This window comes from Devosia alba, from assembly GCF_039938915.1.
GTDB lineage: Bacteria > Pseudomonadota > Alphaproteobacteria > Rhizobiales > Devosiaceae > Devosia > Devosia alba.
In genome coordinates this window covers 1-114,151 of the sequence record NZ_JBDUUI010000005.1, presented here as the reverse complement: position 1 = coordinate 114,151, position 114,151 = coordinate 1, and the positions used below count along the sequence as shown (strand labels likewise).

Below are 114,151 nucleotides of genomic sequence, written 5' to 3'. Positions count from 1 at the left end.
GGCATTGTGATGGTCGGGATGATCGGGACGGGACTGGGGCGATTTTTGCTAAGGTGGTAGGCCCCATCCACCGGGCGTGACCCTCGGGCTTGTGTCGCCAAGGGCTCTGCACCTGCAAAACGTGCCGAAAGTGAGTGCCCCTCGGGTCCGGCCCGAGGGTGACGATCGGGGTTGACTGGTTTCCCAGCCAATGCTGGCCGTCGCCGTTTACTCGTCCCGTGCCGCCCAGTTCATGCCGCGCCGCATCATGGTCGCCATTTCTCGCACTTCGAATTCCTTGGCCACATGCCCCAGTGTCGAGTGGAACACTCTCCCCTTGCCATGCATGCGCTTCCAGGCCACCGGCATCACAACCCCTTCAATCCACGAGGCGTGCTCACCGCTGAACGTTGTGGTCGCCAGCACCTGGTTGGAAGGGTCAACATGCATGTAATACTGCTCTGACCTGTAGGCGAACGACTTGATCCCCGCCATAATCGGATCGAGCGGATCGGCCACGTCCACGGTGTAGTCGATGATATTGCCCGGATGGGCCACCCACTGCCCGCCCACCATGAACTGATAGTCCACGGCGTCGCGGAACGCGTCGCTCATGCCCCCGTGATGGCCAGCCAAGCCCACGCCGCCCTCGACCGCCTTGGTCAGGTTCTCGAGCTCGTCTTTTTCAATCTTGCTCATCGTGAAAATGGGCACGATCAATGACAACTCGTGAATGGACGGATCGGCAAAGGCGCTGGTTTCGGTAGCCGTACGCACCGAGTATCCATCCTCATGCAGCCAGCGCCGATAAATGGCTGCACATTCTTCCGGTTCATGGCCAGACCAGCCGCCATAGACAATCAAAGCACTCTTCATGCCGCGCACTCCACAAATCAGACGTCGCGCAGAATACCTGACTGAACTGGTATTGAAACCCCGTTACGCAATCGCGGGCAATCTGTGCAGCCGCATCACGAAATGCAGCTGGCGTTCAAATACCCAGTTGAGCGGCACCGGATACAGCCCCAAACGGTTTTGCCGGTCAGCCACCCCCAGGCGGGCATGCGAAAATGCCGCATTCCACTCCTGTCGATCCAGATAATTGTAGGGCAGTCGAACGTCGTGCCCACGATTGCCGACCCAGTCCATCAGGCGCAATGTCGCCCCTGCCAGCCAGCCCTCGCGCAGGTGATCCTTTACCACCACGCCAAGCCGGCTCACCCGCGCCGCCTCCGCCAGCACTGCGGCAGGATCATCGGTGTGGTGCAGCACATCGACGATGGAGACATAGTCAAAACTGCCATCGGCAAAGGGTAGCGTCACCCCGTCATACTGCGTTACCGGAATATGGGTCACCGGTCGCACCAGTACGTCCACACCCTCCACCTTGAGGTCTGGCCGCAACGCCATCAGGGCCATTGCCACCTGGCCATCGCCGCACCCCAGATCGAGCACGCGACCACCCTGCGGCATGGCCTGCGCCAACGCTCCCGCCAGCACTGCTACCCGCCGTTTGAAAATCAGCCCGCCATGCACATGGTTGAGCAGCGCCTTGCCCGCCTGCCCAATCACGCCGGCACCCCGGCAACAATATGATGCCGCGCAAACGCCCAGCTGCGCAGCAGCAGATAATTGACGCCCGAGGTCAGCCCTATCACCAGGGTGGATGCCATCACTGGCGGCATGGCCAGCACCCCGTACAACACATAACCAAACAACGTCGCCAGCATCAGGGCGCTCGCCTGCACGGCGAGATAGCGGGGCAATGCACTGCGATGGGATGCGTCGGACTGAAAACTGAACCGTCGATGCAGCAGGTAGATCGGCAGGATGAATACGGCATAGCAAAGCCCGTTGATCACCGAGTTCTCCAGCCCGGTTGGCAGAGCCATCGTCAGACTACTGAGGGCGATAAAACCAATCGCGCCCGATGATCCGATAGCGACGAACCGCAACAACCCGCCCCAATTGAGGCGCTGCGGTCCGGTTTCGGGCATGGGTACGCTACGCATCAAATTGGTAAGGGCGGCGCTCAAAACGGCAATCCTGGGTCAGCTATGAAGGTCATTCCGGCACATGCTAGCCGCCCGGCCTTTCCGGGCTCTTACCACTCCGGGCTCGATATGCCTATTTTATCTGATGGTTGAGCTTCGCTGAACACCCGCTGCGAGTCCACCACGTTTGTTTTGACCAAAAGGTCCACTTCTCACCGTCACAAAAGACTGGTTAACTCATCGTTCGACGTGGCCGGACCGCGCTGGCTCATGGGATCTCATCCTGATGGACCTGGGCGCGGACCACCCGCGGGATTGAACCGTCAAGCTAACAAAGGATGCAGGGATGAAAAGACTACTCCTCAGCGCCACAGCGCTCACCCTCTGTGCTGGTTTTTCCAGTGCAGCCCATGCGGACTTCACGCTGAATATCCTCCATATCAACGATTTCCACTCCCGCTTTGATCCCATCACCAACAGCGATTCCAACTGCAGTGCCGAGAGCGATGCGGCCGGCGAATGCTTCGGCGGCATTGCCCGCCTCAAGACCATCATCGACGACACCCGCGCCAAATATGCCGATGGCAATACGCTGCTGCTCTCGGCCGGCGACAACTTCCAGGGCTCGCTCTACTACACCACCTACAAGTCCAAGGTGGTCTCCGACTTCTTCAACCAGATGGGCTTCGACGTGGTCGCCACCGGCAATCACGAATTCGATGATGGCCCCGAAGAGTTCATGAAATTCATCGACGCGGCAGAATTTCCCATCATTGGCGGCAATTTTGACGTCAGCCGCGATGAAAACCTGCGCGGCAAGATCAAGGGTTCCTTTGTCATCGAGATCGGCGGCGAAAAGATCGGCATCATCGGTGCGACCACCGAGGATACGCCTGAAATCGCCTCGCCAGGGCCGAACGTCGAATTCACCGACGTGATCCAGTACGTCCGTGGCGCCTCCGAGGCCCTCGATGCCGCGGGGGTCAACAAAATCATCCTGCTCAGCCACATCGGCTACACGGTCGACATGGATGTTGCCGCAGCACTGCCCTTGGTCGACGTCATCGTCGGCGGCCACAGCCATACCCTGCTCTCCAACACCGCCGAGGGCGCCGCCGGGCCTTACCCAACCATGGTAACCAACCCTGAAGGCGTTGAAGTCCCCGTGGTGCAGGCCAACCAGTATGGCAAGTATCTGGGCGATATCGCCATCACCTGGGATGATAATGGCGTGGTGACCAAGGCCGAGGGCGAGCCTTTCCTGATCGATGCTGCAGTCGAGGCCAATGCGGACTTCAAGACCCAGCTCGCCACTCTACTCGGCCCCATCGAGGAAATGACCAGTACGGTCATCGGCAGCACCACCGAAAAACTCGAAGGGTCCCGCGAAGTCTGCCGCGTCATGGAATGCTCGATGGGTAATCTGCTCGCTGACGCCATTCTCGACCGTGTCGCCGATCAAGGTGCCACCATCGCCTTCCAGAATGGCGGCGGCATCCGCGCCTCCATCGACCCCGGTGAAATCACCATGGGAGACGTGCTCACCGTACTGCCCTTCTCCAACACATTGGCCACTGTGCAGATCAGTGGTGCCGACGTTATCGACGCCCTCGAAAACGGCGTCAGCGACATCGAGAACGGTGCCGGTCGCTTTGCCCAGGTCGCAGGCCTCAAATATGCGTTTGATCTGAAGCAGCCTGCCGGCAGCCGTGTCAGCGACGTACTGGTCAAGGGCGAAGCCGACAGCTGGGTGCCAATCGACGAAGCCGCCACCTACACCATCGCCACCAACAACTACGTGCGCGGCGGCGGCGACGGCTATGGCACTTTCGCCGAAGGCGACAACCCCTACGACTTCGGCCCGCCGCTGGAACAGGTGGTGGCTGACTACATCGCCAAGCAGGGCGGTGAATACACGCCCTACACCGATGGCCGCATCACCGCGATCAAGTAACACTCAGGCCAAAACCACGAAGGGCGCCCATGGGGCGCCCTTTTTTTGCATGTATAGCTTCGGCGCGTCGCCCTGGGGCGGCGGCCGTCCGGGACAACTGAATTACGATGTCCGCCGCGCGATCTGGCTCCAGGCCAACAGGATAATCACAGCGCCAATGATCCCGCTGAGGAAATTGACGCCGTCACTGGGACCAGCGCCGCTGATCTGCTGCCATAGCCAGGTGGCCAGCACCGAACCGACAATGCCCAGCACCGTGGTCAGAATGAAGCCGCTCGGCTTGTTGTCGCCCGGCGTGATCCACTTGGCGATCAGTCCCGCCAGAAATCCGATGATAATGGCCCAGAGTACTCCCATGCGACGCTCCTGTTTGCTTTGTTATTTAAATGAGAACGCGACCAATGGGTTACAAGATGCATGACGCGTCAAAAAGGTCGACTTCTTTTTCTTGATTGTGATCACTTTGACTGCAACCATGTCGGCATCGTCTCGTTAGTTGGCTGTCCAAGTGGGGGGCATTACCCAGCTTAGGAGAGACCAAATGAACAACACCCTTCTCGCAACGACCATCGCTGTCCTGATGTCCGCCAGTGCACTTCCCGCCTTGGCGCAGGATGCAGCAGCCGGCACCGATGTCGGCGCAGGCGTCAACGTTGAAACCCCAGCCGGTGACGCCGCTGTCAACGCAGCAGCGGGCGCCGACGCCATCAATAGCAGCTTCAATTCGGTTACTGCTGCCATTTTCGGCGCCACTGACACCGATTTGAGCGCCGTCACTGACGAATCCAAGGTCACCATCGTACTGCTGTCCTCGCTGTCCGGCGATGCCGCAACAGAAGGCGCCGATCTCGATAGTGCCATCTCGGCCAATGCTGAGGCGATGACCAGCTTGCATGCCAATATTGACGGCAATGCCGCCATCAAGGCGAAGCTCGAAGCTGAAGGCTATACGTCCGCGGACGTGGTTGCTGTCCAGAGCGCTGCCGATGGCGCCGCCACCGTCTATGTCGACGACCGCAGCTAAGCGATCCCGACTGAACGAGAAACTCCGGCCTTGCGCCGGGGTTTTTGTCGCCTGCCGATCTTGCCAAGCGCGGTCAGCTAACCACCAGCTCAACCCGGTCCCGATCCGTCATCGTCGCCAGATCGAGCACTTTCTGGATGGCCGTGGCGTGTCGGAAGCTTGGCTCGAGATTCTTGCCGCTGCGGACCGCCTCGACAAAACGCATGTAATTCGTCGGCACCGGCTCCACCGCCACCTCGGTCCAGGTGCCGGTTTCCGCATCGTCGCCCAGGCAGGTGAACAGCTTGCTCCAGTCGTGCCGGTGCTGCACCTCGACCGACCCCAGTTCTCCATAGACACGCAGGCGCAATTCATTGAAATGCCCGGTTGCCCAGCGGGTGGCATGGATCACGCCCAGCGCGCCGTTCTCCAGCTGCGCCGTCATGGCAAAGCTGTCATTGGCGTCCAGATCATATTCGCCGATGCGGTCGTTCTCGGCCTTGTCGAAGGTTTCGAGCCGGCAGAACACCTTGGAAAAATCACTGCCCGCGCCATAGGCAGCAAAGTCCAGAATATGCACGCCAATATCACCCAGCACGCCATTGGAGCCGTGCTTTTTGCTCAGCCGCCACAGCCACTGGCTTTCAGTGCGCCAGTCGCCCCACGCCTTGCTCACCAGCCAGCTCTGCAGATAGCTCGCCTCGAAATGCTTGACCTTGCCCACCGCGCCCGATTGCACGATCTCGCGCGCCTTTTGGAGTTGACTGACATTGCGATAGGTCAAATTGACCATATTGATCAGACCCATCTGTTCGGCCAGTTCGGTCATTTCCATCGCCTTGGCGTGGTCGGTTGCCAGCGGCTTTTCGCAGAACACATGCTTGCCGGCACGCAGCGCCGCCATCGTCGTCGGATGGTGGATGGAATCGGGGGTGACATTGGCTATCGCATCGAACTGGCCCCAGGCGATTGCCGCATCCAGCGAGCCAAAGCCGCGTTCGATCCCGTGCACCTGGTTGAAAGCGTCCACGCGCGCCGGGTCGACATCGACCCCGCCGACCAGGGTCACCCCGTCAATGGCGGCAAAATGCTTGGCATGTGTATTGGCCATGCCCCCCGTACCCAAAATCAGCAGACGCATATTCGTAATTCCTGTCGGGTGCCAGCGGCCCCCATGTTCAAAATAACCGATGTCATTCCGGCGCAGGCCGCAATCCATCCTGAAATCCGTCCCTGCGACACCACCCGGGGTGCACCTCGACCTGCGCCGGGCGTCACCGTGGGTGCGACCAGGGAAAAGCGAAGTCCCCCTACCGGAACCCTTCCTCACGGCCATGATGCAGCTTGGGGCCGCGCTCTTCGATCTTTTCCAGCGCGTCCTCCACCGGCCTATTGGGCGCATCGAGCAGTTCGGGGTGCTGGCTGGCATTATAGGCCCAGTTCACCGCATTGCGCAGCACCAGGCCGACAGTGTCGTCGTGATAGGTCGGGTAGGTCTCGTGGCCCGGACGGAAGTAGAAGATATTGCCCGCACCCCGGCGATAGGTCAGCCCGCTGCGGAACACCTCCCCACCCTGGAACCAGCTGACAAACACCGTTTCCAGCGGCTCGGGCACACTGAACGGCTCACCATACATTTCTTCCATTTCCAACTCGAAATAGGCCGGCAGCCCCTTGGCAATCGGGTGGCCCGGCGTGGTCACCCACAGCCGTTCGCGTTCACCCGCCTCACGCCAGTGCAAGGCGCAGGGCGCGCCCATCAATCGCTTGAAAATCTTGGAAAAATGCGCCGAATGCAGCACGATCAGGCCCATGCCTTCCCACACCCGCTGGGCGATCCGCTCGACAATCTCGTCAGCCACCTCACCATGGGCCGCATGCCCCCACCACACCAGCACATCGGTCTCGGCCAGCGCCGCGACACTGCAGCCATGCTCGGGCTCCTGCAGCGTCGTGGTCTTGGTCACGATATTGCTGTCGCTGGCCAGCAGCCTGGCAATCTGATTGTGCATTCCCTCGGGATAATTGTCGGCGACAATCTTGTTCTTCTGCTCGTGAACATTCTCGCCCCAAACCAGGGTACGGATTGGCATGGATAGTCTCCTATTGTGGTGCAGCGGGGAGGCGCTGCACAATATCGAATTGTCCCGTCATCTGGCGATGGCCGGCCGCCCTGCACACGCAGAATGACACCGGCCAGGGCCGGGGTGAACCCGTATGCGGTGCGGTGACGCCCGCTACCGAGGCCATTCACATGTTTTTTTGATGTCAGGCGCTGGGTCTGCCTGCCGCGTCGAAACGGTGAATCTTGTCCATCATCGGCGATATCTGCACCACATCCCCGCTCCGGTAGTTATTGGCGCCGTCGAGCCGGACCACGACTGGCTCTTCAGTACCCATTTCGAGATACACATAGCTGTCGGCGCCCAGATTCTCAGTATGGATAACCTTACCCGACCAGGTACCGTTTTCGGGCACAATGGTCAGGTGCTCGCCACGGACACCCACGGTATGGGCACCTAATTGCTCGGCACGTTCGCCGCCGATGAAGTTCATCTTGGGTGAGCCGATAAACCCCGCCACAAATACCGAATTGGGCGTTTCATACAGCTCCATGGGGGTGCCAACCTGTTCGATTACCCCGTCGCGCAACACGCAGATGCGGTCTGCCAGCGTCATGGCCTCGACCTGATCATGGGTCACATAGATCATGGTGACGTTGTCCATCTCCTCGTGCAACTTGGCGATCTCGATCCGCGTCGCCACCCGCAGCGCCGCATCCAGATTGCTCAGCGGCTCATCAAACAGAAACACCTTGGGATCGCGTGTGATCGCCCGGCCAATCGCCACACGTTGCCGCTGGCCGCCCGAGAGCTGCTTGGGCAGGCGGTCCAAATACGGCGTGATCTGCAACATCTCCGCCGCCTTTTCCACGCGCTGGCGGATCTCGTCCTTGTTGTGGCCCTTCTCCAGCGTCAGCCCGAACGCCATATTGTCGTACACCGTCATGTGCGGGTACAGCGCATAGCTCTGGAATACCATGGCAATGCCGCGTTTGGATGGGGCCAGCGCATTGACCACCTTGCCGTCAAACAGCATGTCACCCGAGGTGATATCCTCCAGCCCCGAAATCAGCCGCAGCAGCGTGGACTTGCCGCAACCCGAAGGCCCGACGAACACCATGAACTCGCCCTTGCGGACTTCCAGGTCGACGCCCTTGATCACCTCGACGACGCCAAAGGACTTGCGGATATTGCGCAGCTCGATGCTTGCCATTTTTGTTGACTCCTTAGCCTTTGACGCCGCCGGCGGTCAGGCCGCTGACAATCTTGCGCTGGAACACCAGCACCAGGAACACCAGCGGCACGGTGACGATCACCGAAGCGGCCATGATGATTCCCCAGGGGATTTCGTATTGCGAACCGCCCGACAGCAGCGCAATGGCCACCGGTACCGTCCGTGTCTCGTTCGACGAGGTGAAGGTCAGCGCGAACAGGAATTCGTTCCACGCCCCAATGAAGGCCAACAGACCCGTGGTTACCAGCGCCGGCCACATCAGCGGCATGAACACCCGGGTGATGATCACCCAGGGGCTGGCGCCATCGACAATTGCCGCTTCCTCGATTTCGACCGGCAGGTCACGCATGAAGGTGGTCAGCACCCACACCGTGAACGGCAGCGTGAAGATGGTGTAGGAGAAGATGAGCGCCCAGGGCGTGTTATAGATACCAAGGAACCGGATTACCTCGAACAGCCCGGCCAGCACCGCAATCTGCGGAAACATCGACACGGCCAGGATCACCATCAACAGCAGACCACGCCCGCGAAACTGCACGCGACTGAGCGCGAACGCCGCCGTCACGGCCAGGAACAGCGCCAGCAGCACAGTGACCGTGGCCACGAACACCGAGTTCAGCAGATTGCGCGGAAAGCTGCCCTGATTGAGCACCGCACTATAATTCTCCCACGAAAACGACACCGGCCAATAGGTCACCCGGAAAATGTCGGTACCCGATTTGAAGCTGGTCAGAATGGCGTAGTAGAACGGGAACACCGACACCACTACAATGACCACCACCAGCGCGTAGAACAGCACCGTCTTGGCGATTTTCCAGAGATCGAAGGTCGCGCCCATCAGCGATCTCCCCCGTCAAACCGCACCTGGCCCAGCCAGATATAGAGGATGGTCAATACCGCGATGATCAGGAACAGCAGGGTCGACATCGCCGAGCCATAGGCGAACTTGTCGAAATCGAACAGATTCTCGCGCGCCAACACACTCATGGTCTTGGTGGCCGCGCTATTGGGCGTCAGCACGTAAATCAGGTCAAAAATCCGCAGCGCATCGAGCAGGCGGAAGATGATGGCGACCATCAGCGCGGGGCGGACCAAGGGAAGCGTGATGGCAAAGAACTGCTTGACCGGATGCACCCCATCCAGCTCTGCCGCTTCGTAGATATCCTTGGGCACCATCTGTAGCCCGGCCAGGATCAGCAGCGCCATAAACGGCGTGGTCTTCCAGATATCGACAATCAGCACGGCCTGCATCGCCGTATCGGCGCTGGCAGTCCAGGCTACTTTCTGGCTCAACAGGCCCAGTCGCAGGCCCAGATCGTTGAGAATACCGAACTGGTCATTCAGCATCCAGGCCCAGATCTTGGCCGACACAATGGTCGGAATGGCCCAGGGGATCAGGATGGCGGCGCGCACAATGCCGCGGCCGCGGAATTCGGCATTCAGCACCAGGGCAACAATCATGCCCAGTACCGCTTCAAAACTCACCGACCACAAGGCAAAGCGCAGCGTATTCCACACTGCATTCCACCAGGCGCTATCCGCCAGCAGGCCGCGATAAATCGTCTTGCCGCTCGCCAGCGTGGTCCAACGCAGATAATTGCCAAAACCGATGAACTCAGCGCCGTACAGGTCGGTCAGCGATGCATCGGTGAAGGAGAAATAGATCGAACGCAGCAGCGGCCAACCCGCCACCACGCTGAGCGCCGCCAGCATTGGCAGCAGAAACCAGCGCGCTGCCGCCAGCCGCTGCCTGCTCAGTTCTGAAATGATCTTGGGCGCACGCAGCGTGATTGGCGCCATCGCATCGCTGGCCATCGTCTCTCCTCCCCTGTCGCTATTGGTATCGGTCGGGGCGGGCGGCAGTTTGACCTGCCGTCCGCCCGCAGTCCTGGGAGGACTTACCAGCCTTCGCCCTTGAGCTCGGTCAGGTCGGCTTCAAGAACTTCAAGGTTCTCAGCCGCTGAACCATTGCCCGACAGCGTTTCATGCACCGCGCTCCAGAACAGCGAGGAGACTTCGTTGTATTTCACCTTGGTTGGCGCCGAAGGCCGCGGCACCGCGTTCAGGAACACCTCTTTCCAGCTCGGGATGATCGGCTGCGCGGCGGCAACATCGGCATCGTCATACAGTGCCACGATGGTCGGCAGGTTGGACTGCATGATGGCGCGCTCTTTCTGCACCTCGCTCGAGGACAGGTACATGGCCAGCTTGATCGCCTCTTCCGGATCGGGAGAGTATTTGGACACCGCAACATTCCAGCCGCCCAGCGTTGCCGCCGAACGCGCGCCCTCGCCATCACCCTTGGGCAGTGGCGCCACGTCGAACAGCCCCTTCACCGCCGAGTCATCGCCATTGCCCAGCTGATAGGCATAGGGCCAGTTGCGCATGAACACGGCATTGCCGAGCTGCCACACGCCGCGGCTTTCCTCTTCCTGGTAAGCCAGATTGCCTTCCGGCGAGATGGTGCCAATCCAGCTAGCGGCACGGTCGATGGCAGCGGCAGCCTGTGGGTTGTTGATCGAGATGGTACCATCGGCTTCCACGATCTGGCCGCCGCCATTGGACACCACCCATTCCAGCGCGTCGCAGGTCAGGCCTTCATAGGCGTTACCCTGAAACACAAAACCGTACATGTCCGCCGCGCCTGCGGCGCGTTCGGCATCCATGATCTCCTGCGCAGTGGCGGTCATTTCATCCCAGGTGGTAGGCACCGTCTTGTTGTACTTTTCTAGCAGATCCTTGCGGTAGTATAGCGCGGGCGCATCGGTGAAGGCGGGCATGGCGACCAGTCGGCCATCCACGGTCTGCGACTCAATGATCGAGGGGAAGTGCTCACCCACAACGTCCTTGGCCGCATCGGTCAGATCGAGGAACTGCTCGGCCAGTTGCGGCGCCCAGATCACGTCGGTCTGGTACACGTCGATATCGGCATTGCCCGCCGCCAGCCACAGGCGGTACTGGCCGAACTGGTCCGAGGTCGAGGACGGCATCGGCACGATGGTGACGGTATTGCCGGTATCGGCTTCGAATTTGTCGAGCTGGCCGCGCAGGAATTCAAGGCCCGTGCCGGTATCGCCCGAAACCATGGACAGTTCGGCCGCCTGTGCGGCCCCCATCACCAGCGTCACGCTCGTCAGCAGACCAACGAGCAGCGTGTTCATTTTCATTAGATATCCTCCCGAATGAAACAGTCTTGGGAAGAGCACGGCTAACCGCCAGCAGCTCAGGACTGCCTCGCTCCGCCCCTTCCCAAAGCCCCCTGCCGCGGCTGTCTCGCCAGCGTTCAAAGCGCTTTGGCTGAAAAGTAACCAGAGCCTCGAATTTCTGTCAAGCGTCGACGCGCAGCCTGTCGTGATGAATCTGGGGACTGATCAGAAATATCTGTTATCTTCAGTGAGTTACGGAAAAGCATCCGAGGATCTAGACGCTAAGCCAGCAATCTAGCTGACGTACGCACCTCAAAACGTCCGCGTCGCCGCCCGATAGAATGGAAAAATTTGAAACCGCTTTGATATTTCAGTCGAGTTCATTGCCATCCAGCCGATCGCGGTGGACGTTACGAACCCGCGAGAGGGTGTTCAGCAGAAGTGGCTCCACTTTTGCTACTGCACTTTTGCTATTCGAAAACGCGACCTGTCAGAGACTTGGAGCGATTTTCACAGTTCCTTCAGCGGAACGGTGGCGAGAAAAAACGCCAAGCTGTTCCCGCGGCGATCCTGGCAGACATGTGCACCTGCCTGGCCCAGCTTGAAGGCTTATCGGCGAACGTCCGGTCCACCAGCGGCATCAGGTCAACAGTCAGGCGATTGGCTTGCCGCCCGCATCAAAGCGATGGATCTTGTCGTCCAGCGGCGAGAAGTGGATGGCGTCGCCACTGCGATATTTGGTCGAGCCGTCCACTCGCACCACCACCGGGTCTTCCTGGCCCATGTCGATATAGACATAGCTGTCCGCGCCCAGATTTTCCGTGTGGATCACGGTGCCGCTCCAGGCGCCACCATCGGGCGAAACGGTCATGTGTTCGCTGCGCACCCCTACGGTATGGGCATCGAAGGGCTTGGCCTTATCGCCCTCGATCAGGTTCATTTGCGGCGAACCGATGAAACTGGCCACGAACAGCGATTCCGGCCGCTCATACAGGTCCATCGGCGTGCCGACCTGTTCGACCCGACCATCGCGCAGCACGCAGATCCGGTCAGCCAGCGTCATCGCTTCGACCTGATCATGGGTCACATAGATCATGGTGGTCTTATTCAGGTCTTCGTGCAGCTTGGCGATCTGGATGCGGGTGGCCACGCGCAGCGCCGCGTCCAGATTACTCAGCGGCTCGTCGAACAGGAACACCTTGGGGTCGCGCACAATCGCCCGGCCAATGGCCACGCGCTGACGCTGGCCGCCTGAAAGCTGGCCCGGCAGGCGCTGCAGATAAGGCGTCAACTGCAGCTGCTCGGCGGCGGCTGCCACCTTGCTTTCAATCTCATCCTTGGGCGCGTTGGCGATCTTGAGCGCATAGGCCATGTTGTCGAACACGCTCATATGCGGATAGAGCGCATAGGACTGGAACACCATGGCGATACCGCGCTTGGATGGCGCGCGGTCATTGACCACCTCGCCGTCGATCTCCAGCGTTCCCCCGGTGATTTCCTCCAGCCCGGCAATGCAGCGCAACAGGGTTGACTTGCCGCAGCCCGATGGCCCGACAAACACCATGAACTCACCCGATCTGATGTCGAGATTGATATGCTTGAGCACCTCGACTTGGCCATAACGCTTGCTGAGGTCGGTGAGCTTGAGGTTTGTCACGATCCGCTCTTCTTTCTTCAAATGATCCGCCCGGGGCAGATGCAGGCCGCTTGCCCGACTTACTTAACTGAACCCGCCAGCAGCCCGCGCACGAAGTAGCGCTGCAGCGCAAAGAACACGATCAGCGGCACCACAATGGTGATAAACGCGCCCGCCGTGAGGATTTCCCAGTTATTGCCGCGCGAGCCGAGCAGGCTGACCAGCTTGCCGGTCAGCACCAGACGATCCTGCTGCGCACCCAGAAACACCATGGCTACCAGCAGATCGTTCCACACCCACAGGAACTGGAAGATCGAGAACGAGGCCAGCGCCGGAAAGCTCAGGGGCAGGATCATGCCAGTAAAAATCTTGAAGTGCGAAGCGCCGTCAATGCGCGCCGATTCCATGATTTCTTTGGGCAGGCCCACCATGTAATTGCGCAGCAAATATATCGCCAGCGGCAGGCCGAACGCGGTGTGAGCCAGCCAGATGCCGAGATAGGTTTTTCCGTCCTCGGCCCCGAACAATTGCGCCAGCTGATTATACAGTGTGAGCAGCGGAATCAGGGACATCTGCAGCGGCACTACCAGCAGCCCCACCACCAGCGCCACGATGAAGCCGCGAAACGGAAACCGCATCCAGGCCAGCGCATAGGCGGCAAAGGCCGCAATCAGAATGGGGATGATAGTGGCTGGAATGGTGACGGTGAACGAGTTGATAAAACTGCGCCACACCCCGTTGGACGTCAGCACTTCATAGTAATTGTCGAGCGTGAAGCGCGGGGCGATCGTCGCGAGGTAAAAAATGCGCGGCCCGCGCGTATGGGTGAACTCGGTATCGGAGGTCCACTCGAAGCCACCATCGGCCGCCACCGAAATGGTCCCGCCCTCCTTCATCGCCATGCTGCCGCCTGGCTCTGTCGCCGCTGGCTCGCCATTGCTCAGGCCAAACCCGCCCAACTGCTTGTTGGTGTCGCTGCCAAACAGGTTGCCCCGGATCACGAAGTGACCGGCTTCGGCAATCTGCTCGGCCGCCGTGCCGATCCGGGTCACTCCGAGTGCTTCGGACGCACTCAGCGCCGTCCACCAGCCAGACACAGCCAATTGGTCCTTGTCGCGCAGCGACGAGACCAGCAGCCCCACCGTCGGCAGCGTCCAGAGCGCCACCATCAGCAGCAGCAGGATATGGGTCAGCAACCGTCCCAGCCGGATACGGGCAAACCAGTTCTTGCGCCGCACCTCGTATTTTGCAGCATCAAGATCGGCAGATTCGGTGACAGCAGTCATTAGCGTGTCCCCTGCTCGGCATTGGCGCGGCGAATGTTCCAGATCATGATCGGCAGCACCGCCAGCATGATCACCACGGCAATGGCCGAGCCCCGGCCATAGTCAAAATTCACAAACATCCACTTGAACATGAGGTTGGCCAGCACTTCGGTGTCCCACTGGCCATTGGTCATGGCAAAAATGATGTCGAACACCTTGAGCACGACAATGGTGATCGTGGTCCACACCACCACAATGGTGCCCATGATCTGCGGGATCATGATGTCAAAGAATATCCGCACATCGCTGGCGCCATCAATCCGGGCGGCCTCCAGCGATTCCTCGGGAATGCCACGCAGCGCAGCCGACAGGATCACCATGGCAAAGCCGGTCTGGATCCACACCAGAATGATCATCAGGAACACCGAGTTCCAGAACGGAATGGTGATCCAGGCCTGCGGCGGCAGCCCGAACCCCGTGACAATGGCGTTCAGCAGGCCGATCTGCACATCGCCTTCGCCGCGATAGTCATAGACGAAGCGCCAGATCACCGAAGCACCAACGAAGGAAATTGCCATCGGCATGAACACCAGGGACTTGGCAATATTGCCCCACCACAGCTTGTCCGCAAGCACCGCGATCACCAGTCCGAACGCCGTCGCCAGTGACGGCACGATGATCAGCCACATCGCGTTGTTCACGATCGAGCGCTGGAAATTGCCGTCCGACAGCGCCCAGGCGTAATTGGCAAAGCCAACGAAATTCTGTCCGGTCTTGTCGAGCAGGCTGAGCCGCAGCGTCTCGAACACCGGGTAGACGAGATAGACCGACAGGAACAACAGCGCCGGCAGCAGGAACAACCAGGGCCTTATGCTGTCGCGCAGTCTGTCGCGCCGCGTCTCGGCATCGCCGTCCACATTGTCTGAATTCAAGAACCGGTCGAGGAGCCAATTGGTACCCCAGAAATAGGCGACACAGGCGGCCAGCGCCACGCCAATAGCCAGTGCGGCACCAAACAACTGCTGCAGTACATCGCCCACTTATGGCCCTCCCTGTCCCCGATAGTCTTTTTTGTGGGGCCGGCGCACACGCCGACCCCCGCATTCAGCTAGTATAGCCAGACTACTTGATCGCGTCCCAGCTGGCCTGGATTTCATCACCAACTTCTTGCGCCGACTTGCCGCCGACGAAGTCCACCATGCCGGTCCAGAAGCTGCCGGCGCCGATGGCGCCTGGCATCAAATCCGAGCCATCAAAGCGGAACGTCGTCGCATTGAGCAGGATTTCGCCTTCGCCCTTGAGCGTGTCATTGGCATAAGTCTCGACATTGGCCGCCTTGAGCGTCGACAGAAAGCCCGATTGCGCCATCCAGATTTCGTTGGAGAGCGGATTCATCAAGAAGTCGATGAACGCCTGCGCCGCTGGCGAATCCTTGGTCACCACGGCCAGGGTGCCGGCACCCAGAACGGGCTTACCCAGATCACGCTCGGTCGATGCCGGGAAGTAGAAGAAGTCGGCATCAACACCCAGATCAGTACCTTCCGGGAAGAAGGATGGGATGAACGACGCCTGATGGTGCATGTAGCAGGCCGGTGGCACCGCAAACAGGCCCAGCGGACTTTCGCGGAAATCGGTGGTGCCAACAGCAGCCACGCCACCGGCAACATTGGCTTCGGTCTTGGCGAACCAGCCGAATTCTTCCAGCGCGGCAATCACCTTGGGATCGTTGAACTTGAGGTCATTGCTGACCCAGGCATCATAATCCTCGGGCGTATTGATCCGCAGCATGATGTCTTCGATCCAGTCGGTCGCCGGCCAGCCAGTCGCGCCGCCTGAACCCAGCCCGATGCACCAGGGCGTCTTGCCATCGGCTACCATCTGCTCGGTCAGGGCCTTGAGGTCTTCATAGCTCTCCGGCACTTCATAGCCGGCATCGGCGAAGTTGTCGGGCGAGTACCACACCAGCGACTTCAGATCGGACTTGTAGGGAATGGCATAGAATTCGTCAGCGCCAGCCGCGTCCTTGTAGGTGCCCAGCGACACGAATGAGGAACCGGCAGCATGTTCGGATTCGACGCGGGCCTTGAGCTCGTCCGACAGCGGCACGAGATAGCCCTTCGAGGCCATGTCGGCCAGCAGACCCGGCTGCGGCAGGATGGTGACATTGGCGGGCGAACCGGCGGCCGCATCAATCTGGGCCTGCTGCTCGTAGTTCTCCGAGGATGCGTACTTCACCGTCGCGCCAGTGGCATCTTCAAAATAGGCAATGACGGTCAGGAACATTTCCTGGTCGCCGCCTTCGCGCCACGGACCCCAGACCGTTACGGTCTGACCGGCCAGATCACCATGCGCAGCAGCGAACTCTTCCAGCGCGCTCCAGCTGAAGGCGCCTTCGCCCTTGGGGAATATCAGATCCGCTGCCTGCACATTCGTTGCGGCCAGCGAGACACCAAGCAGCATTGCCGTCGCCATCATATTGATTTTCATAGATTCTCTCCCAATGAAGTCGAGTCTGAGACTTTAGTCTACCGCCCCGACGCCTTGGCGTCGATATCAGCGGCCCGTCTCTTGCCAACGCCCGAGTGATCCGTCATTTCGCGGCAATCTCAAAGCGCTTTGAACAAGGAAACAACCAGAGCACTCGTTTTCTGTCAAGCGCCGGAACCGGAGCAGACCTTGGAGAGTACATGCTTTCGGACGTTTTTCTTATCTGATCAATGGCTTGCTGCCTCCGGTCGGCGGGCGTCTGCCGTAGCAGCGGACTCGCCCTTGAGCCCCGTGCCCCGTCACCACAACGAAGCCCACCCTCTTGCATCAAATATTCAAATCGCTTTGAATGGGCACAGAGAAGCCCATAGGAAATGCTGTCAACGGCGGCCTATCTGCCCTAAGACAGGGCGATCAGGGGCGCAACCATGTCAGGATCTGCCGTCAGCATTGGTCATGTCGGCCTTTGGGACCAGTAAGAACCATGAGACTGAAGGATTTGGCCGAACATCTCGGCCTATCGCAAACCACTGTCAGCCGGGCACTCAATGGCTATCCCGAAGTCAACGAGGCGACACGCCTGCGCGTCACCGAGACTGCGGCCCGTCTCGGCTATCGCCCCAATGCCAACGCCCTGCGCCTCGCCACCGGTCGTGCCGGAGCCATCGGCATGGTCTTGCGCGGCTCCTCCGAATTTGGTCCCCATACCAGCGAGTTCCTCAGCGGCGTCGGCGGCCGGCTGGCCGAAGAGGAAATCGACATCATCGTCACCACCGTCCAGACCTATCAGGACGAGGTCGCCGCCTATCGTCGTCTCGCCGCCAGCCAGAAGGTTGACGCCGTCATCCTGCACTCCCCTACCCAGCACGATGAACGGGCCAAGCTCTTGTTGCAGCTGAACATCCCCTTTGTGCTGCATGGCCGCACCGATATTGGCACGCCTCATGCTTGGCTCGATATCGACAATGCCGGCGCCATGGAGCGCGCCACCGGCCATCTGCTCGATCTGGGCCACCGCCGCATTGCCCTGCTCAATGGCATCAAGGACCGCACCTTTGCCGTGCATCGCGAGCGCGGCTACCGCGACGCCCTCAAGGCGCGCGGTGTGCCCTACGATGCGACCCTGGTCAGCAACGGCGTATTCAGTGATGAAGTCGCCTTCCGCACGGCCCATGACCTGCTCGAACGCGATCCTCATCCCACCGCCTTCCTCGCCGGTTCAATGATGACAGCGCTCGGTGTCTTCCGCGCCATTCGCCAGGCCGGTCTGGTGCTGGGTAAGGATGTCTCCATGATCGCCCATGACGACGTCTTCCCCTATCTCAACGCCGACAACATGTATCCGTCCATGTCCACCACCCGCTCCTCGATCAGCCAGGCTGGCGTGCGCATCGCCGAGCTGATCCTGCAGATCCTGGGCGGCAAACCCGTCGCCGATATCCATGAGCTCTGGCCAGTCGAACTGGTGCTGCGCGAAAGCACCGGTCCGGCGCCGGGCTAGGCCTTAGCCAACCCGCAGCAAATGGTTGTCGAACTGAAAATCATAGCGTTGCGGCGTGCGCTTGGCCCCCGCCAGGCCAATCATCTCGCCCAATCCGCTGCTGGCAACAAAGCCATCCCCGTCCGCAGCCAGCCCGCAGCCGCTACGCAGCGTCTGCACCAACCTGGGTCGGCCCGCCGCGGCGTCAATCGCCACCAGCAGATCGCCCTGCGGCGAAGAAATCGCAATCGTTGCGCCATCAGTCGACGCTGCTACCGAACCCACATAGTTGCGCAGATCAACCAACGTCTCGGCTGGCAGCTCGATCAGGGCGATTTCGCCATCCATGCTGGCGTGCCCCACCAGCTGCGGGCTCTCGCTCGGCGCGCCCTTGTACTGGCACCCGAACCACACCCGGCTGCGCGCATCGATCGCCATGTGTCGGATCGACAGCTGATGCAGCCCGGCCGCAAGTCGCAGCTGCCCCAACAACGTGCCGTCGCGCCGGTCGATGAACACCACCGAAGGGTCCATGGTTTCGATATTGAGCTCGGCCCGACCATAGTCGGGATGTGTCTCGATGCCGCCATTGGCCACCACCAGACTTACCCCGTCCGGCATCAGCAGCATTTCATGCGGTCCCGTACCATGGGTGGGAAATTCACCCATCCGTCGATAGCCATCGGTGGCGTCGTAAATCCCCACCACGCCCCGCGCTGCCTCGAAATCGCTTTCGGTAGCGTAAAGCAGCCTGCCATCCGGCGAGAACACGCCATGGCCGAAGAAGTGGCGCCCGGCGCTGCTGGTCAGCGTTACCGGCGCGGCATTGCCGGCCGGGTCAAACACCACGGCAAACGTGCCCGGCTGCCGCGCGAACACCACCCCGCGCCCGGCTGCCCGACTGATGGTGACATCGTGGCCACGATCAGGCAGCGCAATGCTGGCAATCAGCTCACCTGCTTCCCCCAGCAATACCGCGCCATAACTGCCATTGGCCGTCTGCACGGCACTGGCAAACACCAGTTCACTCGCGTCCAGCGCCAGTGCCTGACGCGGCAGCAGGCTGGCGGCAAAACCTGCTCCTGCTGCCTGCAAAAAGGCCCGCCGCTGCCACATGTTCAGTCTCCATCCAGTGCGGAAAATCCCACGCTCAGCCCCAGCGCCGCCGACAATTGTTCGCCGATGATCGACTGCAGCGAACCCGTCACCAGCACCAGATAGCTGAGCGCAGCCGCCTGTTTTTCATCTGCCACCGCGGCCGCTATCGGCAGGGCAATCAGATCCAGTGCCCGGATCGCATTGCGGAACTCGAAATCAATGGTGTTTTCCAGCCCCTGTTGCTTTTCACTCACAGCGCGCGCCACCCCCGACGCGGCGACCAGTTTGCGCATGCCCTCGATATTGGCGCGCGCATAGGCCATGGTCAGATCCGAGCGCCAGAACACTGCCAGCTTGGGCCGCGCTGCCGCATTGTCACGGGCCATGAAGGCCAGCAAATGCTTGTCGCGCAGAGCCTCCAGCCCGTGCGACACCAGCCCCACCAGCGCCTCCAGCGCCTCGGTCTCGGTGCGATAGTCAGAATAGTCGGGCTGAGGCGTCTGCAAATGGCTGGCAATCCCGTCGGGCCGATACCAATGGTGGGTTAATTCGCCTGCCATCGCCGCAATATTGGCGGTAATCGTCTGGCCATAGCGGCAGCGAAACGCTCCCTCCTCTGCACTCAGCGCCTCTGCCCCGGTGCCAAACAGCACAAATTCCAACGCTCCCAGCCCCTGCACGGCGACGCTCTTGCCTTGCAGGCTCGCCAGTTCGGTTGCCGAAGCGTCCTCGGTGGCCAGAATGGCCTGCACCTGTTTGAGCCCGATACTGCGCCGGTCCGGCCAGAACAGCAGCCGGTCCGCCCGGTTATCTTCCAGCAGCGGGCCCAGCCGCAGGAAGGCGATCGCTCCATAGGCACGCACCACCTGTCCGAATTGGTCCGCGGCAATAGCCAGATTGTCCGCCGATGGCATGGCGCATAGCGCTTCCATAGCCCTGTCCAGCCCGCCACTGGCTTCATCGAGCTGCAATACATTGGGGCGAATGACTTCGGCCACCGCTGCGGCCAACACCGCTTTCGGCGTCACCGGCGCCCACGCAGCCTGCTCCGGCATTTGTCCCTGTGCCACACCAGCCCCGAGCACCATCGTCGCGATAGTCAGCAATGCGCGCATTACAGCGACCCCAGAAAACCAAGAAGATCATTTCGCACATCTGGTGACAACGCAGCGAACGCATCGCGCGCCGCCTGTGCTTCCCCGCCGTGCCACAAAATGGCTTCGGTCAGATTGCGGGCCCGCCCGTCATGCAGATAAAAACTGTGCCCGGAAACCGTTTCGGTCAAGCCAATGCCCCACAGCGGCGGCGTGCGCCACTCATAGCCATCCGCCAACCCTTCCGGCCGGTGGTCGGCCAGACCTTCACCCATATCGTGCAGCAAAAAGTCACTATAGGGCCAGATCAGCTGGAACCGGAGCGCCGGGTTTTCCGCGTCCCGACTGGTGACGAATTTGGGCGTGTGGCAGTTGGCGCAGCCCGTCGCGTAGAAGGCCTGCTTGCCGGCCAGCACCGCTGGCGTGTCCACGTCGCGCCGCTCCGGCACACCCAGCGTCTGCGCATAGAATGTCACGAGCTCCATCACCGGATCGGGCGCTTCGCTAGGCCCCAGCCGCGCCTGCTCCCCGGTCGGCATGGCCAGGCATTCCACCTGTTTTGCCGTGCAATCACCATAGGGCTTGTTCACCAGCGGCGAACCTATCCCGATATCGCCAGCAAAGGCCGATGCCGACTGGCGGGCGATGCTTGCCTGGCCGGCCTTCCAGCCAAATCGCCCGAGTTGCACCGATTGGCTGGCCGGATCGATCGTCCAGTTCGCCCGGCCCGAAATCCCGTCGCCATCGGCATCCTCGGGATCGGCATGGGCCAGGATATCGGCGACCGGCACCTGCTCGACCAGCCCCAGCCCGATCATCGGATTGGCGATGCGGGGCGACAACATCACATCGTCGGCCAGAGGCCCGTAATTGAGGTCCGTCACCGTGTAGTGCGGCGCACGCAGGGTCACAACCGTCCCGTCGCCCAGCGTCACTGGCAGATCACTATAATCGATCACCATGCGGCCCTCGGCCTCCAGGCCCGGCACGGCAAAATCCTGCAACTGGGTACCATAGGTGGGGTCACCTACCTCATCGGCGAAAATTCCATCCACCGCGACCCGCCTGTCGTCCCCGCCCGGCGGCACCGATAGCCGCAGGAACATCGAGACATTCTCCGCCTGTCCTTCGAATGGCGGGTGCCCGCGCCCGTCCTTGAGGTGGCAGCTCTGGCAGCCCCGCGCATTGAACAGCGGCCCCAACCCGTCCGACGCCTGGGTGGAACTGGGCGAACTCACCCAGATCTTGCGGAACAACGCATTGCCCAGCTTGAACTGCTCTTCCTGCTCAAAGCTGAGATTGTCGAGAAAATGGCTGAAGGAATCGGCATTGGCCGCAAAGCGCGTCGTGCCCTTGCCCGCCGGCTTGGCCTCGAAATTCTCTGCCTTGCTGAAATCGCGCGTCGGTGCCGTTACCCGCTGCACCCGCGCCAGATCGTCCGGCGTCAGATCGCTGCGCACCGCACCGTCCTGGGCAAGGGTCAGGCCGCCGAATAGCACGGCGACAAGAGCAATGGTGAGACGAGTTTTCATGGCTCTGCCTGTTTCCGGCTTTGGCGCACCGCAGCATAGCCCCAATCAACGGGGCTGCAGTGGTTCCCATCACCCACCCTCAGTCCCTCCCATTCGGGGGAGGGATGCGCTGGGTTTGATTTCAGTGTTCATCGTCTCCCTCCACCTATGGGGAGGGACCAAGGGTGGGGTAACTCTCCCACCCACCAGCACCCTTACTGAAACACCGCATCCGGGTTCGACAGCGAGTCACTATCCTCGATAGTCACCGCATCGCCCAGCTCCAGCAGTGCCACTGCGCGCTCGATACCGCGCGTCTGCGCGATCAGCCCGTCAATGGCGGCCTGCACCACACTATTGCCTTCAACATTGCCTTCGCCGATCTGCTGGTCATAGGCTTCGCCGGCTTCCGCCCGGTCTGCCATGACCTGCATTTTGGCAATGGTATCGGCCAGTAGCGCCTGGATTTCGCCGTCCAGCCCCGCATCCTTGTCGGCAATCACCTCAGCCAGCGCGGGCCCCTCGACTACCGAGCCGTCAACCCGGGTGTACTTTCCCAGATAGACATTCTGGACGCCCACCGCATCGTAGAAATGCGACATGTGGGTATTGTCCGAGAAGCAGTCATGCTCTTCTTCCGGGTCATGCAGCAGTAGGCCCAGCTTCATGCGCTCGCCGGCCACTTCGCCAAAACTCAGTGAGCCCATGCCGGTCAGGATCGCCGAAATACCCAGCTCGGGCAGCGCCGCCCGGGCAGCGCCGTCTGCCGTCCAGTTAGCCACCATTTCTTCAAGGTCCGACACCAACAGGGTCGACGCCGCCTTGAGATAGGCTGCGCGGCGATCCGCGTGCGCGGCGGTCGAGTAATCGGTGAACGCGCGCGCACCGGCGCCGGCATTGGTGCCGTTCAGATCCTGACCCCACAACAGGAACTCGATAGCGTGGTAGCCCGTCGCCACATTGGACTCGACACCGGCCGCTTCCTGAAGATGCTCCTGAAGCAGCGCTGGCGTAATCTCGGTGGCATCAAGCTCGTTGCCATCGATGGAAAGCCTGGAATTGGCGATGACATTGGCAACATACAGGGCATTGCTGTCGCTCTCTGTGCCATAGCTGGCATCGACATAGTCGATCAGGCCCTCATCGAGCGGCCAGGCATTCACCCGCCCTTCCCATTCATCGACAATCGGGTTGCCGAAGCGGAACGCCTCGGTCTGCTGATAGGGCACCCGCGCGGCCTTCCAGGCATCCTTGGCGGCATTCAGCGTGGCGTCGCTTGGTCCCGCGATCAGCGCATCAATCGCTGCGTCCAGCGCCTTGGCCGTGCTCAACGCATCTTCATAGCCCGCCAGTGCCAGATCGGCGTAATTGGCCAGCACCTCGGCCTCGGTGGGCGCGGCAGCATAAGCTGCGACGGGCGCCACCGACAGGGTAAGGGCGACGGCAAGGCTGCGCAGGGTGCGAACACCGGTCGAGATCATGGCTGATCCTCCTGAGTTTGAAGTTAAAAGCGGATTATCAAAGTCAGCTTATAAAATCAATTGTAAATCAATAGCTTAGAACAATTCTAAACTTGCACCATGCGCATTTGGCTGCCCATCCTATCGTTCGGCCCACCCCGAGGCCGTCAGTTCCACCAATCCACAGCGCCGGAACCCCGATTTTTGACCATCTGGACGAAACTGTCACAAAGGCGCAGTGTCACAATTGCAGCTGGGGAGGCAGGCATGGGTAGGCGGCAATGCGACTTCCGTTAGATTGCGCCCGTAGGCGCGTCGTTCGGATGCACCTTCTCAGCCAGTCTCGCCGTCATCGCATTGTCATCCCGTCTCACTACTCCCCTCCCGGTCCGCCGCAGCGCTCACCAAAGAGCGTTGACGAATTTACAGGGAGACTGAACATGTCTATCAAGAAGTCGCTCGGTGCATCCGTGTCGATGCTTGCCGTTCTCGCCGTTTCCACCCCCGCCTTTGCTCAGGTCGATCTCGACGCGCTCTATGCTGCGGCCAAGGCCGAAGGCGAGCTCACCACCATCGCCCTGCCGCACAATTGGTGCGCCTATGGCGACGTGATTGCCGGCTTCAAGGCAAAATATCCCGGCATCACCGTCAACGAACTGAACCCCGATGCGGGCTCGGCTGATGAGATCGAAGCCATCAAGGCCAATCAGGGCAATATGGGCCCACAGGCACCTGACGTGATCGACGTCGGCCTGTCTTTTGGCCCCTCTGCCAAGGCCGATGGCCTGATCCAGCCCTACAAGGTCTCGACCTGGGACTCGATCCCCTACGATGCCAAGGATGCTGAGGGCTATTGGTATGGCGATTATTATGGCGTCATGGCCATGCTGGTGAACACCGACATCCTCGACACCGTGCCAGCCGATTGGGCCGACCTGGCCAATGACGAATACGCCAACGCCGTCGCCCTCGCTGGCGATCCACGTGCTTCTGCCCAGGCCATCCAGTCGGTTTACGCCGCTGGTCTGTCCACCGGCGCTGATGCCACTGGGGCTGCTGAAGCCGGTCTGAAGCTGTTTGCCGATCTCAATGCCAAGGGAAATTTCGTCCCCGTCATCGGCAAGGCCGCGTCGCTGGCCCAGGGCACCACCCCGATCGTCATCGCCTGGGACTACAACCTGCTCGCCTGGCGCGACAGCTTTGAAGGCAATCCTGCCGCCGAGATCGTTGTCCCCGCCACCGGCGTTGTTGCCGGCGTCTACGTCCAGGCCATTTCGGCCTATGCACCGCACCCCAACGCGGCCAAGTTGTGGATGGAATACCTCTATTCCGACGAAGGTCAGCTCGGCTGGTTGGCTGGCTATTGCCACCCGATCCGCTTCAACGATCTGGCCGCCAAGGGCGCCATCCCGCAGGCCATGCTCGACGCCCTGCCCCCCGCTGCCGCCTATGAAAAGGCCGTGTTTCCCACCATCGAGCAGCAGAACGCTGCCAAGGAAGTGATCACCGGTCAGTGGGATTCAGCTGTCGGCGCCAACGTCGAGTAACAATGCAATCGGGCGGGGATGGTGCCAGCCATCACCCCGCCCCCTTCCCCATCCAGGGGAGGACAGTAGGGGTGGGCCACAAGCTCGATACGTCTGATGTCAACAACAACCTCATCCCGCCGCCGCTTCTCCTGGGAATTTCTGGGTGTCGCCCCCTTCATCATTTTCGGCCTCATGTTCCTCGTCCTGCCCACGCTTTACCTGCTGGGCGGCGCCTTTGTCGGTCGCGATGGCGAGCTGACCTTTGACAATATCCTCGGCCTGTTCACCGACCAGATCATGGCCGCCTACTGGATTTCCATCCGCATTGCCGGCGCCTCCTCGATTATTGGCGCGCTGGCCGGTCTGGCCATTGCCCTGGCCATTATTCGCGGCCGCCTGCCCGCCCCGCTGCGCTCGGCGATCATGACCTTTTCCGGCGTCGCCAGTAATTTCGCCGGCGTGCCGCTGGCCTTTGCCTTCATCGCCACCCTGGGCCGGCTCGGCCTGGTCACCATTATCGCCAAGACGGTCTTCGGTCTCGATCTCTATCGCGCCGGCTTCAACCTGCTCAGCTTCTGGGGCCTGACCATCACCTATCTCTATTTCCAGATCCCGCTGATGATCCTGATCATCGCCCCCGCCATTGATGGGCTGAAAAAGGAATGGAGTGAGGCCGCTGCCAGCCTCGGCGCCCAACCCTGGCAGTTCTGGCGCTATATCGGCCTGCCCATTTTGTGGCCCAGCTTTCTTGGCACCGTCTCGCTGCTGTTTGCCAATGCCTTTGGCGCCATCGCCACTGCCTATGGCCTGACCGGCTCCTCGCTCAACATCGTGCCCATCCTGCTCTATGCGCAGATTCGCGGCGACGCCCTGCAGAATCCCGGCCTCGGCGCCGCACTGGCCTTGGGCATGGTGGTCATCACCGCCTTTGCCAATATCATCTATCTGGTCATTTCCCAGCGCGCCGAAAGGTGGATGAAATGAAACAGAACCGCTTCTGGGCCTGGGTGGTCTTTCTCCTCGGCGCGTCCTATTTCATCGTCCCGCTGGTTGCCACCTTCGAGTTTTCGCTGCGCATGCGGCGCGGCTATTACAGCTTTGACAGCTATGCGTCAGTGTTCTCCGACCCCAATTTCCAGGCCACGTTCGGCTATTCGGTGCTGATCGGCATTTTCTCCATTCTGGTGGGTATCGTCATTGTTGTGCCGGCTGTCTATTTCGTGCGGCTGCGCCTGCCCTGGCTGCGCCCCTTCATGGAATTTTTCACCCTGTTGCCGCTGATTATCCCGGCCATCATCCTGGTCTATGGCTATATCCGGCTCTACAATTCGAGCTCTATCATTCCCTTCACCGGCAGTGCGCTGGGCACCGATATCCTGCTCACCTTCGCCTATGTCACCCTGGCCCTGCCTTATACCTATCGTGCCGTCGATACCGGCATGCGCACCATTGATGTGCAGACCCTGACCGAGGCCGCCCAGATCGCCGGCGCCAACACCATCCAGATCATCAGCCAGATCATCCTGCCCAATATACTGGTGGCGGTGCTCTCGGGCGCCTTTTTGACCTTCGCCATCGTCATCGGCGAATTCACTATTGCCAGCCTGCTCAACCGCCCGGCCTTCGGTCCCTATCTGCAGAATATCGGCGCCAACCGTGCCTATGAGCCGGCGGCGCTGGCCATCATTTCCTTCATCATCACCTGGGGTGCCATGGGCATGATCAACGTGCTCGGCCGCTTCGCTCCCCGCACTTCCGCCAGGACCGATTGACTATGACAGCCGATTTTCTCTCCGTTTCCGGCCTCACCAAGACCTACGGCAGCAATACCGTGGTGAAGGCCGTCGATTTCGCCTTTGCCCGGGGCGAGTTCATCTCCCTGCTCGGCCCCTCTGGCTGCGGCAAGACCACCATCCTGCGCATGATCGCGGGCTTTGAAACACCCAGTGCCGGCACCATCACCATTGACGGGCAGGACATCACCACCCTCAAGCCCAATCAGCGCCAGCTCGGCATGGTGTTTCAGGCCTATGCCCTGTTTCCCAATCTCAATGTCGGCGACAATATCGGCTTCGGCCTCAAGATCGCCGGCGTGCCGCGCGAGGAGCGTCGCGCCCGCGTCGCCGAAATGCTCAAGCTGATCGGCCTGCCCGGCTACGAACAGCGGTACCCCTACGAGATGAGCGGCGGCCAGCAGCAGCGCGTGGCCCTGGCGCGCGCCATCGCCCCTCGGCCCCGCATGCTGCTGCTCGATGAGCCGCTCTCGGCACTTGACGCCAAGATACGCGTCTCGCTGCGCGAAGAGATCCGCGCCATCCAACTCGATTTGGGCATCACCACCGTCTTCGTCACCCACGATCAGGAGGAAGCGCTGTCGATCTCCGACCGCGTCGTGGTGATGAATGCGGGTCGTATCGAACAGCTCGGCGCGCCACACGACATCTACAACAAACCGGCCACCCGCTTCGTCGCCACCTTCGTTGGACAGCTGAATAATCTCGATGTCGTCATTACCGATCCTGCCAACAGGATTGTGACCATTGATGGCCAGCCCCTCACCCTGCCCGATCTACCCGCAGATGCGGGGCTCAATGCCGCCAGTGTGCTGACAGTCCGGCCCGAAGTGCTCACCATTGGCGCGCGCGAAGGCAATGATGTAACGCTGACAGGCACCGTCGCCGACGTCACCTTCCTCGGCTCGGTCATCCGCGTCCGCGTTGCGCTGGGCAAGAACGTGATCAGTCTGGATACTTTCAACGATCAGCGTTCCACCCCGCCCAGGCGCGGCGAGAGCATAACCGTCAGCCTGGCCAGCAAGGACCTGTTGGTCCTCGCCAATTAGGCATTTGACCTCTACACGCGACGGGGCCATCTTCCTGTCGCAACCAGAGGTATTGAGCCGTGAATGATCCGTTCGTTACCACCGAGTGGCTGGCCGCCCATTTGAGGGACCCCGATGTGGTGGTGCTGGACGGCAGTTGGCACATGCCCAATGCCGCCCGCAATGCCCAGGCCGACTATCTGGCCGGCCATATCCCCGGGGCGGTATTCTTCGATATCGATGGCGTCGCCGATACCGATAGCGCCCTGCCCCACATGCTGCCCTCGCCCGCCGCCTTTGCCCATATGGTCGGCGCCCTGGGCATTGCCGACACCATGACCGTCGTCATCTATGACGAGATCGGCCTGTTCTCGGCGCCGCGCGTCTGGTGGACATTCAAGACCATGGGCGCCAAGGACGTCCGTATTCTTTCGGGCGGCGGCCCGCAATGGCGCGCCGAAAAGCGCCCCACCGAAACCGGCCTGGTCGCCCGGCCCAAGCAGGTCTTCAACGCCGCCTTCGACGCCAGCCGCGTTGCCGATTTCGACACCGTGCGCGCCCGCAGCCAGGATGGCACCAGCCAGATCACCGATGCCCGTCCCGCCCAGCGCTTCCACGCTGAAGCGCCCGAGCCGCGCAAGGGCCTGCGTGCCGGCCATATCCCCGGCTCCACCAACCTGCCGGTCAACCTGCTCACGGAAGCCGGACAGCTGAAATCCCCCGAGCAATTGGCCGTCCTGTTCGCCGAACGCGGCATCGCGCTCGACCAGCCCCTGATCACCACCTGTGGCTCGGGTATCACCGCCGCCACATTGGCCCTCGCCGCCGAACGCGCCGGCGCCAAATCCGTGGCGGTCTATGACGGCTCCTGGACCGAATGGGGCAGCCGGACCGATGCCGAGGTAGAAACCTGATCGCCATCCTCCCACCGACAGGTACTGGCCATAGAAAAAGGCGGAGATGATCCCCGCCTCTTTTGTTTAAAAGCTGCTCAGGCAGCCAGTATTGCCTATCTAGCGGGCGTCGGACACGGTCTCTTCCGTCAGCACGCCGAAATCATTGTCCCAGCTATTGCGGATAAACGTGCCGATCTGGGCGATCTCCGCGTCACTGAGCATCTTGCCAAAGCTGGGCATATAGCCAAAGCCATGCACGATGGTGCTCGCAACGACTTTAGCATCAGCCAGCTTCTGGTTACCCGCCAACGCCAGGGCCGAAGCACCTTCACCGCGTCCGCCATGACAGGTTGCACAGCTCACGATATATTGCGGCCGGCCCAGAGCCGAAACCGCTACGACGTCGGAATCCTCGGTGACCATTGCGGCTTCATCTTCGGCATCGTCGTCTTTGGCATCGTCACCGGCTGGCGTCTTACCGGTATTGGGATCTTCCCATTCCTGCACGCCGGTAGTGCCCGACGCCGCTGGCGCGGCCTCAAAGTCATTGCCCGACACCACGCCGAGCGCACCGCCTTCTTCGCCATAGGCAAACCGCAGGATTGCCCCGGGATTATGCAGCACGGAGGTGTTAAGCCCGTCGCCAAATTTCTGCGCCGCCGAACCGAACGCGTCGGTGGCGATGAACACGGTCTTGCCATCAGGCGAAACCAGCACATCGCGATAGCGGTTCTGCGTACTCAGCCAAGCCTCCGGCTCGCCTTCGGCCGCCTGACCGTCCGCGCTCAGATGTTGCACATACAGCGTACCGTGCTTGAGGGTCGGGATCAGCACCGAATTGTCCCATTCGGCAATGCCGTCGTCACCCGCCGCGTAATACAGCGCCGATGACGGGGCCATTGTCGGGTCGCAGATATAGCCGCAGATGTCGCCGATGGGATAATCGTCCTCGACCACCCAATAGGCCGCGAGCGGGTCAACCATATCGCCGGTGAACGCGCTCTCCTTGAACTGCGGAACGGAGTCGGGCAGCGGATCGGTATTGCGATCGACGCTTTCGGGTGCCTCGCTCCAGTTGATATAGCTATAGGCCTTGTCGTCGATAAAGCCCGACACATCGGGCCAGCCATAATTGCCGCCCGGCTGGATGATATTGAGCTCGTCGCCGCTGGCCGGTCCGTGCTCGGTGCTATACAGCGTCCCGTCAGGCCCGAAATCCAGCCCCTGCGGATTGCGGTGACCATAGCTGTAGAGATGGCTCCTGACGCCGTCGATCTCGGGATTGTCCTCGGGAATCGAACCATCCAGGTTCAATCGCAGGATCTTGCCCGAGTAGGTATGCCAGTCCTTGTCGGCAACCTCTGCTGCCGTCGGCAGCTTCTGTGCAAGGTTTGGCTTGCGCAGATTGGGCCCGAAATTGTGGCCCTGTTCACCGATCGAATAATACAGCTTGCCATCCGGCCCGAACACCACACGGCCGGCATTGTGGTCATTGCCGGCAGGCAGGCCCTCGATCAGGATCATCGGCTCGCCAAGCTGCTGGATCTGGTCGTCCCAGCTGAAGCGCACGATCTGCGCCGATGGCTCAGGCGCTTCCGCCGTGCCATTGTTGACCGTATAGCCGACATAAACATAGTCATTGCCCGTGCCCTGGCCCAGCTCAGGATGCAGAGCTAGTCCGAGCAGACCCTCGTGCTGCGGCCCGGTATAGACATCATCGATTGTCAGCACCACTTGCTGCACGCCGGTCACCGGATCGACCCGGGTCACATCGCCGCCGGTCCGTTCGGTCACCCAGATCTGGTTATCCGGCCCCCAGCGCATTGCCCAGGGATTGTCGAGGCCCGCCGTCAGCACCCGGCCAGCAAACATCTCACTTGCACCGGTCTTGATCTCCACGGGAGTAACCTGGGCAAATGCCATACCTGTCGGTGCCAGCGCCGCCGTAGCGAGCACGCAACCGGTCAAAAGCTGGACTGCAATGCGCTTGTTGAAACGCCTGCCGGCTATATTTGCTGTAGTAGCCATGAGGTCTGCTCTTTCTATTTTATCTACCGGCACCGCCTTGAGCGCGGCGCCTGGAGAAACCCAGGGAATATGTCCCGAAATCTGCCTCGACCGCGTCTACGCCGCGGGAGGCCGCGAAGAGCTCTTGTGAGTGCTCTATTTTCTCAACGCCCCCAGGCGGGATACGTTGCATTCTCATCGCCACCCATGCCGGTTGGCAGTCTTGCCCGCCATGCCGACACTATGCCATTGCCCGGAATCGGGCATCAGTGCGAGATCTGGGCGCAGTTGGCCGGTGTTGGCCAATGCGCGAACCACGCGCGGGAGGTCCCCGACCGGTGGGTTGCCCTCACTATGGCGTCTCCAAACAAAAGACCGCCGGGCAACCCCGACGGTCTTGTTCGTTGCACACGGCTAAAACCTAGCCTGCGCGCTTCTTGTTGTAGAGATCAAAGAACACCGCTGCCAGCAGCACCACGCCTTTGATCATCTGCTGCCAATCGATGTTGACGCCCATGATCGACATGCCATTGTTCATCACGCCCATAATAAAGGCGCCGATCACCGCACCGGCCACCGCACCGACGCCACCCAGCGCCGAGGCGCCGCCGATGAACACCGCCGCGATCACGTCGAGTTCGAGCCCCTGCCCGGCTTTCGGCGTCGCCGAGTTCAGGCGGGCCGCGTAGATCATGCCGGCCAGCGCCGCCAGCGCGCCCATGATGGCGAACACATAGAACGTCATCCGTTCGGTCTTGATCCCCGACAGCGAAGCCGCCTTGAGATTACCGCCCAGCGCATAGATGCGCCGGCCAAAGGTCATCCGCTTGGTGACAAACACGAACACCGCGATCAGCACCGCCATGACCACCAGCACATTGGGCAGGCCACGATAGGAGGCCAGCATATAACTGAAAAACAGCACCAGACCGGCAATGATCAGGTTTTTGGCGATGAACAGCGCGAAGGGCTCTGTCTCATAGCCGCGTGCCATGCGACGACGCCGACCCAGCACGGACATCACGACCATGATGACAACCCCGACAATGCCCAGTGCCAGCGTCGTACTGTGCAGGACCAGCGGCTGCACGCCCTCGGCCTTCTCGATCAGCGTCCACGGCCCGATCAGATCGGGAATGAAACCGGCCGACAGCAGCTGGAATTCGGCCGGGAACGGACCCACCGACTTGCCGGCCAGAATGGCCAGCGACAGCCCCTTGAAGATCAGCATGCCGGCCAGTGTCACGATGAAGGCCGGGATCTGGTAATAGGCGATCAGATAGCCCTGGGCAGCACCGATGGCGGCCCCGGCTACAATACAAATGGCACCGGCCACGAACGGATTGGCCAGAAACGCCAGTTCCGGCGGGAAATTCCAGCCCACCATCAGCATGGCGGCAAGCGCGCCGACAAAGCCCGATACCGAGCCGACCGACAGGTCGATATGGCCAGCCACGATGACCAGCAACATACCCAGCGCCATCACGATGATATAGCTGTTCTGCAGGATGATATTGGTCAGATTGACCGGCTTGAACAGCACGCCATCGGTGAAATACTGAAAAGTCAGCATGATCAGGATCAGGGCCGCCAGCAGGCCGTAATCGCGCATATTGGCCTTGAGTGCCCCCCAGACGGTTAACTGGTGCATCTTGGGCTGCTCGCCGGTTGCAGTCGCGCCCGCCAGTGCGGTTTCAGTGGTCATGATGCCTTCCCTTCCGCACGAACAATCGTACGCATTATTTTTTCCTGGCTGGCCTCGACCGTCGGCATTTCGCCCACGATCCGGCCCTCGTTCATTACATACAGCCGGTCGGTAATGCCGAGCAGTTCGGGCATCTCCGAAGAGATCACCAGAACTGCTTTGCCCTGCGCCGCCAGATTCTTGATGATGGTATAGATTTCGTACTTGGCACCCACATCGATGCCGCGCGTCGGTTCATCCAGGATGAGCACATCCGGATTGGCAAACAGCCATTTGCTGAGCACCACCTTCTGCTGGTTGCCGCCACTCAGATTGCCCGTCACCTGATAGACGCTCGACGAACGGATATTGGTCTTGGTGCGGTATTCATTGGCAACGTCCATTTCGTGCAGATCATCGATCACCCCGATCCGCGCAATACCCTTGAGGTTGGCAATGGTGGTGTTGTGCTTGATGTGATCGATCAGGTTCAGGCCATAGGTCTTGCGATCTTCGGTGGCGTAGGCAATGCCGCGCGCTACGGCTTTTTCGACCGTCGACACGTCAACCTTTTTGCCGTGCAGCAACACCTCGCCGCTGATGCGCTGGCCATAGGAGCGGCCGAACACACTCATGGCGAACTCGGTGCGTCCCGAACCCATCAGTCCGGCAATACCGACCACCTCACCCTGGCGAACGTGCAGGTCGATATTGCTGATCACCTTCCGGTCGCGATGCTGGGAATGATAGACTGTCCAGTTCTTTACCTCGAACACCGTCTCGCCGATCTGCGGCGTGCGGGCGGGGTAGCGATCTTCCAGCGAACGTCCCACCATCGAGGTGATGATCCGGTCCTCTGAAATCTGATCCTTGTTCATGGTTTCGATGGTGCGCCCGTCGCGGATCACCGTGATGCGGTCGGCCACCTTGCTGACCTCGTTCAGCTTGTGACTGATCAGGATCGAGGTAATGCCCTGCTTTCGGAACTCGGTCAGCAGTTCGAGCAACGCCGCACTGTCCTTTTCCGACAGGCTGGCAGTGGGCTCATCCAGAATCAGCAATTTGACCTCTTTGGACAGCGCCTTGGCGATTTCCACCAATTGCTGCTTGCCCACTCCGATATTGGTCACCAGCGTGTCGGGGTTTTCACTCAAGCCCACCATGCTGAGCAGTTTGCGCGCGCCATCGCGCGTTGCGTCCCAGTCGATGATCCCGGCCCGGGCCTGCTCATTGCCCAGAAAGATGTTCTCGGCAATCGACAGCAGCGGCACCAGCGCCAGCTCCTGATGGATGATGACGATGCCCTTGGCTTCGCTATCGGCAATGGTTTTGAAGTGCTGTTCTTCGCCCTGAAAGATGATCTTGCCGTCATAGCTGCCGACCGGATAGACGCCGCTGAGCACCTTCATCAGGGTAGATTTTCCGGCCCCGTTCTCACCGACAATGGCGTGGATTTCGGCTTCCCTTACGTCCAGATTGACGTCCGACAGCGCCTTGACGCCGGGGAAAGTCTTGGTGATGCCGCGCATCTCCAGAATGGTCTTGGTCATTGGCAGCTTTCTCGTACGCCCAGGCGCGTCCCATTATAGCGCCCCGGCCCGTTCACGGGAAAGGGCCCCGCGTTACCGCGGAGCCCCGATGTTCCAGCAGCCAGGCTTACTGGAGTTCTTCGGCCTTGATGTAGCCGCTGTCGATGACGCGGGCTTCGTAGTTGCTCGCGTCCACTTCATAGGGAGTCAGCAGGATTGACGGCACAACCTTGACGCCATTGTCATAGGTGGTGGTGTCAAGGCCAGCTGGTGCGCCGCCCGAGATCACGGTGTCAACCAGTTCAGCCGTGATATTGGCCAGTTCGCGGGTGTCCTTGAACACCGTCGAATACTGCTCGCCGGCGATGATCGCCTTGACCGACGGCAGTTCGGCGTCCTGACCCGAAATGATCGGCCATGGCTGATCGGCAGCGCCATAACCAACGCCGCGCAGCGACGAGATGATACCGCGGCTCAGGCCGTCATAGGGCGACAGCACGGCATCAACGCGCGAGCCGTCCGAGTAGTGGGCCGACAGCAGATTGTCCATACGGGCCTGGGCAACAGCACCATCCCAACGCAGGGTACCAACGGTTTCCATGCCCATCTGACCCGACTTTACCACCAGGGTGCCGTCATCGATCAGCGGCTGGAACACGCTCATGGCGCCGTCATAGAAGAAGAAGGCATTGTTGTCGTCTGGCGAACCACCAAACAGTTCAACATTCCATGGGCCTGTCTTCTCGGGGTAGCCGAGACCCTTGAGGATCGAGCTGGCCTGCAGCACGCCCACTTCAAAATTGTCGAAGGTGGTGTAGAAATCGACATTGCCGCTGTCGCGGATCAGGCGGTCATAGGCAATGACCTTGATCCCGCCATCGGCGGCCTGCTGCAGCACGGAGCTGAGCGTGGTGCCATCGATCGAAGCGATCACGAGGGCCTTGACGCCCTTGGTGACCATGTTCTCGATCTGGGCCAACTGGTTGGGAATATCGTCTTCTGCGTACTGCAGATCGACCGAATAGCCCTTGGCTTCGAGTGCAGCCTTGAGCTCATTGCCGTCAGAGATCCAGCGCAGCGAGGACTGCGTTGGCATGGCAATGCCGATCGCTCCCTTGTCCTGGGCAAAGACCGCAGTCGATGCGGTCAGCGCCATGGCGCCGACGGCCAATACGGTGGCAAGCGTCTTGATAATCTTCACGTCTCGACTCCCTTTTTTGTAATTCGAGTTCAGAAGCTTTGGATGGTCGTCAGGGGAGAGGCCTTGAGGCTATGCACGTGTCCGGTCGGAACCGGCATTACCAATGAATTCGATCCCGGGCAGACAGCAGAAACGACCGAGTAAACACTCGGAGGCGCACGATCTGTCGATACCGCATGGAATTCCTCCTGCACGACGGCAACAACCGTCAGGGCTCTCCCAAGCCCACGCGGCGGAAACTAGAATGATCAGACAAGCCTTGTAAAGCAGGATCGCCGCCTCTCACCATTTTTTTCGATTCTCGAATATTAATGACAGCGCCTGATACGCGGCATTTTCGGCTCACCGGAATTGTCACAATTGGCAAATTTCTGCGGAAGACTCTGGCTAAATTGCGCGTATGACTCTACTGCTTGAGGTGAAGGTATCAGATATCTTGGAGGAGATATGGGCAAGTCTGCCCCTGCACGCGCCGATCAACCAACCGCTGCCGGGGCGGTCGCCGAACATCTGGCGCAGATGATTCTGGGTGAGTTGACGCCCGGCAGCAGCCTGCCCAGCGAGGCGGCGCTGGCCACGCGCTACGCGGTCAGTCGCCTGACCATTCGCGAGGCGGTCAAGCTGCTCGAGGGGCGCGGCCTGCTCGAGATCGCGCGCGGCCGCAAGGCTGTGGTGCGGGAGCCGGACGGCGCCGCCTTCGCCGATTTCCTGACCTCGATCATTCGCTATGATCCCAAGGGCCTCTTCGATCTGGTCGAAATCCGCCTCTCGCTCGAGGTGCAGTCGGCAACCCTGGCCGCCAAGCGGGCCAACCGGGCCGGCATCGCCGCCATCGAAAGTGAACTGCAGGGCATGCGCGACACGGCCGGCGCACCGGGCCAGCCCATGTCAGACGATCAGGAACTGAGCTTCCACACCCATGATGTGGGCTTTCACGAAGCTGTGGCCCTGGCCAGCGGCAACCGCATTCTCGGCTTCCTGTTCGAGGCCATGGCCCAGCCGCTGCGAGAGGGCTTCTTCATCAGTCGCCGCGGCCACGAAAAGCGCGGTCACACCCGGCACGACACCATTGAGGCGCACCAGCGCATCCTTGATTGCATCAAGGCCGGCAATGGCCGGGCCGCTGCCGAAGCCATGCGTCTGCACATCAAGGATACCGAGCGCGATATCCGCGTCGCGTTAAGCCAATTGGCCCACCAGCCGGTCGAACATTCATAAACGCCTTGCAGCCGCCCGCCGCATCGCCGAATAATTTGCGCGCAACCAGCAGGATGATTGATGGCGCAACGAATGGATAGTTCCAGCAACCGCTTGGACGACGCAGCACGCGCCGGCTGGCTGTATTATGTGGCCGGCAATACCCAGGAGGAGATCGCCAGCAAGCTGGGCATCTCGCGCCAGTCGGCCCAGCGCCTGGTCTCGCTCTCGGTCAGCGAGGGCCTGATCAAGGTGCGCCTCGACCACCCGATTGGGCGGTGCATGGATTTGGCCAGCCGCCTCAAATCGCGCTTCGCGCTCGATCTGGTCGAAGTGGTCCCCTCCGACCCCTCCAGCGATTCCACCACCATCGGCGTGGCCGAAGCCACCGCCACCGAGATCGAACGCTGGCTCAAGCGCCCCGACCCCATTGTCATGGCCATCGGCACCGGTCGCACGCTCAAGGCCGCCGTTGAACAGCTCACCCCGATGGAGTGCCCGCACCACAAGGTGGTGTCCTTGACCGGCAATATCGCCCCCGATGGCTCGGCCGCCTATTACAACGTCATCTTCAACATGGCCGATACCGTCAAGGCGCGCAGCTTCCCCATGCCCCTGCCGGTGATTGCCTCCTCGGCCCGCGAGCGCGAACTGCTGCATGCCCAGCCCATGATTCGCCGAACCCTGGCGCTGGCGGCCCAGGCCGACGTGACCTTTGTCGGCATTGGCGACATCGGCCCCGATGCCCCGCTCCATGTCGATGGTTTCATCACCGATGCTGAGCTCAAGGAACTGCAGAAGGCCGGCGCCATCGGCGAGATCTGCGGCTGGAGCTTTGATGCCGACGGCAAGCTGATCGAGGGCCTGACCAATGACCGCGTTGCCTCGGCCACCATTCCCTCGCGGGAACACGCGCTGGTTGTAGCAATCGCCATGGGCAACAGAAAATTGCCCGGCATCAAAGCCGTGCTCAATCGCCGCCTGGTTAACGGATTGATAACCGATGAGCGCACCGCCGAAGGCCTGTTGAAACTGCTTTAACCGCCTGCGACCTCAGCGATATAGGCGTTTTTCTCCCTATGGCGTGATCCGGCCGCCACGCGCCTTGCGCATGGCACCCTTGACTCTGCCACATAAATGTTGAGTATTTGCCCACACACGGGACAAATGCCCGTTTCGATTACTGGGAGGAATACCAATGAAACTGACACCCATTCTCGTGGGCGCGTTCAGCGTCGCGCTGGCCGCATCTGCCTCGGCGCAGACGCTCACCATTGCCACCGTGAACAATGGCGACATGATCCGCATGCAAGGCCTGTCTTCGGCCTTCACCGAAGAGACCGGCATTGAGCTGAACTGGGTCGTGCTCGAGGAAAACACCCTGCGCCAGAACGTCACCACCGACATCGCCACCAATGGTGGACAGTATGACGTGATGACCATCGGGACCTATGAAGCGCCGATCTGGGCCAGGCAGGGCTGGCTGTCGCCGCTCGACGGGCTCGGTGCCGACAGCGCTTACGACGTAGATGACCTGCTCCCGCCCATCCGCGATGGTCTTTCCTACGAGGGCAAGCTCTATGCCGCGCCCTTCTATGGTGAAAGCTCCTTCATCATGTACCGCAAGGACCTGATGGATGAAGCCGGCCTGACCATGCCTGACGCGCCGACCTGGGAATTCATCGGCGAGGCCGCCCGCGCCATGACCGACCGCGACAATGACATCAACGGCATCTGCCTGCGCGGCAAGGCCGGCTGGGGCGAGAACATGGCCTTCCTCACCGCCATGTCCAACTCATTCGGCGCCCGCTGGTTTGACGAAAGCTGGACCCCCCAGTTCAACACGCCCGAGTGGAAGAACACACTCGACACCTATCTCGGCCTGATGGCCGATGCCGGCCCGTCCGGCGCCTCCTCCAACGGCTTTAATGAAAACCTGACCCTGTTCCAGCAGGGCAAATGCGGCATGTGGATCGACGCCACCGTGGCGGCCTCCTTCGTCACAAATCCTGACGATTCCACCGTCGCCGACCAAGTCGGCTTTGCCCTGGCGCCCGACAATGGCCTGGGCAAGCGCGGTAACTGGCTCTGGGCCTGGTCACTGGCCATCCCCAACTCGTCGCAGAACAAGGAAGCGGCCGAGCAGTTCATCAATTGGGCAACCAATAAGGACTATCTCGCTACCGTCGCCGCGGCCGAAGGCTGGGCCAATGTCCCCCCCGGCACCCGCACCTCGCTCTACGAAAACCCTGATTACCAGGCCGCTGCGCCCTTCGCCAAGATGACGCTGGACTCCATCAACTCGGCTGATCCGACCCAGCCGACCGTTGATCCGGTGCCCTATACCGGCGTGCAGTTCGTCGCCATCCCCGAGTTCGCCGGCATGGCCACCAATGTGGGCCAGCTGTTCTCGGCCGCTCTGGCCGGCCAGATGTCTGCTGACGATGCCCTGGCCCAGGCTCAGGACGCCGCCACCCGCGACATGACCCGCGCTGGCTATATCAAGTAGTCGTCTTTCTCCCGAAGACGGGTCGCCCGACCCATGGCTCGTAGATGGGCCGGGCGACAAATAGCAGACCCCGGATAGGGAAACCTCCGAAACCTCATCGCGAGCCGGTCCATCATCGCGACCAGGTCGAATGGAACTGCAGCAGCAAACGGCTGAGGAAATCATGGCCACCGCACAAACCAAGACCCTGTCCCGCATCATGATGGCCCCGGCCGTCATCGTGCTGCTGCTCTGGATGGCCGTCCCCCTGGCGATGACCATCTGGTTTTCCTTCCAGAACTATAGCCTGATCAACCCGATGATGACCGGCTTCGCCGGCTGGGCAAACTACATCTACGTCATCGGCGATCCCAGTTTCACCCAGGCGCTGGTCAATACGCTTGTTCTCGTCGGGGGCGTGTTGCTGATCACCGTCATCGGCGGCACTTTTCTCGCCTTGCTGCTCGATCAGCCGCTCTGGGGCCAGGGCCTTCTGCGCATCATCGTCATCTCGCCCTTTTTCGTCATGCCACCGGTGGCGGCGCTGATCTGGAAAAACGGCTTCATGCACCCCGGCTACGGCATGCTCGCCCATTTGTGGGAATTCTTCGGCCTGCAGCCGGTCGATTGGTTCAACCAGTATCCGCTGTTCTCGGTCATCATCATCGTTGCCTGGCAATGGCTGCCCTTTGCTACGCTGATCCTGCTGACGGCGCTGCAGTCACTCTCCGAGGAGCAGCGCGAAGCCGCCGAGATGGATGGTGCCAACGCCATCAACCGCTTCTACCATATCATCATGCCGCATATGGCCCGCTCGATCACCATCGTGATCCTGATCCAGACCATCTTCCTGCTCGGCATCTTCGCTGAAATCCGCGTCACCACGGGTGGTGGCCCCGGCTACGCCTCGACCAACCTCACCTTCCTGGTATTCCGCACCGGCATTCTCAGCAACGACATTGGCGCCGGTTCAGCCGGTGGCGTGGTCGCCGTCATCATCGCCAACATCGTCGCCATCTTCCTGATGCGCGCCGTAGGAAAGAACCTCGATGCTTGATCTCGCCGGATACCCCCACCCTCACTCCCACCCCACATCGGGGAGGGAAGCCTGTTCAGTGCTCGCCGGGACATCGTGCTCTCCAGCGGACCAGTCGCCTCCCTCCCCCATGTGGGGTGGGATCAAGGGTGGGGGTTCTCTGCCCCCGCTCCAACCCTCGGCGGAGAAGCACTGACATGGCCCGCAGCGTCCCCACCGCCACCAAAGCCGGCTTCACCATCGCGGCATGGAGCATTGCCCTGCTGCTGTTTGCCCCCATCCTGTGGACCATCCTGACCGCCTTCAAGACCGAGGCCGAGGCCATTGCCTCATCCCCCACCTTCCTGCCGCAGAATTTCACGCTGGAAAATTTCGTCGCCGTGCAGGGCCGCTCGGACTATTTCAAGCACGCCTTCAATTCGATCGTGGTTTCGGTCGGCTCCACCCTGCTCGGCCTGATCATCGGCGTGCCAGCTGCCTGGGCCATGGCCTTTGCGCCCACCAAGCGCACCAAGGATGTTTTGATGTGGATGCTCTCCACCAAGATGATGCCGGCGGTTGGCGTGCTGATCCCAATCTACCTGATCTTCCGCGACCTGCGCCTGCTCGACACGCTGCAGGGCCTGACGCTGATCATGACGCTGATCAACCTGCCCATCATCATCTGGATGCTCTACACCTATTTCAAGGAAATCCCGGTCGATATCCTCGAGGCCGCCCGCATGGATGGTGCCGAACTCTACAACGAGATCGTCCACGTGCTGGTCCCCATGGCGGTGCCCGGCATCGCCTCGACGCTCTTGCTCAATGTCATCCTGGCCTGGAACGAGGCTTTCTGGACCATCACCCTGACCTCGGGCCGCGCCGGCACACTCACCGCTTTCATTTCCTCATTCTCTTCGCCTCAGGGCCTGTTCCTCGCCAAGCTCTCAGCCGCCTCCCTGCTGGCCATTGCACCCATCCTGCTCATGGGCTGGTTCAGCCAGAAACAACTGGTTCGCGGACTGACTTTCGGAGCGGTGAAATGATGGCGTTCCACCAAACGGCTATGAGCATGCGGCCTCACCCCACCCTCAATCCCTCCCCATCAAGGGGAGCGAGTCGCAAGCTGCGATGCCGGTGTTCATCGTCTCCCTCCCCCTTGTGGGGAGGGATCAAGGGTGGGGGTCATCTCTCCTTGCCCACCCTGTCTGTTTCGTCACGCTAAAGGACTAGAAAATGGGTTCGATCTCCCTGCAACACGTCAACAAGTCCTTCGGCGAAGTCGAAATCATCCCGGACATCAGCCTGGACATCAACGATGGTGAATTCGTCGTCTTTGTAGGCCCCTCCGGCTGCGGCAAGTCCACCCTGCTGCGTCTGATCGCCGGGCTGGAAGACACCACCAGTGGCACCATCCTGCTCGATGGCGTTGACATGACCAAAGCCCCGCCTGCGCGCCGTGGTCTGGCCATGGTATTCCAGAGCTACGCCCTCTATCCGCACATGACCGTGCGCGACAACATCGCTTTCCCGCTCAAAATGGCCAAGGCCAGCAAGCAGGAGATCGACAAGAAGGTCGAATATGCCGCGCGCACGCTCAACCTCTCCGCCTATCTCGATCGTCGCCCCCGCGCCCTGTCGGGCGGCCAGCGCCAGCGCGTCGCCATCGGCCGCGCTATCGTGCGCGAACCCAAGGCCTTCCTGTTCGATGAACCCCTGTCCAACCTTGACGCGGCCCTGCGCGTCAACATGCGGCTCGAAATCACCGAACTGCACCAGCAGCTCAAGACCACCATGGTCTATGTCACCCACGACCAGGTCGAAGCCATGACCATGGCCGACCGCATTGTCGTGCTCAATGCCGGTAATGTCGAACAGTTCGGCTCCCCGCTCGATCTCTACCACAAGCCCGCCAACCGTTTCGTCGCCGGCTTCATCGGCAGCCCCCGCATGAATTTTGTCGATGGCCCCGAGGCCGCCAAATACAGTGCCCATTCCATCGGCATGCGCCCCGAGCATTTCAAGCTGGCCACCGCACCGACACCCAACACCTGGAAGGGCAAGGTCGGCGTCGCCGAACAGCTGGGCTCCGATACCTTCCTGCACGTTCATGTCGATGGTCTCGGCCTGATGACCATCCGCACCGATGGCGACCAGACCTTCAGCCATGGCGACGACGTCTTTCTCACACCCGACCCAGACCGCATCTACCGCTTCGATGCCGCCGGAAAGGCAATCTAGATGCTTGGTCAACCGGGAGATACGGCGGCTCCATCGCCTCCCTCCCCTTCATGGGGAGGGATTGCGGGTAGGGGTTCAGGGAGTGCAACAGTCTCAAGGCTTGCAGATTCCGCGGAACCGTCACTTCTGATCCCGCCTATGAAGCGGAACAGTTCACCCTGCGGCCAATCCCTATGCGGGACGATTCTACGATGACCACCAAGCTCTCCGCCGCCGCCCTCCCCCACATCACTACGGCGCCAGTCCCCGCCTATGACCGGAGTGCCCTTACGGCCGGCATTGTGCATTTCGGCGTCGGCAATTTCCACCGCGCCCACCAGGCTGTCTATCTCGATGATCTGTTCGCCACCGGGTCAGACCACGATTGGGCGCTGATTGGTGCCGGCGTGCGGGACGCCGACGAAGCCATGCGGCAGAAGCTGCTGGCCCAGGATTGGTTGACCACGATTGTCGAACAGGAGGCTGATTCCAGCAGCGCCCGGGTTACCGGCGCCATGATCGACTATCTGCGGCCCGGCGACAGCGCCACCATAATCAACACCCTCGCCGATCCGGCCATTCGCATTGTCTCGCTGACCATCACCGAAGGCGGCTATTATATCGACCCGGCCAGCCAGCAGTTTGATCCCACGCATCCCGACATTGTCTTTGACGCCGCCCATATGACGGCGCCGCGCACCGCCTTTGGCCTGATCCTGGCCGGTCTGCTCGCCCGCCGCACGGCAGGCACCGTGCCCTTCACGGTGATGAGTTGCGACAATATCCCCGGCAATGGCCATGTCACCGCCAATGCCATCATCGGTCTGGCCAGCCTGGTTGATCTGGGTCTGGCTGCCTGGGTCGAGGCCAATGTCGCCTTTCCCAATGGCATGGTGGACCGCATCACCCCGGCCACCTCCGCGCGCGAGATCGCCTTACTGGCCAAAGAATTCGCCATTGAGGACAATTGGCCGGTGTTCTGCGAGCGATTCAAGCAATGGGTGCTCGAAGACAATTTCCCGGCCGGTCGCCCGGCGCTGGAAAGGGTCGGCGTGCAGTTCGTCACCGATGTCGCCCCCTATGAACACATGAAGATACGCATCCTCAACGGCGGCCATGCCACCATCGCCTATCCGGCGGCACTGCTTGATATCCATTTCGTGCATGATGCGATGGCAGATCCAATGGTAGGTGACTTCCTCGCCAAGGTGGAGCGCGACGAGATCATCCCCGTGGTACCCCCCGTGCCCGGCACCAATCTCGACGACTATTTCGCCCTCTGCACTCGCCGCTTCGCCAATCCCAAGATCGGCGACACTATCCGCCGCCTCGCCCTGGATGGGTCCAACCGGCAGCCCAAGTTCATCATCCCGTCGGCCCTGGATCGGGTAAACAACAGCCAATCGGCACAAGGGCTTGCGCTGGTTTCAGCGCTCTGGTGCCGCTATTGCTATGGCACCACCGACAGCGGCGCCATCATTGCCCCCAACGACCCCAGTTGGGACCGGCTGACCGTCCAGGCCAGACTGGCCAAATCCGACCCCACGGCCTGGCTGGCCATGACCGACATCTATGGCGATCTGGCCGAAAACCCCAGTTTTATCAAGGATTTCACCCATGCGCTGACGACGCTCTGGTTGATCGGCACCAGGGCCACCCTGGAGCGCTATCTGGCCAACGGGCTTTGACATGCCCGGATCGGCATCCTTGTGGGGAGGGACTGGGTGTGGTGTCCTGGCTCGCCGATCATGACCATCGACCTCGTCATTTTTGATTGCGATGGCGTGCTGGTGGATAGCGAGCCACTGGCCATGCGAATCTTGGTAAAAGCCATTGCCAATCAAGGCATTACCATTTCCCCTGCGGACGCCTATCGCGATTTTCTCGGTCGCTCACTGGCCTCGATCTCGGCCAGCCTGCACGACAATCACGGCGCACCGTTGGGTTCCGCCGCCCTGCAGGCGATGCGCACCGACCTCTACGCCCTTTATCGCCAGGAGCTGCGGGCCAGCCTCGGTCTGCCGGCCATTCTCGATCAGCTCAAAATGCCTCTTTGTGTGGCCTCATCCTCCACCCCCGAACGCATCCATCTCAGCCTTGAACTGACCGGCCTGCTGGCCCGGTTCGCGCCACACATCTACTCAGCCAGCATGGTCGCAAACGGCAAGCCGGCGCCCGACCTGTTCCTGCACGCCGCCAGCGCCATGCAGGTCGCGCCCCAAAATTGCCTGGTCATCGAAGACAGCCCCGCCGGGATCATCGCCGCCAAACGCGCCGGCATGCGGGTGTTTGGCTATGTCGGGGGCAGTCACGCGCTGCCCAGCGGCTTGCGCCCGGTCCTTGAAGCACTCGCCCCGGATCGTGTTTTCGATGATATGCACACCCTGCCCGATCTAGTAAGGTCACTGCGGCAGAAATAAAGGGTGCGCTGGGTTTGACGACTGACCTCCTGGTGGCAGTGGATGTGGGCACCGGTAGTGCCCGGGCAGGCGTGCTGACCGCGGAGGGCGGGCTCCTCGCGCGGGCCGAGCACGCCATCGTCATGAATCGCACCGATGCCAACCATGCCGAGCATGACAGCGGCCAGATCTGGCGCGCCGTCTGCGCCGCCGTGCGGGAGGCCATAACCAGGGCTGGCGCTGAACCCGGCCACGTCGTCGGCCTCAGCTTTGACGCCACCTGCTCACTCGTCGTCCGCGATAGACAAGGGCATCCGGTCACCGTCTCGACCAATGGCGATGACCGCTGGGACACCATCGTCTGGCTCGATCATCGGGCACTGGCAGAGGCAGACGAATGCACATCCACCGGCCACAAGGTACTCACCTATGCGGGCGGCGTCATGTCACCCGAAATGGAAGTGCCCAAGCTGATGTGGCTCAAGCGCCATATGCCCAAGTCATGGGGCCGCGCGGGGATGATGTTCGACCTGGCCGACTTCCTGTCCTGGAAAGCGACCGGCTCGCTGGCCCGCAGCCAGTCTACTCTCACCTGCAAATGGACCTACCTCGCCCACGCCGAATCCGGCTGGCAACCAGACTTCCTGGCCAAGGTCGGTCTCTCCGATATGCTGGACAAGGCAGCCCTGCCGGACCAGGCCAGTCCGGTCGGCACCGATCTTGGCCCGCTGACTGCAGCCGCTGCTGCCGATCTGGGCCTGACCACCGCCTGTCGCGTCGGCGCCGGCCTCATCGATGCCCATGCCGGGGCGCTGGGTGTGCTGGGCGCCTTCACCCACGATGTCGGCACCATCGACCGCCATCTGGCGCTGATCGCCGGCACCTCAAGCTGCGTCATGGCCCTATCCGCCGAGGACCGCCCCACGGCAGGCGTGTGGGGGCCCTATTTCGGGGCCGTCCTGCCCGGTGTCTGGCTCAATGAGGGCGGCCAGTCCGCCACCGGCGCGCTGCTCGACCACATTATTCGCTGGCACGGGGCGGGCGGCGAACCCACGCCCGAGATGCACCATACCATCGCCCAACGCATCATGGCGCTCCGGCAGCGCGAAGGTCTCGGCCTGGCCGATCGTCTGCATGTCCTGCCCGATTTTCACGGCAATCGCTCGCCGCTGGGCGATCCTTTCGCCCTGGGCGTCATCTCCGGCCTGACCCTCGACAGCGACTTCGACTCGCTGTGCCGCCTCTACTGGCGCACCGCAATATCCATCGCCCTGGGCGTACGCCACATCCTGGAGACGCTCAACACGCGTGGCTATGCCATCGACACGTTGCACGTCACCGGCGGGCACACCAAGAACGCTGTGTTGATGGAGCTTTATGCTGACGCCACCGGTTGCACGGTCGTGCAATCCGCCGCCAAGGATGCCACCCTGCTCGGCATGGGCATGGTCGCGGCCACCGCCGCCGGGCTCTATCCCACGCTTGATGCTGCGTGTGCCGCCATGCAGCAGGGCGGCCGCTCCAGGGCCCCCGACCCGGCCGCCCGCTCGCAGTTTGATAAGGATTACCGGATTTTCCTCACCATGCTCGCCCAGCGCCAGACCATCGACGCCATGGTCTGATCGGCAATTTCCGATCTCACGCGCCGACGCAATTGCGATCACGGAACCAAATCTGATCTTCGTCCGTTCTTTGACCAGGCGCAACATTGCGCGGCATGATGACCGGACCCGGTCTGCTTATCGGCTATAGCGGAGGCAGTTATGACAAATATCGATTTCAAAGCGCTCGAGCAGACAACGGCCTGGACCGAAGGCTATGATGGTCAGACCCATTACAGCAATGTGCTCAAGGCGCTGGCCCCGGCTTTTGTCATTCTTGCCACTGCCGCTGGGTTGATGCTCGCCATGCTCTAGAGCGCCCCTTTGCTATCATCCATTACCAACGGAGAACGACCATGGGCTTGGGTACAATTCTCGTCATCATTCTGATACTGCTACTGATTGGCGCACTGCCAAATTGGGGCTACTCACGTGGCTTCGGCTACTTCCCCTCCGGTATTCTTGGCGTCGTGCTGGTGGTTGTTCTCATACTGGTACTGATGGGGCGCATCTAGCGCCCCATACCGGAAACGGCGCACCCGGCTTCCGGGTCCACCAGAGTGGAGCGCGCCCGGCGGTCGCGGTTGCCCCCCGTCGTCCGCCTTGAATGCACTCCGTTGCGCCTCTGGCGTTCGGGGTGCATTTCTTGATCTCTGCCGCGCCGGGGAACTGCCGCGCCATTGCCGCGTTACATCTAGACATTAAAAGGAGCATCTCATGGCAACCACATCCGATCTTGCGCCTGGTCGCGCCACCAAGACCCCCAACCGGGCCCGCGCCGCCGCCAGCAAGCCGCGCGAAGATCAGCTTGAAGACCAGATCACGCAGCTACAGACCGACTTGAAGGCCATTGCGGCCACGCTGGCAAAGCTGAGCAGCGAAAAGGTCAACGAAGCTACCGACACTGCCAAGGGCGAGCTTCGCCATATGCAGCGTCAGGGTCAGCATGTCATTGACGATGTTCAGGAGCAGGCAGGGGAAATCGAGCAGCAGCTCAAGGACACCATCCGCGAAAAGCCATTGACCGCCGTGGCGAGCGCCATCGGTATTGGCTACATTCTGGCTTTGCTGTCGCGGCGCTGATCACCATGAACTTCATGGTGCCACTGGCAAGCCTGCTGGGTCTTGAGGTCGACCATATCACGGACCGCATCAAGCATGCGGTGGTGGTCAACACCTTCATCATCGTCTTCGGTTTGATGGGGGCAGGTTTTCTGATCGCTGCCGGCTTTATGGCGCTGGCCCAGATCGTCGGCGGCATTTACGCCGCGCTGATCTTCGCCGGCACATTTCTGCTGCTGGCGCTGGCGGTCTATGCCGGCATGCGTATTGGTGAGGGCCGCCGCAAGCGTGAAATCGTGGAAAAGCGGCGCTCCAGCGAAACCAATGCCTTGTTGACGACGGCGGCCCTCTCCGCCCTGCCCATGGTGCTACGCTCGCCACTGCTGCGCACTATCGGCCTGCCGGTGGCTGCAGTGGCTGCTTTTTTGCTGATTCGAAGCAGTAGCGAAAACGACCCGGATTGAGAAATGCTGGGTCCGCCGTCAGGCGGGCTCAGTAGGTAGCGGCAGCCACACATCAGCCGCTACGCCTTCGGGCCGGAATTGCAGCGTCACTTCGCTGTCGATCACCTTGCTCAGCCCGCGCTCAATCAATCGCGCGCCCAGACCATATTCCTGTTCAGGCGCAACCTGGGGTCCACCCCGTTCCCGCCATTGCAGCGTCAGCCCCCGCACCGGGTACTCCTTGAGCGTCCAGTTAATGCTGACCACGCCCTCGTCGCTCGACCACGCCCCGTAGCGATGCGCATTCGTCGTCAGTTCATGCAGGATCAACCCCAGCCCAAGCGCATGATCGGCGGGCAGCATGATGTCGTCCCCCTTCACTTCAGCGCGGTCGGGCCTGTCCCGGAAGCCTGGACCAAACTGGGCGGCAATGACTTCATCCAGGTGGACGCCGGACCAATCCCGATCGGCCAGAAGTACATGCGCCTCCGAAATCGTGCGCAAACGGCCTGAAAATGCCTCGATAAAGGCTTTTGGATCTGGGTTTTGTCGTATCGTCTGCCGCGCCACGGACTGGATCATGGCCAGGGTATTCTTGACGCGATGGTTGAGCTCGCGCAGCAAAAGCCGCGTCTGCTCGGCCGATTGCTTGCTCTCGCTGATGTCGATGCTCGCGCCCATCATGATCAATGGCCGGCCTTCAGTATCGCGCTGATACACGCGCCCGCGCATGGTCAGCCACCGGCCTGTGCTCGCTACCCGTGCCTCGGCATTGTAGTCTACCCCATTGCTCAGGCTGGCATCTATCCCCGCCTGTACCGCAGCACGGTCGCCCACATGGGTTGCTTCGTGCACCTGGTCGATGTGGATCGGACCAGCTTCGGACAGGTTGTACATTCGTCGGAAGGTTTCGTTGCAGGCGACTTCACCCGTTCGAATATCCCACACCCAGCTACCCACCTTGCCGGCCTCGAGCGTCAGCGCATGGCGCCATTCTTCGCGCAACAGGGCTGCCGCCGTCCGGGCACGCACCCTTGCTTCATCCTTGAGCGCAAACAGCGCAGCGGCCACCGCCGCCAGATCAACCAATTGCGTCATCATTTCGGGGTCAACGCTGTCGCGCGGCGTCGCGCTGAGCACGCAGAGCGCGCCAATTTTTTGCCCCGCAACGATGATCGGTGCGCCAGCATAAAACCGCAGGAACGGCCACGCTGTGACCAGCGAAGTGTCTTTAAATCGATCATCCTGATGCGCATCGAGAACCACCAGGGTCTCGTCCTCAGGCATGCCAAGCGTCTGCGTGCAGAATGAGATTTCCGTGTCGGTGTCAATCAAATCGGCCAAGCCGAAGCACGCCCGGAGCCACTGACGATCCTGACCCACCACACTGATCAGTGCGAACTCGGTTTGGAAGATATGGGCAACAGCGCGCGCTAGCCGGTCGAAATCGACGTCCGCTTCGCCTTCCTGCCCCAAAAACGCCGAAACTGCTGCAAGGCGCTTCGGGTCAGTCACAACCTTCTGGACCTGCTCGGGTAAATTGGCTCCTATTGCTACCACGTCGCGTCCTGCTTACCCAAAGCGCCCAGCCGACGGTCGAAACCATCGGACAATTGACGGGAACGTCGCTCACGTCCCATTAGTTCCCAAAAGATCATGCCGCTGCCGCCTTATCTTGCTTGGGCAAGATCACCCTCAGCGCGCCTGGCCGGATCGCCAACTCCACGGAGGGTTCAAGCTTGACCAGTTCACCGTCAATCACGGCCTGTGCGCTGCGTTTGCGCTTGGGAAACCGCAACGTAACTGCGGTCACTTCCGTCTCCGACACCATTTCATTCGATCGCCACGTACCCAGCAGGATACCGGTCGCCAGCGCGACCAGTTCTGACGACGACACCGGGGCAGCGACATAAACACCCAGCACCCCCGCATCGAGTCGGTCGGCATGGGGAATATGACCGTCACCCACCCGATTATTGGAGATGGCGACGCCCGATACCCGTCGCCTCTCGATCCCCTTGGCGGTGTGCAATTCCACCTCAAAGACCGGCGGCCTGATCACGGCGGCGGCAATCGCGCGCAGGCTGGCGAAAATTTTACCCACGCGGCTGCTATAGGTCATGCCTTCGCGAATCCGTACCAGCCGGGCATGTATCCCGACGCCAAACTGATGCACGAACAGGCGGCCATTGGCCGTCGCCACGTCAACCTCGCTCAGTTTCCCTCCAGCCAGGGCCTCCAGCGCTTCGTTCAGATCAAGGGGCACCTTGAGCGCCCGGGCAAACAGATTCATCGTCCCTGCGGGGAGCACCGCCAGCGGCATTCCCGTTTCGTAGGCGATTCCGGCGGCGGTCGAAATCGTCCCGTCGCCGCCACCAGCCAGAACGGCGCCTACCTCAGTGCGGGTTGCGGCCTGCCGCAAGGCCGCTTCAACCTCATCACCCGGCACAATTTTGCATTCAACGGTATGGCCATGTCCCTCGAATGCGGCCTGTACCTGCGCACAGAGTTCATCCAGATCCATGGTCCGCAACGTCCCACCATCGCGATTCAACACCGCTACAACGTGCATGCGACAACTCCGCCAGCCGGATTCAATTTGGTGCCTGCTGCTGTTCAATTCCCGGCAGCGGCACCACCACTTTCAGGCCGCCCTCCAGGCGCCGCTCATACGCCGGCACGCCACCGAACTGATAGGCCAACTGCTTGATGATCACCGAGCCCAGGCCGCCCTCGCCCGGCTGGCTGCTCCCCTCGATCCCCACACCATCATCGATAACCGACAGTGTTGGCACGCCAGTTGCGTCCCGCTTGAGCCAAACCAGAATGCGCCCTGCCCGCCCTGCGGGGAATGCATGTTTGAGCGCGTTGGTCACCAATTCGCCGACCAATATGCCAATCGTCGTCGCATCTCGCGCACTGATCAAAATTGGCTCGAACTCACCCACCAAGGATACCCCGTCTGCATCGCACAGGGTAGTGGCCATATCTTGCAGGACCGCCTCAAGAAACTCGTCCGCTCTGGCGGTTTCGAGATCATCACCCAAACGCAGCCGGCGATGGCCCGATGCAATGGCGTGAACCCGGGACCGCGCGGCCTCCAGCGCCTGCTTGACCTCATGAGATTCGCTGCGAAGCAGTTGCAGGCCCAGCAGCGACGACACCGTCGCCAGCGAATTGCCAATCCGATGGCTGGTATCCTGCAACAGAGCCTCGACCCGCTGCCGTTCGCGCTCGGCGTGTTCGCGCGCCTCTTCGACAGCCTGGGTGCGCTCGCGCACATGAGCTTCCAGAGCTTCGTTCTCGCTCTGCAGCAACCGGCGATTTTGCGCCAGCATCCGCACATCGCGCTGGGCCCGGGTAAACAGCACAAAGGCCAGTGCAACCGCTCCGGCCAAAGCCGCCACAATGGCCCCAACCAGCCAGAGTCGTGCCAGATCTATACTCTGGTTACGCTCGTGCAGTTTCTGGCTTTCGTCGCCGATGAATTGCTCAAGCGCCAGACGCATCGGTGTCATCGGCCCCGCACTGGCGCTGCTCAGCAGCAAGGCGCGCGCCTCGGGCATACGCTGCGCCATCGCCAGATCCATAGTGCGTTTCAACTCGACCATGCGTTGGTCAATATCGTCCACGATTGCCGCCAACCGGGCGGACTGCTCCGGATCGTGCTTGGTCAACGAAGTCAGCGACTTTGCCCGCGTGCTGATAGCCGCCGTGGATCGGCGATAAACCTCGAGATAGTGTTGTTCCCCCGTCAGCACATAGCCCAGCTCGCTGCTCTCTGCGTCAATGAGCGACAGCGTCAGCTCGCGCGCATGGTTGCGCACTTCATGGGTACGCGTCACATCATCGATCTGCCGGTCTATACCCTGAACCAGCACCAGCGCGGCAATCACCGCCAACACCACCAATGTCAGCGAGACCAGCAACGCCAACCGCTGCATCATACGCGGCAGCTGCCCCGGATCGTCCGCAAGAGTTTTCATGCCGGGCGCGGATTCTGGCGGCATGCTCATATCAGTGGCCGCCGCCCTGCGGGCAACCCTTCCCAAGCGGCCAGCTTCATCAACCCGTCTACATCGATCACCTCACACGCGCGATCCAGCCAGCGGATCAGCCCGCAATCGGCCAGCTTGCGCAGCGTTTTGTTGGTATGAACCACCGACAAGCCAAGCGTATCCGCCACATGCTGCTGGGTGATGGGTATCAGCAGGCTACGCTCGGATACCAGACCAACCGAGGTTGCCCGCTGGTGCAGGAACGCCAGCAGATAGGCGGCGCGTTCCATCGCTGTCCGCCGCCCCAGGCTCAGCAGATGGTCGTCAAGCATGAGCTCTTCACGCGATGCCAGCCAGGTAATATCAAATGCCAGACCGGCGTGATTTCGAAACAGCTCCGGGAGTCGGTCACGTTGAAATACGCACAGTACCAAAGTGGACAGCGCTTCTACCGAGTGCTCCATCACGTCCATTATGGAGCCCTGCAGCCCCACCAGGTCTCCTGGCAAAATATAATTGAGAATCTGCCGCCGCCCGTCCGCCAACAATTTGTAGCGAAACGCCCAGCCGGACAGTAGAGTATACAAGTGCGAACTATGCGCGCCCTCATGCACTATGGTCGCGCCAGGTTTGGCAACCAGTTCACCAGTTTTGAACGTCGACACAAAGCGCAGTTCTGCCGCTTCAAACGGCCTGAAGCCGGGCATGGCGCGCAATGGACACTGTTCACAGGGCACGCGGCGCCCGGGGGCGGGAAGAACGACACTCACGCGACACCGGGATCTTGAAGAAGACGCATTAGAGAGCAAACGGACCGACCGGCAAAGCGTTCCCCGACATGTCAAATTTAAATGACACTGTCATCGATCGCGCCCATTGAACTGGTTTTGGCGGTGGATTTGGCATGCTCAACGGACATACGGTCCTCATCGTCGAGGCAGAGTTTCTAGTCGCCCTCGACATTCAGACCATGCTCGAATCTCTGTCAGCCGGTGCACTGCTCTTTGCCCGCTCGCCGCATGAGGCTCACGCCTGCAGTCAGCAATGGCCCTCCATTGACTTGGCCATTGTCGAGCTGGGCGACGATTATCACACCACCACTGCCCTGTTGCGCGGCCTGCACGAAGCGGGCGCAGCCCTCATTGTGACTACCGCCGACAGCACGATGCAGCAGGGGCATCCCGATTTCCCGGACGCCCCTGTTATTGTCAAACCGATGCTTGAAGAAGATTTCCGCCGCGCCATCGGCGCAGCTGTCGATCAACGCACCTAGAATGAATGGTTGTGGGTAGTAACCTGGGATGAGACAGCATCCGGACCATACTCGGATTCACCGACAATCTGCAGGATGTCCTGCAGTCGCGTGCGGGCGCGGCTGACCCGGCTTTTCATCGTGCCCACCGCGCAGTCGCAGATGTCGGCGGCCTCTTCGTAGGAAAAGCCCGAGGCCCCAATCAGGATCACAGCTTCGCGTTGATCATCTGGCAACTGATCCAACGCTTTTTTGAAATCCTGCATATCCATAGAGCCATACTGGGGTGGATGCACCGAGAGCCGTTCGGTGAATACGCCATCCGTGTCCTGCACCTCGCGCCCCCGCTTGCGCATCTGGCTGTAGAATTCGTTGCGCAGAATAGTGAACAACCACGCCTTGATATTGGTGCCCATCTCGAAGCTGGTTTGCTTGGCCCAGGCTTTCATCACGGTGTCCTGCACCAGATCGTCGGCCTTGTCGTGCTTTCCGGTCAGCGAGACCGCAAATGCGCGCAGGCTTGGCAGTGTGGCAAGCATCTCGCGCTTGAAAGACGTCGGTTCGGCGGTCATGCCGTTACTCTCCGTCTCGGGGTGTGCTTGTCGCTTTTTGCTGCTGTTCGGCGCTATCAAGCTTTTCCAGCAGGTCGAGCAACTGGTCGGGAACGCCTTCGTCCTGCACGGCCCCATAAAGCGCACGCAAACGCGACCCGATATCGGTGTTTGGACCGAGCCCGTCATCTGCCCCCGCCGTCTGCGTCCGCATCCGTTGCTGGCTCAAAAGTTTGTCCTTTTTCATGCGTATCGAAACCATCAGTGTTATTTGGTAGCCTAATGCGCCACGATTAAAAAAGTTCCGCAAGCGCCGGAACTATTCATCAGCGGCTCCGTTATGCAAATTCGTGTGTCTACGACGAGCTTACACGAGCCTTAAGCGTCACTGGGAGTTCATTTAATGACTTTGTCCACGCGGATCGCGCCGCATTTACCCTATCTTCGGCGGTTTTCCCGGGCGGTAACCGGATCACAAACCTCAGGTGATGCGTATGTCGCCGCCACGCTTGAGGCGTTGATTGCCGATATTTCGCTGTTTCCGGTCGCCAGCAATGACCGTATCGCGCTTTACAAGCTGTTCTCCGCATTGTTCTCTACATCGTCCGTACCGGTGCCCGAGCCGGTTTCTAGCTATGCATGGGAACAACGCGCCGCCAGCAATCTTGCCAATTTGTCCCCGCGTCCGCGGCAGGCTTTCCTGCTGGTCGCCGTTGAAGGTTTCAGCCATCCCCAGGCCGCCGAGATTCTAGGCGTCAGCGATCAGGAATTCGCCGGGCTCATCGACGAAGCTTCAATGGAGATTTCGCGCCAGGTGGCGACCGAAATCATGATCATCGAAGATGAACCCCTTATCGCCATGGATATCGAGCAGCTGGTTGAAAGCCTCGGCCACAAGGTGGTCTGCGTGGCCCGCACCCACAAGGAAGCGGTCGCCCTGTTCGCCAAGAACCAGCCCCGCATGATCCTTGCCGATATCCAGCTCGCCGACGGCAGCTCGGGCATTGATGCGGTCAACGACATCCTCAACACCCATTCGGTACCGGTAATTTTCATTACCGCATTCCCCGAGCGGCTGCTGACGGGCGAGCGCCCAGAGCCGACGTTCCTCGTCACCAAGCCTTTCAACCCTGATATGGTCAAGGCCCTGATCAGCCAGGCCCTGTTCTTCGACGAAGGCTCACGCGCCGCAGCGTGAGTTTGCTTGGACCATAATTGATGCAAAAAGGACCGGTTCGCCGGTCCTTTTTTGAACTCGGGCCTTCTGCCTAGGGCGCAGGGAACGGGCTTTCGATCCGCCCGGTGGCCGCGTAGACCAGCAGGCCGATCCATTCACGCATCGCCACGCCGGTAGTCGTCAGGTTGAGCACCGGGTTGACCAGGTCAAACCCGATGATTTCGGCCCCCGTGCTGCGATAGTTCACCGGCCAGGCGATAACGGTCATTCCCGCCGCGCGGAACAATCCCACGGCGCGTGGCATGTGAAATGCGGATGTCACCAGCACAGTGACGCCCGATCCCGGTCCGAGGAGCGCCGCGGTCAGTTGGGCGTTCTCCACCGTATTGCGCGACTGGTCCTCCAGCAGCACCCGATCCGGCGCTATGCCCATCGCAACAAAAAACCGCTCAGCGGTGACAGCCTCTGCCTCGATTTCACCCCCCAGCGCGCCAGAGCCACCGCTCAATACGATCCTGGATTGCGGGTAAAGCTGGGCCAGACGCAATGTCTCTACCAGCCGGTCGCCGGCCTCGTTGAGTTCGGCCACGGCACGTGCCGCACTCACCCGTCCCACAGTTGCCCCACCCAGCATCACGATATTTGTTACACTCTGCGGCATGGCTGCGGGCCGAACAAAGCGATCTTCCAGCGGTGCGATCAGCAGAAAGCCCAGCGAGGTGAACGCGCTGAGCCCCAGCACCATCAAACCGGCACTACCCAGCATCAGCCCAAATCGCCGGCGCCCCCATGTCACCAGCAGACCGCCCAGCAGCACGAGGCCGAAACTCAAGCTGATCGGCTGCACCATCAGCCAGAACAGCTTTGACACCACAAAGAACATTGCCCGGCCCTCCCGCCATCCCGTCTCAGCCGATACAGCATGCGGTACCGCCTAGCCATGGCGATTTCCGCTTGCTATCTCCTCTGCTTCTGCTTTTGTTGCAGGCGGTCAAGGTTGCCAGCCTCAAAAAAAGGCAACCACCAGTCGGGTAGACGCCTGTTCGCGCAGGCCATTGGGTGAGCATGGCGCAAGCTACGGCCGCAAATGCGGAGAAATTGCCGGTCGTGGCCATTCGCGATCTGCACAAATCCTTCGGTGCACTCGAAGTGCTCAAGGGCATTTCCTTTGTTGCCTGTGAGGGCGAAGTAGTCTCGCTCATCGGTTCGTCCGGCTCGGGCAAATCCACCCTGTTGCGCTGCATCAACATGCTCGAAGTTCCCGATAGTGGCTCGGTCAGCATTGATGGCGAAGAAATCAAGCTGAGCGGCGATGCGCCCCATCGCCAGATTGCTGACGAGCGCCAAATCCGCCGCATCCGCTCGGAACTGGGCATGGTGTTTCAGAGCTTCAACCTGTGGGCGCATCTGACTATCCTCGAAAATGTCATGGAAGCGCCGCTGATCGTGCAGAAGCGCGACCGCAGCGAGGTCGACACGGAGGCGCGTGCCATGCTCGACAAGGTCGGTATCGGTGAAAAGGCCGATGCCTATCCCGCCCAGTTATCGGGCGGCCAGCAGCAACGCGCTGCCATTGCACGCGCCTTGTGCATTAATCCGCGCGTCATGCTGTTTGATGAGCCAACATCGGCGCTCGATCCCGAACTAGAAGTGGAAGTGCTGCGGGTCATCAAGGTGCTGGCCGATGAAGGGCGAACCATGGTGCTGGTCACCCACGACATGGAATTTGCCCGCTCGGTCTCCGATCGGGTAATCTTTCTGCATCAGGGCGCCATCGAAGAGGAGGGCACACCTGATCAGGTCTTTGACGCGACACAGTCAGCGCGCCTAAAACAGTTCCTCAATGCCGCCAAACACGACTAGGCGACAGGGTCCGCTCAATGGACGCCTGCAAAAAGCAACACGCAACGGAGAAACCCATGAAAAAGCTCATTCTTGCCGCCGCCGCGCTCATTGCGCTCGGCACCACAGCCCAGGCCCAGGAGACGGTGCGCATCGCCACAGAAGGCGCCTACGCTCCGTGGAACTTCCTCGATGACAGCGGCAAGCCCGCCGGCTACGAGATTGATCTGGCCAACGCGATCTGTGCGCAAGCCGCCCTTACCTGCGAAATTATCACCAATGACTGGGATTCCATCATCCCCAACCTGCTCGCCGGCAACTACGACGTGATCATGGCCGGCATGTCGATTACCGATGAGCGCCGCCAGACCATCAACTTCACCCAGGAATATTTCCCCGCGGATCCATCCCGCTATGTGGCCCTGGCCGGCACAGAAATCGACTTTGATAATCTCTCGGGCGTGCGCATCGGCGCGCAGAGCGGCACCATCCAGGCGGCTTACGCCCAGGACAATCTGGCAGCGGACAATACGGTTATCGTCTTCAACACTGCCGACCAGGCTGTCGCCGATCTGGCCGCCAGCAATCTCGACGTCATCTTCGCCGACGGCGCCTATGTCGACCCCATCGTCGCTGCTTCCAACGGCACGATCGAATATATCGGTCCCGAAATCATGATCGGCGATGGCATGGCTGCCGGCCTGCGCAAAGACGAAGCCGCGCTTGAGACCAAGCTGAATGATGCCATCACCGCCCTCAAGGCCGATGGCACAATGGACAAGCTGATCGCTCAGTGGTTTGACGGTCGCGGCCCCTATTACGCTCAGTAAGCCCCGACTATTCCGCCCTTGATCCCTCCCCTTGGGAATGGATCAAGGGCGGGGTTTTCGTCACAGGGATGGAGGCCGGTAACAGCCCCACCCATCGCTCCCCATCGGGGGAGCGAGCGCATTCGGGATAACCCAATGATCTTGCCTATCTGGACCAGCCCATGAGCGACAACCTCGCCTTCTGGCTGAGCTATCTGACCAATGGCAAGCACCTGACCTGGTATGCCAGCTTCCAGTTCACCATTTTTGCAGCGCTCGCCGGCGGCATGCTGGCAGTGATATTCGGTCTTGCCGGCGCTACGTTGAAGAACTCTCGCTTCCTGCCGCTGCGGCTGATCGGCTCGACCTATTCCTCTATCGTGCGGGGCGTCCCGGACGTACTATTCTTCCTGTTCTTTCCGCTGGCCTTCGAACAGGCTGTCGAATGGTTCATGGCCAGCCAGGTCTGCACCCCAGAAACCCTCGCCGCTCAATCCGCCACCTGGCCGCCCTGCAAGGAGGCCAACTGGTTTCTCGGCACGCCCGAATATCTGATCCTGGCCTCGGTCTCGCTCGGCCTGGTCTATGGCGCCTTCGCCACCAATGTGATCCACGGCGCGATGCGCTCGGTGCCCCAGGGCCAGCTTGAAGCCGCACGCGCCTATGGCATGTCGGCCGGGCAGGTGCTGTGGCGCGTCCACATTCGCCAGATGTGGGTCTATGCCCTGCCTGGCCTCTCCAATGTCTGGATGCTGATCGTCAAGGCGACCTCGCTGCTGTCGCTGCTGCAGATCGCCGATATCGTGCTTTGGGCCGATCGGCTGGGCGCCCCCAATTATCTGTCCGCGGTCGGCCTGGTCCATGACGACTGGCGCTGGCGCTACTACCTGGTGCTCTTCGTTTTTTATATCCTGGTGACCTTCGCCTCCGAAAAGGCGTTTGACGCGCTGATGAATCGCGCCGGTCGCGGCATTCTGAGCGAGGCGCGCTCATGACCTGGTTCATTGAGGAACTCGCCCTGTTCGCGCCAGCGATCGTGTTCAACATCTACTTTGCCGTGGCCTCGATCCCGCTTGGCTTCGTGGCGGCAGTGTTTCTGGCGCTCGGCAAGGACTCTGCCAATCCGCTGATATCGCGCCTTAGTCGCGGTTTCATCTACGCCTTTCGCGGCTCGCCGCTGTTCATCCAGTTCTTCATGATCTATTCGCTGACCCTTTCATTCAATATCAGCTTGTGGAAGCCATTGGGCCTGTCCTGGTTCGTGCTGCATCCCCTGTTCATCGGTCCGCTGGTGCTGACGCTGAACACGGCCGCCTATACTGCCGAAATCTTCTATGGTGCCCTGCGCGCCGTGCCACGCGGCGAAGTCGAGGCCGCCCGCGCCTATGGCATGAGCCGGCGCCAGCAGTTCCGCCAGGTAGTCTGGCCCAATCTGATCCGTCTGGCCTGGCCGGCCTATACCAATGAAGTGGTATTCCTGTTCCACGCCACCGCCATTGTCTATTTCGCGCTGCCGGTGATCGGCCTGCAGAAGGACGTCATGATCACCGCCAAGGAATTGTTCGAGCGCGACTACAACGCCTTTCTGCACTTCTCGGTAGCGGCGCTGTATTTCCTCGCCGTCTCGCTGGTGATCTTCTTCCTGTTCGGGCTGGTCTATAAACGGCTGATGCGGCACATGCCGGCCGCGCCACGCATGCGGTTTATGCCCAAATGGATCAGATAGGCTCACCATGAAAATCATCGCCGATTTATGCATCGTCCCGATGGGCGTAGGCCCATCGGTCTCGGCCTATGTGCGCGAAATCCGCACCATCATCGAGGCCTCGGGCCTGGTGCATGTCATGCATGCCAATGGCACCAATATCGAAGGCGAAATGGCCGCAGTCAGCACATTGGTCGAGACCTGCTCCGCCCGGCTGACCGAGCTGGGCGTCGAACGGGTATTCTGCACCATGGTATTTTCCACCCGCACCGACAAACCCCAATCCATGGCCGATAAACTCGCCAGCCTCGACCAGTAGCATTCCACAACAATGTCCATTGGACGGCACCAGATGACGCTGGCCAATAACACCTCCGCGCCTCGGCCACGCTCAATTGCTACAAAGTCGACACCGCCAACGCGTCCCCGCATGTTCGCCTGCCGGCTGCCAAACCAGGCGCCAGCATTGCCAAGCTGATCCTTCGGATTCGGGCATCTGCGCGCAGCCTACCCGGCGATTGCCCCCAACTGCCTCTCGGCTTCTGCCTTGACCACCCCTGCCCGCCCCGGCACGCGGGTCAGCAGATAATGCAGCATCTCGGCCGGGTCCAGCGGCCGGGCAAAGTAGTAACCCTGCAATTGGTGGCAGGCGAGCTCGGCCAGAAACATTGCCTGTGCCCGCGTCTCGACGCCTTCGGCGGTGATCTTGAGCTGGAGCGTGCGACCCAGCGCGACGATGGCTTTGAGGATGTCGCGCGCCACGTCATCCTCGCCTGAGGCGTGAACAAATGAGCGGTCGATCTTGATCTTGTCGAACGGGAACTTCAGCAGGTGGCTCAAGCTGGAATAGCCCGTACCAAAATCATCCATGGCAATGATGACGCCCAGCGCGCGCAGCTCGCCCAGCTTGCGCACCACCTCGTCGGGGTCTTCCAGCAACAGACCTTCGGTGATCTCGATCTCTAACCGGCCCGGTGCCAGGCCAGACTGGTTCAGCGCCTTCTGCACCACCTGCGCAACATCGGAGCGCCGGAAATGCTTGGCCGACAAATTCACCGCAACGGTTAAATGTTCAGGCCAGTCGACGGCCGTCAGGCAGGCCTGCTGGATGGTCCAGTCCCCAATATCAACAATCAGATTGGAGTGCTCGGCCACCGGGATGAACTCGGCCGGCGGCACGGGGCCCCGGCCCGGATGGTTCCAGCGGATCAGCGCCTCGAACCCGACCGGCTGCTCATCCTCAGCCGACACCATGGGCTGGTAGTACAGCACCAGTTCGCCCTTGGTTATGGCATCACGCAGCTCTACCTCGATCATCCGGCGCTCGCGCGCCGCATTGTCCATCTCGCTTTCAAAGAACCGGTAGACGCAGCGTCCATCGTCCTTGGCGCGGTATAGCGCCAGATCGGCGTGACGCAAGATTTGATCAGGCCGCGTGCCGTTCACCGGCGCCATGGCGACGCCGATGCTCATGCCGATATTCACCTCTTGGCCATCAAGAAGATAGGGCCGCCGGACCTCTTCGATGAGCTGGTCGGCCAGCCGGGCAACGCTGTCGGCATCGCCGCTATTGGGCAGTATGATGGCAAACTCATCGCCCCCCAGCCGGGCTGCCAGACCTGGCTCCTGCACCAGACCGGCAATCCGCTTGGCCACCTGCGCCAGCAGACGGTCGCCAGCCAAATGCCCCCAGCTGTCATTGACCGACTTGAACCGATCCAGATCCAGGACCATCACCGAGAATGGCGCACCATAGCGTTCCAGTCGCCCCACGCAGCTATTGAGCTGTTCGGTGAACTTGTTGCGGTTCAACAGACCCGTCATCGCGTCGTAATGGGCCAGGGTCGTCATACGGCGCTCGGCCAGCTTGCGCCCGGTGACGTCCGAACCGGTTCCGATGTAACCCACAAAGGCGCCGAACTCATCGCGCGCTGGGGTGCCCGTCAGGCTCCACCAGCAGTCCGTCCCCGCTGCCGTCACACGCAGCTCGATATCCTGAAATGTCTCCTGCGCGGCGATATGGCGTACCAACTGGCCCATGAGCGGGTCGTCGGGCGGCGTGATACCCTGCATGAAGTACACGAAATCCGCACCAACCAACTCTTGCTCGGCCACACTGGTTGCCGCGGTGAAGCCGCTCGACATGCGGTTGATCGCGCCCTGGGCATCAAAGCCCCAGATCCAGTCTGAAGTGCTTTGCTCGAATTCGCCCAGCAGCAGCCCGATAATCTCGCGCTTCTCGCGCAACTGCCCCTCTGAGGCTCGATGCGCAACAAAGGCCGCCGCGTGGTCGAACGTGATCCGCACCATGATGGCGGTGAACGCCATCAGCAACACCGCCTGCACCCACAGGTCAGGCGAAGAGCCGATCCCCATCGCCGTCCCCAGCACGCCGACAAGCAGCGGGATGGTGAACGCCGCCAGCGCCTGTGGATAATTCACCAACGCCATCATCGAGATACAGAGCAGCCCGCCGGCCACGATCGTGGCGGCGCCCCGCACCGTGCTGTTCAGGTCAACCGGCAACAGATTGAACACCACACCCCACAGCGTGCCCAGCAACAACGCATACAGCACCGTGCGCGCAGGTGATATGCCTGCCTGCTGACGGCTTTCCAGCGCGGTGAACCTCCAGGCCAGAAACACGGCGTGCGCCTGCAGCAGGTTGATCAAGCCAATGATAGCGGCCAGCAACCAGAACCCGGAAGCGCCCCAGCTCAGAAACAAGAACACCTCTGACACCACGACCGTGCCACCCAGCATGGCAGGCATCATCACGCCCACTGAATCCAATTGCTGGCGCAGCAATTTCTGCCGCACAGCCAATGGCAGGACGTCCGCGCCAATGGCGCGATCAACGAACCCATTGACCAGGGAAATCAGGCCCGTCTTGCCGGTGACACTCATGCCGCGAGCTTGAACGAAAGCCCTTAATTTTACGTGAGTTTGGCGACCCGCATGCCATTCATTCGTGTCACAATGGCACATCTACAGTCCCAGTTTCTGGCAGGCCCAGATCCCACAAAAAACAACTCACGTTAAGCCGCCATTCAAGCCGCCTCACTAGGTTCGGCCGCGTGGGACCCCGGCGAGTCGCGTGTGGAGAGCGTCAATGAGTGTACAATTTAAACCCGTTCCTGAAGCTGCTTTGACCGGAAGCCTGAGGGATTTTCGCTCACCGCAAGGCACAGATCTGATGCAGCGGGTGACCGGCTTCTATAAGTGGCAGGATCTGCGCCGCGATCATGATCTGTGGCCCTACGCCCGCTCCACCGCATCGGCGCCGCAGGCACGCTGTAACGCCCTGAGTGACGCCGGCGACAGCTTCGCGGGTATCAACTTCGCCAGCCAGGATTATCTGAGCCTTTCATCGCACCCTGCCATCAAGCAGGCCGCGATCGAGGCCATTGGCGAATATGGCGTGCACAGCGCCGGATCCGCGGCGCTGCTGGGCAACACCACCAACTCGCTCCTGCTCGAGCAGGCTCTGTCGGCGTTTCTGGGCGGTCGTGAGATCGTGCTCTACCCCACCGGCTGGCAGGCCGGCTATGGCTCGGTCCAGGGCTTCGTTCGCAGCGATGACCACGTCGTCCTCGACATTCTCGCCCATTCCTGTCTGCAGGAAGGTGCCAAGGCCGCCACCCGCAACATTCACTATCACGGCCACCTCAACCTCGACGCGCTGACCCGCAAGCTGGAACGCATCCGCGCCGCTGATACCGAGAACGGTATTCTGGTGGTGACCGAAAGCCTGTTCTCAATGCACTCCGATACGCCCGACCTGGCTGCCATGCGCGCGCTGTGCGATCGGTTCAATGCCACCCTGCTGGTCGATTGCGCCCATGATCTGGGCTCTGTGGGCGATGATGGCCTTGGCCATCTTGGCCTGCAGAACGCGATGGAGAGCGCCGACATCATCATCGGCAGCTTCTCCAAGACTTTCGCCTCCAATGGCGGCTTCATCGCCGTCAAGACCAGGGCTGCGGCCGAATATCTCAAATATTACAGCGCCACCCACACTTTCTCCAATGCCCTGTCTCCCGTGCAGGCTGCCACGGTGCTGACCGCCCTCAAGATCGTACGCTCTGAGGAAGGTCGCGTCCTGCGCCGCAAACTGATGGACAATATCCTTTACCTGCGCGCCGAATTGTCCCGCGCCGGCCTGGAGGTGCTCGGCGATCCATCGCCCATCGTGCCCGTCAGCCTGGGCTTGGAGGGTGTTGGGCGCTTCGCTTCGCGCCATCTGATGGCCCGAGGCGGTATTGCCAATCTGGTGGAATACCCGGCGGTTCCCCAAGGCGGCGCCAGGTTCCGCTTCCAGGTCATGGCATCGCACAGCCGGCAGGACATCGAGGAGGTCGTCACCATCCTGGCCAGCGCCATGCGCGACGCCGATCTTGAATATCGCCTGGGCCACGAAGGCGAGAAGACCATTGCGCTTCCCGGTGCCCAGGACGCAAGCGTCTAGTTCTGATCCGTCGCCGCCATGGGTGCCTTGGTGCCCATGACTGCCGCTATCTTGCCCAGCAGGCGCGGCAGATCCACAGGTTTGGTATCGAAGTCGATGCAGCCAGCAGCCAGTGCCTTGACGCGATCGGATTCAAACGCGCTGGCGGTCAGGGCGATGATTGGCACGGCTGCGGTCGCCGGATCGGCCCGGATGCATCGCGTTGCTTCATAGCCGTCCATCTCGCCCAGCCCGATATCCATCAGGATCACATCGGGCATCAGCAATTTGGCGGCCGCAATGCCGCTAGGGCCATCCTCGGCAAAGCGAATGGCGAAGCCTCGCCGCTCCAGCCGGCGTCCCAGCACATCACGATTGATCGGGTTATCCTCGATAATTAGGATCAGAGCCATTCACCATCCATTCTAAACTGCGGCGTCTTTGGTGCGCCCGCGTGTTGCCTTGAGCACGGCCAGAGTTGCCTTCACCTTTGCCGCGTCCAACGGCTTCATCACAATGCCATCTGCCCCCGCGGCGAGCGCCTTACCACGTTCCGCCAGAATGGAAATCATGATCACGGGGATGTCAGCCGTCGCCGGGTCGGCTTTTAGCGCCGCCAGCACGTCCCAACCATCGAACCCGGGCATCAGAATGTCGAGGAAAATCGCAGCCGGCTTGACGGTTCGCGCGAGTTGCAGTGCCGACTGTGGCGCGTCCGAACAGATCGGCGTGTAATTCTCGCGGACGAACAGCCGCTCGGCTAAATCCAGAAAATTGGGGTCGTCATCAATCACCAGAATCCGCTGGCGCTTGTCGTGCTCCAGAGGCTCGCTCGACCCGGCCTTGCCAGCAGAACTCTGCTGATCATCCTCGGCCTCGTCAAGAAATTCTCTCTCCGCGGGCGTGAGCTTCTCCTCCATTGAGTTATTCTGTGGCACCGCCGCAGCTGACTCAACCCGCACCGGCAGACGAATGGTAAAGCGGCTCCCCCGACCCACTTCGCTCTCAATCTCAATTTCACCGCCCATCAGCCGGCACAGATTCTGACTCAACGACAGCCCAAGTCCGGTGCCGCCATAGACCGCAGCAATCTTGGCATTTGCCTGGCTAAAATTTGAAAACAGCATCGACTGCTGCTCCCGGGAAATGCCGATACCAGTGTCGAGTACGGCGATTTCAATCCAGCTCCCATCGCGCCTGGTCGCCAGGGTGATGGTCCCATTATGGGTAAATTTGGCGGCATTCGACAGCAGGTTGAACACCGCCTGACGCAATTTGGTTGCATCGGCACGGATCACCCCGAGATCGTCACCGCGCTCGATGACGAAGCTGTTGCTGTTCTTGGCGGCCATCGAGCGGCCGGTGGATGCAACTTCGTCGATCAAATCGTGCAGATCCACATTCTCGATGTGCAGGGCCATCTTGCCCGCCTCAATCTTGGAGATATCGAGAATGTCGTTGACCATGGCCAGCAGATGTTTGCCGGCGGCGCTGATCTTTTGCAGATCGGCGATCTGCTCGCCACGCCCGTCCAGTTCGGCGTCCTCCAACAGGAGTTCGGCATAACCCAGTACGGCATTGAGCGGCGTGCGCAACTCGTGACTCATCTTGGCCAGAAAGTCGGACTTGGCATTATTGGCCCGCTCGGCCTCGTCCTTGGCGCTGGTCAGGGCCTTCAACGTATATTGGTGCCGGCCAATTTCCTTGATCAGCTCGGACTGGCTGTCCACCACGCTTGAGTAGTAGGCCGCCATCATGAACACATAGATATTGGCCCCCAGCGCCGACAGCACGCCGGCCACCACCATGTTTTCGATCGCAATGTGCTCGGGGAAATCGCCATAAACGTGCACCCCGTACAACCCCCCCAGACCCAGCGTGATCTGGGCCAGTACGAACACTCGGGCGGTCCAGCTCGAGCCCATATACATGAACGCCAAAAGCGGCGTCAGCACGAACCACACCAGGAATGGTGAGCTGGCCCCGCCGTAATTATAGGTACCCCACAGGATGCAGAAGGACAGGTTTGTCACCGAGGCCATCGCCAGCAGCGTATAGGCGCGCGGAAATAGCTTCACCAGCGCCAGAAATGGCCAGAAACCATAGATGGCTGCTGCCAGAATAAGCACATGCGGCCAGGGATCAGGATCGGCAAACCACAGAAACAGCGGAATGGGTGTCGCGATGAACGGCCCGAAAATGTGGCTGATAATGAACATCTGCACGCGCTTGCGCGTGTGCAGATCCTTTGCCAGATGCGGAGCGATGAACCAGTCCACCACTCTAGCGAAAGCCATCGTAATTTTCACTTTGCGCCTCACGCCGGTACTCGCCGCAGAGTGGGCACAACACTTTTAGAAGTCGTAAACTATTGCACCGCGGTACACTAAGCCCACAACCTTTGGCCGTGCACCAGCCCTATAGCTGCACAAGTTGATGCTCAAGGGCTGTCATCACACCGCGCAGTTCGGCCAGGCCCTTCATTCGGCCAATTGTCGGATAGCCCGGCTGCGACCGCCGTCCCAGATCATCCAGAATATCCTGGCCATGATCGGGCCGCATGGGGATAGAGTGATCCTTGCGGCCGGCCGCCTTGCGCTTGCGTTCTTCACGCAGCACCGCAGCGATCAGCGCCACCATATCGGTGTCACCCGCCAGATGCTCGGCTTCGTAGAAGGACCCAACAATGGCATCATTGTCGCGCTTGACGTTGCGCAGGTGCAGGAAGTGCACCTTGTCGCCGAGCCGCTCCATCATGCCGGGCAGGTCATTGTCCGGGCGCGCGCCGAGCGAACCAGAACACAGTGTCACCCCGTTGGCCGGGCTATCGACTGCATCGAGGATATAGGCGTAGTCGGCCTCGGTTGACATCACCCGCGGCAACCCCAGCAAGGCGAATGGCGGATCGTCGGGGTGACAGCAAAAGCGCAGGCCCAGATCCTCCGCCAGTGGAATGATCGCCTCAAGGAAATCGACAAAATTCGCCTGCAACCGCTCGCGACTGATGCCGGCATATTCGGACAGATGTGCTCGCACATCATCCAGCGACATGGATTCGGTGGAACCGGGCAACCCCATGGTCACATTGCGGGCCAGCTGCTTCTTGCCGGCCTCGTCAAGCGCCGCCGCGCGGCGACCGGCCTCATCGGCAATCGCATTGGTGTAGTCGGCACCGGCGCCGTTTCGCTGCAGAATATGGATATCGAATGCCGCAAAGTCATGGATATCAAACCGCATGCATGAGCCGCCATTGGGCACGCTCCACTGCAGATCAGTGCGGGTCCAATCCAGGACCGGCATGAAATTGTAGCAGATCACCTCAATGCCGCTATCGGCCAGGTTTCGCATCGAAAGCTTGTAGTTCTCGATATGACCGCGCCAGTCATTGTTCTGTTTTTTGATGTCTTCCGACACCGGCAGGCTTTCTACCACGTCCCAGCTCAGTCCCGAGGCCGTACCATCCCTGCGGGTGGCAATTTCTTCATGACGTTTGGCAATCTCTTCGGTCGTCCACACCGCGCCATTGGGTACGTGATGCAGGGCGCTGACCACGCCCTGAGCGCCCACCTGTGTGATATCGTCAATGCTGCACAGGTCTTTGGGCCCGAACCACCGCCACGTCTGTCGCAAGATAGTGCTCCATATTCTTGTATGGTAGTGCCATGCCATAACCCGGTGCGGCTGAGAAGGTCTATTTGTTGGCGACTTCAGCCAGCACCTCGACGGGGCAGGCATTGGCGCACCATGGGCACGCCCGGTTTCATCGCAAATCCTTGTCATAGACAAAGCGCGGCATTTCCCATTTCCAGACAATGGCCATCACCCGCAGGGAAAAACCGATGGTCATCGCCCCTATGATCACCAGGTCACGCGGCCAGCCCAGCATCAGGCCGCCAAAATACACGATCCCGGTCAGCGCCGACACCGTCGCGTACAGCTCCCCGCTGAACACCAGCGGGATGTCGTTGCACAGCACGTCGCGCAAGATGCCGCCGACAATCCCCGTCAACATGCCCGCCATGATCACGATCACCGGGTGCTGTCCCATCTCCATGGCCACATTGCAGCCGATAATCGAAAACACCACCAGCCCCAGCGCATCGAGCAGCAGGAACGGCCAGCGCAATTTGTGCACCACCCGGGCAATCGCGATGGTGAACAGCGCGGCCCCGCAGGCCAGCAGCAGCAACCAGGGATTGCTCACCCAGACCAGCGGGTAGTGGCCCAGGATGATGTCGCGCGCCGAGCCGCCCCCCAACGCCGTCACACAGGCAAGCATGCAGACCCCGAACCAGTCCATCTGCCGCCGCCCGGCCGCCAGAGCCGCCGTCATCGCTTCAGCGGTGATGGCAATATAAAAAATGGTGATGAGCATCTGGTCCTGCCGTCATAATCGGGTTTGTGCACGCTAAGCTATAGCGCACCATGCCCGTGTCCAAGCCGGAGCTCACCATGCGCCAACCCCGCAGCGTCAAGGGTCTTGAAGATCTCGGTCGCGTCCGCCTGTCGTCCAACTTTTTCCTGCGTGACTTTCTCTATTCCGAGATAGCGGCCATCCACGCCATACCCAATATTCCTGACGACCCCGAGCTCGCTATCGCGGCTGGCACCGCCTTGTGTCAGAACCTGCTTGAGCCGCTGCAGGCTCGCTTCGGCCGCATTGCCATTCGCTCCGCCTACCGTTCGTCGGCAGTCAACCATTTCGGCAATATCAACAAGCTCAATTGCAGTCGCAACCAAGCCAATTATGCCGGCCATATCTGGGACCGATGCGACGCTGATGGTCATATGGGGGCCACCGCCTGCATCGTGATCAATCGCTTCGTGCCCTATTACGAGCGCACCGGCGACTGGGAGGCCATGGCCTGGTGGGTGCATGATCATCTGCCCTATGGCGAGATGGAATTCTTCCCCAAGCTGGCCGCTTTCAATCTGACCTGGTCAGAAGCACCCAGGCGCCGGATCTCGAGCTACATCCCGCCCCGCCGCGGCCTGCTGACCGACCCCGGCATGGCCAACTGGTCTGGCAGGCATGACAGCGCCTATGCCGCCATGCTGGGCGAACTGGGCACATAGACCCGGCTCATCGGTCCTGCGCCCACCCTCCCCCTTGTGGGGCGGGTGGCCCCGAAGGGGTCGGGTGGGGGTTTGCCTCCGAGAATTCCGAGCGCGTACTCCCCCACCCTTGATCCCTCCCCACAAGGGGGAGGGAAACGCAGGAGCCGAAACGTCAGCTACAGAAAATCCGCCCGCATCGGCGTAAACACGTCCACCAACCGGCCCTTCTGCAGCGCCACCACGCCGTGCACCAGTCCTGCGGGCACGATGAAACTCCCTCCGGTCCCCACGACCGCCGTCTTACCGTCAATAGTCACCTCGAATGCGCCTTCTGCAACATAGCTGACCTGGATATGCGGATGGCTATGCAGCGCGCCCACCGCGCCTTCGTCGAAGCAAAACTCTACCTGCATCAGTTCCGGCGCATGGATCAGCACCCGCCGCGTATTGCCCGGCGCCAGGACCGTGACGTCACCATCATTGGCCTGCGCAAAGAGTTTCTGCTCGCTCATCAATTCACCTCGCCAGCCAGCCGCCATCCACAGGGATGACGGCGCCATGCATATAGTTGGATGCACGCGACAGCAGGAACACTGCCGCATCGCCGATATCGGAAGGCACGCCCCAGCGGCCCGCCGGAATGCGTCCCAGGATCGAGGCCGATCGGTCCGGATCGGCCCGCAGGGCCTCGGTATTGTTGGTCTCGATATAGCCCGGCGCGATCGAATTGACGTTGATGCCCTTGGCCGCCCACTCATTGGCCAGCAACCGGGTAATCCCCAACACGCCGCTCTTTGCTGCGGTATAGCTGGCCACCCTGATGCCGCCCTGGAAACTCAGCACCGAGGCGATGTTGACGATCTGCGCGCCCCGGCCAGCGGCCAGCGCCTTCCTGCCCAGCGCCTGACACAGGAAGAACATCGATTTCAGATTGACGTCCATCACCTCGTCCCAATCGGCCTCGGTGAAATCCACCGCGTCGGCACGCCTGATGATCCCGGCATTGTTGACCAGCCCGTCAATCGGCCCCTGTTCGGCCCAGGCCGCGTCAAACATCGCCTGCGCCGCCGCGGTCGAACCCAGATCGGCCTTGACCGCGATAAACGCCGCCCCCGCGTCCGCCAACAGATCCGCCGTCTCATCCATGCCCGAGCGTCCGACGCCGATCACCTTGCCACCGGCCCGCCCGACACTCAGCGCAATGCCTTGCCCGATGCCCGTATTGGCACCGGTGACCATCACCGTCTTGCCCCCAAGGCTAAATGCAGAAAGGTCGATCACAGCAGTTCATCCATCCCGATCTTTTCAACGTCGGTATAGTCGACATTGTCGCCCGCCATCGCCCAGATGAAAGTGTAGGAGCCCGTGCCAGCACCCGCATGGATCGACCAGGGTGGGGAAATGATCGCCTGCTCATTGCGCACGATCAGATGGCGCGTTTCATCCGGCTCACCCATCAGGTGCACGACGATTGCCCCGGGATCGAGTTCGAAATACAGATAGGCTTCCATGCGCCGATCGTGGATGTGGGCCGGCATGGTGTTCCACACCGAACCCGGCGCAAAGCTGGTCAGCCCCACTACCAGCTGGCAGGTCCTGACGCTGTCGGCGTTCACGAACTGGAAGATTGAGCGCTCATTGGCCGCTTCCTTGCTGCCCAGATCGAGGCGCTTGGCATCAGCCTGACGGATCAATTTGGTGGGATGCTGCTTATGGGCTGGCGCACTGAGCAGATAGAATTTTGCCGGCGTGGCGGCATCGGCCGAAGCAAAGCGCACATCCTTGTTGCCCATGCCGACATAGAGCATGTCCTTGGTGCCAACCGCATGGACAACACCATCCACCTCAATGGTGCCTGCCCCCCCAATATTGGCGGCAATCAACTCGCGACGATCAAGGAAGTTCTCCGTGCCGGTCGGCTTGATCGCCGCCAGATCGAGCGCGCTGGCGCCCGGCATCGCGCCGCCAACGGCCATCCGGTCATAATGGGTATAGGTCCAGTTCACGCCACCCAGGGTGAACAACTCCTCGATCAGGAAGTGCTCACGCAACTCCTCGGTATTCATGGCGCTCGCGCTCACCGGATCAATGGCAAAACGGATATCGAAATCGGTGCTCATGGTCTGTCCTGTGTCCTGTCTATTGATCGCGTAGCCGCTGGCGATAGCGCTCCTGGCTAAGCCAGAGATGCTGGCGCATCGCCTCGCGCGCGCCCTCGGCGTCCTGCGCCGCGATGGCCTGGAGAATGGCGAGGTGCTCTCGCTGCAGTCCCTGCTGGTATTCCAGCGTCAAGGAGCTTTCCGTACTCCAGGGCGAGACCACATCACATGGAATGGTCCGGCTGCCCAGGCCATCGAGCACCTCGATATAGAATGGATTGTTGGTTGCTGCAGCGATGGCGCGATGGAACGCAAAATCGGATTTGCCGGTGGGCGCTCCCTGCGTGAGCAGGCGCTCGAACTCGTTCCACGCCTCCTGGATCGCGGCCTCCTGACTGGCACTACGCCGCAAAGCGGCCAGGGCGGCAGCCTCGATCTCAATGCCCATGCGCACTTCGAGCACATTGAGCGCCACCGAAATCTTGTTCGAGCGCTCCGCCCCAATGGCGGCAAACGCACTGGCAGCATTGGTCATCACGAAGACGCCGGCACCCTGCCGCGACTGCACCAGTCCATCAGCGGACAGTGCGGCGATGGCCTCACGTACCACGGTGCGGCTGACCCCGAAGATCGCGGTCATCTGGTTCTCGGTGGGCAGTTTGCCGCCCGCCTCGTACTCGCCTTCACTGATCCGTTTGCGCAGCGTCCCGATCACCAGATCAGCCAGTTTGGGCCTTCTGGCGGGCGTAAGCCTCTCGTCATTCACACTCATCAGTTCCCCCGGAACAGCGCCGGCAGCCACAGCGACAGGGCAGGAATATAGGTAACCAGGCCCAGCACCGCGACGCCGGCGCCATAGAACGGCCAGATCGAGCGCATCGCTTCCCAGATCGATATCTTACCCACGGCAGCGGCAACAAACTGCACCGGCCCCAGGGGTGGCGTATTGAGCCCAATACCCAGATTGAGGATCATGATCACCCCAAAATGCACGGGATCGACGCCGAACGAACTGACCACCGGCAGGAAGATCGGCGTGGTAATGATGATGAGCGGTCCCATATCCATGAACGTGCCCAGCACCAGCAGAAGCACATTGACCAGCAACAGGATGACCAGTGGATCGTCCGAAATATTGGTCATGAAATCAATCATGATAGTGGCGATCTTGAGATAGGCCATCAGCCAGCCGAACGCGGCCGCCGCACCGATAATGAACAGCACCATGGCAGTCGTCTTGACGGCGCTCAGCGTCGAGTGAACAAACTCATTCCAGCTCATCGTGCGGTACACGAGCAGCGTCACCAGCAGCGCATATAGAACCGCGATACAGGAGCTTTCCGTGGCGGTAAAAATACCCGAACGCACACCGCCGAAGATGATGGCAATCAGCATCAGGCCGGGAATGGCAATCACCAGATAGTGCCCGACCATTCCGAAGCCCGGAAACGGCTCGGTCGGATAGCCCCGCCTGCGCGCCACCACATAGGCCGTCAGCATCAGTGCGCCGGCCAGCAACAAGCCCGGAATGACGCCAGCGGTAAACAGATCGGCAATAGAAATATTGCCGCCGCCAGAGATCGAATAGATGATCATGTTATGGCTTGGCGGCATCAACAGGGCGATCAACGCCGCCATGGACGTCACATTTACTGCATAGTCGGCGCCATAGCCGCGTTCCTTCATCTGCGGCACCATAATGCCACCAATGGCGGCAGCCTCCGCCACGGCAGACCCGGATATACCGCCGAACAGCGTCGACGCCAGAATATTGACCTGACCCAGGCCCCCCCGCACATGCCCGATCAACGACCCGGCAAAAGTGATGATCCGCGAGGCAATGCCACCGCGCATCATCAGGTCACCGGCATAGATGAAGAAGGGGATGGCCATCAGCGTAAACATCGACACGCCGGAATTCAGCCGCTGAAATACTACGACCGGCGGCAAGCCCAGATAGACCACAGTCGCAAAGCTCGCGATGCCCAGGCAGAAGCCGATCGGTGTTCCGATGATCATCAGCCCGACGAACACACCAAAGAGAATGAGAAATTCCATCGTTCTGTCAGACCTCGGTGATTTCGTTCGGGTTGACGTCATCAACCGGCTCGCCTGCCAGGCGAAGCGCCATGCGCTCAATGATGAAAAGGCAAATCAGCGCGCCCGATACGATAATCGGGAAATAGGTGAATGAGGTGGGCAGCCCGATCACGGGAATTGTCGTCGACCAGAACCGGATCGCCAGTTCCGAACCGTAAAACACCATGCCGCCCGCAAAAATAAAGATGAAGACGTCGCTGATGCCGCGCAGCCACGGCAATGAACCATTGGGCAACACATAAAGCAGTACGTCGAAGCCCATGTGGAACTTCTCGCGCACGCCCACGGCTGCCCCAAGGAAGATAAACCAGCTCATGACCATGATGCCGCCGCCTTCGGTCCAGGCGGGGGATGAGTTGATCACAAAGCGCATGAAGACCTGATAGGCAACAATACTGGTCATGGCCACCAAACCAAATCCGGCCAGCCATAGGGCGAGGGTGGATAGGCGTCCAAGCACGCGGCTCACCGACAGCAGCCAGACTCTCAAGATAGCCTCCCGGGCAAATGCGGCCACCACGCCGCCTTGTTCAACAATCAGGCCGGCACCGAAATGCCGGCCTGAGACTGTGACTACTTGGTCGCCTGGATCCGGGCGACCAGGTCCTGCAGCGCAGGGTCGGTGACATACTTCTCATAAACCGGGGCCATGGCTTCGATAAACGGAGCCTTGTCCACTTCGTTGATAACCGCGCCGGCGGCTTCAACCTTGGCCTTGGAAACCAGTTCCTGTGCAACCCAGAGCTCACGCTGCCTGGCCACGGATTCCTTGGCGGCTGCCTGAACGGCCGCCTGGTCCTCGGCCGACAAGCGATCCCAGACGATCTTGGACATTACCAACACTTCCGGCACCATCAGGTGTTCGTCGAGCGAATAGAACTTGGCAACTTCGAAGTGGCCGGCAGTGTCGTAACTTGGGTAGTTGTTTTCCGCACCGTCGATAACGCCGGTCTGAATGCCCGAATACACTTCGCCATACGGCATTGGCGTGGCATTGCCGCCCAGCGCCTTGACCATGTCGACAAAAACGTCCGACCCCATCACGCGCAGTTTCATGCCATCAAGGTCAGCAAGCGAGTTGATTGGCTTGCCACTATTGTAGAACGAGCGGGCGCCACCGTCGTAATAGGCCAGCGCCTTCAAATCCACAGCATCAAATGCCGCAAGGATTTCGTCACCGATCGGGCCGTCAAGCACGGCATGGAAGTGATCGACCGAGCGGAAGATATAGGGCAGTTGTGTCACGGTGGCCGCTGGCACCTGAGTGCCGAATGCGCCAATCGAGATACGGTTGAGATCAATCACGCCGAACTGGGTCTGTTCGATTGTGTCTTTTTCTTCGCCCAGCTGAGCCGAATGGAACACCTCAACCGTGTAACGGCCACCGGTCTTTTCACTCAGCAGTTCGCCGAAATACTTGACCGCCTCAACGGTCGGATAGCCATCGGGATGCGTGTCCGATGAGCGCAGCGCCGTCTGGGCACTGGCTGTTGAAACCATCAGGGTTGCAGCGACGAGTGCCGTCGCTGCCAGTTTAGGCAGATGAAACATAGATGTCCTCCCAAATGTCTGATGACACCAGTCGGGCACATCCTCCGAGCCCGTCGCGACCGATGCCGTTCATTGCAGCACAGGGTTGCCCCCGCCACTCAAGCCCGATGCATTTCCTGAACTCTGCCCCGACCTTGGTCTGTAAACTGGTATGGAAGAACCTGAGAATAGTCAACATACAATAATGTTCATGTTGTATGATGAATTTAAGACGCCCATGGCCCGCCTCAACGCCTATCACCAAACAGTAGCGCCGCCAGGGATGACCCGGGCGGCGCTGCCACATTCTCAAAACTGTCGAACACTGATTAGATGTGGATCGCACCGTCACCGAGGGAAAGAGCCGCTTCACGCACCGCTTCCGACAGGGTCGGGTGGGCATGGGTTGAGCGGGCCAGATCTTCGGCGGCACCAGAGAATTCCATCAGAACTACCAGTTCGTGGATCATCTCGCCGGCATTCTTGCCGACGATATGGGCGCCCAGCACCCGGTCCGTGTCGACATCGGCCAGGATCTTGACGAAGCCCTGCGTCGCCAGCATTGCCTTGGCCCGACCATTGGCACTGAACGGGAATTTGCCAATCTTGTACTCAATGCCATCGGCTTTGAGTTCATCCTCGGTCTTGCCCACGCTGGCAACTTCGGGGCTGGTATAGACCACCGACGGAATGGCCCCGTAATTCACGTATCCGGCCTGCCCGTTCAGGATTTCGGCCACGGCAATGCCTTCATCCTCGGCCTTGTGCGCCAGCATCGGGCCAGCAATCACATCGCCAATCGCATAGATGCCGTCGACCGAGGTCTTGTACTGGCCATCCACTCGCACCCGGCCACGCTCGTCCAGCGCCACGCCCACAATGTCGAGACCCAAGCCTTCAGTGTAGGGTTTACGGCCAATGGCCACCAGCACCACATCGGCGTCGAGCAGCTCGCCCGCGCCACCCTTCGCCGGCTCCACACTCACCTTGAGCGAACCATCGTCCTGCTTGTCGACGCCAGCCACCTTGCTCGACAGCTTGAACTCCATGCCCTGCTTTTGCAGCATGCGCTGGAACTGCCGCGCCACTTCGCTGTCCATGCCAGGCAGGATGCGGTCCAGATACTCAACCACCGTCACCTGGCTGCCCAGGCGCGCCCAGACGGACCCCAGTTCGAGCCCGATCACGCCCGCGCCAACCACGACCAGCTTGCCCGGCACCTTTTCCAGGTTCAGCGCGCCGGTAGAGGTTACGATCTTCTTCTCGTCGATCTCGATCCCCGGCAAATTGGCCGAAACCGACCCCGAAGCGATCACGATATTTTTGCTGTCGATCTCGATCATCGCGCCATTCTGCGGCGTCACATGCACCTTGCCCGGCGCCGCAATGGTGCCGATACCCTGGAACGTGGTGATCTTGTTCTTCTTGAACAGGTAATCCACCCCGCCAACATTGGCGGCAACCGTCTCGGTCTTGTGGGTCATCATCTGCTTGAGGTTCAGCACTGGCGCGGGAATATCAATCCCCAGCGCCTTAAAGCCATGCCCGGCCTCCTCGAACAGCTCTGAAGCGTGCAGCAGCGCCTTGGACGGGATGCAGCCGATGTTCAGGCAGGTGCCGCCATGGGTGGCCCATTTCTCCACCACGGCAACCTTCATGCCAAGCTGCGACGCGCGGATCGCTGCGACATAGCCGCCCGGACCCGAGCCGATAATGGTGAGGTCGAAAACGTCTGCCATTGGAAGCCCCGAAACTGTTTAGTGTTGCTGCGCCAGTGCGACACGCACGGCCAGCAAGATGAAGGTAATGCCGGTGACCCGATTAAACCACCTGCCAAAGCGGAAAAAACCTTGTCGTACCGACGCTGTCGTAAAGAAAACCGAGACCAATGCGAACCAGGCAAAAAGCATCATGCTCATGCAGGCCACATAGAACACTTTGATATCACCGCCGGTATGCACCGAGACCAGACTGGTAAATAGCGCCAGAAAGAACAACACGGCCTTGGGATTGAGCAGATTGGTCAAAAAACCCAGCGCAAACGCCGCAAAATCGCCGCGTCGCGCGCCAGCCAGTTCGCCCTCGATCGGCGGTTTGGGCGGCGGACTGCGCAGCGCCGCAATGGCCAGATAGACCAGATAGGCCGCGCCCAGCCATTTCAGCACGTTGAACAGCAGCAGCGACTGGCTCACAATCAGCCCGACGCCCAGCAGCGTGTAGCTGCCATGCACCAGAATCGAAACGGCCAGTCCAGCGGAGGTGAACAACGCGGCCCGTCGATCATGGGCAATCGACTGCCGCAGCACCACGGCAAAATCGGCGCCGGGAATCACCGCATTGATGCCGAAGGCTAGCATCAAGCCAAGAAATTCGAGCCAGGGGAAATCCATCGGGCACCAATTGCTGCGTCAAGTCCGTCCAAGCGGGCATCTCTGTTTAGCCAGTTCTGCCCCGTTCGCAAACCGCCAATATGCGCGCGACTACTGGGCGGCTATTGCCTGCGCCTGTTTCAGCGGCCCGGGCAAGCTCTCGTCGATATCGAGGGCGCCGCTGTTCACCTGCTCGACAAACGCCTGGCAGAAACTGTCTTTGTCTTTTGCCTGATTGTAGGCGCTCATGATCTGTGTGCCGCCATAGGTCTCGGCCGCGGCAACTTCCTCGGGTGTGCCGCCCCCCAGCCGCTCGGCAACCCGATTGGCCAGCTCCAGAAAGCCGATATTGCGCAGGTACCAGTTGTCGTTGGCTGTCTGGTAGGCACTGTCGAGCCCGGTGGTTTCATAGCAATGTGTCGTCATGGCCGACACGATCGCCTTGGTCCCGTGAAATGCCATCAGTTCGCCGACCAGTTCGAGGTCAGTCGCAGCCCGGGCATGGGCGGGGGCCAGAGCGGCAAGGCAGATGACGGCGGAACAGATCAGGGGACGCAACAGACGCTCAACTCCAGAAAACCGCGCTAGCAATGAGCTGTCATGTGCTGCACTCACGTTAACAGAATGTTAGCATCGAGCGTCACCGACATCACGAAAGCGCCAACAAAAAGGGGCCCGCCACAGCGGACCCCTATCAGTGCAATTTCAATGCGGCGATCTAAAGATCAAGCACCAGGCGTTCCGGTGATTCCAGGCTTTCCTTGACCCGCACCAGGAAGGTCACGGCTTCCTTGCCGTCAACGATCCGATGGTCATAGCTCAGCGCAAGATACATCATCGGCCGGATAACGATTTCGCCACCAACAACCACTGGCCGTTCCTGGATCTTGTGCATGCCCAGAATACCCGACTGCGGGGCATTGAGAATTGGCGTGCTCATCAGCGAGCCATAAACCCCACCATTGGAAATGGTGAACGTGCCGCCCTGCATATCGGCCATCGACAACTGACCATCGCGTGCCTTCTTGCCCAGGCCGTTGATGGATTTTTCGATGTCGGCAATGCTCATCTGATCGGCGCCGCGCACCACGGGGACAACAAGGCCCTTCTCGGTGCCAACAGCCACGCCGATATTGGCGTACTGCTTGTAGATCAGATCGTCGCCATCAATCTCGGCATTGACCGCCGGGATTTCCTTGAGCGCGTGCACCACAGCCTTGGTGAAAAAGCCCATGAAGCCAAGCTTGACGCCATGCTTCTTCTCGAACAGTTCCTTGTACTGGGTGCGCAGGTTCATCACCGGCGCCATGTCCACCTCGTTAAAGGTGGTCAGCATGGCTGCTGTGTTCTGGGCATCCTTGAGACGACGCGCAATGGTCAGGCGCAACCGGGACATCTTCACCCGCTCTTCGCGCGAGGCTTCGTCGGCCGAAGATGGCGCACGCGGCGCTACTGGCGCCTTGGGGGCGTCAGCGGGCTTTGCCGCCGGGGCGGCCTGGCTGGCGGCAGGGGCTGGCTTGGCGATGGCCGACAGCACATCTTCCTTGAGCACCTGGCCCTGCTTTCCCGAGCCAGCGATAGCGCCGGCCTCAAGATTGTTTTCGTTGATCAGCTTTTGCGCCGACGGCGCGGGTGCGCGATCTGTCGCCGTCACCGGTTCGGCGGCCGGCTCAGGCTTGATCTCTTCAGGACCAGCGGCATTGTTGGCAGGCGTGTCGGACTTGGCTTCCGACTTGGCATCGGGCTTGGCTTCAGCCTTGGGCGTCACCACGGCACCGGCGCCACCAATGGCGCCGAGCAGTGCGCCCACATCGACCGTCTCGCCCGGCTGAGCAGCAATGGCCTCGAGCACACCAGCGGCAGGCGACGGCACTTCGATGGTCACCTTGTCGGTTTCAAGCTCGACCAGTGGTTCATCGGCGGCGACGCTATCGCCAACCTTTTTGTACCATTGCCCAATAGTGGCTTCGGTAACGCTTTCGCCCAGCGTCGGGACACGGATTTCTGTCGACATGTCTAGTCCTTTTATTGCGCGAAGGCTTCGTCGAGGAAGGCCTGCAACTGTGCCAGATGGGTCCGCATCAAGCCGGTGGCCGTGGAAGCGGACGCCGGACGACCGGTATAGCGCACGCGCTGACCGGTCCGGCCCATCTGATCGAACACCCATTCAACATAGGGCTGAATGAACGCCCAGGCACCCATATTCTTGGGTTCTTCCTGGCACCAGATGACCTCGGCATTCTTGAACCGGTTCAACTCGTCCAGCAACGCCTTGGCGGGGAACGGGTAAAGCTGTTCGATACGCAGCAGATAGACATCATCAATGCCGAGCTTCTCGCGCTCCTCGAGCAGATCGTAATATACCTTGCCCGTGCACAGCAGCACGCGACGGATCTTGTCATCAGCCGCCAGCTTGATCGTGGTCTTGGGCGCACCAGGGGCCTCAGCATCGTCCCACAGCAGACGATGGAACACCGAATCCGATCCCATTTCCGCCAGTCCGGAGGTTGCACGCTTGTGGCGGAGCAGGCTCTTGGGTGTCATCAGGATCAGCGGCTTGCGGAAGTCGCGGGTTACCTGACGGCGCAGGGCATGGAAATAATTGGCCGGCGTCGTGCAGTTGGCGACCTGCATATTGTCTTCCGCACACAGTTGCAGGAAGCGTTCAGGACGCGCCGAGGAATGCTCGGGGCCCTGTCCTTCGTAGCCATGCGGCAACAACATCACCAGCCCGCTCATGCGGAACCACTTGCGCTCGCCCGACGAAATGAACTGGTCGATCACCACCTGGGCGCCGTTCACAAAGTCACCAAACTGGGCTTCCCAGATCGTCAATGCGCGGGGATCTGCCAGTGAATAACCATACTCGAAGCCCAGCACTGCTTCTTCCGAAAGCATCGAGTTGATGACCTCGTAGCGGCACTGGTCGGGAGCAAGGTTGTTCAGTGGCGTATAGCTCTTGTTGTCGACCAACTGATCATTGAGCACCGAATGGCGCTGGCTGAAGGTGCCGCGTTCCACGTCCTGACCGGACAGCCGAACCGGATGGCCTTGCGTCACCAGTGTGCCGAAGGCCAGCGATTCCGCAGTAGCCCAGTCAATGCCTTCGCCCGATTTGATCGCCGCCAGACGGTTGTCCATGAAGCGCTTGACCGTCTTGTGGACGTTGAAACCTTCAGGGATACGCGTCAGATCGGTACCAATTTTGATCAACTGATCGATGGCAACGCCGGTTTCGCCCCGACGCGCACCGTCCTGATCGGCGGGGCGGAAATCCTTCCACTGCCCGTCAAGCCAGTCTGCCTTGTTCGGGCGATAGTCCTGACCGGCCTCGAACTCTTTTTCCAGCGACGCACGCCAGTCGGCCTTGAGCTTGTCAACATCAGCTACGGTCACCAGACCTTCGCCAATCAGCTTTTCAGCATAGATCTCCAGCGTCGTCTTGTGCGCCCGGATCTTGGAGTACATCAGGGGCTGGGTGAAGCTGGGTTCATCGCCTTCATTGTGGCCGAAGCGGCGATAGCAGAACATGTCGATCACGACTGGTTTGCCAAACTTCTGGCGATACTCGACCGCGACCTTGGCCGCAAACACCACAGCTTCAGGGTCATCCCCGTTCACATGCAGCACCGGCGCCTCGATCATCTTGGCGACGTCGGTCGGATAGGGCGAGGAGCGCGAATACATCGGGCTGGTGGTGAACCCGATCTGGTTGTTGATCACGAAGTGGATTGACCCACCCGTGCGGTGACCTTTCAGGCCACTCAACCCCAGACATTCGGCAATCACCCCCTGACCGGCAAAGGCGGCATCGCCATGGATCAGCAATGGCAGCACCATGGCGCGATCTGGCCTGCTATCGGTAGGCATGTTGACCAACTTGCCTTCGGGCGCGATATGCCGATCCTGCTTGGCGCGCGACTTGCCCAGCACCACCGGGTCAACGATCTCGAGATGGCTCGGATTGGCCGTTAGCGACAGATGCACCTTGTTGCCATCAAAGTCGCGGTCCGAGGACGCGCCCAGATGGTATTTCACGTCGCCCGAACCCTCGACGTCGTCGGGGTAGAAGGCGCCGCCCTTGAATTCGTGGAACAGCGCGCGATGCGGTTTCTGCATAACCTGCGTCAGCACGTTGAGGCGACCACGGTGGGCCATGCCCAGCACGATGTCCTTGATCCCCAGTGCGCCGCCGCGCTTAATGATCTGCTCCAGCGCCGGAATCGTGGCTTCACTGCCATCCAGACCAAAACGCTTGGTGCCGGTATATTTGACGTCGATAAACTTCTCGAAGCCTTCGGCCTCGACCAGCTTGTTCAGAATGGCCTTCTTGCCCTCGGCGGTGAAGGCGATTTCCGTGTTCGGCCCTTCAATCCGTTCCTGGATCCATTGCTTGGCTTCAGGATCGGAGATGTGCATGAACTCGATGCCCAGCGTACCGCAATAGGTACGCCGCAGGATCGCCAGCATCTCTGGAATCGTCGCGTATTCCATGCCCAGATAGTGGTCGATGAAAATCTTGCGGCTGTAATCGCCCTCGGTAAAACCGTAGCTTTTCGGATCAAGCTCGGGGGCTGGCTCATCAGCCTTCATCTTGAGCGGATCAAGATCGGCATGCAGATGCCCGCGCATGCGATAGGCGCGGATCATCATGATGGCGCGGATCGAATCGCGTGTAGCCTGCAGCACGTCGGCGACGCTCGACTGGGCAACACCCAGCGCCGCGGCCTTCTTGCTGATGGCCTTTTCGGTCTTGATGGCAATGTCGCCCCAATTGCCGTCCAGCGCACTGACCAGGTCGCCATCCGCGGCGAGCGGCCAGTCCTTGCGGGTCCAACTCGGGCCGTCCGCATTTTGCTGCGCCACACCCTCGCCGTCATCCAGTTTGGAAAAGAAGCTCTGCCAGGTCTCATCAACACTGGACGGGTCGCTCTTGTACCGTGCGTACAATTGCTCGATGTAGTCGGCGTTCCCACCATAGAGGAACGAGGTCAGCAAGAACGTGTCGTTCTTTTCCTGTCGTGTCATCGCTTTATGTTGCGAGGCCCGCGCCCCGCCATCCTTCTGAACTGACCGGATAATCTCCGGCCCCGTGAGCGGTCATTGCTGATTGTGACTATTGACCACTCTTCCTTTGCAATCTGTTAACACTTACGGCGCCCCGCAAGGCGCCGCGGCTCATGATTTCAATCCGCAACAGTCACCCCAACGGGGTAACACCGTTCTATGTCCGAAACGCGGCCTACTTTCGACTAACACGACAATCTTGCCGCGTTTGCCGGCGTCCCAGATAGCGTCGCCAGCGAGGTCCCTATGGACGTCGCTGGCGATGCTTGACCAATCGGTGACCCCAAAAGAATCCCGCCGAGCCGCATGACTTAGCCCTTGAGCAATTCTGCCAGCGTCCGGCCGATGCGCGCCGGCGACTTCGACACCCGGATGCCCGCAGCCTCCATCGCCGCAATCTTGTCTTCGGCACCGCCCTTGCCGCCCGAAATGACGGCGCCAGCATGGCCCATGGTGCGGCCTGGAGGTGCTGTCAGACCGGCAATGAAGCCAGCCATCGGCTTCTTGCGGCCACGCTTGGCTTCGTCGATCAGGAACTGGGCGGCGTCTTCTTCAGCCGAACCACCGATTTCCCCGATCATCACGATCGACTTGGTCGCGTCGTCAGCCAGGAACATTTCAAGGATATCGATGAACTCGGTGCCCTTGACCGGGTCGCCGCCAATGCCGACGGCCGTGGTCTGGCCCAGGCCTTCATTGGTGGTCTGGAACACCGCTTCATAGGTCAGCGTGCCCGAACGCGACACGATGCCGACCGAGCCCTTCGAGAAGATCGAACCGGGCATGATGCCGATCTTGCATTCTTCCGGCGTCAGCACGCCCGGGCAGTTGGGGCCCAACAGCCGTGACTTGGATTTTTCCAGACGCGCCTTGACGCGCACCATGTCGAGCACCGGAATGCCCTCGGTGATGCAGACGATCAGCGGAATTTCTGCGTCGATCGCTTCGATGATCGCAGCTGCGGCGCCGGGAGGCGGCACATAGACCACCGAAGCATTGGCGCCGGTGCGTTCCTTGCCTTCGGCGACGCTGGCATAGACGGGCAGCGATGCCGAGGCATCCAGGCCGCTGGTCCAGGTTTCACCGGCCTTCTTGGGGTTCACGCCGCCCACCATCTGGGTGCCGTAATAGGCCAGGGCCTGCTCGGTGTGGAAGGTACCGGTCTTGCCGGTGAGGCCCTGAACGAGAACCTTGGTGTCTTTATTGACGAGAATGGACATGGGTTTGGTCTCTCTTACAGGGCTTAGGCAGCGGACTTGACGGCGGCAACAATCTTCTGCGCCGCATCATCAAGGTCATCGGCCGAAATCACGTTCAGGCCCGACTGATCCAGGATCGCCTTGCCTTCCTTGACGCGGGTGCCTTCCAGGCGAACAACCAGTGGCACTTCGAGGCCCACTTCCTTGACCGCAGCGATCACGCCTTCGGCGATCACGTCGCAGCGCATGATGCCGCCAAAGATGTTGACCAGAATGCCCTTCACTGCCGGATCGGCCGTGATGATCTTGAAAGCCGCTGTGACCTTTTCGGTGGTGGCGCCGCCACCAACGTCGAGGAAGTTTGCCGGCTCGGCGCCATAGAGCTTGATGATGTCCATGGTCGACATCGCCAGGCCCGCACCATTGACCATGCAGCCAATATTGCCATCAAGCGCCACATAGGCCAAATCGAATTTGGACGCTTCGATTTCCTTGGCGTCTTCTTCGCTCAGATCGCGCAGCGCCTTGAGGTCTTCATGCCGGAAGGCGGCATTGTTGTCGAAGCTCACCTTGGCGTCGAGCACGCGCAGATGGCCATCGGTCATCACGATCAGCGGATTGACCTCGAGCATGCTCATATCGGTGTCGACAAAGGCCTTGTAGAGGATCGGCATCAGCTTGGCCGCATCGGCCTTGGCATCGCCATCCAGCGCCAGCGCAGCCACGATCTTGGCCACGTCGGCTTCGGTGACACCAGCGGTCGGGTCGATATCGACGCTGATGATCTTGTCAGGGGTCTCTTCGGCCACGGCCTCGATGTCCATGCCGCCTTCGGTCGAAACCACGAACGACACCCGGCCGCTGTCGCGATTGACCAGCAGTGAGCAATACAGCTCGCGGGCAATGTCGGCACCGTCTTCGATATACAGGCGATTGACCTGCTTGCCGGCGGGGCCGGTCTGCTTGGTCACCAGCGTATTGCCCAGCATCTCCTTGGAGAAGGCAACCACTTCATCAATGGTCTTGGCCAGGCGCACGCCGCCCTTGGCGTCGGGGCCCAGTTCCTTGAACTTGCCCTTGCCACGGCCACCCGCATGGATCTGGCTTTTGACCACATAGAGCGGCCCCGGCAGCGACTTGGCGGCAGCAGCGGCTTCATCGGCCGAAAAAATCGCCACGCCCGCCGCAACCGGCGCACCGTAGGACTTCAGCAGCTCTTTGGCCTGATGTTCATGGATGTTCATGTCTAATTCCCTTGATGGGTAAATCGCTTTGCGGTCACGGAGCATCCGCTCCCACCACCTCATTCCCGCAATTGCGAGAATCTCTGTTCATGCCCCCCAAAGGGGAAATCCCCGCTTGCGCGGGGATGTTGTTTTCTCGTTATGCCAGCTTGGGGGCGATCTTCTTGCAGGCCTCGATCAGCCCTTCAACCGCGCCGACCGACTTGTCAAAAGCCTTCTGTTCGGCAGAGTTCAGCGCGATCTCGACGACCTTTTCCGCGCCACCGGCACCGATCACCACCGGGACACCGACATAGGTACCCTTCACGCCGAATTCGCCATTGAGATAGACGGCGGCGGGCAGCACGCGCTTCTTGTCCTTGAGATAGCTCTCGGCCATGGCAATGGCTGAGGTGGCCGGCGCGTAAAAGGCCGAACCGGTCTTGAGCAGGCCGACGATCTCGGCGCCACCATCACGGGTGCGCTGGATGATCTCTTCGAGCTTTTCCTTGCTCATCCAGCCCATCTTGACGATGTCCGTCAGCGGAATGCCAGCCACGGTGGAATAGCGGGGCAGCGGCACCATGGTGTCGCCATGCCCGCCCATCACGAAGGCATTGACGTCCTGGATGGAGACATTGAGTTCGTCGGCGATGAAGTGACAGAAGCGCGAGCTGTCCAGCACGCCCGCCATGCCGACCACCTGATTGGTGGGCAGGCCGGAGAACTTCTGCAGCGCCCAGACCATCGCATCGAGCGGGTTGGTGATGCAGATCACGAAGGCCTTGGGCGCATATTTGGCGATCCCGGCACCAACCTGTTCCATCACCTTGAGGTTGATCTCAAGCAGATCGTCGCGGCTCATGCCTGGCTTGCGCGGCACGCCGGCGGTGACGATCACCACGTCAGCGTCTTTGAGATCTTCATATTTGGAGGTGCCGGTGATCGAGGCATCATAGCCTTCGACCGGGGCCGACTGTGACAGGTCAAGGGCCTTGCCCTGTGGCACGCCGTCAACAATATCGAACAGCACGATATCGCCAAGGTCTTTAAGAGCGGCGAGATGGGCGAGTGTTCCGCCGATTTGACCAGAGCCGATAAGAGCGATCTTCTTGCGCGCCATATGTCGTCATCCCCAACTAGGTTGAATTGGGCGCACGTTTAACCCTAGCGGCTAACAGGGGCAAGTGAACCCTTCGTATTAACCGCGCTTTCGCCCTTGCCCATGGGCGAAGGGGTGTTGCCGGATAGGCAGGGAGCGCCTCCAACCCGATCAGGACAGGCTAAGAAGGAGCACTCACCGCTTCCCGCAACCCCTGCGCCAGATAGTCTTCCGACTGCATCTCGATCAGCCGCGACACGGTGCGCTGGAATTCGAACGCCGTCTTGTCGTCCTTGCCGAGCTGTTCAAGGGGAACGGCAAAGCTGGCGCCCAGCTTGACGCCGCGATCATAGAGACTGTCGATCAGGAGGATGAACCGCTTGGCGGCATTGGACATGGTGCGGTCCATTTGCGGCACATCATCGATAATGATGGAATCGAATTGATTGGCAATGCGCACGAAGTCGCGCGAACCCAGCGGCTTCTCGCACAGATCGGCAAAGCCGAACCGCGCCGCTCCCAGCGCGGCCAGCGGCACCGCAATCGACCGCCCGGTGCTTTGCACCCGGCCCGGCTCACCCGGCTCGCCGCCGGTAATGCGCAGCCATAGCCGGTCCATCTCGGCCCGCACCGCCGCACCTGTGCCAAAGGCATAGACGTGCTGCCCGGCAAATTTCATCCGCCGGTAATCCTGCGCCGCTGGCAATTCAGCTACCGTCAGATGCTCTCTCAGCAGCGCGATGAATGGCAGAAACAACTGCCGGTTCAGCCCGTCCTTGTACAGCCCCTCCGGCGCCACATTGGAGGTGGCCACCAGCGTCACCCCGCCCGCAAACAGCTTCTCGAACAGCCGCGACAGCAGCATGGCATTGGTAATGTCGTGCACATGCATTTCATCCAAGCACAACAAGCGCAGCCCCGATTTCACGATTGGCTTGACCACTGCCTCGACTGGATCGGCATCCTTGCCCTTGGCGCTTTTGCGAAAGGCGGCCATCCCGGCATGGATCTCGTCCATGAACTCGTGAAAATGCACGCGCCGCTTGCCGCTGATGGGCGCCGCCGCAAAGAACAGATCCATCAGCATGGTCTTGCCGCGCCCGACCTCGCCATGCAGGTACAGGCCGCGCACCGGTGCGGACTTGTCAAACAGCTTGCCCAGCATCCCCTTGGGCTTGTCGGCCAGCAGCCCAACCAACACAGTGTCGAGCAGCGCCGCAGCCTCGTGCTGGGCTGGATCAGCCGTCAACGCCCCACGCGCCACCAGCGCCGCATACGCCGCACCGACAGGGCCAGATCGTTTAGAAGTCTTGGTACGCGCAGACAATTACGCCGGCCTCTCGGTAGTCGGGTCAGGCGGGGTCGAAAGTCGCGATCAGCGAGGGCCGACGCGCAGCCTATCCTGGGATAGCTGAGCACCGGCAGCGCAACTGATCACGATTTGTAGACCTGCATCAGCCGACGATTAGCGGGCCATCGAGATGGCTTGACCGCCACTCATCGTCCCAATGTAGCGGCCGGCGCTTGGCGCCAGGAAGGCCGCGATATTGCCGTTCTCGTCATAGAGCTGGAGCTGGCTGCCCACCTGCTGCCAGCCGGAGACGCTTGCCAGGGCCGCAATGGCACAGCCCGGCGCCGAAGCGCGGTAGTAGCTGGTGCCGGTCTTGGCGGTCATGGGCAGGTTGAGGCGGCATTGCTGCGCCCCGGCGACGACATTCCATACCCCTTCGGGGCCGCTGGTCATGGCGCCGGCATTTGGCTGGGCCAGCGGATCGAGCGACACGATCGAGGATGGGGTGCCGGTAGTGGCCGTTGCCAACTGAGGATTGGCGGCGACGCCACCCAAGGTAGGTTGACCGGACAGGCCAGGTGCCGGCGTGCCGGTTGCGCCGATGGCCGGCAGCGTGCCCTGCTGCACGACAGAATTCTGCACCGGCTGCAATTGCGCCGGGGCGCCGATGGTATTGAGATTTGCGGTGTTTGATCCCGTCGAGGAACAACCCGCTATCAACAGCGCGATTGCTGCAACGCCCGCAGCGGACAACGATCCGCGCATCCAAACACTCATTGGTCGCTCCTACCCAAAGGCTTAACAAAAGTTAACAGTTAGGCTGGCTTATAACCAAAGCTTTCCCTGCGTTCAACCGCCGCAGCCCGCAACGGACCCAAGGCGTATCAGTGTGGCGCTTTTACGCGTTGCCCGCCATCATTTCTTTCAATAGCTCGGTGGCCAGAATCGTTGCATCATCGGCCTCCTCTTCTGGCACCTGGACGGGCACCCCGCCTTTGCCGAAGACATTGCCCACCCCCGGCAGACCACCTTCGCCGTGTTCAAGCGGGTGAAAGCCATGCGCCCGCAGCGCTGCCATCAGCACGCGAGCCGTGGTTGGATTGTCGACATCGGCGATGATCTGATAGCTCATGAGCGGCTCCTGTTGCCCGATCCTGACGCTCCCCGCACCGCAGGGCAAGCCCATTGCACCCGCAGCCGCCTGCGAACGCATGCGCTCCAGGCACGGCTTGCCAAGCCGTCACCAAAATGATGCAATCCCGGCCAAGTCCTTTCACTGCAAGGTGATTTGCCGCTATCCCCCTCACAGCGCTTAGTTTGCTGGACAACTTGCCTGCCCGGAGACCAGATGGGCGCCTATATTTTACGCCGCATCCTGCTGATGATCCCGACCGTGTTCGGCATCATGGCCATTTCGTTCCTGATCACCCAATTCGCCCCTGGCGGCCCGGTCGAGCAGGCGCTGGCCAATCTTTCCGGCCAGAACACCTCCATGGTGGAGCGCATCAGCGGCAGCGACGCTGGCGATTTCGCCGCCCAACCGACACAGCGGCAGGGCGGCTCTGCCTATCGCGGCAGCCAGGGACTGGCGCCGGAGCTGGTCGAGCGAATCGAAAAGCAGTTCGGCTTCGACAAGCCGCCGCTCGAACGCTTCGGCATGATGTTGTGGAATTACCTCCGCTTCGATTTCGGCGATAGCTATTACCGCGATATCTCGGTGATCGATCTTATCAAGGAGAAAATGCCGGTCTCCATCTCGCTGGGCCTGTGGATGACGCTGATCGCCTATGGCATTTCCATTCCGCTCGGCATCAAGAAAGCCGTCACCGACGGCAGCCGGTTTGACGTCTGGACTTCCACCATCGTCATCATCGGCTACGCCGTGCCCGGTTTTCTCGTCGCCATCGCGCTGATCATCCTGTTTGCCGGCGGCAGTTTCTGGTCGATCTTTCCGCTACGTGGCCTGCATTCCTCGGGCGCCGCCAATTGGCCGTTTCATCTATGGCTGCTCGATTATCTCTGGCATCTGGTGTTGCCCGTGATCGCCATGGGGCTGGGCGCCTTTGCCACCACCACCTTGCTCACCAAGAATTCGTTCATCGACGAAATCGGCAAGCAATATGTCACCACCGCCCGCGCCAAGGGCCTGAGCGAAAACCAGGTGCTCTATCGCCACGTCTTTCGCAACGCCATGATGCTGATCATCGCCAGCTTTCCGGCCGCCTTTGTCGGCGCCTTCTTCGGCGGTTCGCTGCTGATCGAAACCATCTTCTCGCTTGATGGCCTGGGCCTGCTCGGCTTTGTCTCGGTGGTGAGCCGCGATTATCCGGTGGTATTTGCCACGCTCTATATCTTCAGCCTGCTCGGCCTCGTCATCTCGCTGCTCTCGGACCTGGCCTATATGTGGGTCGATCCGCGGCTGGATTTTGAAAGTCGCGAAGTATGAGCACCGTCAGCGACACCGCTGAAGTCCCGCCGCACCGCCGCTGGCTCAGCCCGATCAATCAGCGCCGCTGGCAGAACTTTCGCGCCAATCGTCGCGGCTGGTGGTCGCTGTGGCTGTTTCTGGCCTTCTTCGTACTCACCCTGGGCTCCGAATTCATCGCCAATGACAAGCCCATCATGGTGTCCTATCAGGGCGAACTGCTGTTCCCCGCCTTTGTCGACTACCCGGAATCCCGCTTTGGTGGCTTTCTCGGCGCGCCCGACTATCGCGGTGACTTCATGGCCGAACAGATTGCCGCCAATGGCTGGGCCATCTGGCCGCCAGTGCGTTTCAGCTACAGCACCGTCGATGTGTTTCAGCCCGGCTCGGGCGCCATCGCCCCCACCTGGATGCTCAGCCGCGAGGAGGCCTGCCTACGCTATCCGCTCGGCGTCAATGATCCCAACTGCAATTGGAGCAATTATCATTGGCTGGGCACCGACGGCCAGGCCCATGATGTGCTGGCCCGCCTGCTCTATGGCGTGCGCATTTCCATCCTGTTCGGTTTCACCCTGACCATACTGTCCTCGGTGGTTGGCCTCGTCGCCGGCGCCGTGCAGGGCTATTTCGGCGGCTGGCTCGACCTGATCGCCCAGCGTCTGATCGAAATCTGGACGGCCATTCCCGCCCTCTATCTGCTGCTGATCATCTCCAGCGTCATCGCCCCCACCTTCTGGGTGCTGCTGGGCATTCTGCTGCTGTTCTCCTGGGTCACCCTGGTGGGCATTGTGCGCGCCGAATTCCTGCGCGGCCGCAATTTCGAGTACATCGCCGCGGCCCGTGCCCTGGGCGTTTCCAACCCCACCATCATGTGGCGCCATCTGCTGCCCAACGCCATGGTCGCCACGCTGACCTTCATGCCATTCATCCTGTCCGGATCAGTGGTTACCCTCACCTCGCTCGACCTGCTCGGCCTCGGCCTTGAACCCGGCACGCCCTCACTGGGCGACCTGCTGTTTCAAGGTAAGGAAAACCTGCAGGCCCCCTGGCTCGGCCTCACCGGCTTTTTCGCCATCGCCATCCTCATGACCCTGCTGGTCTTCATCGGCGAGGCCGTCCGCGACGCCTTCGATCCCCGCAAGGCATTTGCATGACCGCCCCCCTGCTCTCCGTCCGCGACCTGACCATTGCCTTCGGCGCCAATGCCGCCACCCGCAATGTATCGTTCGACATTGCTCCGGGCGAAACCCTGGCGCTGGTCGGCGAAAGTGGCTCGGGCAAGTCGGTCACCGCGCTCTCGGTGCTCAAGCTGCTGCCCCCTACCGCCCGCCTCTCGGGCCAGATCCTATTCAGGGGGCAGGACCTGGTCACCGCCCCGCCCGCAGACCTGCGCGCCGTGCGCGGCAACGATATTTCTATGATCTTTCAGGAGCCCATGAGCTCGCTCAATCCGGTGCACACCATTGAGCACCAGATCGGGGAAGTCCTCGCCATCCATCGCGGCCTGCGCACCAGCGCTGCCCGCGCCCGCACGCTCGAACTGCTCGACGCTGTCGGCATTCCCGACCCCAAGAGCCGGCTTGCTTCGTTTCCGCACCAGCTCTCGGGCGGTCAGCGCCAGCGTGTGATGATCGCCATGGCACTGGCCAATGAGCCAGATCTGCTGATTGCCGACGAGCCCACCACCGCGCTCGATGTTACCGTGCAGGCGCAGATCCTGGTCCTGCTCAAGGATCTGCAAAAACGCCTCGGCATGGCCATGCTGTTCATTACCCACGATCTGGGCATCGTCAAAACCATCGCCGACCGCGTCTGCGTCATGACCGAGGGCGAAATCGTCGAAGCCGGTCCAGTAGCGCCGCTATTTGCCCGGCCGCAGCACGCCTACACCCGCCATTTGCTGGCCGCCGAACCGCGCGGCACCCCGCCGGCCAGCGACACCACCGCCCCCGTGATTGTCGAGGTCAGCGATCTTAAGGTCTGGTTCCCCATCAAGCGCGGCCTGTTGCGCCGCACCATTGGCCATATCCGCGCCGTCGATGGCGTCGACCTGACCATCAGGCGCGGCGAAACCCTCGGCGTGGTAGGCGAATCCGGCTCGGGCAAATCCACCCTCGGCTACGCCCTGCTCCGGCTATTGCCCTCCAAGGGCCGCATCGTCGTGCTGGGCAACGATTTGCAGACGCGCTCCTGGAAAGCCATGCGCCCGCTGCGTGCCGATCTGCAGATCGTGTTTCAGGACCCTTTCGGCTCGCTCAGCCCCCGCCTGTCGGTCGACCAGATCATCGGCGAGGGCCTGGCCGTGCATCAGCCCCGGCTCAACACGGTGGAGCGCGACGCCCGCGTCGTCGCGGCGCTGCAAGAAGTCGGCCTGCCGCCCGCCGCCCGTTTCCGCTATCCGCACGAGTTTTCCGGCGGCCAGCGCCAGCGCATTGCCATCGCCCGTGCCCTCGTGCTGCAGCCCCAATTCGTCGTGCTCGATGAACCGACGTCGGCGCTCGATGTTTCCATCCAGGCTCAGGTGGTCGATCTGCTGCACGATCTGCAGCAACGCCATGGCCTGACCTATCTGTTCATCAGCCACGATCTCAAGGTCGTGCGCGCCCTGGCCAACCAGCTCATCGTCATGCGCGATGGCAAGATTGTCGAGCACGGCCCCGCCGCCGACATCTTTGCCGCGCCCAAATCGGATTACACCAAAACCCTGCTTGCCGCCGCCTTCGACATTGCCACGCTCACCCCTGTTGCCAGCCCATGATCGCGGCTAGTCTCGTCTTGAACTTTCAACGTCCCCGGAGCCGTCCGATGCAGTTCGCACCCCTCCTTACCCTCGGCCTGTTGTTCGGCCTGGCCGCGCCCGCCCTGGCCCAGACCGCCACCGATGTGTGGACCCACGCCTTCACCATGACCGGTGAACCCAAATACCCCGCGGACTACACCCACTTCGACTATGTCAATGTGGATGCCCCCAAGACCGGCACGGTGCGCCTGGGCCAGTTGGGTGGCTTTGATACCTTCAATCCCGTGCTGCCCAAGGGCGAACCGGCCAACGGCATCGGCCTGGTCTACCAGACCCTGATGACCCCCTCGCTCGATGAGGTGAACACCTATTACGGCCTGCTCGCCGAAAGCCTGAAGATCGCCTCCGACTATGGCGCGGTGACCTTCCGCATCGACCCCGACGCCCGCTGGCACGATGGTGAACCGGTGACCGCTGAGGATGTGGTCTGGTCCTTCAACATCGAAAAACAGCTCAGCCCCAATTCAGCGCAGTACTACGCCAATGTCACCCAGGCCGAGGTCACCGCTCCCGGCGAAGTCACCTTTACCTTCGATCAGACCGGCAATCGCGAACTGCCCCTGATCCTGGGCCAGTTGATGGTGCTGCCCCAACATTGGTGGGAAGGCACAGACGCCAATGGCAAGCCGCGGGATATCGCCCAATCCACGCTCGAATCGCCAATGGGTTCAGGACCCTACACGCTGGCCAGCTTCGACGCCGGGCGGACCATCACCTATCAGCGCGTTGAGGACTATTGGGGTCTCAACCAGCCTACCCAGGTCGGCAGCAACAATTTCGACGAGTATCGCATCGAATATTTCCTCGACGAGACGGTGCGCTTCGAGGCTTTCAAGGGCGACCAGTTTGACTGGTGGAGTGAATACGCTGCGCGCCGCTGGGCGACGGCCTTCGATTTCCCGGCCATCCAGCAGGGCCGCGTGGTGCAGGAACTGTTTCCGCAGGACTATGCCAGCAACGGGCTGATGGTCGGCTTCATCCCGAACCTGCGCAAACCGAAGTTTCAGGACGAACGGGTGCGTCAGGCGCTCAACTACGCCTTTGATTTCGAATCCCTCAACCAGACCCTGTTCTATGGCCAGTATGAGCGCATCGACAGCTACTTTTACGGCCTGCCCTTCAAATCCAGCGGCCTGCCAGAGGGCGAGGAACTCGATATCCTCACCTCGGTCAAGGATCTGGTGCCGGCATCGGTATTCACCGAGCCCTACACCAATCCCGTCAATGCCGACGCCGCTGCGCAGCGCGACAATCTTCGCTACGCACTGACCCTGCTCAACGAGGCCGGCTACACGCTGGACGGAACGCGCCTGGTCGACGCCAATGGCGAGCAACTCACGCTGGAAATCCTCAGCAACCAGCCCTCGCTGGAGCCCGTGTTCCAGAATCTGGTCACCAATCTGGGGCGGCTGGGGGTGCAGGTCAGCATCCGTATCGTCGATGCCCCGCAATACATCAATCGCCTGCGCAGCTTCGATTACGACCTCATCTATTCGCAATGGGCGCAGTCTTTTTCACCCGGCAATGAGCAGCGCTACTTCTTTGGCTCCTCCACCGCCAATCAGGAGGGCTCCACCAATTATGCCGGCATTGCCGACCCAGGGGTGGACGCCCTGATTGAAAAGGTGATCGGCGCCAAGGATCGGGCCACCCAGGAGGCCGCGACCAAGGCGCTCGACCGGGTCCTGCTGCATCACCATTATGTGGTTCCCGGCTATACGCTGCGCACCGCCCGCACTGCCCGCTGGGATCGCTTCAGCCATCCCGAGCCACTGCCCGAGTTCTCCTCGGGCTTCCCCACCATCTGGTGGTACGACGCGGCCAAAGCCGCCAAAACCGGCGGCGCTCAGTAGCATCCCAAACGCCGCCCGGCTTCCTCCGCTACGGGGAGGCCGGGAGGGATGCCCAACCCAGTCGGCGATTACCCTGGTTTGCGCGCTACCAGATCGATAACGGCCGACAGACCGGCATGGGCGGCGCCCTCGGTCAGCTCGGTGTCATAGCTTTCCAGTGTGATGATCTCGAGTTCGGCGAACTGCGCGCGCAGCAAGGCCTCGGTATAGAGATTTTCAGCCTGCGGCGGCCCGCCCGTGCCATGCGCCAATTGTTCGGGCCGGTAGCCTTCGAGCAACAGCAACCCGCCCGGTTTGAGCGTCCGCACCATGCCGGCGAACATCGCATCGCGCAGCGCCGGCGGGGCAAACTGGACAAAGATCGCCACCACCACGTCGAACTGCGCCGCCGGCCAGTCATAGCTGCCAATGTCCAGGCAATGCGTGGTCAGCCGCACGCCACGTTTCCTGGCCAGCTGGTCAGCCTTGACCAGCCCGACCGGCGAGGCATCAATCGCCAGCACGTCCAGCCCCTGCTCGGCCAGAAACACCCCGTTGCGACCCTCGCCATCGGCCACCGCCAGCGCTGTCTGATAGTCTTTCAACCGGTGCGCATTGGCGGCCAGAAAGGCGTTGGGGGCCTCGCCAAACACATAGTCAGGCCGGTCGTACCGTTCATCCCAAAAGCTCATCATGCCCTCGACTGACCGTGCTGGCCTAATAATCCCGCTCGTAATAGACGCCGACGCTGGAATCGCCGTCCTGCGCCGCCGACCCGGTCAGCTTGAGGTCGCTGGTGACATCAAGGTTGATCGTCACCTTGCTTTGCCCACCAGCCCCGGCCTGCACGCCCAGATATACATTGTCCTGCAGATAGGTACCCGCCTGCACCGCCACATTGCCCTGGCTGTCGGTGACGATATCGAGATCGTCCAGCCCGGCGGCGCTGCGCAGATTGTCCACCAGCCCGTTGCCGCTCCCGCCGCCCACCAGTTCGGCGGCGGCCCCGGCCAGCTTGGCCAGCTGCAACGGCGACAAATCGCTGATCGAGCGCTTGAAGATCAGCTGGCTGAGCACTTCATCCTGCGGCAGGGCCGGGCTCGAACTGAAGCTCACATCGATATTGGAGGCACGGCCCGAAACGGTGACGAACACGGTAATGCCTTCACCCTCGGTGCGCGCCACCAGGTTCAGCACCGGGTCCAGATCGCCCACCAGTGTCACCGTACCGCTGTCAAAGGTCACCCGCTGGCCCAGGATCGCCAATCGGCCCCGATTGAGCGAGAACGCACCTACCGGCTGGATATCGCCGACCGGCCCGGTGATCCGCACTGAACCGCCCAATTCGGCATCCAGCCCGCGGCCGCGCACGAAAATCTGGTTGGGCGCGTTCACCGTGATATCGAGCACCACCCCGCTCGGTCGCTGCTGCGGGATCGGCGCGCCGCTTCTGTCGTCGATCTTGGCACGCACCAGTGTCTGCGCCACTGCGGCGGGCTCATGGATATGCTCGACATCGATCAGAACGGCACCACCACCGAAATTCTCCGGCACCGTGATATTGGCCCGCTCCACCTGTACCGTGCCGGCCAGCAGTGGCGAGCCGGTCAGATTGCCGGTCAGGGCCAGATCGCCCGATACGGTCGCCACAAACAGATTGCCATCGGCATAGCGCACCGCATTGAGCGCCACCCGCAGATCCGCCGGGAACCCGCCACTCAGCCCAACCGAGCCGGAGGCCGAGGCCGAGCCGCCCCGCGCCAGATTGGTCGACAATTGCTCGATGACCAGCCGGTCGCCATCAAGGCGCGCCGAGCCGGTAATCCCCTGCAGCCGCACATTCAGTTCAGGATCGATATAGCCAGCCCCGCTGGTTGAGACCCGGCCGCCGAATTGCGGGTTACTCAGGCTACCACTCACCTGCGCATCCAGTGTGATCAGGCCGGTCATCTGGCCGCCACGATTGGCAACAAACCGGTTGGCCAGCACCAGTGGCGCCGAGCCGGTCACGGCAACATTGAGCCCATTGCCACTCAGCGGCACCGTACCGGACCCGTTGATCGTCAATCCGCCCGCCCCGTCGGCACTGAATGACGCCAGGGTGGCAGTGCCATCAGCAAAGCTGCCAGCAGCGTTCACGCTGAGCGGGGTAATGCCAAACGGGTTGATTGCAGTCGCGGCAATTCCCTGCGCCTGAGCGGTAAAACTCACCTGCGGATCGGCGCTACTTCCCGCGATCTGCGCCTGCCCGCTCAGCGTGCCAGCCAGACCCAGATCGGGCGCCACCGCATTGGCGATCGACAGCGGGAGCGCGGTGATATCGAGAACGATATCCAGCACGTCGCCTGCCGAGCCGCTGGCCGTAATCGAGCCCGCGCCGACATCAAACCGTACCGCATCCAGCGTCACGTCCGACCCCACAACCTGCAATACACTGGGCTGGGCCAGCCGTGCCGACAGCGTCCCTTGTTGCAACTGGGCGCGGTCGAGCGCCAGCCGATAGCCTTGCTCGACTGGGGTCAGCGATCCGGCGAGATCGATATCGGTGCCGGTCGCCAGCGCCGCCTGCGCATCAAACGCCGTCGTCTCGCCCGTCTGCGTCGCCCGGGCATTCAGCGTCTCGATATCGATCCCCGCCGCCGAGACGGCGCTGGCGTTGATCGTTCCGTTGATTGCCGGCACGCCGAACAGATCGGCCACGCTGGCGCTAATATCGGCCGCGCCGATCCTGATATCATTCACACTCAGCGCCCGCACATCGCCGCGCAGGCTGGCACTCTGTTTGGCATCGACCGGGGTCAGTTTGACCTCGGCATTGATCGCGCCCGAAGCATCGAGCAGGGCCAGCGCGGCGGCCACCGACACATCCGGCGACACCACGCTCAGCCCGCCATTGATCAGCCCGGTCAGCATGGTCCGGGTCAGCCCGCCACTGATCCGCGTCCCGGCGGCCTGAAAATCAATATTGTCCAGCGCCTGTTCGGATGGCGTCACAGCAACATCGGCCGCCAGCGTGGTGCGATGGCCGTCCAGTTCTGCCGCGCCGGCAATCTTGCCGCTCAACTGGTCGCCGGCATATTGCCCGGCAAAACCCAGCGTGCCGTTGCGCAATGGGCGATCCACCAGCTGGCCACTGGCCACACTGGCCTGCAAGTCCAGCCCGATCACGTCGTCCGCACCCTTGGCCGTGCCTACCACCTTGAGCGGGCCGCTGGCCTGGTCAGACAGCAGGGCCAGATCACTGAGGTCGAGATTGAAGGCAAAATCAGCCAGTGTGCTGGAATAGGTGCCGTCCGCCAGCAACTGCATCTGCGTATTGGCAATCGCGAACTGGTCCGCCGTCAGCCCGGTCGTGTCGCGTGCTACCCGTCCCGACAGTTTGACCTCGCCTGCCAGGAGCCCATCGGCAATTTCATCGTCGATCTGCAGATCGCGCCCGGTACCGTCCAGCGTCAGGTCAAACCCGCCGGTCAGTGGCTTGATGCTGCCATTGGCCTTTAGCGCCAGCCCACCCGACAGGCTACGCCCGGCCAGTCCGGAGAACGGCGCGATGCTGGAGGTATCCAGCCCGATGTCGCCAGTGAAATCCAGCCCATCCAATTGCCCGGACAAGGCCGCCGTCAGCACCGCGCCAACCACGCGCAATTGCGCCAGCTGTACCGGCTGCCCGGCCTTGTATACCCCGGCGATGCCGACCCCGATTTCATCGCCCAGCGCCGCTTCGATCCCCGGATCAGCCGATATGCCGCTCAACGCGCCATCGCCATTGAAGGTCACCATGCGGCTGGCCGGATCATCCAGTGCCGTCGCCACCCCATCCACGGTCAGCACCAGCGCATCGGCGCTCAGCCCCGGCTGCGCAAAGCCGCTGACATTGAGATTGGCACGCCAGTTCTGCGGCGCCGCGCCGCCCACAGCGCCGCCAAAATCCACCATCAACTGGCCCGCATTGACCCGCGTTGCGCCCCCCGGCACCGGCAGCGTCACGGCCCCACCGGCCGGATCGCTCACCATGGCATTCAGGCTCAACTGGCGCAGGAAATTATCCGCTGTCGTCTCGGCCGCCGCCTCGAGCTGCAATTGTCCGCCGCTCAGCTTGAGTCCGCTGATCGACAGGCCGCCCGCCTGGCGCACCAGAGCCCGGGCGGTCAGTGCCGTTTCCGGGCCAAAGAATGGCCGATAGGCCTCCGCCATCAGCGTCGACAGCGGTCCGCGCAGATCGGCATCAATGGCGAAGCCATCGGCCTGCTGGCGCACCGTCGCCACGCCGCCCAGCGCGGTCTGGCCATTGGCCTGCAATTCCAGCGTGGTGCGCAGATCGCTCACCGGACCCGTGCCCGCCAGCGTCAGCGTCACCGCCGGACGGTTCTCGATATTGAGCAGATTGGCGAGCACGCCATCGGCGGGCTCCACCAGTTCCAGACCCAGATCGATGCTGTTATCGCCCCTTGTATAGGCCAGATCGAGATTGAGGGTGCCGCCCGGCCCATCGAGCCGGACAATATCCAGATTCGTGTTCAGATTGCCGCCATCGAGGCTGAACGCCCCGTCCACCGACACTTCCGAGCCCAGGCCGAACACGCCTTCGCCAAAGCTGACCTTGGGCACACTCAACTGATCGAGCTGGATCGCTACCGGAAACTCCGGCACCGTAAAACTGCCTGCTTCCGCTGGCGGCAGGTCCAAATCGTCATTGGGCACCGCATTGCGGATATACTCGATGCTGTCGGCACTCAGCCTACGCACTTCCAGCCGACCCAGGAACAGTGCTCCCTGGTTCCAGTTCAGCTGCGCATTATTGACCCGCAGCCAGACCCCCTCGGCATCCGAAATCGTGATCTCGCGCACCGACACATCCGAGCCCAGCGCCCCATCAATATTGGAGAGCCGGATCTGCCGCTCGGGCGTCGACAGCTGATCCTGCACAAAGCTGGTCAGCCAGTCCTTCTGCTGTTCCTCGCTCATGCTCAGCACGTCCTGCGCCAGCAGGGTGGCGGGCACGCCCATCCCGACCAGCAACAGCAGTGTGACAAGTAAGCGCCGCATCAGAACGCCTGCCCGATGCCGACATAGACGGCATAATTGGCGTCGCCCGGCTTCTTGTTGAGAGGAACCGCCACATCGAGCCGCAATGGTCCCAGACTGGTATAATAGCGCAGACCCGCGCCCGCGCCGACCCGCAATTCATCAAGCCCGGGAAACACATCCGCCGCCACATAGCCGCCATCGAGGAAACCGACCACGCCAATGGTCTCGGTCACCTTGGCGCGCGCCTCCAGCGAGGCTTCCAGCAGATAGCGCCCCCCGGTCACCTTGCCCGCACCATCATCAACACCGATCGATTTGTAGCCATAGCCGCGCACCGACCCGCCGCCCCCGGCAAAGAACAGCTTGTCGGGCGAAATTTCCGCCAGGCTCGATCCGACCACCGCTCCGGCTTTGATGCGGCCCGCCAGCACGAACGGCTCGTCCTCGCCAAAGCCGAAATAAGTCCGCCCCTCAAGGGTGACCCTGGCGCCGGGATTGGCAAATTTGAACTCGTAGAAAGGCTCAAGGCCGGCTTTGGCGTACCAGCCACTGGTCGCATCGACCGCATCATCGCGGAAATCCAGTGTCGCCCCCGTATAGAGACCGGCCGTGGTAAAATCGCGCGACCCGAACGCATCCTCAAACCAACTGCGCTGCAGCGTCGCGCCGCCCTCGAAGGTGATCTCGTCGGAATAAATGTGGGTCAGCCCGATTTTGCCATTCGCCGAGGTCTCGGTATAGGTCGGGTAGATTGTCCGTTCGGCCGATATCGCCGCCACCAGATCGGTGTCGGGCGTAATGATGCCGGGCTTGGTGAAGGTGCCACCAAAGAAATAGTCGAACTGCGCCGTGTCGACCGGATAGGCGATGCTGGCCACCCTTGCATCGAGCCGCAGCCGCTCGGCCTGACCGAACAGATTGCGCCACAGGTGGAACGCCTCCACGCCCAGCCCGTCAAGGCTCGAATAATTGGCGCCCACGCCAAAGCGCGCGCCCGGCAGTTCCTGCACGATCAGGCCATAGGGCAGCAGCCCGTCACTGCCGATCGACTCAGCCGCTTCCAGCCGGGCAGCCCTGAATACTTCGAGCCGGTCCAGCCGCTTCTGTGCCCGCGTCACGGCATCGGGATCATATTCCTCGCCGACCACCAATCCCGTCTGGCGCCGCACGAACTCGGGGTCCATCCGCTCGGTGCCGCTGACCGTTACCGCGCCAAACGCCGCCTGTCGGCCGGGATTGACCGTGATGGTCACTTCCACCGTTGAATTGGCATGATCAGCCACGACATCGCGGCTGGCGATCACCGCCTTGGCAAAGCCCTGCTGCCGCCAGGCCTCCAAGGCCAGCGCTTCAGCCTTGATGATGGCGCCCGATCTGGCAATTTCGCCGCGGTTCAGCCCGCGGCTTTCCGGCGGCGGCACAAAGTCATCAGGATCACTGGTGAGGGGTGCCGAATTAGCGATAGTGACGCTGCTGAAGCGGAACAGCGGACCGGGCTCGACGCTGAGCACCACATCCACCGGATCGGGCAGATCGACATCCGGCGCCAGCTTGGCCGCTTCCTGCCCGCCGACGCGGATGCTCACCACGCCGCCATAATAGCCTTCGCCATAGAGCGCGGCGACAATACGGCGATAATCGCCGCGCGCCCTGGCCAGCAGCCCTGCCGCGCCTGAAGCCGGCTGATCGGCATCGGCCACCAGCGCGGAGGCGTTGCGCACCACATCGTCCAGCGCCCCATCCCCATTCACCGCCACCACCACGCTATAGGGCTGGGGGTCGGCAATCACCGCTGTCGCATCCACCGCATTGGGGTCTTCAAACAGCTTGAGACCAAAAATTTCAAACGCAGCAGCGGGCGCACCAGCCATGCCCAATGCGCTGGCTGCCACGCACATGGCGCAAAAACTCAATACTCGACGCGCTCTACGCAGTGAACTCATCCCGCCAATTACGCTACAACCAGAAAGGCAGAAGTCCAGAATGCCACAGCGATCACAAGATTGCGTTAAGCAATCCCTGTCCGTTCCGACCCGTCCACCTGCCCGCGTTTTCCCGGCCATTTTAACGTCTGCCGCCCGGCGCACAAGCTCTGGCTGCATTTGATCCAAATCGTGATCAATTCGGCCTCCCCAGCGCAGCTGTTCTCGCCCCAGCACTGCCACCCGGCCATAAGCGCCGAGAACGCCCCCCCCCCCCCCCTGTTGACGACGCCTGTCTCGGCGGTCCAACCTGCGGCACGATCGTTTATTCCCAGGACATAGCCATGTACCAGCTGCTTGATGCCAGCCGCTTCGTCGTTTTCATCACCGGCGCCACTTCCGGCTTTGGCGAAGCTGCCGCGCGGCGCTATGCCGCCGCCGGTGGCAAGGTGATCGCCACGGGCCGCCGCTGGGATCGTCTGGTCGATCTGCAGATCGATCTGGGCGCCGAGAACTGCCACATCATCGCGCTCGACGTGCAGGATCGCGCGGCCATCGAGGCCGCCATTGCCGATCTGCCGCCGCCCTTTGCCGGCGTCAATATCGTGCTGGCCAATGCCGGTCTGGCACTCGGGCTGCAGCCGGCCGCCGAGGCTGACATCACTGACTGGGAGACCATGATTGCCACCAATATCACTGGCTTGACCTATACCGTGCGCGCCCTGCTGCCCGGCATGATCAAGCGCGGCGGCGGTCACATCGTGACGCTGGGGTCGGTCGCCGGCGATTATCCCTATCCGGGTGGTTCGGTCTATGGCGCCAGCAAGGCATTCGTGAAGCAATTCGCCCTCAATCTGCGTTCAGACCTGCAGGGCAAGAATGTGCGCGTCACCAATATCGAGCCGGGCCTCACCGAAACCGAGTTCTCGCTGGTCCGCTTCAAGGGTGATGAGGACAAGGCCGCCAAACCCTATGCCGGCACCAAGGCCATGAACGCCGAAGACATTGCCGAAACCATCTTCTGGAGCACCACGCTGCCAGCCCATGTCAACGTCAACCGCCTGCAGGTCATGGCCACCACCCAGGCCTTCGGTCCCTTCGACATCTATCGCGAAGACTGATCTGAAACGCAGCCGGAGCCGCGACATCTGATTCTGCCCATGTCTGCTACCGCGTGGTTTGTCTTGTTGAAGGGAAACCACGCGGTCGGGCGCAAAGGCTGCTACAATCCCAGAAACCGCGCTGTATCGGGATCCGCCGGCACGCCCTCGGCCTGCCGCTGCGCCAAGATGGCCCATTCCTGGTCGCCCGGCGCCATCACCCGCTCGCCACCCGGCCTCACCGCTGCGGCGCGCAGATTGGCCAGATAGCGCGTTATCATCATGCCGAATATCTCGCGCCCGACGAACTTGTCGGGGTCAACCACCAGCACGAAATGCCCCATATTGCGCGGTGTCGACCTGTCATCGCCGCCATACATCGGGATGAAATCGCTATCTAGCGTAGTGCCGGTCAGCAGGGCGGAGAACAGCGTTGCTACCCCGGCCAGCCCGGCGCCCTTGTAACCATAATCCGCCCCGCCCAGCGGCAGCAGCATATTGGCAAGTTCCGGATCACTGGTCGGCAGTCCCTGGTGGTCGGCTGCCACCCCTTCGGGCAATTCCAGTCCCAGCGAGCGATGCAGCAGCACCCGGTTCATCGGGATCGAGGAGGTCGCCATGTCCAGCAGCCAAGGCTGGCTATCCGGCACCGGCGCCGCAAAGGCCAGCGGATTGGTGCCATGAAACCGCGCCGCGCCGTCAAACAGGGTAACCATGGAATCGGTATTGGTCGTGGCAAAGGTCACAAAACCCTGCTCGGCTCCGGCCAGCGCATAGGCGCCTGCCGCCCCCAGATGGGAGGAATGATCGATTCCCACCGCCCCCACCCCGGCCTCCCGCGCCAGCGCGATCCCCACCTCGACCGCCCTGTAGGCTGCATAATGGCCCAGCCCGTCATCGCCATGCACCATGGCGCTGCCAGAGCCGCGCTGCTCAACCACCAATTGCGGGTCCTTGTTCAGCCGCCCGCCCGCCAGCATGTTGCAGTAGTGCTCGGTCAGCCGCACACCATGGCTGTCCACGCCCAGCATCGAGGCATGCATCATGGCCCTGGTGGCCGCCGCCAGCGAAGCCTCGCTCGCCCCCGCCGCCCGCAATGCCGCTGCGACCTTGCCTTCCAGCACCACTGCTGCAAAGCGTTTGACCTGTGCTTCCATGCCTGTCTCCCTCCCTCAAGCCGGCTAGACTATCCACCACGCCATTGCGGCATTCCGGCTCGGGTCACCGATCGCGAACCGCCGCAGGTCACACCTTATCGTCCGTCTCGGGCGGATAGCGATGGATCTGACCCTGCCAGTCGCGCACGCTGTAGTGTCCTTCGTCTCCGACGATTGTCGCAGCACCAATATCGGCCTTGCCATGCCCACCGGGAATATCGAGGACATAGACCGGCTGGCACAGGCCCGAAATCCGCCCGCGCAGCGCGCTGACCAGCGCCTGCCCCTTGGCAATGCTGACCCGGAAATGGCTGGTCCCCGGCGCCAGATCTGGGTGATGCAGATAATAGGGCTGCACCCGGTTCTCGACAAACCCCTGCATCAGCGCCGCCAGCGTCTCGACGTCGTCGTTGACCCCGGCCAGCAGCACCGATTGGCTGACCAAGGCGATGCCGGCATCGGCCATGCGCGCCATCGCCGCCCGCGCCATCGGGGTAAATTCGCGCGGGTGATTGGCATGCACGGCCAGATAGGTGGTCTTGCCGCTGGCCTTGAGCGCCTCAATCATCGCCGCATCGACCCGCTCGGGCTCCACCACGGGCACCCGCGTATGAAAGCGCACGATCCTGACATGGGCGATCCCGGCCAGCCGCGCCATCATCTCTGCCAAGCGCCGCGGCGAGAGCACCAGCGGATCGCCGCCGGTCAGGATCACTTCCCAGATCTCGTCATGGCTGGCGATATAGTCCACCGCTGCATCCAGTTGTGCCGGCGTCAGCGTACCCAGTCCCTGCGGCCCCACCATTTCGCGACGGAAGCAGAACCGGCAGTAGACCGGACACACATGCACCGCCTTGAGCAGCACCCGGTCCGGATAGCGATGCACAATCCCTTCAACCGGCGAATGGCTGAGATCGCCGATCGGGTCGGCACGCTCCTCCTGCGTCGTCTCCAGTTCGGCTGGCGTCGGCACGAACTGCCGCGCCATCGGATCATTGGGGTCATCGGCATCGATCAGCGCCAGTACCGTCGGCGTGATCCCGATGACGTACTTCGCTGCCACCGCATCGAGCGCGGCATCGTCATCCACCAGCCCGGCCGCCACCAGCCCTTCTACGGTCCTTATGTGCACCTTCTCGCCTCCCCCACGGAGCAGCACCTCTCCCTCTCCCCTGAGGGAATATCTGATCGCGCGCCGAGCCGTCATTCTGCCACCGGCGCCCACAGCACCGCCTCGATCCTGGGCGCCGCCGTCGCCAGCATCACCAGCCGGTCAAAGCCCAGCGCCACGCCACTGGCTTGCGGCATCAATGCCAGAGCCTTCAGAAAATCCTCATCAATCGGATAGCGCTCGCCATAGATCCGTTGTTTTTCATCCATCTCGGCGACAAACCTTCGGCGCTGCTCATCGGCATCGGTCAATTCGCCAAACCCGTTGGCCAGTTCCACGCCGCATGCATAAAGCTCGAACCGCTCGCTGACGCGCCGGTCATCGGGCGCCCGCCGCGCCAGCGCCGCCTCGGCGGCCGGATAGCGGTCAAGCACGGTGATCGCCTCCAAGCCCAGGTGCGGCTCCACTTTCTCGGTCAGAATCAGGCTGAACAGATAACTCCAACTGGTATCTGCCGGCACCGCCATACCCAGCGCCGCCATCTGCCGCGCCAGCGCCTTGCCATCCGTCACCCCCTCGCCATCCATGCTGGCGAACAGATCAATCCCCGCATAGCGCGCAAAGGCCTCCACCACGCTCAACCGCTCCGGTTGCGCGAAAGGGTCACAGCGACGCTTCTTGTAGATCAATGCCTTGACCCCGGTCGTCACCGCCGCCAGCCGCAACAGGGCCACGCAATCGGCGATGATCGGCTCATAGCTATCCCCCGCCCGGTACCATTCCAGCAGGGTAAATTCAGGGTGATGCAGCGCGCTGCGCTCGCGATTGCGCCAGACATGGCCCAGGCTGGCAATCCGCGTCTCACCCGCCGCCAGGAGCTTTTTCATGCTGAATTCGGGCGAGGTGTGCAGATACATTGCCTGCCCCACCCCGTCATTGCCGATCATCTGGGTGCCGAACGCATGCAGATGGGCCTCATTGCCCGGCGAGCGCTGCAGCCCCGGCGGATCGACCAGCAAAAACGCCTCGGTCGCCAGATAGCCCCGCACCGCCGCCTCGATCCGGTTGCGCGCCACAAGGATCGGCCGCCGATCCGCATGTACCGACGGGGTCCACCAGGGCGAGGCTGACAGGGGGTGGGGTGAGCTCATGGGACCTTTATGACGGCAAGGCTGGAGATTTGCGCCAAGATAGGATAGTTGGCGCACGAAAGTACATTTCCGCGCGCGGACGGCTCTGCCTCTACGACGCGCCTCCGTTACGAACAAGGAAGAATAATGGTCAAGGTCATCGCCTCTTCGCTGCGCAAGGGCAATGTCGTCGAACAGGACGGCGCATTGCATGTCGTCCTGACGGCAGAGAACGTCCACCCCGGCAAGGGCAACTCCATCACCAACGTCAACATGCGCCGCATTTCCGATGGCGTGAAGGTCGTCGGCCGCTGGCGCACCGTCGAAATGGTCGAAAAGGCCGATGTCGATGACCGCGAATACGATTATCTGTATTCCGATGGCGAAGGCCATCACTTCATGGAGCCGGTGAGCTTCGAGCAGATCACCGTCCGCGATGACGTGATCGGCGATCAGGCCGCCTATCTCACCGACGGCATGAAGGTGCATCTCAAGACCTTTGAAGGCAACGCCCTGTCAATGGAACTGCCCCAGCGCATGACCGTCGAGATCGCCGAGACCGAGCCGGTGGTCAAGGGCCAGACGGCGTCCTCGTCCTACAAGCCAGCTCTGCTCACCAATGGTCTGAAATGCATGGTCCCGCCCCATATCGGCCCCGGCATCCGGATTGTTATCAACACTGAAGACAACTCCTATGTCGAGCGCGCCAAGGACTGATCGCCAGGCCGCCTTATCGCCAAGCGCGCAGGGCTCATAGCCGCAACGTGCGCAAAAAAAAACGGGCCCATTTGGGCCCGTTTTCAACTCTCACCGATCCGCCCGGCCGCGGCATTCCAGTGCGCCTCGGCGCGGTCGACAGGGGTGCCTTCCGCCAGCCAGCGGTCATAGGCCATCTGGCGCTGGTGCATATGCTGGGCGCGCAGCCAATGGTCGAGTGCGCGACCATGCGGCTGGCCCTCTTGCTGCCACAGAAAATATGCGGTTCGTCGGATTGCCTCGGCCAGTTCGGCGTTCTCGTGCATTGTCTCGCCAGTGCCAGACTGAGCGCGAACCGAGGGGTCCACGCCCAACGCGGCTAGGCTGCCTTCTGATTGACGTCGCTGGTAGCCAATTGGCTCAGCGTCTTGTCGGTGGCCATTTCTTCCTGGAGCGTAGCATCGAGCAACTTGACGGCGTCCGCCATGCCCAACTGGCCGGCCCAGGTCTTGAGCGTGCCATAGCGGGCAATCTCATAGTGTTCCACCGCCTGGGCAGCCGACACCAGACCGGCATCCAGCGCCACGGTGCCCTTGTACTCTTCCATGATCTCCTTGCCTTCATCGATGATGCCCAAAATGGCATCACAGGTCTTGCCGCGCGGCGCCTTGCCCAGCATTTCAAAGATCTGCTCGAGGCGTTCGACCTGGCCATGGGTCTCTTCGAGATGCTTCTCGAAGCCTGCCTTGAGCTCGGGGGAGCTGGCGGCCTTGGCCATTTTCGGCAAGGTCTTCACGATCTGGCGTTCGGCATAGTAGATGTCCTTGAGCGTATCAAGAAACAGGTCATTGAGAGTCTTTTCGGTAGCCATGTGCTTGTCTCCATGCAGGGGTTACGACGCTGGCCGGAGAACGTGCCAGATCGCTCCGGGTTCCCGGCAATTTCGCTCTTGTCGCTTCCCTCATGGATGAAAACGCTGGCTCAGCCAGTTCATTTGCGCCCGGTCCTGAAACGGCCCGCCGCCCTCATGATTGTTGAACTCATATTCCACCATGGTCTTGTCCGACCCGGCATAAGCATTGAATGCCCCAAAGACAGTTGAGGGCGGGCAGGTCTCGTCCATCAGCGCCACGGAGAACAGCGCTGCCGCCCTGGCCTGCCGCGCAAAACACACGCCGTCAAAATAGCGTAGCGTCTCAAACACCTGGTTTTTCTTGTCGCGATGCTGGGCCAGAAAGCGCACGATCTCGCCATAGGGGTCGCGCAGCGCCTTGGCCACCGCCCGCGGATAATCACACAGGAACGGCACGTCAGGCATCACCGCCTTGACCCGGCCATCAATCCCGGCCACCGCCAGTGCAATGCCGCCGCCCTGACTGCCGCCACACACCGCGATCCGCTCTGCATCAACAAAGTCCTGCGCCACCAGCGCATCGATTGCCCGCACGCCATCGGTGAACAGCCGCCGATAGTAATAGTCGTCCTTGTCCAGCACGCCCTTGGTCATCACGCCCGGGCCGGAGGCAGTCGACCCAACCGGATCGGCCGTCTCGCCCATGCTCCAGCCACTGCCCTGCCCGCGCGAATCCATGCGGAAATAGGCGTAGCCCGAGGCCGCCCAGTGCAATTGCTCGTGCGGAAATCCCCGCCCGCCGCCATAACCCAGATAGTGCACCACCAGCGGCAGTTTTCCGCTGCGCTGGGTCGGCAGCATCAGCCAGCCCCTGATCGGATGCCCGCCAAAGCCGGGAAATGTCACATCAAAAACCTCGACAGCCTTCAGCGTTGTCGCCACCGGCACAATACTCACCGCGCCGCCGATCGCCCGCGCGTCGGCCAGCGTGCCCTGCCAGAATGTCGAAAAATCCTCGGGCGTCGGCACCCCGCTGGTATAGGCGCCAAGTTCAGGTTGAATCAGATCAGGAAACGGCATCGCATACCCCACAGTTCACATGATCGGCACCATGCACCGACCGCCCCTACCATACCAGATCGATCCTTCAGCTTCACACGACCCGATGCGGCCAGAGTTCAACGCCAACTGGCAGTCAGTGACATGCCAGCTGCAGGCAGCGCATGGCTGGCCTGTGCAATCAGCCCTAGTACAACAATCGCTGCGGGCCCATTTACCTAGTCATGAAAGCGACCCGGCAATTCGGTCTGGTCTTTTGAGGAACTGGAAAATGAGCACCCCACGCAAGTCCATTTTTGCGACACTTGGTACCTTCGTCGAAGTATTTGGCAGCGCTGCTGCTGTTTCGAACGCGGTCGAGAGCGGGCGTACTCCCCACGCCAGGCACCTCAAGAACCTTGGTATCGATGTCGACGCATTCCGTTCGATCGGCAAGCGCTAACCCTGCCGCAGCGCCGCTTCCCCGTGTAACCGGCGCGCGCAGTGCGGTCGATTGAGCGTCAGAAAGCCCGGATGCCCTAATGGGTGTCCGGGCTTTTATTTTTTATGCGGCCACAAAGTAGGCGGCGTGGCTAGGCAGCCTTTTTGAGCGCCGCAGGCAACGGCCATTGCCACACCCGAAAGGGCACCGGCTTGCGGTCTGACTGGCTGTCGATCTGCGCTTTCGTCAGGCCATAGATGCATCGCCATCCGTCATCGTTGATCCGGAAGTCATCGCGCCTTTGGTCGGTTCTGGACGGCACCTTGGTGGCAAGGGCCAGCCTGAGCAAGGCATCAAGATGCACCTTGCTGAAACCGCGATTGCCATCGTCATGGGCGGGCACCTGCTCCTGCTGCGACAGGGTCAGCAGGGCGGCGCGTTCATATTGGTTCAGTGCATATGGCTGGGTCATGGTGCACGAAGTGTCACCGCTTGAGGTTAACAAGGCGTTATGACCCGCGTCGTCAGGCGCCGTCGCCAGATTCGGCCGGAGAGCGCAATACTCTTCACTTGGCAGTCGCCACGCGTGCTTGGCAAACTGTCACCTTTGCTCTGTACGCATCAATTCCTCGATCTCAAGATAGGCAATCACCGCGTCCCGCGGATTGCCTTGTCGTCGATCGGCTGTTGATCGCGCCGGTTGAGATAGTCCTGCGTCTTGAGGCCGCCGCCTAAGGGCTCCGGCAACGCCACCAGCGCACCCGGCTCGATGGTCAGCGGCAAATATCCTTGTTGGCGGTCAAACTGCCTCCCGCGATGCCGCCCGGGCGAATTGGCTGGGCGGCTGGCCGACTTCGCGACTGAATGCCGTGCTGAATGCGCTGGCCGACTGGTAGCCAAGCCGCACAGCAACTTTCTCCAGCGGCACTAAATCGCGGCGCAGCATGTCCTTGGCCAGCGCGATGCGCCACCGAAGGACGTACTCCATCGGGGGGATGCCGACCTTGCGTGCAAAGCGGTCGCTGAACACGGAACGTGAAAGCCCGGCACGGCGCGCGAGGTCAGCCACTGTCCATTGATTTGCGGCATCGGCGTGGATACAGCGGAGCGCCGCGGCAATATGCGGATCAGACATGCCCTGCAACAGCCCCGGTAGCGGGCGAATGCCTGGCTCCTCGCCGGCGAGGCGCAGCGCCTCGACCAGCATGATCTCAACCAGCCGGCTGACAATCAGGTCACGCCCGGGCCGTTGGTTCGTGGCTTCGTCGACCAGCAGCTCAATCGTGGCTAGCAGTCGCTGAGAATGAACATCCGCGTTGCGCACGCAAAGCAGTTCCGGAAGCAGATGGGGGAGCAGCGAGGCATTGGTCTGATCGAACCAGAAGTACCCGCCGAGGAGTTTGAACTCCGGATCGGTGTCCGGACGGCCGTGATGCCGCGGCACGGGCGCCTCCTCGATTGACTGAGCGACGAATGGCACGCACTCGGTGTTCGGATCGCTGCTGATGGAGAATTCCGGGCAAGGTGGCATCAGGACGAAGTCGCCCTTCTGCAGTCGGATATGCGGTCCCCCCACGCTCAAATGGCAGTCACCGGCGAGGACGAGGCCGAATCCGGTGGTCTCAATGCGCCCATAGCGCGCACCCCAGCGACCAGACCCCGTGATCAGCTTGGTGTGTACTGCACGTGGGCGGAGCATCGAAACGAGCGACGACAAGGATTCCATTTTCAGGTCCGCTTCCCAGGTCATCTCAATGTGACCGAGTGCCGCTCTCTTGCCAACCATCTTCGACTACCGCTTCTCTCGACATCCCGGATGAATCCACACCGTTACCCTCAGCCGCACTTCTCACGAAAGTTGGGCCGGCGTGTGACTTTGATGTATGGGCCAGTCTCGGGCTGTCAGAGGTTCCAGGATCCAGGCCCATCCGCCGCCTTACGGTTCCATGGCAAGTGGCGCCCATTTTCACGCCAGACGCAACGAGTCTCACTCTTCCCGGCTCTTCACTCGATCGACCATGCGCTTCCCGCCATTGGCAGCACGTCCGTACCAAGATGACGGCCCCGCTGCGGCCTGCTTTTCCAGACTAAAGTAGGATCATGCAAGTTTCCGGGAGTTTGTTGATAACGCTCGGTGCTGCCGCAATGTTTAGGTGACCCCAAGGCGGTCAAGGATCGCTCCAAACTCAAAGGGAAACACCATGAAGACCGTCATGATTACCGGCTGCTCGTCGGGTTACGGACTTGAAACCGCCCGTCACTTTCTTGCCCAGGGGTGGAACGTCATCGCCACCATGCGCGCACCACGTGAAGATCTCCTGCCCCGCTCCGAGCATCTCCGTGTTGTCGCGCTCGACGTTACCGATCCAAAGAGCATAGATGCAGCCTTGGGATCGAGTGGCCGCATTGACGTGCTTGTCAACAATGCGGGGATCGGGGTGGTCGGCGCTTTCGAAGCAACTCCCATGAGCTATATCCGCAAGGTATTTGACACCAACACCTTTGGCGTCATGGCCATGACCCAAGCCATTGTGCCCCTATTCCGGGAGCAGAAGGCGGGCGTTCTGGTCAACGTCACATCAAGCGTTACGCTTGCCCCCATGCCGCTGGCCGCCGCGTACACCGCAAGCAAGATGGCGATCGAGGGGTTCACCGGTTCGCTGGCCCACGAACTTGCGGCATTCAATATCCGGGTGAAGCTTGTCGAGCCCGGCTATGCGCCCACAACTCGCTTTGGCGCGAACACCGAACTGGATATCAGCGATCTGATTCCTCCGGCATACCAGCCTTTTGCCCAGCCGATCTTTGAGGGATTTGCCAAGCCCGCTCTTACAACAAAAGAAAGCGATGTTGCCGAAGCCGTGTGGGCTGCCGCCAATGATCTGTCGGATCGGTTGCGTTTCCCGGCGGGGCCGGACGCCGTCGCACTGGCCATGGCGGGCTGACATACGCCTCGTGAAACCAATAAATTCGGGTGCGAGGTGCGCGCCCGAACTTCGCGTGAGACCAGGCGCCGCAGACGACTAGACCTCGACCACTTGCACAATTCTGCTTTCAGTGAGAGGTATTGCGGTTCAAGATCGTGCAGGTGCTGCGACTGCCTAACTGATTGGAGTGGAACATTGGGCATACCTATTGAGGAGATCCGGCACCTAATCGACCGGCACGCCAGATCGGATATGGGAACGCCTATTCCCGGCATCATGCTTGCGCGACACGACATATCCGCGCACGAACAATCGATGTCGGGTACGGTGATGGCGCTTGTGGCCCAGGGCACCAAGCGCATCGCCCTTGGCGACAGGGTCTATGAATATGGCCCGGGGCAGTATCTGGTCGCCTCGATAGACCTGCCTGTAACCGGCCAGTTTCTGGATGCCAGTCCAAATCATCCTGCGCTTGGATTTGGATTCGTGCTTGATCCAATGCTGGTGGCTGAACTGCTGCTTCAGGCAGGTTCTGACGGGGTTCGGCACGGCTACGGGCCGCCGCCATCCAGTATGCTGGTCAGCAACGCACCCGCGGCGATGACAGACGCGGTATTGCGTCTGCTGCGTTTGCTCGATTCCCCACGTGACATCCCGGTTTTGGCTCCTCTTATCAAGCGAGAAATCCTTTGGTGGCTCATTGTCGGAGAGCAAGGCAGTGCGGTGCGCCAGCTGGGGCTGGCTGACAGCCACCTCAGCCATATCTCCCGTGCTGTTCGCTGGATCCGCGAACACCATGCGAGGTCCTTCAAGGTGGAGGATGTGGCTGAGTTTGTGGGCATGAGCGCCTCCGCCTTCTACCGCAACTTCCAGGCGGTCACGGCCATGAGCCCGATACAGTTCCAGAAGCAAATTCGATTGCAGGAGGCGAGGCTGCTGCTTGCAACGCACCCCAACGAAGTGACCTGGGTTGGCTTCAAAGTCGGCTACGAGAGCGCTTCACAGTTCAGCCGAGAATATCGCCGTCACTTCGGTACCGCGCCGAGTCAGGATGCACTTGCTCTACGGAGCAGGTCGACGCCGGGGGGCACGATGCTCGTCTGAGGACCAATCCCAGAAAAACGTGGGCAATCGGATAGCTTTCATCTTGAGCCTAGGCTGGTCACATCGACCATACGCCGTCTTGTAGCCAGGTGTTTGGATGGGCCTGCAAGCCAGACGCGAAGCTGGCCAGCCTCAACGATTGATATCGCTGGGAACGTCAATATCGGCAAGTTCAGAAGGCTTGGCGAACACCACCTCGCCAGCGCCGAGGAGCTTGCGAGCGCCGAGGTCGCCTTCCAGCGAGCGCAACTCAGAGAAATAGCGACGCGAGAATGCGGCTGGGGGACACCGCACGAGGTCATGCCCAGCGGAAGATGAGACGATACCGGCCGGCCCGAGAGCCTCAACCACTTTCAGCAGGTGCTGTTCTGTTACAAACGGCATGTCGGCGAGGCACACCAGGATGGCAGAAGTGTCGCCTGCGGCCGCTAGCCCGGTCAGAATGGAGCTGGAAATGCCGCGCTCGGGCTCGGCGTTAACGGCGATCTCGTACCCCTCGGTCGCCAGAAGGCGTGCAACCTCGCCGTCGGGTTCGCGACAGACAGCGATATGCTTGGCGCAAGAAAGCCGACGTAAAGTTCTTGCAGCGTGCAAAGCGAGAGGCTGCCCTGCCAAGCCTGTGAGCAGCTTGTTCGCCCCGAAGCGCCGGGACATGCCCGCCGCGAGAAAGATGGCAGTCGTGGAACTCAGGTCGGACATTGCTCGTGCTTCACTATTGCGGACTCGGGTCAGTGTGCGTCGAGGCTTGCTTCCCGTTTCGCTTATATTGCCCGTGGCACCGGGATCGAAGGTCACCAAATTCGCTACCGTCGAACGGCCCCGGTTGCAACGAGGTGAGCGCCGGCCATCGACAAAGACGGACGGTCAAGCACGTTTCTCGGACACCGGCTTATGGCTGGCTGATTGATTTGAGCGGTAGGGTCTGGGACCCAGAGAAGTGGAACTCCAGATGAAACCGTCCGACATCAAAGTTTCAAGACGCACCGTCCTCATCGGCACCGCAGCGACCGCGGCTATTGCATCGGTGAGGCCCTCCTTGGGGGCCACCGGCGATGAAGTCGCTGCAGCCAGGATGCCGCTCTCACTTTCCATCAATCGGCGCAGCTATGACGTGGAGGTCGATCCGCGCACTACTCTGCTCGACTTGCTCCGAGAAAACCTCAAGCTCACCGGAACCAAGAAAGGCTGTGATCATGGCCAATGCGGCGCGTGCACGGTCATCGTCAACGGCCGGAGGATCAATTCGTGCCTGTCCCTTGCACTGATGCACCAGGGCGACGAGTGCACGACAATCGAGGGGCTGGGCGAACCGGATCGTTTGCACGAGGTGCAGAGCGCGTTCATCAAGCACGATGCCTTTCAGTGCGGCTACTGCACGCCGGGGCAGATCTGCTCGTCGGTCGCGGTGATGGACGAGATCAAGCGCGGCGTTCCCAGCCACGTGATGGCCGACGTCGCCGCCCAACCTGGCTTTACCGAAACAGAAGTGCGCGAACGGATGAGTGGTAATATCTGCCGTTGCGGCGCCTATTCCAACATCCTGGACGCAATCATGGACGTTGGAGGAGCCACGTCATGAGGCCATTTAGCTACCAACGAGCAACATCCGCAGCGGAGGCACTACGGCTCGCTTCCGAACTCCCAGGCGCCAGATTCATCGCCGGTGGCACCAACCTGCTCGATCTGATGAAGCTGAGCATTGAGCGTCCGTCCCACCTGATAGACATCAATCGCATTGGCCTCGATCGCATCGAGGACACGCCGGAAGGCGGACTGCGTATCGGTGCATTGGTTCGAAACACCGATCTGGCTTCTCACAAGCGTGTCCGCAAGGAATATGCGGTTCTGACCAAGGCAGTAGTCGCGGGTGCCTCGGGCCAGATCCGAAACAAGGCCTCGACCGCCGGCAATCTGTTGCAGCGCACACGCTGCCCCTATTTTTACAACACCGACCAGCCGTGCAACAAACGCAATCCCGGCAGCGGGTGCTCGGCCATTGGCGGGTTCAGTCGCAGTCTCGCCATCATCGGCGCCAGCGACACTTGCATTGCTACCCAACCCAGCGACATGGCCGTCGCTCTGCGCCTGCTCGACGCTATCATCGAAATCGAACGTCAGGATGGATCAGGCCGAACCATCCCCATTGCCGACCTCTACAAGGCACCCGGTACGTCACCTGATGTGGACACAACGCTCGCGGCAGGAGAACTGATTGTTGATTGTCGCTTGGAACTGACCCGGGGTTGTCATTGAGAAGTGACCCGCCAG

106 protein-coding genes and 1 pseudogene (1 of these 107 cut by a window edge) are annotated in these 114,151 nt (G+C 61.1%); 42 read left to right on the top strand and 65 right to left on the bottom strand.

Translation table 11 applies throughout. The features are described 5' to 3' along the window. Positions 1–60 carry the 3' end of an NrsF family protein gene (locus ABFY71_RS09315; RefSeq protein WP_347945729.1) on the top strand. The gene continues 573 nt to the left of window position 1, outside the view, so only the last 60 of its 633 coding nucleotides appear in the window; its start codon lies beyond the left edge, outside the window; it ends in the stop codon at positions 58–60. 147 nt (positions 61–207) lie between these two features. Here ABFY71_RS09315 and ABFY71_RS09310 read toward each other — a convergent pair whose 3' ends face one another. The 3 genes from ABFY71_RS09310 to ABFY71_RS09300 form a co-directional block, all read right to left on the bottom strand. Continuing rightward, positions 208–855 (bottom strand): ThuA domain-containing protein, encoded by a 648-nt coding sequence (locus ABFY71_RS09310; RefSeq protein WP_347945728.1) that lies wholly within the window; start codon positions 853–855, stop codon positions 208–210. 63 nt (positions 856–918) lie between these two features. Next, positions 919–1,551, bottom strand: coding sequence for a class I SAM-dependent methyltransferase (locus ABFY71_RS09305; protein WP_347945727.1), 633 nt, complete (start codon positions 1,549–1,551; stop codon positions 919–921). Continuing rightward, positions 1,548–2,015, bottom strand: a complete 468-nt coding sequence (locus ABFY71_RS09300; RefSeq protein WP_347945726.1) for a GtrA family protein — start codon at positions 2,013–2,015, stop codon at positions 1,548–1,550. The genes ABFY71_RS09305 and ABFY71_RS09300 overlap by 4 nt, the downstream gene beginning before the upstream one ends. Positions 2,016–2,319: 304 nt before the next feature. Here ABFY71_RS09300 and ABFY71_RS09295 point away from each other — a divergent pair, with 304 nt between their 5' ends. Next, positions 2,320–3,927 (top strand): bifunctional metallophosphatase/5'-nucleotidase, encoded by a 1,608-nt coding sequence (locus ABFY71_RS09295; protein WP_347945725.1) that lies wholly within the window; start codon positions 2,320–2,322, stop codon positions 3,925–3,927. Positions 3,928–4,029: 102 nt separating this feature from the next. Here the strand turns inward: ABFY71_RS09295 and ABFY71_RS09290 are convergent, their stop codons facing one another. Beyond that, positions 4,030–4,284 (bottom strand): GlsB/YeaQ/YmgE family stress response membrane protein, encoded by a 255-nt coding sequence (locus ABFY71_RS09290; RefSeq protein ID WP_305580263.1) that lies wholly within the window; start codon positions 4,282–4,284, stop codon positions 4,030–4,032. Positions 4,285–4,468: 184 nt separating this feature from the next. Between ABFY71_RS09290 and ABFY71_RS09285 the strand changes: the two genes are divergently transcribed. Continuing rightward, the gene (locus ABFY71_RS09285) at positions 4,469–4,951 is read left to right on the top strand and encodes a hypothetical protein (protein WP_347945723.1); all 483 of its coding nucleotides are present in this window, start codon (positions 4,469–4,471) and stop codon (positions 4,949–4,951) included. Positions 4,952–5,024: 73 nt separating this feature from the next. On the opposite strand, the gene ABFY71_RS09280 is transcribed toward ABFY71_RS09285, so the two are convergent. The 10 genes from ABFY71_RS09280 to ABFY71_RS09235 form a co-directional block, all read right to left on the bottom strand. Further along, on the bottom strand, positions 5,025–6,071 hold the full coding sequence (locus ABFY71_RS09280) for a Gfo/Idh/MocA family protein (protein WP_347945722.1): 1,047 nt from the start codon (positions 6,069–6,071) through the stop codon (positions 5,025–5,027). A gap of 169 nt (positions 6,072–6,240) precedes the next feature. Continuing rightward, positions 6,241–7,023, bottom strand: a complete 783-nt coding sequence (locus ABFY71_RS09275; RefSeq protein WP_305578398.1) for a ThuA domain-containing protein — start codon at positions 7,021–7,023, stop codon at positions 6,241–6,243. Positions 7,024–7,198: 175 nt separating this feature from the next. Further along, a complete protein-coding gene (locus tag ABFY71_RS09270; RefSeq protein ID WP_347945721.1) occupies positions 7,199–8,206 on the bottom strand; it encodes an ABC transporter ATP-binding protein in 1,008 nt (335 codons plus the stop codon). Positions 8,207–8,219: 13 nt separating this feature from the next. Then, positions 8,220–9,065, bottom strand: coding sequence for a carbohydrate ABC transporter permease (locus ABFY71_RS09265; protein WP_347945720.1), 846 nt, complete (start codon positions 9,063–9,065; stop codon positions 8,220–8,222). Continuing rightward, positions 9,065–10,042, bottom strand: coding sequence for a carbohydrate ABC transporter permease (locus ABFY71_RS09260; protein ID WP_347945719.1), 978 nt, complete (start codon positions 10,040–10,042; stop codon positions 9,065–9,067). The genes ABFY71_RS09265 and ABFY71_RS09260 overlap by 1 nt, the downstream gene beginning before the upstream one ends. A gap of 83 nt (positions 10,043–10,125) precedes the next feature. Beyond that, on the bottom strand, positions 10,126–11,388 hold the full coding sequence (locus ABFY71_RS09255; protein WP_431021522.1) for an ABC transporter substrate-binding protein: 1,263 nt from the start codon (positions 11,386–11,388) through the stop codon (positions 10,126–10,128). Positions 11,389–12,025: 637 nt separating this feature from the next. Further along, on the bottom strand, positions 12,026–13,030 hold the full coding sequence (locus tag ABFY71_RS09250; protein ID WP_347945717.1) for an ABC transporter ATP-binding protein: 1,005 nt from the start codon (positions 13,028–13,030) through the stop codon (positions 12,026–12,028). Positions 13,031–13,089: 59 nt separating this feature from the next. Beyond that, a complete protein-coding gene (locus ABFY71_RS09245) occupies positions 13,090–14,178 on the bottom strand; it encodes a carbohydrate ABC transporter permease (RefSeq protein WP_347945876.1) in 1,089 nt (362 codons plus the stop codon). 116 nt (positions 14,179–14,294) lie between these two features. Next, positions 14,295–15,302 (bottom strand): carbohydrate ABC transporter permease, encoded by a 1,008-nt coding sequence (locus ABFY71_RS09240; protein ID WP_431021525.1) that lies wholly within the window; start codon positions 15,300–15,302, stop codon positions 14,295–14,297. Positions 15,303–15,396: 94 nt separating this feature from the next. Next, positions 15,397–16,746: an ABC transporter substrate-binding protein gene (locus tag ABFY71_RS09235; protein ID WP_347945875.1), complete on the bottom strand. Its 1,350-nt coding sequence runs from the start codon at positions 16,744–16,746 to the stop codon at positions 15,397–15,399. 499 nt (positions 16,747–17,245) lie between these two features. Between ABFY71_RS09235 and ABFY71_RS09230 the strand changes: the two genes are divergently transcribed. Further along, positions 17,246–18,262 carry a LacI family DNA-binding transcriptional regulator gene (locus ABFY71_RS09230; protein ID WP_347945714.1) on the top strand — a complete coding sequence of 339 codons (1,017 nt, stop codon included), beginning with the start codon at positions 17,246–17,248 and terminating at the stop codon, positions 18,260–18,262. Between the two features lie 3 nt (positions 18,263–18,265). Here the strand turns inward: ABFY71_RS09230 and ABFY71_RS09225 are convergent, their stop codons facing one another. The 4 genes from ABFY71_RS09225 to ABFY71_RS09210 form a co-directional block, all read right to left on the bottom strand. Beyond that, positions 18,266–19,357, bottom strand: a complete 1,092-nt coding sequence (locus ABFY71_RS09225; protein WP_347945712.1) for a DUF1513 domain-containing protein — start codon at positions 19,355–19,357, stop codon at positions 18,266–18,268. Positions 19,358–19,359: 2 nt separating this feature from the next. Next, a complete protein-coding gene (locus ABFY71_RS09220) occupies positions 19,360–20,454 on the bottom strand; it encodes an imelysin family protein (protein ID WP_347945711.1) in 1,095 nt (364 codons plus the stop codon). Continuing rightward, complete coding sequence (locus ABFY71_RS09215) at positions 20,454–21,965, bottom strand: di-heme oxidoreductase family protein (protein ID WP_347945710.1); 1,512 nt, start codon at positions 21,963–21,965, stop codon at positions 20,454–20,456. The genes ABFY71_RS09220 and ABFY71_RS09215 overlap by 1 nt, the downstream gene beginning before the upstream one ends. A gap of 194 nt (positions 21,966–22,159) precedes the next feature. Next, positions 22,160–23,425 (bottom strand): imelysin family protein, encoded by a 1,266-nt coding sequence (locus ABFY71_RS09210; RefSeq protein ID WP_347945709.1) that lies wholly within the window; start codon positions 23,423–23,425, stop codon positions 22,160–22,162. A 455-nt stretch (positions 23,426–23,880) separates the two neighbouring features. Between ABFY71_RS09210 and ABFY71_RS09205 the strand changes: the two genes are divergently transcribed. The 5 genes from ABFY71_RS09205 to sseA all read left to right on the top strand — a co-directional run bounded on the left by ABFY71_RS09205 (position 23,881) and on the right by sseA (position 28,668). Beyond that, on the top strand, positions 23,881–24,951 hold the full coding sequence (locus ABFY71_RS09205; protein WP_431021524.1) for an ABC transporter substrate-binding protein: 1,071 nt from the start codon (positions 23,881–23,883) through the stop codon (positions 24,949–24,951). 96 nt (positions 24,952–25,047) lie between these two features. Next, positions 25,048–25,917: an ABC transporter permease gene (locus tag ABFY71_RS09200; protein WP_347945707.1), complete on the top strand. Its 870-nt coding sequence runs from the start codon at positions 25,048–25,050 to the stop codon at positions 25,915–25,917. Continuing rightward, a complete protein-coding gene (locus ABFY71_RS09195) occupies positions 25,914–26,705 on the top strand; it encodes an ABC transporter permease (protein WP_305577547.1) in 792 nt (263 codons plus the stop codon). Before ABFY71_RS09200 ends, ABFY71_RS09195 begins: the two co-directional genes overlap by 4 nt. Before the next feature lie 2 nt (positions 26,706–26,707). After that, complete coding sequence (locus ABFY71_RS09190; RefSeq protein ID WP_347945706.1) at positions 26,708–27,775, top strand: ABC transporter ATP-binding protein; 1,068 nt, start codon at positions 26,708–26,710, stop codon at positions 27,773–27,775. A 59-nt stretch (positions 27,776–27,834) separates the two neighbouring features. Beyond that, positions 27,835–28,668 carry a 3-mercaptopyruvate sulfurtransferase gene (gene sseA / locus ABFY71_RS09185; RefSeq protein WP_347945705.1) on the top strand — a complete coding sequence of 278 codons (834 nt, stop codon included), beginning with the start codon at positions 27,835–27,837 and terminating at the stop codon, positions 28,666–28,668. A 99-nt stretch (positions 28,669–28,767) separates the two neighbouring features. Here the strand turns inward: sseA and ABFY71_RS09180 are convergent, their stop codons facing one another. From ABFY71_RS09180 to chvE, 4 genes are all read right to left on the bottom strand, one after another. Then, a complete protein-coding gene (locus ABFY71_RS09180; protein WP_347945703.1) occupies positions 28,768–30,678 on the bottom strand; it encodes a glucose/sorbosone family PQQ-dependent dehydrogenase in 1,911 nt (636 codons plus the stop codon). Between the two features lie 400 nt (positions 30,679–31,078). Beyond that, positions 31,079–32,362, bottom strand: a complete 1,284-nt coding sequence (mmsB, locus tag ABFY71_RS09175) for a multiple monosaccharide ABC transporter permease (RefSeq protein WP_431021521.1) — start codon at positions 32,360–32,362, stop codon at positions 31,079–31,081. Continuing rightward, positions 32,359–33,891 (bottom strand): multiple monosaccharide ABC transporter ATP-binding protein, encoded by a 1,533-nt coding sequence (gene mmsA / locus ABFY71_RS09170; protein ID WP_347945702.1) that lies wholly within the window; start codon positions 33,889–33,891, stop codon positions 32,359–32,361. The genes mmsB and mmsA overlap by 4 nt, the downstream gene beginning before the upstream one ends. Before the next feature lie 106 nt (positions 33,892–33,997). Next, on the bottom strand, positions 33,998–35,062 hold the full coding sequence (gene chvE, locus ABFY71_RS09165) for a multiple monosaccharide ABC transporter substrate-binding protein (protein ID WP_347945873.1): 1,065 nt from the start codon (positions 35,060–35,062) through the stop codon (positions 33,998–34,000). Between the two features lie 456 nt (positions 35,063–35,518). On the opposite strand from chvE, the gene ABFY71_RS09160 reads away from it, so the two are divergent. The 13 genes from ABFY71_RS09160 to ABFY71_RS09100 all read left to right on the top strand — a co-directional run bounded on the left by ABFY71_RS09160 (position 35,519) and on the right by ABFY71_RS09100 (position 47,520). Further along, positions 35,519–36,289 carry a FadR/GntR family transcriptional regulator gene (locus ABFY71_RS09160; RefSeq protein WP_347945701.1) on the top strand — a complete coding sequence of 257 codons (771 nt, stop codon included), beginning with the start codon at positions 35,519–35,521 and terminating at the stop codon, positions 36,287–36,289. Positions 36,290–36,361: 72 nt separating this feature from the next. Then, positions 36,362–37,309 carry a sugar-binding transcriptional regulator gene (locus ABFY71_RS09155; protein WP_347945700.1) on the top strand — a complete coding sequence of 316 codons (948 nt, stop codon included), beginning with the start codon at positions 36,362–36,364 and terminating at the stop codon, positions 37,307–37,309. Between the two features lie 157 nt (positions 37,310–37,466). Beyond that, positions 37,467–38,777, top strand: coding sequence for an ABC transporter substrate-binding protein (locus ABFY71_RS09150; RefSeq protein ID WP_347945698.1), 1,311 nt, complete (start codon positions 37,467–37,469; stop codon positions 38,775–38,777). 163 nt (positions 38,778–38,940) lie between these two features. Further along, entirely contained in the window at positions 38,941–39,813 is an 873-nt protein-coding gene (locus ABFY71_RS09145) for a carbohydrate ABC transporter permease (RefSeq protein WP_347945696.1), read from the top strand. Between the two features lie 176 nt (positions 39,814–39,989). Next, complete coding sequence (locus ABFY71_RS09140) at positions 39,990–40,820, top strand: carbohydrate ABC transporter permease (RefSeq protein WP_347945695.1); 831 nt, start codon at positions 39,990–39,992, stop codon at positions 40,818–40,820. Positions 40,821–41,010: 190 nt separating this feature from the next. Then, a complete protein-coding gene (locus tag ABFY71_RS09135) occupies positions 41,011–42,015 on the top strand; it encodes an ABC transporter ATP-binding protein (protein ID WP_347945694.1) in 1,005 nt (334 codons plus the stop codon). Between the two features lie 191 nt (positions 42,016–42,206). Next, positions 42,207–43,682 (top strand): mannitol dehydrogenase family protein, encoded by a 1,476-nt coding sequence (locus ABFY71_RS09130; protein ID WP_347945693.1) that lies wholly within the window; start codon positions 42,207–42,209, stop codon positions 43,680–43,682. Between the two features lie 60 nt (positions 43,683–43,742). After that, positions 43,743–44,414 (top strand): HAD family hydrolase, encoded by a 672-nt coding sequence (locus tag ABFY71_RS09125; RefSeq protein WP_347945692.1) that lies wholly within the window; start codon positions 43,743–43,745, stop codon positions 44,412–44,414. Between the two features lie 14 nt (positions 44,415–44,428). Continuing rightward, positions 44,429–46,015, top strand: coding sequence for an FGGY-family carbohydrate kinase (locus ABFY71_RS09120; protein WP_347945691.1), 1,587 nt, complete (start codon positions 44,429–44,431; stop codon positions 46,013–46,015). 141 nt (positions 46,016–46,156) lie between these two features. Next, a complete protein-coding gene (locus ABFY71_RS09115; protein WP_305575710.1) occupies positions 46,157–46,309 on the top strand; it encodes a hypothetical protein in 153 nt (50 codons plus the stop codon). Positions 46,310–46,350: 41 nt separating this feature from the next. Then, positions 46,351–46,509 (top strand): DUF3309 family protein, encoded by a 159-nt coding sequence (locus ABFY71_RS09110; RefSeq protein WP_305575708.1) that lies wholly within the window; start codon positions 46,351–46,353, stop codon positions 46,507–46,509. A gap of 202 nt (positions 46,510–46,711) precedes the next feature. Continuing rightward, complete coding sequence (locus tag ABFY71_RS09105; RefSeq protein ID WP_305575706.1) at positions 46,712–47,077, top strand: ElaB/YgaM/YqjD family protein; 366 nt, start codon at positions 46,712–46,714, stop codon at positions 47,075–47,077. 5 nt (positions 47,078–47,082) lie between these two features. Next, positions 47,083–47,520: a hypothetical protein gene (locus ABFY71_RS09100; RefSeq protein ID WP_347945689.1), complete on the top strand. Its 438-nt coding sequence runs from the start codon at positions 47,083–47,085 to the stop codon at positions 47,518–47,520. A gap of 18 nt (positions 47,521–47,538) precedes the next feature. On the opposite strand, the gene ABFY71_RS09095 is transcribed toward ABFY71_RS09100, so the two are convergent. The 4 genes from ABFY71_RS09095 to ABFY71_RS09080 form a co-directional block, all read right to left on the bottom strand. Further along, positions 47,539–49,014: a sensor histidine kinase gene (locus ABFY71_RS09095; RefSeq protein ID WP_347945688.1), complete on the bottom strand. Its 1,476-nt coding sequence runs from the start codon at positions 49,012–49,014 to the stop codon at positions 47,539–47,541. A 139-nt stretch (positions 49,015–49,153) separates the two neighbouring features. Beyond that, complete coding sequence (locus ABFY71_RS09090; protein WP_347945686.1) at positions 49,154–50,071, bottom strand: diacylglycerol/lipid kinase family protein; 918 nt, start codon at positions 50,069–50,071, stop codon at positions 49,154–49,156. 22 nt (positions 50,072–50,093) lie between these two features. Next, on the bottom strand, positions 50,094–51,509 hold the full coding sequence (locus ABFY71_RS09085; protein ID WP_347945685.1) for a sensor histidine kinase: 1,416 nt from the start codon (positions 51,507–51,509) through the stop codon (positions 50,094–50,096). 2 nt (positions 51,510–51,511) lie between these two features. Next, positions 51,512–52,204 carry a Crp/Fnr family transcriptional regulator gene (locus tag ABFY71_RS09080; RefSeq protein WP_347945872.1) on the bottom strand — a complete coding sequence of 231 codons (693 nt, stop codon included), beginning with the start codon at positions 52,202–52,204 and terminating at the stop codon, positions 51,512–51,514. Positions 52,205–52,401: 197 nt separating this feature from the next. Here ABFY71_RS09080 and ABFY71_RS09075 point away from each other — a divergent pair, with 197 nt between their 5' ends. After that, positions 52,402–52,770, top strand: a complete 369-nt coding sequence (locus ABFY71_RS09075) for a response regulator (RefSeq protein WP_347945684.1) — start codon at positions 52,402–52,404, stop codon at positions 52,768–52,770. Here ABFY71_RS09075 and ABFY71_RS09070 read toward each other — a convergent pair. Together ABFY71_RS09070 and ABFY71_RS09065 are read right to left on the bottom strand one after the other, a co-directional pair. Beyond that, positions 52,767–53,321 carry an RNA polymerase sigma factor gene (locus ABFY71_RS09070; protein ID WP_305575694.1) on the bottom strand — a complete coding sequence of 185 codons (555 nt, stop codon included), beginning with the start codon at positions 53,319–53,321 and terminating at the stop codon, positions 52,767–52,769. The two genes, ABFY71_RS09075 and ABFY71_RS09070, sit on opposite strands and share 4 nt — an antisense overlap. A gap of 4 nt (positions 53,322–53,325) precedes the next feature. Then, positions 53,326–53,514, bottom strand: coding sequence for a NepR family anti-sigma factor (locus tag ABFY71_RS09065; protein ID WP_371136058.1), 189 nt, complete (start codon positions 53,512–53,514; stop codon positions 53,326–53,328). A gap of 189 nt (positions 53,515–53,703) precedes the next feature. On the opposite strand from ABFY71_RS09065, the gene ABFY71_RS09060 reads away from it, so the two are divergent. Next, positions 53,704–54,498 (top strand): response regulator, encoded by a 795-nt coding sequence (locus ABFY71_RS09060; protein ID WP_305575690.1) that lies wholly within the window; start codon positions 53,704–53,706, stop codon positions 54,496–54,498. A 70-nt stretch (positions 54,499–54,568) separates the two neighbouring features. On the opposite strand, the gene ABFY71_RS09055 is transcribed toward ABFY71_RS09060, so the two are convergent. Next, positions 54,569–55,360, bottom strand: coding sequence for a YdcF family protein (locus tag ABFY71_RS09055; RefSeq protein WP_347945683.1), 792 nt, complete (start codon positions 55,358–55,360; stop codon positions 54,569–54,571). A 182-nt stretch (positions 55,361–55,542) separates the two neighbouring features. On the opposite strand from ABFY71_RS09055, the gene ABFY71_RS09050 reads away from it, so the two are divergent. From ABFY71_RS09050 to ABFY71_RS09030, 5 genes are all read left to right on the top strand, one after another. Further along, a complete protein-coding gene (locus ABFY71_RS09050) occupies positions 55,543–56,340 on the top strand; it encodes an ABC transporter ATP-binding protein (protein ID WP_347945682.1) in 798 nt (265 codons plus the stop codon). Between the two features lie 56 nt (positions 56,341–56,396). After that, positions 56,397–57,149, top strand: a complete 753-nt coding sequence (locus ABFY71_RS09045; protein ID WP_347945681.1) for a transporter substrate-binding domain-containing protein — start codon at positions 56,397–56,399, stop codon at positions 57,147–57,149. Between the two features lie 161 nt (positions 57,150–57,310). Next, positions 57,311–58,123 carry an ABC transporter permease subunit gene (locus tag ABFY71_RS09040; RefSeq protein ID WP_347945680.1) on the top strand — a complete coding sequence of 271 codons (813 nt, stop codon included), beginning with the start codon at positions 57,311–57,313 and terminating at the stop codon, positions 58,121–58,123. After that, complete coding sequence (locus ABFY71_RS09035) at positions 58,120–58,854, top strand: ABC transporter permease (protein WP_305575680.1); 735 nt, start codon at positions 58,120–58,122, stop codon at positions 58,852–58,854. Before ABFY71_RS09040 ends, ABFY71_RS09035 begins: the two co-directional genes overlap by 4 nt. Positions 58,855–58,861: 7 nt before the next feature. Next, positions 58,862–59,152: an MTH1187 family thiamine-binding protein gene (locus ABFY71_RS09030; protein WP_347945679.1), complete on the top strand. Its 291-nt coding sequence runs from the start codon at positions 58,862–58,864 to the stop codon at positions 59,150–59,152. Between the two features lie 188 nt (positions 59,153–59,340). Here ABFY71_RS09030 and ABFY71_RS09025 read toward each other — a convergent pair whose 3' ends face one another. Continuing rightward, positions 59,341–61,740 carry an EAL domain-containing protein gene (locus tag ABFY71_RS09025; protein ID WP_347945678.1) on the bottom strand — a complete coding sequence of 800 codons (2,400 nt, stop codon included), beginning with the start codon at positions 61,738–61,740 and terminating at the stop codon, positions 59,341–59,343. A gap of 289 nt (positions 61,741–62,029) precedes the next feature. Between ABFY71_RS09025 and ABFY71_RS09020 the strand changes: the two genes are divergently transcribed. Continuing rightward, the gene (locus ABFY71_RS09020; RefSeq protein WP_347945677.1) at positions 62,030–63,301 is read left to right on the top strand and encodes an aminotransferase class I/II-fold pyridoxal phosphate-dependent enzyme; all 1,272 of its coding nucleotides are present in this window, start codon (positions 62,030–62,032) and stop codon (positions 63,299–63,301) included. Here ABFY71_RS09020 and ABFY71_RS09015 read toward each other — a convergent pair. From ABFY71_RS09015 to ABFY71_RS09000, 4 genes are all read right to left on the bottom strand, one after another. After that, positions 63,298–63,693, bottom strand: a complete 396-nt coding sequence (locus ABFY71_RS09015; protein WP_347945676.1) for a response regulator — start codon at positions 63,691–63,693, stop codon at positions 63,298–63,300. The two genes, ABFY71_RS09020 and ABFY71_RS09015, sit on opposite strands and share 4 nt — an antisense overlap. Before the next feature lie 12 nt (positions 63,694–63,705). Further along, positions 63,706–65,577, bottom strand: coding sequence for an ATP-binding protein (locus tag ABFY71_RS09010; protein ID WP_347945675.1), 1,872 nt, complete (start codon positions 65,575–65,577; stop codon positions 63,706–63,708). 121 nt (positions 65,578–65,698) lie between these two features. Next, a complete protein-coding gene (gene uxuA, locus ABFY71_RS09005) occupies positions 65,699–66,910 on the bottom strand; it encodes a mannonate dehydratase (RefSeq protein ID WP_347945674.1) in 1,212 nt (403 codons plus the stop codon). A 130-nt stretch (positions 66,911–67,040) separates the two neighbouring features. Further along, positions 67,041–67,655, bottom strand: a complete 615-nt coding sequence (locus ABFY71_RS09000) for a trimeric intracellular cation channel family protein (RefSeq protein WP_347945673.1) — start codon at positions 67,653–67,655, stop codon at positions 67,041–67,043. Positions 67,656–67,732: 77 nt separating this feature from the next. On the opposite strand from ABFY71_RS09000, the gene ABFY71_RS08995 reads away from it, so the two are divergent. Next, positions 67,733–68,356 carry a hypothetical protein gene (locus ABFY71_RS08995; RefSeq protein WP_347945672.1) on the top strand — a complete coding sequence of 208 codons (624 nt, stop codon included), beginning with the start codon at positions 67,733–67,735 and terminating at the stop codon, positions 68,354–68,356. A gap of 158 nt (positions 68,357–68,514) precedes the next feature. Here ABFY71_RS08995 and ABFY71_RS08990 read toward each other — a convergent pair whose 3' ends face one another. From ABFY71_RS08990 to ABFY71_RS08905, 18 genes are all read right to left on the bottom strand, one after another. Further along, positions 68,515–68,850, bottom strand: a complete 336-nt coding sequence (locus ABFY71_RS08990; RefSeq protein ID WP_347945671.1) for a cupin domain-containing protein — start codon at positions 68,848–68,850, stop codon at positions 68,515–68,517. Between the two features lie 4 nt (positions 68,851–68,854). Then, positions 68,855–69,577: a 2-dehydro-3-deoxy-D-gluconate 5-dehydrogenase KduD gene (kduD, locus tag ABFY71_RS08985; RefSeq protein ID WP_347945870.1), complete on the bottom strand. Its 723-nt coding sequence runs from the start codon at positions 69,575–69,577 to the stop codon at positions 68,855–68,857. 38 nt (positions 69,578–69,615) lie between these two features. Beyond that, complete coding sequence (gene kduI, locus ABFY71_RS08980; protein WP_347945670.1) at positions 69,616–70,458, bottom strand: 5-dehydro-4-deoxy-D-glucuronate isomerase; 843 nt, start codon at positions 70,456–70,458, stop codon at positions 69,616–69,618. Between the two features lie 19 nt (positions 70,459–70,477). Continuing rightward, positions 70,478–71,209 carry a FadR/GntR family transcriptional regulator gene (locus ABFY71_RS08975; protein WP_347945669.1) on the bottom strand — a complete coding sequence of 244 codons (732 nt, stop codon included), beginning with the start codon at positions 71,207–71,209 and terminating at the stop codon, positions 70,478–70,480. Then, positions 71,209–72,495 (bottom strand): TRAP transporter large permease, encoded by a 1,287-nt coding sequence (locus ABFY71_RS08970; RefSeq protein ID WP_347945668.1) that lies wholly within the window; start codon positions 72,493–72,495, stop codon positions 71,209–71,211. Before ABFY71_RS08970 ends, ABFY71_RS08975 begins: the two co-directional genes overlap by 1 nt. A 7-nt stretch (positions 72,496–72,502) precedes the next feature. Next, positions 72,503–73,027: a TRAP transporter small permease gene (locus ABFY71_RS08965; protein WP_347945667.1), complete on the bottom strand. Its 525-nt coding sequence runs from the start codon at positions 73,025–73,027 to the stop codon at positions 72,503–72,505. 83 nt (positions 73,028–73,110) lie between these two features. Continuing rightward, positions 73,111–74,088: a TRAP transporter substrate-binding protein gene (locus ABFY71_RS08960; protein ID WP_305575655.1), complete on the bottom strand. Its 978-nt coding sequence runs from the start codon at positions 74,086–74,088 to the stop codon at positions 73,111–73,113. 308 nt (positions 74,089–74,396) lie between these two features. Further along, the gene (gene lpdA, locus ABFY71_RS08955; protein WP_347945666.1) at positions 74,397–75,806 is read right to left on the bottom strand and encodes a dihydrolipoyl dehydrogenase; all 1,410 of its coding nucleotides are present in this window, start codon (positions 75,804–75,806) and stop codon (positions 74,397–74,399) included. 18 nt (positions 75,807–75,824) lie between these two features. Beyond that, on the bottom strand, positions 75,825–76,457 hold the full coding sequence (locus ABFY71_RS08950; protein ID WP_305575651.1) for a LysE family translocator: 633 nt from the start codon (positions 76,455–76,457) through the stop codon (positions 75,825–75,827). Between the two features lie 90 nt (positions 76,458–76,547). After that, complete coding sequence (locus ABFY71_RS08945) at positions 76,548–76,994, bottom strand: hypothetical protein (protein WP_347945665.1); 447 nt, start codon at positions 76,992–76,994, stop codon at positions 76,548–76,550. Positions 76,995–77,154: 160 nt separating this feature from the next. Next, entirely contained in the window at positions 77,155–78,450 is a 1,296-nt protein-coding gene (gene odhB / locus ABFY71_RS08940; protein WP_347945664.1) for a 2-oxoglutarate dehydrogenase complex dihydrolipoyllysine-residue succinyltransferase, read from the bottom strand. A gap of 11 nt (positions 78,451–78,461) precedes the next feature. Next, a complete protein-coding gene (locus ABFY71_RS08935) occupies positions 78,462–81,464 on the bottom strand; it encodes a 2-oxoglutarate dehydrogenase E1 component (RefSeq protein WP_347945663.1) in 3,003 nt (1,000 codons plus the stop codon). A gap of 350 nt (positions 81,465–81,814) precedes the next feature. Then, on the bottom strand, positions 81,815–82,723 hold the full coding sequence (gene sucD / locus ABFY71_RS08930) for a succinate--CoA ligase subunit alpha (RefSeq protein WP_347945662.1): 909 nt from the start codon (positions 82,721–82,723) through the stop codon (positions 81,815–81,817). Positions 82,724–82,746: 23 nt separating this feature from the next. Next, the gene (gene sucC / locus ABFY71_RS08925; RefSeq protein WP_347945661.1) at positions 82,747–83,946 is read right to left on the bottom strand and encodes an ADP-forming succinate--CoA ligase subunit beta; all 1,200 of its coding nucleotides are present in this window, start codon (positions 83,944–83,946) and stop codon (positions 82,747–82,749) included. A 139-nt stretch (positions 83,947–84,085) separates the two neighbouring features. Continuing rightward, the gene (gene mdh / locus ABFY71_RS08920) at positions 84,086–85,048 is read right to left on the bottom strand and encodes a malate dehydrogenase (protein ID WP_305575638.1); all 963 of its coding nucleotides are present in this window, start codon (positions 85,046–85,048) and stop codon (positions 84,086–84,088) included. Positions 85,049–85,208: 160 nt separating this feature from the next. After that, on the bottom strand, positions 85,209–86,354 hold the full coding sequence (gene zapE / locus ABFY71_RS08915) for a cell division protein ZapE (protein ID WP_347945660.1): 1,146 nt from the start codon (positions 86,352–86,354) through the stop codon (positions 85,209–85,211). A 138-nt stretch (positions 86,355–86,492) separates the two neighbouring features. Further along, on the bottom strand, positions 86,493–87,095 hold the full coding sequence (locus tag ABFY71_RS08910) for an AprI/Inh family metalloprotease inhibitor (RefSeq protein WP_347945659.1): 603 nt from the start codon (positions 87,093–87,095) through the stop codon (positions 86,493–86,495). 121 nt (positions 87,096–87,216) lie between these two features. Continuing rightward, complete coding sequence (locus tag ABFY71_RS08905) at positions 87,217–87,450, bottom strand: hypothetical protein (protein WP_347945658.1); 234 nt, start codon at positions 87,448–87,450, stop codon at positions 87,217–87,219. A gap of 216 nt (positions 87,451–87,666) precedes the next feature. On the opposite strand from ABFY71_RS08905, the gene ABFY71_RS08900 reads away from it, so the two are divergent. From ABFY71_RS08900 to ABFY71_RS08885, 4 genes are read left to right on the top strand one after another with little or no spacing between them, the layout of a single operon-like run. Further along, a complete protein-coding gene (locus ABFY71_RS08900; RefSeq protein ID WP_347945657.1) occupies positions 87,667–88,764 on the top strand; it encodes a microcin C ABC transporter permease YejB in 1,098 nt (365 codons plus the stop codon). Continuing rightward, a complete protein-coding gene (locus ABFY71_RS08895) occupies positions 88,761–89,897 on the top strand; it encodes an ABC transporter permease (RefSeq protein ID WP_347945656.1) in 1,137 nt (378 codons plus the stop codon). Before ABFY71_RS08900 ends, ABFY71_RS08895 begins: the two co-directional genes overlap by 4 nt. Beyond that, on the top strand, positions 89,894–91,501 hold the full coding sequence (locus ABFY71_RS08890) for an ABC transporter ATP-binding protein (protein WP_347945655.1): 1,608 nt from the start codon (positions 89,894–89,896) through the stop codon (positions 91,499–91,501). The genes ABFY71_RS08895 and ABFY71_RS08890 overlap by 4 nt, the downstream gene beginning before the upstream one ends. Before the next feature lie 47 nt (positions 91,502–91,548). Then, positions 91,549–93,396: an extracellular solute-binding protein gene (locus ABFY71_RS08885; RefSeq protein ID WP_347945654.1), complete on the top strand. Its 1,848-nt coding sequence runs from the start codon at positions 91,549–91,551 to the stop codon at positions 93,394–93,396. Positions 93,397–93,464: 68 nt separating this feature from the next. Here ABFY71_RS08885 and ABFY71_RS08880 read toward each other — a convergent pair whose 3' ends face one another. The 3 genes from ABFY71_RS08880 to ABFY71_RS08870 are packed head-to-tail and all read right to left on the bottom strand — an operon-like array spanning position 93,465 to position 100,301. Continuing rightward, on the bottom strand, positions 93,465–94,067 hold the full coding sequence (locus ABFY71_RS08880) for an SAM-dependent methyltransferase (RefSeq protein ID WP_347945653.1): 603 nt from the start codon (positions 94,065–94,067) through the stop codon (positions 93,465–93,467). Positions 94,068–94,092: 25 nt separating this feature from the next. Next, positions 94,093–98,421 carry a translocation/assembly module TamB domain-containing protein gene (locus ABFY71_RS08875; RefSeq protein ID WP_347945652.1) on the bottom strand — a complete coding sequence of 1,443 codons (4,329 nt, stop codon included), beginning with the start codon at positions 98,419–98,421 and terminating at the stop codon, positions 94,093–94,095. Further along, the gene (locus ABFY71_RS08870; protein ID WP_347945650.1) at positions 98,421–100,301 is read right to left on the bottom strand and encodes an autotransporter assembly complex protein TamA; all 1,881 of its coding nucleotides are present in this window, start codon (positions 100,299–100,301) and stop codon (positions 98,421–98,423) included. Before ABFY71_RS08870 ends, ABFY71_RS08875 begins: the two co-directional genes overlap by 1 nt. Before the next feature lie 368 nt (positions 100,302–100,669). Here ABFY71_RS08870 and ABFY71_RS08865 point away from each other — a divergent pair, with 368 nt between their 5' ends. Next, complete coding sequence (locus ABFY71_RS08865) at positions 100,670–101,446, top strand: SDR family NAD(P)-dependent oxidoreductase (RefSeq protein WP_305581922.1); 777 nt, start codon at positions 100,670–100,672, stop codon at positions 101,444–101,446. Positions 101,447–101,547: 101 nt separating this feature from the next. On the opposite strand, the gene ABFY71_RS08860 is transcribed toward ABFY71_RS08865, so the two are convergent. The 3 genes from ABFY71_RS08860 to epmA all read right to left on the bottom strand — a co-directional run bounded on the left by ABFY71_RS08860 (position 101,548) and on the right by epmA (position 104,844). Continuing rightward, complete coding sequence (locus tag ABFY71_RS08860) at positions 101,548–102,582, bottom strand: Ldh family oxidoreductase (RefSeq protein ID WP_347945649.1); 1,035 nt, start codon at positions 102,580–102,582, stop codon at positions 101,548–101,550. A gap of 88 nt (positions 102,583–102,670) precedes the next feature. Beyond that, positions 102,671–103,714, bottom strand: coding sequence for a lysine-2,3-aminomutase-like protein (locus ABFY71_RS08855; RefSeq protein WP_347945648.1), 1,044 nt, complete (start codon positions 103,712–103,714; stop codon positions 102,671–102,673). A gap of 71 nt (positions 103,715–103,785) precedes the next feature. Next, complete coding sequence (epmA, locus tag ABFY71_RS08850) at positions 103,786–104,844, bottom strand: EF-P lysine aminoacylase EpmA (protein WP_347945647.1); 1,059 nt, start codon at positions 104,842–104,844, stop codon at positions 103,786–103,788. Between the two features lie 126 nt (positions 104,845–104,970). Between epmA and efp the strand changes: the two genes are divergently transcribed. Then, positions 104,971–105,540 (top strand): elongation factor P, encoded by a 570-nt coding sequence (gene efp / locus ABFY71_RS08845; RefSeq protein ID WP_305581930.1) that lies wholly within the window; start codon positions 104,971–104,973, stop codon positions 105,538–105,540. An 83-nt stretch (positions 105,541–105,623) separates the two neighbouring features. Here the strand turns inward: efp and ABFY71_RS08840 are convergent, their stop codons facing one another. From ABFY71_RS08840 to ABFY71_RS08830, 3 genes are all read right to left on the bottom strand, one after another. Next, on the bottom strand, positions 105,624–105,845 hold the full coding sequence (locus ABFY71_RS08840; RefSeq protein WP_347945646.1) for a DUF2934 domain-containing protein: 222 nt from the start codon (positions 105,843–105,845) through the stop codon (positions 105,624–105,626). Between the two features lie 53 nt (positions 105,846–105,898). Further along, on the bottom strand, positions 105,899–106,390 hold the full coding sequence (locus ABFY71_RS08835; RefSeq protein WP_305581934.1) for a YciE/YciF ferroxidase family protein: 492 nt from the start codon (positions 106,388–106,390) through the stop codon (positions 105,899–105,901). A 90-nt stretch (positions 106,391–106,480) separates the two neighbouring features. Next, positions 106,481–107,452: an acetylxylan esterase gene (locus tag ABFY71_RS08830; RefSeq protein ID WP_347945645.1), complete on the bottom strand. Its 972-nt coding sequence runs from the start codon at positions 107,450–107,452 to the stop codon at positions 106,481–106,483. Positions 107,453–107,702: 250 nt separating this feature from the next. On the opposite strand from ABFY71_RS08830, the gene ABFY71_RS08825 reads away from it, so the two are divergent. Further along, positions 107,703–107,873, top strand: a complete 171-nt coding sequence (locus ABFY71_RS08825) for a hypothetical protein (RefSeq protein ID WP_305581938.1) — start codon at positions 107,703–107,705, stop codon at positions 107,871–107,873. Positions 107,874–108,003: 130 nt separating this feature from the next. Here ABFY71_RS08825 and ABFY71_RS08820 read toward each other — a convergent pair whose 3' ends face one another. The 3 genes from ABFY71_RS08820 to ABFY71_RS08810 form a co-directional block, all read right to left on the bottom strand. Beyond that, the gene (locus ABFY71_RS08820) at positions 108,004–108,324 is read right to left on the bottom strand and encodes a hypothetical protein (protein WP_347945644.1); all 321 of its coding nucleotides are present in this window, start codon (positions 108,322–108,324) and stop codon (positions 108,004–108,006) included. Between the two features lie 176 nt (positions 108,325–108,500). Then, positions 108,501–108,635, bottom strand: a complete 135-nt coding sequence (locus ABFY71_RS08815) for a hypothetical protein (RefSeq protein ID WP_347945643.1) — start codon at positions 108,633–108,635, stop codon at positions 108,501–108,503. A gap of 16 nt (positions 108,636–108,651) precedes the next feature. After that, a complete protein-coding gene (locus tag ABFY71_RS08810) occupies positions 108,652–109,602 on the bottom strand; it encodes an AraC family transcriptional regulator (RefSeq protein ID WP_347945642.1) in 951 nt (316 codons plus the stop codon). Positions 109,603–110,053: 451 nt separating this feature from the next. Here ABFY71_RS08810 and ABFY71_RS08805 point away from each other — a divergent pair, with 451 nt between their 5' ends. Then, positions 110,054–110,797 (top strand): SDR family oxidoreductase, encoded by a 744-nt coding sequence (locus ABFY71_RS08805; RefSeq protein ID WP_347945641.1) that lies wholly within the window; start codon positions 110,054–110,056, stop codon positions 110,795–110,797. A gap of 177 nt (positions 110,798–110,974) precedes the next feature. Further along, positions 110,975–111,883, top strand: coding sequence for an AraC family transcriptional regulator (locus ABFY71_RS08800; protein WP_347945640.1), 909 nt, complete (start codon positions 110,975–110,977; stop codon positions 111,881–111,883). A gap of 132 nt (positions 111,884–112,015) precedes the next feature. On the opposite strand, the gene ABFY71_RS08795 is transcribed toward ABFY71_RS08800, so the two are convergent. Then, entirely contained in the window at positions 112,016–112,582 is a 567-nt protein-coding gene (locus tag ABFY71_RS08795) for a nucleotidyltransferase family protein (RefSeq protein ID WP_347945639.1), read from the bottom strand. A gap of 250 nt (positions 112,583–112,832) precedes the next feature. Between ABFY71_RS08795 and paoA the strand changes: the two genes are divergently transcribed. Together paoA and ABFY71_RS08785 are read left to right on the top strand one after the other, a co-directional pair. Next, positions 112,833–113,462, top strand: coding sequence for an aldehyde dehydrogenase iron-sulfur subunit PaoA (gene paoA, locus ABFY71_RS08790; RefSeq protein WP_347945638.1), 630 nt, complete (start codon positions 112,833–112,835; stop codon positions 113,460–113,462). Further along, positions 113,459–114,097: pseudogene (locus tag ABFY71_RS08785) on the top strand (FAD binding domain-containing protein); the annotation flags it as partial. The gene paoA and the pseudogene ABFY71_RS08785, both read left to right, overlap by 4 nt. Positions 114,098–114,151 lie beyond the last annotated feature (54 nt).

What these genes read in the sequence shown, in the direction of transcription:
- ABFY71_RS08970 (WP_347945668.1), bottom strand. Translation starts at nt 72,495, where the DNA reads ATGGAATTTCTCATTCTCTTTGGTGTGTTCGTCGGGCTGATGATCATC.
- ABFY71_RS08875 (WP_347945652.1), bottom strand. Translation starts at nt 98,421, where the DNA reads ATGCGGCGCTTACTTGTCACACTGCTGTTGCTGGTCGGGATGGGCGTG.
- ABFY71_RS09040 (WP_347945680.1), top strand. Translation starts at nt 57,311, where the DNA reads ATGAGCGACAACCTCGCCTTCTGGCTGAGCTATCTGACCAATGGCAAG.
- ABFY71_RS09285 (WP_347945723.1), top strand. Translation starts at nt 4,469, where the DNA reads ATGAACAACACCCTTCTCGCAACGACCATCGCTGTCCTGATGTCCGCC.
- ABFY71_RS09195 (WP_305577547.1), top strand. Translation starts at nt 25,914, where the DNA reads ATGAAACAGAACCGCTTCTGGGCCTGGGTGGTCTTTCTCCTCGGCGCG.
- mdh (WP_305575638.1), bottom strand. Translation starts at nt 85,048, where the DNA reads ATGGCGCGCAAGAAGATCGCTCTTATCGGCTCTGGTCAAATCGGCGGA.
- ABFY71_RS09265 (WP_347945720.1), bottom strand. Translation starts at nt 9,065, where the DNA reads ATGGGCGCGACCTTCGATCTCTGGAAAATCGCCAAGACGGTGCTGTTC.
- ABFY71_RS09035 (WP_305575680.1), top strand. Translation starts at nt 58,120, where the DNA reads ATGACCTGGTTCATTGAGGAACTCGCCCTGTTCGCGCCAGCGATCGTG.
- ABFY71_RS09100 (WP_347945689.1), top strand. Translation starts at nt 47,083, where the DNA reads ATGAACTTCATGGTGCCACTGGCAAGCCTGCTGGGTCTTGAGGTCGAC.
- ABFY71_RS09210 (WP_347945709.1), bottom strand. Translation starts at nt 23,425, where the DNA reads ATGATCTCGACCGGTGTTCGCACCCTGCGCAGCCTTGCCGTCGCCCTT.
- ABFY71_RS09015 (WP_347945676.1), bottom strand. Translation starts at nt 63,693, where the DNA reads ATGGCTCTGATCCTAATTATCGAGGATAACCCGATCAATCGTGATGTG.
- ABFY71_RS09260 (WP_347945719.1), bottom strand. Translation starts at nt 10,042, where the DNA reads ATGGCCAGCGATGCGATGGCGCCAATCACGCTGCGTGCGCCCAAGATC.
- ABFY71_RS08995 (WP_347945672.1), top strand. Translation starts at nt 67,733, where the DNA reads ATGCGCCAACCCCGCAGCGTCAAGGGTCTTGAAGATCTCGGTCGCGTC.
- ABFY71_RS09010 (WP_347945675.1), bottom strand. Translation starts at nt 65,577, where the DNA reads ATGGCTTTCGCTAGAGTGGTGGACTGGTTCATCGCTCCGCATCTGGCA.
- ABFY71_RS09025 (WP_347945678.1), bottom strand. Translation starts at nt 61,740, where the DNA reads ATGAGTGTCACCGGCAAGACGGGCCTGATTTCCCTGGTCAATGGGTTC.
- ABFY71_RS09070 (WP_305575694.1), bottom strand. Translation starts at nt 53,321, where the DNA reads ATGACCGCCGAACCGACGTCTTTCAAGCGCGAGATGCTTGCCACACTG.
- odhB (WP_347945664.1), bottom strand. Translation starts at nt 78,450, where the DNA reads ATGTCGACAGAAATCCGTGTCCCGACGCTGGGCGAAAGCGTTACCGAA.
- mmsB (WP_431021521.1), bottom strand. Translation starts at nt 32,362, where the DNA reads ATGACCACTGAAACCGCACTGGCGGGCGCGACTGCAACCGGCGAGCAG.
- ABFY71_RS08795 (WP_347945639.1), bottom strand. Translation starts at nt 112,582, where the DNA reads ATGTCCGACCTGAGTTCCACGACTGCCATCTTTCTCGCGGCGGGCATG.
- ABFY71_RS08905 (WP_347945658.1), bottom strand. Translation starts at nt 87,450, where the DNA reads ATGAGCTATCAGATCATCGCCGATGTCGACAATCCAACCACGGCTCGC.
- ABFY71_RS09190 (WP_347945706.1), top strand. Translation starts at nt 26,708, where the DNA reads ATGACAGCCGATTTTCTCTCCGTTTCCGGCCTCACCAAGACCTACGGC.
- ABFY71_RS08840 (WP_347945646.1), bottom strand. Translation starts at nt 105,845, where the DNA reads ATGCACGAGAACGCCGAACTGGCCGAGGCAATCCGACGAACCGCATAT.
- ABFY71_RS08910 (WP_347945659.1), bottom strand. Translation starts at nt 87,095, where the DNA reads ATGAGTGTTTGGATGCGCGGATCGTTGTCCGCTGCGGGCGTTGCAGCA.
- ABFY71_RS09275 (WP_305578398.1), bottom strand. Translation starts at nt 7,023, where the DNA reads ATGCCAATCCGTACCCTGGTTTGGGGCGAGAATGTTCACGAGCAGAAG.
- ABFY71_RS09000 (WP_347945673.1), bottom strand. Translation starts at nt 67,655, where the DNA reads ATGCTCATCACCATTTTTTATATTGCCATCACCGCTGAAGCGATGACG.
- ABFY71_RS09290 (WP_305580263.1), bottom strand. Translation starts at nt 4,284, where the DNA reads ATGGGAGTACTCTGGGCCATTATCATCGGATTTCTGGCGGGACTGATC.
- ABFY71_RS09130 (WP_347945693.1), top strand. Translation starts at nt 42,207, where the DNA reads ATGACCACCAAGCTCTCCGCCGCCGCCCTCCCCCACATCACTACGGCG.
- ABFY71_RS09050 (WP_347945682.1), top strand. Translation starts at nt 55,543, where the DNA reads ATGGCGCAAGCTACGGCCGCAAATGCGGAGAAATTGCCGGTCGTGGCC.
- ABFY71_RS09200 (WP_347945707.1), top strand. Translation starts at nt 25,048, where the DNA reads ATGTCAACAACAACCTCATCCCGCCGCCGCTTCTCCTGGGAATTTCTG.
- ABFY71_RS08880 (WP_347945653.1), bottom strand. Translation starts at nt 94,067, where the DNA reads ATGAGCTTTTGGGATGAACGGTACGACCGGCCTGACTATGTGTTTGGC.
- ABFY71_RS08895 (WP_347945656.1), top strand. Translation starts at nt 88,761, where the DNA reads ATGAGCACCGTCAGCGACACCGCTGAAGTCCCGCCGCACCGCCGCTGG.
- ABFY71_RS09090 (WP_347945686.1), bottom strand. Translation starts at nt 50,071, where the DNA reads ATGCACGTTGTAGCGGTGTTGAATCGCGATGGTGGGACGTTGCGGACC.
- ABFY71_RS09255 (WP_431021522.1), bottom strand. Translation starts at nt 11,388, where the DNA reads ATGAACACGCTGCTCGTTGGTCTGCTGACGAGCGTGACGCTGGTGATG.
- efp (WP_305581930.1), top strand. Translation starts at nt 104,971, where the DNA reads ATGGTCAAGGTCATCGCCTCTTCGCTGCGCAAGGGCAATGTCGTCGAA.
- ABFY71_RS09160 (WP_347945701.1), top strand. Translation starts at nt 35,519, where the DNA reads ATGGGCAAGTCTGCCCCTGCACGCGCCGATCAACCAACCGCTGCCGGG.
- ABFY71_RS08835 (WP_305581934.1), bottom strand. Translation starts at nt 106,390, where the DNA reads ATGGCTACCGAAAAGACTCTCAATGACCTGTTTCTTGATACGCTCAAG.
- ABFY71_RS08810 (WP_347945642.1), bottom strand. Translation starts at nt 109,602, where the DNA reads ATGACCTGGGAAGCGGACCTGAAAATGGAATCCTTGTCGTCGCTCGTT.
- ABFY71_RS08950 (WP_305575651.1), bottom strand. Translation starts at nt 76,457, where the DNA reads ATGGATTTCCCCTGGCTCGAATTTCTTGGCTTGATGCTAGCCTTCGGC.
- epmA (WP_347945647.1), bottom strand. Translation starts at nt 104,844, where the DNA reads ATGAGCTCACCCCACCCCCTGTCAGCCTCGCCCTGGTGGACCCCGTCG.
- ABFY71_RS08805 (WP_347945641.1), top strand. Translation starts at nt 110,054, where the DNA reads ATGAAGACCGTCATGATTACCGGCTGCTCGTCGGGTTACGGACTTGAA.
- ABFY71_RS09270 (WP_347945721.1), bottom strand. Translation starts at nt 8,206, where the DNA reads ATGGCAAGCATCGAGCTGCGCAATATCCGCAAGTCCTTTGGCGTCGTC.
- ABFY71_RS08975 (WP_347945669.1), bottom strand. Translation starts at nt 71,209, where the DNA reads ATGAGTGTGAATGACGAGAGGCTTACGCCCGCCAGAAGGCCCAAACTG.
- ABFY71_RS09115 (WP_305575710.1), top strand. Translation starts at nt 46,157, where the DNA reads ATGACAAATATCGATTTCAAAGCGCTCGAGCAGACAACGGCCTGGACC.
- ABFY71_RS09125 (WP_347945692.1), top strand. Translation starts at nt 43,743, where the DNA reads ATGACCATCGACCTCGTCATTTTTGATTGCGATGGCGTGCTGGTGGAT.
- ABFY71_RS09020 (WP_347945677.1), top strand. Translation starts at nt 62,030, where the DNA reads ATGCAGCGGGTGACCGGCTTCTATAAGTGGCAGGATCTGCGCCGCGAT.
- ABFY71_RS09055 (WP_347945683.1), bottom strand. Translation starts at nt 55,360, where the DNA reads ATGTTCTTTGTGGTGTCAAAGCTGTTCTGGCTGATGGTGCAGCCGATC.
- ABFY71_RS08935 (WP_347945663.1), bottom strand. Translation starts at nt 81,464, where the DNA reads ATGACACGACAGGAAAAGAACGACACGTTCTTGCTGACCTCGTTCCTC.
- ABFY71_RS08960 (WP_305575655.1), bottom strand. Translation starts at nt 74,088, where the DNA reads ATGTTTCATCTGCCTAAACTGGCAGCGACGGCACTCGTCGCTGCAACC.
- paoA (WP_347945638.1), top strand. Translation starts at nt 112,833, where the DNA reads ATGAAACCGTCCGACATCAAAGTTTCAAGACGCACCGTCCTCATCGGC.
- ABFY71_RS09230 (WP_347945714.1), top strand. Translation starts at nt 17,246, where the DNA reads ATGAGACTGAAGGATTTGGCCGAACATCTCGGCCTATCGCAAACCACT.
- kduI (WP_347945670.1), bottom strand. Translation starts at nt 70,458, where the DNA reads ATGAGCACCGATTTCGATATCCGTTTTGCCATTGATCCGGTGAGCGCG.
- ABFY71_RS08870 (WP_347945650.1), bottom strand. Translation starts at nt 100,301, where the DNA reads ATGTGCGTGGCAGCCAGCGCATTGGGCATGGCTGGTGCGCCCGCTGCT.
- ABFY71_RS09205 (WP_431021524.1), top strand. Translation starts at nt 23,881, where the DNA reads ATGCTTGCCGTTCTCGCCGTTTCCACCCCCGCCTTTGCTCAGGTCGAT.
- ABFY71_RS09110 (WP_305575708.1), top strand. Translation starts at nt 46,351, where the DNA reads ATGGGCTTGGGTACAATTCTCGTCATCATTCTGATACTGCTACTGATT.
- ABFY71_RS09215 (WP_347945710.1), bottom strand. Translation starts at nt 21,965, where the DNA reads ATGAAAACTCGTCTCACCATTGCTCTTGTCGCCGTGCTATTCGGCGGC.
- ABFY71_RS08865 (WP_305581922.1), top strand. Translation starts at nt 100,670, where the DNA reads ATGTACCAGCTGCTTGATGCCAGCCGCTTCGTCGTTTTCATCACCGGC.
- ABFY71_RS09145 (WP_347945696.1), top strand. Translation starts at nt 38,941, where the DNA reads ATGGCCACCGCACAAACCAAGACCCTGTCCCGCATCATGATGGCCCCG.
- ABFY71_RS09080 (WP_347945872.1), bottom strand. Translation starts at nt 52,204, where the DNA reads ATGCCCGGCTTCAGGCCGTTTGAAGCGGCAGAACTGCGCTTTGTGTCG.
- ABFY71_RS09150 (WP_347945698.1), top strand. Translation starts at nt 37,467, where the DNA reads ATGAAACTGACACCCATTCTCGTGGGCGCGTTCAGCGTCGCGCTGGCC.
- ABFY71_RS09085 (WP_347945685.1), bottom strand. Translation starts at nt 51,509, where the DNA reads ATGCCGCCAGAATCCGCGCCCGGCATGAAAACTCTTGCGGACGATCCG.
- ABFY71_RS09310 (WP_347945728.1), bottom strand. Translation starts at nt 855, where the DNA reads ATGAAGAGTGCTTTGATTGTCTATGGCGGCTGGTCTGGCCATGAACCG.
- lpdA (WP_347945666.1), bottom strand. Translation starts at nt 75,806, where the DNA reads ATGGCAGACGTTTTCGACCTCACCATTATCGGCTCGGGTCCGGGCGGC.
- ABFY71_RS09135 (WP_347945694.1), top strand. Translation starts at nt 41,011, where the DNA reads ATGGGTTCGATCTCCCTGCAACACGTCAACAAGTCCTTCGGCGAAGTC.
- ABFY71_RS09105 (WP_305575706.1), top strand. Translation starts at nt 46,712, where the DNA reads ATGGCAACCACATCCGATCTTGCGCCTGGTCGCGCCACCAAGACCCCC.
- sucC (WP_347945661.1), bottom strand. Translation starts at nt 83,946, where the DNA reads ATGAACATCCATGAACATCAGGCCAAAGAGCTGCTGAAGTCCTACGGT.
- ABFY71_RS09235 (WP_347945875.1), bottom strand. Translation starts at nt 16,746, where the DNA reads ATGGCGACGGCAATGCTGCTTGGTGTCTCGCTGGCCGCAACGAATGTG.
- ABFY71_RS09060 (WP_305575690.1), top strand. Translation starts at nt 53,704, where the DNA reads ATGACTTTGTCCACGCGGATCGCGCCGCATTTACCCTATCTTCGGCGG.
- ABFY71_RS09045 (WP_347945681.1), top strand. Translation starts at nt 56,397, where the DNA reads ATGAAAAAGCTCATTCTTGCCGCCGCCGCGCTCATTGCGCTCGGCACC.
- ABFY71_RS08890 (WP_347945655.1), top strand. Translation starts at nt 89,894, where the DNA reads ATGACCGCCCCCCTGCTCTCCGTCCGCGACCTGACCATTGCCTTCGGC.
- kduD (WP_347945870.1), bottom strand. Translation starts at nt 69,577, where the DNA reads ATGGTCACCGGTGCCAATACGGGCATCGGGCAAGGCATTGCGCTGAGT.
- ABFY71_RS09280 (WP_347945722.1), bottom strand. Translation starts at nt 6,071, where the DNA reads ATGCGTCTGCTGATTTTGGGTACGGGGGGCATGGCCAATACACATGCC.
- ABFY71_RS09180 (WP_347945703.1), bottom strand. Translation starts at nt 30,678, where the DNA reads ATGGCTACTACAGCAAATATAGCCGGCAGGCGTTTCAACAAGCGCATT.
- ABFY71_RS09225 (WP_347945712.1), bottom strand. Translation starts at nt 19,357, where the DNA reads ATGTGGCAGCGGCGGGCCTTTTTGCAGGCAGCAGGAGCAGGTTTTGCC.
- ABFY71_RS09075 (WP_347945684.1), top strand. Translation starts at nt 52,402, where the DNA reads ATGCTCAACGGACATACGGTCCTCATCGTCGAGGCAGAGTTTCTAGTC.
- ABFY71_RS08830 (WP_347945645.1), bottom strand. Translation starts at nt 107,452, where the DNA reads ATGCCGTTTCCTGATCTGATTCAACCTGAACTTGGCGCCTATACCAGC.
- ABFY71_RS08990 (WP_347945671.1), bottom strand. Translation starts at nt 68,850, where the DNA reads ATGAGCGAGCAGAAACTCTTTGCGCAGGCCAATGATGGTGACGTCACG.
- mmsA (WP_347945702.1), bottom strand. Translation starts at nt 33,891, where the DNA reads ATGACCAAGACCATTCTGGAGATGCGCGGCATCACCAAGACTTTCCCC.
- ABFY71_RS08820 (WP_347945644.1), bottom strand. Translation starts at nt 108,324, where the DNA reads ATGACCCAGCCATATGCACTGAACCAATATGAACGCGCCGCCCTGCTG.
- ABFY71_RS08825 (WP_305581938.1), top strand. Translation starts at nt 107,703, where the DNA reads ATGAGCACCCCACGCAAGTCCATTTTTGCGACACTTGGTACCTTCGTC.
- ABFY71_RS09295 (WP_347945725.1), top strand. Translation starts at nt 2,320, where the DNA reads ATGAAAAGACTACTCCTCAGCGCCACAGCGCTCACCCTCTGTGCTGGT.
- ABFY71_RS09140 (WP_347945695.1), top strand. Translation starts at nt 39,990, where the DNA reads ATGGCCCGCAGCGTCCCCACCGCCACCAAAGCCGGCTTCACCATCGCG.
- ABFY71_RS08885 (WP_347945654.1), top strand. Translation starts at nt 91,549, where the DNA reads ATGCAGTTCGCACCCCTCCTTACCCTCGGCCTGTTGTTCGGCCTGGCC.
- ABFY71_RS09245 (WP_347945876.1), bottom strand. Translation starts at nt 14,178, where the DNA reads ATGGTGGCGCTCTGGACGCTGCCGACGGTGGGGCTGCTGGTCTCGTCG.
- ABFY71_RS09155 (WP_347945700.1), top strand. Translation starts at nt 36,362, where the DNA reads ATGGATAGTTCCAGCAACCGCTTGGACGACGCAGCACGCGCCGGCTGG.
- ABFY71_RS08900 (WP_347945657.1), top strand. Translation starts at nt 87,667, where the DNA reads ATGGGCGCCTATATTTTACGCCGCATCCTGCTGATGATCCCGACCGTG.
- sucD (WP_347945662.1), bottom strand. Translation starts at nt 82,723, where the DNA reads ATGTCCATTCTCGTCAATAAAGACACCAAGGTTCTCGTTCAGGGCCTC.
- ABFY71_RS09220 (WP_347945711.1), bottom strand. Translation starts at nt 20,454, where the DNA reads ATGCGCGCATTGCTGACTATCGCGACGATGGTGCTCGGGGCTGGTGTG.
- ABFY71_RS09030 (WP_347945679.1), top strand. Translation starts at nt 58,862, where the DNA reads ATGAAAATCATCGCCGATTTATGCATCGTCCCGATGGGCGTAGGCCCA.
- ABFY71_RS08860 (WP_347945649.1), bottom strand. Translation starts at nt 102,582, where the DNA reads ATGGAAGCACAGGTCAAACGCTTTGCAGCAGTGGTGCTGGAAGGCAAG.
- ABFY71_RS09065 (WP_371136058.1), bottom strand. Translation starts at nt 53,514, where the DNA reads ATGCGGACGCAGACGGCGGGGGCAGATGACGGGCTCGGTCCAAACACC.